Below are 115,343 nucleotides of genomic sequence, written 5' to 3'. Positions count from 1 at the left end.
GGTCAACCGTCGAGAAAGGTCGAGCAACTGGCTGGTCTGCGCCTGAGTCTCGCGCAGGGCCTGCAACTGCTGGCGTTGCCGCGCTGCGAGATTGCCGGTCAGGGCGGCCATCAGCAGGAAGAACACCAGCGTCAGCACGTCTTCCTCGCGCTGGATGGTGAAGGAGAAGTTCGGCGGTATGAACAGAAAGTCGTAGGTCAGGAACGACAACGCCGCACAGGCCAGGGCTGGCCCAAGGCTGCTGCGTACGGCCACCAGCAACACCGCGGCCAGGAACACCAAGGAAATATTGGGCAATGCCAACACGCCGGCCACCGCCCAGGACAGACTTGCCGCCAACGCAGTCGCCAGCACGGCCAGCAGATAATGGCGCCACACCCAAACGCGCTTGACCGACATGCTGGGTGTGGCGGGTTGGGCATCGCGGTCGAGCACGTTGACTTCCAACCCATGGCTTTCACGCAGCAACCGAGCCGCCACCCCGGCGCCGAACAAGCGCCGCCGCAGGCGATCACGCGACTGCCCGACCAGCACCAGACTGGCCCTGCGTTCGGCAGCATGCTGGATCAGCGTGCGCGCCACCTCCCCGGCCCGCAACACCACCACTTCGCCTCCCAGCCGCTCGGCAAGCTGCTGCGCAGCCTGCAGGCGATGACGGGCGGTTTCGTCGAGCAACCGGCCATTGTCCACATGCACCAGGCTCCAGGGCAGGTGTCGGCGCTGGGCCACCCGACAGGCATGGCGCACCAGACGCTCGGCCTGATCGTCACCGTCGACCCCGACCAGCAAACGCCCACGCAAGGCCGGTGCCTCCTGGCCACGCTGGCGGTAGCCGTGGGCCAGGTCGGCATCCACCTGCGCAGCCGCCGTTTGCATGGCCAGTTCGCGCAGGGCCGTGAGGTTGGTCTGGGAGAAGTAGGCATCGATGGCCGCCCGCGCCTGCTCGGGCACATACACCTTGCCCTCACGCAGACGGGCGAGCAGGTCGCGGGGCGGCAGGTCGATCAGCACCAGCTCGAAGGCCTCCTGCAGTACCCAGTCGGGCAAGGTCTCGCGCACCTGCACGCCGGTGATGTCACGCACTTTGTCATTCAGGCTTTCCAGGTGCTGGACGTTGACCGTGGTGTAGACGTCGATCCCCGCGGCCAACAGTTCCTGGACATCCTGCCAGCGCTTGGCGTGGCGGCTGCCAGGCGCATTGGTGTGGGCCAACTCATCGACCAGGGCCAAGGACGGGGATGCCTTGAGCAGTCCGTCGAGGTCCATTTCCTCCAACGTGACGCCACGGTACTCGCTGCGCAGCAAGGGTTGCTGGAGCATGCCGCCGAGCAAGGCTTCGGTCTCGGCCCGGCCATGGGTCTCGACCACCCCGGCCAGCACCTGCACGCCTTGGCGTTGCTGGGCGTGAGCGGCTTGCAGCATGGCGTAGGTCTTGCCCACCCCAGGCGCGGCACCGAGAAACACCTTGAGCCTGCCGCGCCCTTCACGCGGCAGGTTGGCCAACAGCGCGTCTGCGCGGGCGGAATCACTCATGAGTCATCCTTCATCTGCTGTGCAGAAAACACGGGCCGCAAGATCGGCATGGCACGTGCAGGAACGGGTTCACCCGCGAATACGTCGGTGAGCTCACCGCACCCTTCGCGGGCAAACCCGCCCCCACAGGCCTTTGCTGGTAACCGGCCTTGAGTCAGTGACCAATACTGCCAAGCGCCCGGTTCAGGTCCAGCACATTGACCACAGGGGGGCCGATCAGTGGCTGCAGGGTGGCCTCTTCCACCAAGGCTTGCAAGCGCTCGACTGACATCTGCCGGGCTGCCGCCACGCGCGCGATCTGGTAGGCCACGGCCTCAGGCGGCAGGTGCGGGTCCAGGCCGCTGCCCGAGGTGGTCAGCAACGCCTGGGGTACGCCCCCCTGCCCAGGTTGGTAGAGCGCTGCCGCCTCCCCTTTCACCCGTTCGGCCAATGCCGGATTGCTGGGGGAAAGATTGCTCGCACTGCTGGCCACGGTGGCATAGGCACCGGCCGACGGACGCGAGTGAAACCAGCCATCACCCTGGAAGTCCTGGGCGATCAATGCCGAGCCACGCACCTGGCCATGGTCGTCACGCACCAGGCTGCCGTTGGCCTGCTCGGGAAACGCGACCTGGGCTATGCCGGTTACCGCCAAGGGGTACAACGCGCCGGTGACCAGGGTCATCAACAAGGCCAGGCTCAATGCCGGGCGCAGATAGGTGTTCATGTCGGCCTCCTCAGACCAGGTGCAATGCATTGAGCAACATGTCGATCAGCTTGATCCCGGCAAACGGCACGATGATCCCGCCCAGGCCGTAGATCAGCAGGTTGCGTCGCAGCAACTGGGCCGCGTTCGCTGCCTGCACACGCACACCGCGCAAGGCCAAGGGAATCAGCGCGATGATGATCAGCGCGTTGAAGACGATCGCCGACAGAATCGCGCTCTGCGGGCTGGCCAGGTGCATCAGGTTGAGCACGCCCAGCTGCGGGTAGATGGCGGCGAACAGCGCCGGCAGAATGGCGAAGTACTTGGCCACGTCGTTGGCGATGGAGAAGGTGGTGAGCGCCCCGCGCGTGACCAGCAACTCCTTGCCCACCTGGACCACGTCCAGCAGCTTGGTCGGGTCGCTGTCCAGATCGACCATGTTGGCTGCCTCACGCGCCGCCTGGGTACCATCGTTCATGGCCATGCCCACATCTGCCTGGGCCAGCGCCGGTGCATCATTGGCGCCGTCACCGCACATGGCGACCAGACGCCCGTCGTTCTGTTCCTGGCGAATGCGCGCCAGCTTCTTCTCGGGCGTGGCTTCAGCCAGCACATCGTCCACCCCGGCTTCGGCGGCGATGGCAGCAGCGGTCAGCGGGTTGTCGCCGGTGACCATCACCGTGCGGATACCCAGCTTGCGCAGCTCGGCGAAGCGCTCGCGAATGCCGGGCTTGACCACATCCTTGAGGTGGATCACGCCCAGCAAGCGCTTGTCGACACACACCAGCAGGGGCGTACCGCCGCTCTGAGCGATGCGTTCGACTTCACGGGCCAGTGCCGGCGGCATCTCCAGTCGCTGCATGCCGACGAAGGCCAGCACCGCATCGACCGCGCCCTTGCGGTAGTGACGCTGCTGAAAATCGACACCGGAAAGCCGCGTCTCGGCGCTGAAGGCAATGGGTACCAGCTGCTGGGCGCTTGGTTCAATGAACGCGTGCAATTGACGCAGGTACTCGACGATCGACTTGCCCTCGGCAGTATCATCGGCCAACGATGCCAGCAACGCGCCCTCCCCCAACTCCTTGGCCGTGACCCCCGGCGCACTGTGCAGCGCACTGCAACGACGATTGCCGAAGGTGATGGTGCCGGTCTTGTCGAGCATCAGGGTGTGCACATCACCGGCCGCCTCCACGGCGCGGCCCGAGCGAGCGATGACATTGAGCCGCACCAGGCGGTCCATGCCAGCGATGCCGATGGCCGATAGCAGTCCGCCGATAGTGGTGGGGATCAGTGTCACCAACAACGCTGCGAGGAAGATCAGCGGCAGGCTACCGCCTGCGAAGTGGGCGAACGGCTGCAAGGTCACGACCACGATCAGGAAGATCAGGGTCAGGCCGATCAACAGAATATCCAACGCGATCTCGTTGGGCGTCTTCTGCCGCTTGGCACCTTCAACCAGGGCAATCATGCGGTCCAGGGTCGACTCGCCAGGGTTGCTGGTGATGCGGATCAGCAGCCAGTCGGATACCAGGCGGGTGTTGCCGGTGACGGCCGATCGGTCGCCACCGGACTCTCTGATCACCGGGGCCGACTCGCCAGTAATGGCCGCCTCGTTGACCGCTGCAATGCCCTCGAGCACTTCGCCGTCGCCGGGGATCAATTCACCGGCCACCACCTTGACCACATCGTCCTTGCGCAACTGCGAGGCAGGCACGGTCTCGAAGCCGCCTTGGCGGGTGCGGCGCTGCGCGGTAAGGCCCTGGCTGCCGGCCTTGAGGCTGTCGGCGCGGGCCTTGCCGCGCCCTTCGGCCAGGGCTTCGGCAAAATTGGCGAACAACACGGTGAACCACAGCCACAGGGCAATCTGCACCGCCACGCTGGTGCTCACGCCACTGCCCGGTGCAAAGCACAGCACAGTGGTGAGCACAGCCGTGAGGGCCACGACCAGCATCACCGGTGAACGCTTGAGTTGACGCGGGTCGAGTTTGACGAAGGCCTGCACCATGGCCGGGCGCCAGAGTGCGGCGAAACGGGTCTGGTCCTTGGCGCTGGAGTGGGCTTTCACTTCGGGAATGGGCATGTTCATGGTTCGCTCCTCAGAAGCCCAGGCTCAGGTGTTCGGCGATCGGCCCAAGGGCCAGGGTTGGCAGGAAGGTCAGGCCGCCCACCAGCAGGATGGTCACCACCAGCAAGGTGGCGAACAGTGGCCCGTGGGTCGGGAAGCTGTTCAGCCCTTGCGGCGCGGTTTTCTTCGCAGCCAAGCTGCCTGCCAGGGCCAGCACCGGCAGGATGTAGCCGAAGCGGCCGATCAGCATGGCCAAGCCGATCATCAGGTTGTGGAACACGGTGTTGGCACCGAAACCGGCGAAGGCCGAGCCGTTGTTGGCGGTGCCGGAGGTGTAGGCATACAGCAGCTGGCTGAAGCCATGGGCGCCTGGGTTGCTCACCGCCCCCGCAGGGCCTGGCAGGCTGGCGGCGATGGCGCCGAGCACCAGCACGCCCACCGGCATCACCAACAAGGTCGCCACCAACAACTGCACCTCACGGGCTTGCAGCTTCTTGCCCAAGTATTCCGGCGTGCGCCCAATCATCAGGCCTGCCAGGAACACAGCGATCAGCACAAACAGCAACATGCCGTAGAGCCCGGCACCGACGCCGCCGAAGATCACCTCACCGACCATCATGTTGGCCATGGCCACCATACCCGTCAGCGGGTTGAGGCTGTCGTGCATGGCGTTGACCGAACCGTTGGACGCAGCGGTGGTGGTCACGCTCCAGAGCACCGAACCGGTGGTGCCGAAGCGGCTTTCCTTGCCCTCCATCGGCGCGCTCGACTGTACCTGAACGCTTTCCAATGCCGGATTGGGTTGGTATTCCGCCCACAAGGCGGTACTGCCACCGATCAGGAACAGGGCAAGCATGCAGGCGATGATGGCGCGGCTCTGGCGCAAGTCCTTCACGTAGTGGCCAAAGGTGAACACCAGGGCAGCCGGGATCAGAATGATCGACGCCACCTCGAACAGGTTGCTCCAGGCCGTGGGGTTCTCGAACGGGTGCGCCGAGTTCACGCCGAAGAAACCACCCCCGTTGGTACCCAGTTGCTTGATGGCGATCTGGCTGGCAGCCGGTCCCAGCGGGATGACCTGGTCAACGCCTTGCAGGGTCACAGCATGGGCATAATCGGCGAAGGTCTGGGGCACGCCCTGCCACACCAGCAGCAGCGCCAGCACCAGACACAACGGCAAGAGCCCGTAGAGGGTGCCCCGGGTCATGTCGACCCAGAAGTTGCCCAGCGTTGCCGTAGAGCGCCTGGCAATGCCACGGCAGAGTGCAACCAATACGGCCAGGCCGGTGGCAGCGCTGACGAAGTTCTGCACGGTCAGGCCAAGCATCTGGCTCAGGTAGCTGACCGAGGCTTCGCCGCTGTAGGCCTGCCAGTTGGTGTTGGTGACGAAGCTTACCGCTGTGTTGAATGCCAGCGACCACTCCTGGCCTGGCAAGTGCTGCGGATTGAGCGGCAGATAGCCCTGCAGCAACAGCACGCAGAACAGCAGCACGAACCCGGCCAGGTTGAAGGCCAACAAAGCCAGGGCGTACTGCTTCCAATTCTGCTCCTGCTCGGTGCGCACGCCCGCCAGCCGGTAACAGCCCTGCTCCAATGGGCCGAGTACTGGGCTGAGCCAGGTACGCTGGCCTTCCATCACCTTGTAGTAGAAACGCCCCAGCCAGGGTGCAGGCAGCAGCACGATGGCAAAGAAGGCCAACAGCAACGCGTAGTCGTAACTGTGCATGACCGCTCCCTAGCTGCGATCGGCGCGCAGCAGCGCCGTAAGCAGGTAAATCGCCAACGCCACTGCCAGCAGCAGTGACAACCCTTCGAGCACATTCATCGGTGGTTCTCCCCATCCATGCGGCGTTGGCCGCTTTGGGGAAATTGTCCGAGGGTGCGACGTAAAGGGGCGAGATCGAGGGACAGGTCAGCGCATAAAGAATGCGTAAAGATGCAGCCCGTTGCCGGGCCGCGGGTGATGTCAGCGTTGCGGCGTCTGCTGCCCTGCGTTGCGGCTCCAGTCCAGCAACAGGCTGTAGCCCACCGCCAGCAGTGTCGGCCCGATGAACAGGCCGATGAAGCCAAACGCGATCAGGCCACCGAACACGCCAAGCAGGACGATCACCAGTGGCAGGTTGCCGCCGCGGCTGATCAGGTAGGGCTTGAGCACGTTGTCAACGCCACTGATGACGAAGGTACCCCAGATACCCAGGAACACGGCCATGCCGTACTCACCTTTCCATACCAGCCAACCGGTGGCCGGTATCCAAGCCAGCGGCGGCCCCATGGGAATGAGGCTGAGCATGAAGGTCACCAGGCCGAGGATGATGGCGCCCGGCACACCGGCGATGAGAAAGCCAATCAATGCCAGCAGGCCTTGGGCCGCGGCGGTGCCGATCACGCCGTTGACCACACGTTGCACGGTGCCGGCCACCAGTTCCAGGTAATACTCGGCACGGTCGCCCATCAAACGCTGCAGCAGGCGCAGGACGAACGCCGCCAATCGCGGGCCGTCGCGGTAGAAGAAGAACACGAACACCAGGCTCAGGGTCAGTTCGAGCACACCACTGCCCAATTGCGCACTGCGTGCCAGTAGCCAGTTACCAACCTGACCCAGGTGGGGTCTGACCGAGGCCAGCAGCATCGCGCCCTGTTGGTCCAGCGACTCCCACCAGCTGACCAGGCGCCCGCCGACCAGCGGGACACCGGCCAGCCAGTCCGGGGCGTCAGGTAAACCATCGACCTGTACATCGCGAATGAACGCCGTGGCGTCGCGAATGTGGTCCGCCAGGTTGAACCCAAGCCAGACCAGCGGCAAGGCCACGACCAGAATCCAGACACCGGTCAGCAAACCTGCCGCGAGGGTCTCGCGATCCCCCAGCACGCGGGTCAGCAGGCGCATCAACGGCCAGCTGGCAAAGGCCAGGATGGCCCCCCACAGCAGTGCCGAAATGAACGGCGCCATTACCCACAGACCCGCGCCCAACAGCGCCAGCAGAAGAATCTGGATCAACAGACGATCATTGTTGGCCATGGTGGCGCTCGATCAACGAATCAGTTCAAGGTGCAGGCCATCGGTAGGGGCGTCCCCGACTTCCAGCCGGCTGCTGCGCACGCCTGCCTTGATCAGCTCTTGGCGCCAGGCTTCGGCCTCGGCTCCACTGAGGCTGGCACGCAGGGTGCTGTCAAGGTTCAGGCTGCGTCCGAGCAGGGTCACCCAGGTGGCTTGCGGTGCGCCCAGGTCAGGGTAGTCCAGCTTTCCGGTGTCGCGCATTTCGCGCAGCACAGTCGCTGGCGTGGGTAGCAGTTCGCCCAGCGGGCTGCCCGCGACGAACTCTTCGACGTGCAAGTACGCGCGGCGGTTGCCACGGGTGACGCTGTACAACGCCACCAAGGTGTCGGCCTCTTCGGCCGAACGGCGCAACAGGATGAATGCCTGCTGCTCGTCGCCGCCATTGAGCCGGGCATTGCCGAACACATCGTTGGCCCACAGACTGGCTTCGCCGCAGTCACGGCCCTGGCACCAGAACAAGGGGTAACCGCCGTCACGCTGCAATTGTTCGCGGGCGCTGGTGAACGCCTCACGAGCGGTGCGTTCGACGGGCAGTTCGTAAGTGACCGAGCTGACCTGGCCACGGCTCTCGACCTTGTCATCGACCCGCAGGCGACCGCTGATCTTGCGCAGCGGGCCCAGGGGGTAGACGCGTTCCTGTTCTACGGCGGGGCGTTGGTCGACCACCTTGCCATCTTGCGGCACCGGCAGGCTGCCCGCCCAGGAAGCGGCGCTGACCAGCGCGATGCAGGTGACGAAGGTGACGCGGATGAAAACGGATGCGCTCATCGGCCACCCTTGGGGCAGCGGGTGGCGGAGCGAAGGTCCAGGATGTCTGGCATTTGCATGGTTGTCTCCCTGTTCAACCCGCCAAGCCTCGGCACTTGTCCGGTACAAGTCAAGAAAAGCCAAAGAAGCGATTGAAACAGTCTGCGACAAGGATCGCACCCTGCTCATCGTTCAGGTGCAGATGATGCCCACCTGGCAGCACCACTCGCTCAAAGGGTAGCTGCTCCAGCAACTCGGTGTGGCGCACCAGCATGCCATCGGCGGCCACCACCAGACAGCCCGGGCAACCGACCCGGTGCACGTACGCCATGGCCTGGGCCGGGTTCAGGCGCGCCGGCGATGGCAAGGTCAGTCGGCTGTCGCTGCGCCAGCTGAACCCGCCCGGGACCGGCATCAGTCCGCGCTGGGCCAGCAACTGCGCAGCTTCGTGGCTTACCGCGACCATCCCCTTCATGCGAGCCTGCACGCCGTCTTCGACCGAGGCGTAAACCGACTTGCGCTTGCCATCCAGGCGCAACTGCGCCTGCAACGACATGCCCAACCGCTCAGCCGCATCCTGCTCGGCACCGGTAGGCGGGATCACGCCGTCGATCAACGCCAGGTGGCTGACCCTGTCCGGCAAGGCCCCAGCCAACTGCACCGAGATGATGGCGCCCAGCGAGTGACCAAGCAGGGCGAATCGTTGCCAGCCAAGCTGCTCGGCGACCCGCAACACGTCATGGGCGTAATCGGCCAGGGCATAGCCGGCCCCTGGCGGGCGGTGTTCGGAATAGCCATGGCCGGCCAAGTCGAGCGCGACGATACGCAAGCCCTGTAGACGGGGTGCCAGGCGCGCGAAACTGTTGGCGTTGTCCAGCCAGCCATGCAGTGCGATCACCGGCAACCCGTCCGCTGGCCCGAACAGGTGCGCGGCGAGTTCGATATGGCCCAGGCTCAGGCGCACTTCTTCGACGGGCAGGCTCATGCCTGGCTCCAGCGATCGAACAGGCCCTTGATCAGGCTGGCGGTATCAGTGGGGCGCTCCAGCGGGAACATATGGCCACCCGGTACGCTGTGGTACTCACCCGTGGGCATGCCACGCACGGCAAACGCGTGGTGACGACGAATCACCCGGCTACGGTCGCCACGCACCATCGCCAACGGCACCTGCAAATGCCGGGCAGGTGCCGGGCTGGCATGGGGGATGCTGCGATAGATACTGATCTCGGTGGCCGGGTCGAAGCGCAAGCGCAGCCCCTCCTCTGCGGTTTGCAGACCATGTTCCAGATACGCCTCGAGGCACTCGGGGTCGAAATTGCGGAACAAGGTCTTGCTGGCGAAATATGTCCGCGCGCTGTCACGATCGGCGAAGGCCTCGCGCCGCCCTAAGGTGCGGCCTGCAGGCGTGATGCGATCGATGAAACCGAAACGCTTGGCGGTGCGGATCAACCACTGGTCGGCACGGGTCAACACCGGCGAGTCAAGCATTACCACGCCCCGGTACAACTCTGGGCGGCGCAGCGCGGCATGCAGGTGCAGCACACCGCCCAGGGAGTGACCGACGCCCCACACGGGCTGATCCTGCTGAGCCAGATGGTGCAACAGTTCATCGACCAGGTTCCGCCAATTGTCATCGACCGGAAACCTTGGGTCGTGGGCGTGTTGGGCCAAGTGCGTCACCTGGTAGTCCGGCGCGAGCGCGGCGAACAGCTTGCCGTAGGTGGCCGAGGGAAATCCGTTGGCGTGGGCGAAGAAGATCCGTTGCGACATGGCGCCAGGTCCGAACCGGGGATGGTTGCCCATTGTCGGCATCGTGGCGGCGCTCGGCAATGTCCGGAAAGGTCATCGCGCAGGGCAATCAGGACAGGTCGAAACCGAGCAATGAACGGCGCAGGCAGGCTTGCAGGTAGGCCAGCTGGCTTTCGAGCGCCTCGCGAGCCAGGCGCTGATCCTTGTGGTCGAGCTGTAGCCGGCGTAACGCCAGGCAGCTGGTCTGCACCAGGTGGGATACGCGCTGGCAAGCGTCCTGCAGCCTGCGCAGGTCTTCCTCTCCTTGTATCCGGGTGGCGAGGTCCGGGCAGCCACGGCCTTGGAGCCTGCCCATCAGGTGATACAGCTTGGCATCAGCGGCCTCACGCAGCAGGCTGTACTCGGCAAAATCCAGCGCCCCGCTGGCCTGCACTTTATCCAACGTTGGCTGCAAATCGGCACAGCGAACCAGATCCAACCTTCGACCACCCATCCCGCACTCCTGATTCTTCCCTGCCTGTACCGCCTCGATGCAACGCTAGCAACGCCCTGCCAGAGGCGGCAACTGACAAAAATGCCAGTTGCCCGGTTTCAGTCGGGTGAATTAATCGCGCGCACGGTCATCAGGCCTGCCAATGGCCAATCCCCTTCCAACTCTGCAAGGCTGGCGGTACTCATGGGGGCTGGTCGCTGGCCATGCCCGTGCTCGAGCCTTCCAACCAATGTGCCCACCAGCGGCTGGTGGCTGACCAGCAGCACATGCTCAAGGCCCAGTCGCTCGATTTCGCCGATGACCTGTTGCACGTCACTGTCGGGGGTCAACCACGGCACTGTGTGCACCGGCTCGGTGAAACCGAGGGTGTCATGCACCAGTGCCGCGGTCTGCTGGGCGCGCACATAGGGGCTGGCCAGGATGGCTTGCAGTGGCTGGCCCAGCAAGCGCGCCGCGCTGTGCAGCACTTGCTCGCGGCCATGGGGCGTCAGGCGCCGCTCGGCGTCGGTATTGGCCCGCGGTTCGGCCTCGCCGTGGCGCAGAACCCAGAGCTTCACAGTTTGGGCTCCTCGTCGCGCACCGGGTGCGCTGCCGGTGCCACGGCGTGAGGCGCCTCGCCTTCCGGCGCCCGCGGGGCCGGCCAGTCGGCGAATGGCCAGGGCTTCTGGTCGCTGTGGAAACTGCCGAAACGACCGATCTGCGCCAGGTACTGACTGAGGCTGTCGCCGAAGTTCATCAGGCTGGCGCTCGGGGCGCCATACACCAGTCGGTAGATGAGCTGCACCAGCACCAAGCCACCCAGCAGCAGCTCGGCCAGTTGCCAGACCACCAGGAACACCAGCATCCACAGCACCCGCAGGATGATCGACTCGCGCTGCGCGCGCTCGGGGGTATCGTTCATGTATTGCTCCTTGCTCTGTTCAGAACCCACGAAGGCTCAGTTGAAACCGCTTGTGGAAATGAAATCGACGTCGGTCTTGGGCTCGGCGCGCATCAGGTGTTCGATGACCTGGTTCAGCGTGCGGCCTTCGAACAGGATCGCGTGCAGGCCCGCCACCAGCGGCATGTACACCTGCACTTCCTGGGCCTTGGCCTTCAGTACCTTGAGGGTATTGACCCCCTCGGCCACTTCGCCCAGGCGGTTGACCGCCTGTTCCAGGCTCAGGCCCTGCCCCAGCGCATGACCCACCTGATAGTTGCGGCTCTTGGGTGAAGAGCAGGTGACGATCAGGTCGCCGACACCGGCCAGCCCCAGGAAGGTCATCGGATTGGCGCCTTGGCTGACGGCGAAACGAGTCATCTCGGCCAGGGCACGGGTAATCAGCATGCTCTTGGTGTTTTCACCCATGCCCAGGGCAACGGCCATGCCAGCCATGATGGCATAGACGTTCTTGAGGGCACCGCCCAGTTCGACACCGAAGCGGTCGGTGCTGGCGTACACCCGGAAGGTGCGCCCGTGTAACACCGCCTGCACGCGTTGGCACAGGTCTTCATCTTCGCTGGCGACCACAGTGGCGGTCAGCGCATGTTCGGCGATCTCGCGGGCCAGGTTCGGGCCCGACAGCACGCCAATACGTGCCTGGGGGGCGATTTCCTCAAGGATCTGGCTCATCAGCTTGAAGCTCTGCGCCTCGATGCCCTTGGTCAAGCTCACCAGTCCCTTGCCGCGCAGCAACTCGGCATGCGGGGCCAGCACGCTGCGCAGGGCGCTAGACGGCAGGGCCACGAAAATCAGCTCGCAAGCCTGCAGCGTCGCCAGCAGGTCGTTGACCGGCTCGACACCGTCGTGCAGGCGGATACCTTTGAGGTAACGCGGATTCTCGCGATTGATGCGCATGGCCTCGGCCTGCTCGGGGTCGCGCATCCATTGGCGCACTGGCACGTTGTTTTCAGCCAGCAGGTTCGCCACGGCGGTGCCAAAGCTTCCGCCTCCCAGAACTGCAACAGGTTGCTGTTCAGTCATATTCAATCCGTTAATGCCAAAATGTGAGTGGCGACCGGACCATTATACGGTGCGGATGCGACAGGGCCAGTGCATGGCTTGCGTGGCGGGTTGGGTTGGCGATCGCGTGGCGCATCGCGAGCAAGGCTCGCGATGCGCCGCACGATCTCGACACCACCCGAAAACCACCGGCAAGCCTTTCCCTCACCCCCACACCTCGCAAACTCGCGCCCCACCACTGGCAAAAGGTCCTAGGTCAGTTAACATGCCTGTTTCATCTTTGATACAAGGCCGTATCGTGTTCCCAGGCACGCCCCCTTACCCGCGTCTGTTATTGCTGACCGCCCTGCTCGGTGGCCCGGTCATGGCCGATGACCTGTTCATCGACAACACTGACTTGCCGCAGGTTCTGACCGCCACGCGCCTGAAACAATCCCCGGCGGCGGTGCCGGGCAGCATGACCGTGCTCGACAGCGAACTGATCCGTGCCAGCGGTGCCCGTGATATTCCCGAACTGCTGCGCCTGGTGCCAGGCATGATGATCGGCTACGGCGCCGGCAACCAGCCAACCGTCAACTACCACGGCAGCAACGTCAACGAAGCCCGGCGCATGCAAGTGCTGATCGACGGCCGCTCGGTGTATCGGGCCGGCCTTGCCACGGTGGACTGGAGCGATATCCCGGTGGCCCTGGAGGATATCGAGCGCATCGAGGTGTTCCGCGGCCCGAACACCGTCAGCTATGGCGCCAACGCCTTGATGGCGGTGGTCAACATCCTCACCCGCAACCCCGCCGACAGCCATGGCACACGGGTCAAGCTCACCCGTGGCCAGGATGGCATCAACGATTACTACGCCAGTCATGGATTCGGCTGGGACGGCGGTGATCTGCGCCTGTCGGTGTCGGGACAGCAGGACGACGGTTTCGACAGCGACCAGTTCGGCAACGACTACCGCGACAGCCGCCGCCTGAACCGCGTCAACCTCAGCGCCAGCCACAACCTCGCGCCCGACCAGACCCTGGAGTGGCAACTGGCGGCCAAGGAGGGCAGCAACCAGCGGCCGTACACCTACCAACCGGTGTTCGGCAAGTATGCCGCAGGCACCGACGCAGATGTCAACGCCAAGGATTACGCGGGCTCGGTACGCTGGAACATCGATATCAGCCCAGAGCACAGCTTCTACATCCAAGGGTCGGCTCAACACTTCGATCGCCAGCAAGTCTGGCTGGCGTGCGACGCGCTGATGGCGTTCAGTCCGGCGTTGACCCAGTTGTGGCAACTGAACCCAGACTTCGCCGAGAAGGTGGCACGCAACCTGTCGACCGGAAACCTGCCGACAACCACGGACCCGACGCTCAGCGCCCTGCTGACCCAGGCCCAGACACAATGGAACAACGGCGGCAAAAGCACGGTCTGCGGCGATGTCGATCAAAGTACCCGCGAAACCCGCTACGACCTGGAGATCCAGGACACCCTGAGCCTGACCGACAACCTGCGCCTGCTCAGCGGTATGAACTACCGCTATGATCGCGCCGACTCGCAGACCTACTTCAACGGCAGCATCGACGACCAGACCTGGCGCGCATTCGGCCAGCTGGAATGGCGTGCGGACGAACACTGGATCATCCAGGGCGGTGCGATGTTCGAGGACTCGCGTCTTTCGGGCAGTTCGCTTACCCCGCGCATGGCGGTGAACTACCTGATCACCCCGCGCCACGGTTTGCGAGCGGTGTACTCCGAAGCGGTCCGCTCGCCCGACATGTTCGAGAACAACGTCAACTGGAGCTATACGGTCAAGAACCTGACGCCCAACGACTTCGGGCTGCAGAACGGCGAATATTTCGTCAAGACCCGAGGCCCTGGCAACCTCGATCAAGAACGCATGCGCTCGCGGGAACTGGGCTACAACGGTTACTTCAGCGACATCGACTTGAGCATGGATGTGAAGTTGTTCTATGACGAGATCACCGGAATGATCAGCGAGCCCCTGAGGAACAACCAGTACATCGCCAGCAACGCCAACAAAGCGCGGTTCAGTGGCAGCGAGGCGCAAGCCGACTGGCGCGTGACCCAACGCGACCGCCTGCGCCTGACCTACGCCTATGTCGACGCCTGGGCCAGCAACCCGTTGGACAGCGCCAACACCGCCCGCAACAGTGGCTCGGCCGGCTGGATGCGCGATTGGGGCGACGGCTGGTCCAGCGCTCTTTTCTACTACGGCGACGACGCACTCAACCAGTACCGCTACGAGCGTCTGGACCTGCGTGTGGCCAAGCGCTTGCGTATCCAGGGCAGCAACCTGGAGCTGGCCGCGCTGTGGCAGCAGCGCCTGGACGATGAACCGACCACGACGATCCAGAACCGCTACGACAGCCGTCACCGCCTGAGCGTCAGCGCGGAGCTGGAGTTCTGATGGCCCGCCTGCTGCGCCTGCTGCTGATCTTTCTCTGGCCCATGGGATCGCTGTCCGCTAGCGAAATCCTGTTGGTCGGTGGTGAAGATCAACCCGGCATTCGCAGCTTCGTGGCGGCCCTGGAGAGCCGTCGCAGCCACGACGTGGTGCGTTTCCAGACCACCTCGACCCTACCCCGCCCCGGCCAGCTGAATGCCGACCTGCGCCTGATCCTGCTCGATAGCGCTGCCCTGGACTGGCGGCTCGCCGAGCCCGCCGGCCCCCCGGCACTGGCGATGCGTATCAGCCGGGTGCAGGCGCAGCAGCGCCTGGGCAAATCCCGTCCGGCCTACCTGTGCCTGCTGTGGAGCGACCCGCCCCTGGCACGGCAGCTACGCCTGGCACGCTACCTGCTGCCGCAGGCGCAGCGCATCGGCGTGCTGTATGGCGAGCACAGCCACTTCCTGCTCGAAGAGTTGCGCCATGCCGCCCGCCCGTTGGGCCTGGAGATCGTTGCCCAGGACTGGCCCGATCAACGGGACAGCCGACCACTGCAGAACCTGCTGCTCAACAGCGACGTGCTGCTGGGCCTGGACGACCCCGACCTGTACAACTCGAAGACCGCCAAGAACCTGTTGCTCAGCAGCTACGGCCGACAGATGGCGCTGATCGGGCCGAACGCCAGTTTCGTGCGCGCTGGCGCCCTGGCCAGCAGCTACAGCGACCAGGATGATTGGCTGGCGGTTCTCGACCAGTTGCTCGACCAACCGCCCTCGCGCTGGCCGCGCAGTCTTTACCCGGCGCGTTTCGGCGTCAGTGGCAACCAGCAAGTCGCCCGTGCACTGGGCCTGGAACCCATCGATCCGAAGGCCGCTGCCCAGGCCCTGGCCGCAGGAGAACCCAACCCATGAGCAAACGCCTGAGCTGGGATATCCACACCCGCACCCAGATGATCAGCCTGGGTCCTGCACTGCTGCTGACCCTGCTGCTGATCAGTTTCTTCACCTTCGTGCGGATCCAGGACTTGCGCCAGGAGCTCAACCACACCGGGCAGTTGATCGCCAACCAACTGGCCCCGGCGTCCGAGTACGGGGTGATCTCCGGCAACAATGAGGTGCTCGAAGGCCTCATGAGGGCCACCCTGAGCATTCCACACGTGCGTTTTTTGGAGGTGCAGGACAGCCGCAACCATATTCTGGTGTACGTCGAGCAGTCCGATGAAAGTAGCAACCGCGCCCAGCGCGTGGAAGTGTTCCAGGCCCCCATACGGCTGCAGCAGATCCGCCTGGACAGCGACTTCCTGCAACAGGGCAAGGCCCCCACCCCCGCCATCGGCGACGATTACCTGGGACGGGTGATCGTCGGTATGTCCGATGATGCGTTCAGCCAACGCCAGCAGGAAATCGTTATCAAGGCTGGCATTCTTGCCTTGTTCGCCCTGTTGTTCACCTTCCTGCTCGCCCGCCGCCTGGCCACCAGCCTGGCCAAGCCGATCAGCGACATGGGCCATGCGGTGAAGGCGATCCAGCAGGGCGAGTACAATGCCCCGTTACCGGTGGTGGACGACAGCGAGCTCGGCCACCTGGCGCGCCATATCAACAACCTGGCCAGCGCCCTGGAGCAGGCCAGCGCCGAACAGAAGCAGGCCATTGCCCAGTTGATCCAGGCCCGTGAGGAGGCCGAGCAAGCCAACCGCGCCAAGTCCGACTTCCTGGCGATGATGAGCCATGAGTTACGCACGCCGATGAACGGTGTGCTGGGCATGCTGCAGTTGCTCGAAACCACCCAGCTGACGCCTGAGCAGGCCGACTATGCGGCGGTCGCCAGCGAATCCACGGGCCACTTGCTCAAGGTCATCAACGATATCCTCGACTTCTCGCGCATCGAACGCACCACGCTGGAACTTGAGCAGATCGACTTCAACCTCGGCGAATTGATCGCCCACAGCGTGCAGTCGTTCCAGCACAGCGCCCAGCAGCGTGGACTCGACCTGCAACTGCAGATGCCGGCCGGCATGGAGCAGCTGGAAGTCAGCGGTGATCCGACTCGAATCCGCCAGATCCTGCTGAACTTGATCGGCAACGCGTTGAAGTTCACCGAACGCGGCCAGGTCCAGGTGCATGCGCGCTGGCAGCCCCTGGACCGGCAGCTGATCTGGTTGACCTGCAGTGTGCGCGATACTGGCATCGGCATCGACAGCGAGCGCCTGGAGACTATGTTCGTGGCCTTCCAGCAAGCGGACAGCTCGATTTCCCGGCGCTATGGCGGCACCGGCCTGGGCCTGTCGATCGCCCGCACCCTGGCCGAACGCATGGGTGGCAAGCTGCGCGGGGAAAGCCGCGAAGGGCTGGGCTCGACCTTCACCCTGGAAATTCCCCTGACCCTGGCCAGCATGGCGCCCCCGGCCCTGCCCGGCAGCGTCGCGCAGGGCAGCCTGGGTACCGAGGGCGGGCGAATCCTGCTGGTAGAGGACAATCCGGTCAATCAAAGCGTCATCGAAGCCATGTTGCGCAGCCTTGGGCTGGAGGTGAGCGTGGCGCTGGATGGCCTCCAGGCCGTGGAACAGGTCAGCCAGCAGCGCTTCGCCGCGGTACTGATGGACTGCCGGCTGCCGCGGCTGGACGGTTACGAAGCCACCCGGCGCATCCGCCAACTGCCCGATCGCGACAGCCTGCCGATCATCGCCTTGACGGCCAATGCGTTGCAGGGCGACCGCGAGCGCTGCATGGCCGCCGGCATGAACGATTACCTGAGCAAACCCTTCCGCCGCACCGAATTGCAACGGGTATTGCAGCGTTGGTTACCCGGCCGGACAGCCGCGACTGGCGATAAATGCTAAAGTGCGGCAGTCTTAAGGACTGGACAGGACCTTCGTCGGACCTGAAAATAGCCGTTTCAGTGCACACCTGTACTTCTTTTTGCCAGGTGCGCTGTGACTTTCACCACAACGCAATAGTCTACCTGTAGGCTGCCGCCCCGGACTCAACACACTCCGGGCCGGCCGGGAAGATTCATCCCCTGCCGCAGGGGGTTATTGAGGAGCTCGCATGACCAAACAACACGCCTTTACTCGGGAAGACCTGCTGCGCTGCAGTCGCGGTGAGCTGTTCGGCCCAGGTAATGCGCAACTGCCCGCGCCGAACATGCTGATGGTCGATCGCATCACCCACATCAGCGAAGAAGGCGGCAAGTATGGCAAAGGTGAATTGGTCGCCGAGCTGGATATCAATCCGGACCTGTGGTTCTTCGCCTGTCACTTCGAAGGCGACCCGGTAATGCCAGGCTGCCTGGGCCTCGACGCCATGTGGCAGCTGGTCGGTTTCTTCCTCGGCTGGCAGGGCCTGCCAGGCCGTGGTCGCGCCCTGGGTTCGGGCGAAGTGAAGTTCTTTGGCCAGGTATTGCCCGAAGCCAAGAAAGTCACCTACAACATTCACATCAAGCGCGTCCTGAAGGGCAAGCTGAACATGGCCATCGCCGATGGCTCGGTCAGCGTCGACGGTCGCGAGATCTACACCGCCGAAGGCCTGCGGGTCGGCGTGTTCACCTCCACTGACAATTTCTAAGGGTTATTCGCATGCGCCGCGTCGTTATCACTGGTCTGGGCATCGTTTCGTGCCTGGGCAATGACAAAGCTACTGTCACCGAAAACCTGCGCAACAGCCGTCCGGGCATTCGTTACAACCCGGAATACAAGGAAATGGGGCTGCGTAGCCAGGTTTCCGGTTCCATCGACCTCAACCTCGAAGAACTGATCGACCGCAAGGTCTACCGCTTCGTCGGCCACGCCGCTGCCTATGCCTACCTGGCGATGCAGGACGCGATCAAGGACTCCGGCCTGACCGAAGAGCAGATTTCCAACCCGCGTACCGGCCTGGTTGCTGGTTCCGGCGGCGCCTCGACCCTGAACCAGATGGAAGCGCTGGACACCCTGCGCGAGAAAGGCGTCAAGCGTGTCGGCCCTTACCGTGTCACCCGCACCATGGGCAGCACCGTATCGGCGTGCCTGGCCACTCCGTTCAAGATCAAGGGTATCAACTACTCGATCTCCTCGGCCTGCGCCACCTCGGCACACTGCATCGGCACCGCCATGGAGCAGATTCAGTGGGGCAAGCAAGACATCGTCTTCGCCGGTGGCGGTGAAGAAGAGCACTGGAGCCAGTCGTTCCTGTTCGATGCCATGGGCGCCCTGTCGACCAAGCGCAACGAAACCCCGGAACTGGCCTCGCGCGCCTACGACGCCGACCGTGACGGCTTCGTCATCGCTGGCGGCGGCGGCATGGTCGTGGTCGAAGAACTGGAACACGCACTGGCTCGCGGCGCGAAAATCTACGCCGAAATCGTCGGCTACGGTGCCACGTCCGATGGCTACGACATGGTCGCACCGAGCGGCGAAGGTGCCATCCGCTGCATGCAGCAGGCGCTGTCCACCGTCGACACCCCGATCGACTACCTGAACACCCACGGCACCTCGACGCCGGTCGGTGACGTTGCAGAAATCAAGGGCGTGCGTGAAGTGTTCGGTGACAAAGCGCCGAAGATCAGCTCGACCAAGAGCCTGTCGGGCCACTCGCTGGGCGCCGCTGGCGTGCACGAGGCAATCTACTGCCTGCTGATGATGGAAAACAACTTCATCGCCGGCTCCGCCAACATCGACGAGCTGGATCCGGAAGTCGCTGACATGCCGATCCTGCGCAAAACCGAAGAGAACGCCAAGATCGACACGGTCATGAGCAACAGCTTCGGCTTCGGCGGCACCAACGCCACCCTGGTGCTCAAGCGCTGGACTGGCAAGTAAGACGCTGATGCGGTAATTGAAAACGCCCCGACTGGTTCGGGGCGTTTTCATGTGTGGCGTGCAACCCTGTGGGATTGGGCGCACTCGGGATGAGGCCAACCCTTCCGAGGCACTACCGCCTGGGCAACACCGCCAGGAAGTTATCCCGCGCTACCTTGTTCGCCACCTCCTCAGGCAAGGCATCGAGAAATGGCCTGAAACCGTGCAACTGTTCTCCCAGGCCGCCAAATTTGCCCACCACATCCGAGCCCAGCATGAAGCGCTGTGGATGCTTGACGACCACATCGATCCACGCCTTGCGCGGCACGCCTCGCTCATCCAGCAGGTAGGGCGTAAGCACACTCCAGGAAAGATCCACATACAAATTCGGGTAATCCTCCAGCAGCCGCGTCAACACCGGCAACAGGAAGTCCATCTGCGTCTGATGCCGGTGAATTTCCATGCTGGTGCCGGCGTGGGCCCAAATGAAACGGGTATGTGGATGATTGCGCAATGGCTCTTCGATCTCCGCAAGATACAGCGGGTTGCGTTCGCGCTTCGAGGTGATGTTCGAGTGCAACAGCACCGGCAGGTCGCGCTCGGCCGCCAAGTGGTAGATACGCGTCATGGCCTCGTTGTTGGCGCGAGGCGTATCGCCACTGGTGAGCGCGGTCAGGTCGTCATGACGGGTGAACACTTCACCGATCCCCTGCCAAAGCCCTGGGTACAGCTCAAGCATGCGCTCGATGTGGCTGACGGCATTCTTGTCCACTGGGTTGAAGCCAGTGAGAAAGGGATGGAACCTGCGTCGCTGCTCGGCAGGCAGCTTTTCGAGAGCTGCCGCCACATACAGGTCGGTGGCGCTGTACCAATAGGCATCAGCATCGTCGCCTGCATAGTAGCGCGGCCGCTTGGGCTCGTCCTCATGCCACTTCTTGGCCACCGGAATGCCGGAAATCATCGAGTGCTCGATGCCTGCCCTGTCCATGGCCTCGATCAATGCAGGCATGCCCTCGGTCTCCTGGAAGAAATCGACGTAGTGCAGGTGGGCGTCGCTGTAAGCGTAATCACGTGCTTGCGCCGCATGGCCTATCCAGGCAGACAATAGTAAGCAACCCAGCACTCTGACCATCATCGCTGTATTCCTTGTCCCGTTACGAACACGGTAGACCGGCAAGCTTGCCCGGCGGTTCAGCAACGCCTGGCGAACCGCTATGCTTGGGGCATTTCCATCCAGCCTGGAGCCCAACATGAGCAGCCCCCTGGTCATCCGCCCGCGCGCCGAATCGGTCGAGGGCCAGCCGATACTGCGCCCCTTGCCATCGGCACAATGCCGAAGCGTCGGCCCCTTCGTCTTCTTCGACCACATGCTGGAGACCGAGTATGCACCCGGCAGCGGCATGGACATCCGCCAACACCCGCACATCGGCCTGTCTACCCTGACCTACCTGTTCGAGGGTGAAATCCTGCACAAGGACAGCCTCGGCTCCGAACAGCGCGTACAGCCCGGCGATGTGAGCTGGATGACCGCTGGCAGCGGCGTTGCGCATGTCGAACGCACCCCAGCCGAGGCCTTCACCGACGGCTCCCGACTGCATGGCCTGCAGGTTTGGCTCGCATCGCCCCGCGAGCTTGAGGAAGGTCCGGCGAGCTATAGCCATCATCCAGCGGCCAGCCTACCAGTGAGCGATAGCATGGGGGTTCGGATCTGCATGATTGCCGGCCAGGGCTTCTGCCTGGAGTCGCCGGTACCAGTGCTCTCCCCTACCCTCTATGCCCATGTGCACATGCAGCCGGCCACAACCTTGCAGGTACCGAACGAGCATGCGCAGCGGGCGCTTTACCTGCTGGAAGGCGAATTGCTGATGGAGGATACAGAAGTCGAGCCGCGCAGCCTGGTGGTGCTACCGGAAGGTGAAGAGGTCACCCTTTACGCCGAGGGTGATTGCCAGCTCGTTTTGATCGGCGGCGCTGCGCTGGATGGGCCGCGGCGGATGAACTGGAATTTCGTGGCAAGCGATCCGCAGTTGATCGAACAGGCAAGGGCCAAATGGGCTGCAGGTGATTGGCCCACGGTGCCGGGGGAGAGTTCGCGAATTGAACTGCCTCGCTGACAGAGGGCCGCCTGACGGCCGATCCCCCTGCTGGAGCGGGTATACCCGCGAGCACGGGCAAAGCCCGTGCCCTCTACCGCATCGAGTTCTTCGCGAGTAAGCCCGCTCCTACAGGCGATCAGCGCGGGAACACTTCGGTCAGCAGATTGTGCATCGCACGGAAAGCCCGCTCGGAGGTCCGCCGATCGTATTGCATCTTGCCCGGCACATTGGCATTGGGGTCAGTGAACGAATGCACCGCCGCGCCATAGCTGACCAATTGCCAGTCGACCTTCGCTGCGTTCATTTCGTCCTCGAAGGCCGGCAGTTGCTCCTTCGGCACCAGCGGGTCGGAAGCACCATGCAGCACCAGCACCGAACCCTTGATGCGCTTGGCATCTTCCGGATTCGGCGTATCGAGCGTGCCATGGAACGACACCGCCGCCTTCAGGTCAGCCCCTGAGCGGGCCAGCTCAAGGGCACAGCAACCGCCGAAGCAGAAGCCGAAGGTGGCCACCTGGCCAGGCTCCAGCAACGCCTTCGACTGGCCCAGCAGTTGGGCCAGCGCCTCCTGCATACGCTTGCGCAGCTCGGCCCGGTCATTCTTCAGGGGCATCATCGCCGCCCCAGCCTCATCGGCATTGGAAGGACGCACCGACTGCCCATACAGGTCGGCAATCAGCACCACGTAGCCCTTCTCGGCCACCTCCTTGGCGATCCGCTCGGCCCCCTCGCCAATACCCATCCAGTTCGGCGCCATGACCAGGCCAGGCTTGGGCAACGAGCCCGGTTCATACACCAGGCGGCTCTCGTACGCCTTGCCGGACAGGTGATAAACCAACGACTCGACGATTACCTTGCTCATCAAATTCCTCCTTGCACCATTAAAAAAGCCCGCCGAAGCGGGCTTTCCTTTGCATCAACTCAAGCAGACAGTTCGACCAACAGCTTGTTCAGGCGACGAACGTAAGCCGCCGGATCCTTCAAGCTGTCACCGGCTGCAAGCGCGGCCTGGTCGAACAGGATATGCGACAGCTCGGCGAAGCGGTCCTCGCTCTGTTCGTTGTCCAGCTTCTCGATTAGCGGGTGGGTCGGGTTGAACTCGAAGATCGGCTTGGACTCAGGCACCTTCTGCCCGCTTGCCTCAAGGATCTGGCGCATCTGCAGACCCAGGTCCTGCTCACCAATGGCCAGGATGGCCGGCGAGTCGGTCAGGCGGTGGGAAACACGCACCTCGGCCACACTGTCACCCAGCGCACCCTTCAGGCGCTCGACCAGACCTTCTTTTTCCTTGGCGACTTCTTCCTGGGCTTTCTTGTCTTCTTCCGAATCCAGCTTGCCAAGGTCCAGGTCGCCACGGGCGATGTCGATGAAGGCTTTGCCATCGAACTCGCTGAGGTAGCTCATCAGCCATTCATCGATGCGATCGGTCAACAGCAGCACTTCGATGCCTTTCTTGCGGAAGACTTCCAGGTGCGGGCTGTTCTTGACCTGCGCGTAGGACTCGCCGGTGAGGTAGTAGATCTTGTCCTGACCTTCCTTGGCGCGCGCCAGGTAGTCGGCCAGGGCAACGGTCTGTTCGCCGCTGTCGTCCTGGGTGGAGGCAAAGCGCAGCAAGCCGGCGATCTTCTCCTTGTTGGCGAAGTCCTCGGCCGGGCCTTCCTTGAGCACCTGGCCGAAGTTTTTCCAGAAGCTCTTGTACTGCTCGGGCTCGTTCTTGGCCAGCTTCTCCAGCATGTCCAGCGCACGCTTGGTCAGCGCCGACTTCATCGAGTCGATGATCGGGTCCTTCTGCAGGATTTCCCGCGAAACGTTAAGCGACAGGTCGTTGGAGTCGACCACGCCCTTGATGAAGCGCAGGTACAACGGCAGGAACGACTCAGCCTGGTCCATGATGAACACGCGCTGCACGTACAGTTTCAGGCCGCGTGGCGCTTCACGCTGGTACAGGTCGAACGGTGCGCGGGCCGGCACGTACAACAGCGAGTTGTACTCCAGCTTGCCTTCGACCTTATTGTGGCTCCAGGCCAGCGGATTCTCGAAATCGTGGCCGATGTGCTTGTAGAACTCCTGGTATTCCTCGTCCTTGATCTCGGTACGCGGACGGGTCCACAGGGCGCTGGCGCGGTTGACGGTTTCCCACTCGACAGCTGGCTTCTCCTCGCCTTCGGCGCCAGCCTGCTCCTTAGGCAGTTCGATCGGCAAGGCAATGTGGTCGGAGTACTTCTTGACCAGGTTGCGCAGGCGCCAGCCATCGGCGAACTCTTCCTCACCTTTTTTCAGGTGCAGGACAATGCGCGTGCCGCGCTCGGCCTTGTCCACGGTAGCGACTTCGAACGAGCCTTCGCCCTTGGAGGACCAATGCACGCCCTCGGAAGCCGGTTGGCCAGCGCGACGGCTGAACACATCGACCTTGTCGGCGACGATGAATGCGGAGTAGAAGCCCACGCCGAACTGACCGATCAGGTGCGAGTCCTTCTTCTGGTCACCACTAAGGTTCTTCATGAAGTCGGCGGTGCCCGACTTGGCAATGGTCCCCAGATGCGCGATGACATCTTCACGGCTCATGCCGATACCGTTGTCTTCCAGGGTAATGGTGTGAGCGTCCTTGTCGAAGCTCAGGCGAATCTTCAGATCGGCGTCACCTTCGAGCAAATCAGGCGTGGCCAGCGCTTCGAAACGCAGCTTGTCGGCGGCATCGGAGGCGTTGGAGATCAGTTCACGGAGGAAGATCTCCTTGTTCGAGTACAGCGAGTGAATCATGAGGTGCAGCAGCTGCTTTACCTCGGTCTGGAAGCCCAGGGTTTCCTTTTGTGTTTCCACAGTCATGGTCTTCAAAACTCCGATCTGATGGCAGTTGGCGCCTGGCAGCCGAATCGGCCTGCATTAACGGCGGATGTCATGCAGATGGGGGCTGCCCGGATGATTTCAAGGGCTTTTCCGGTTCGATCTTGAAATGCGCACGAGCCGTGGCAATCGGCGACTGGCGATCGCCCTGCCAGGCGGTGATGGCGACATTGGTCACGCGACGGCCCTGGCGCCACAACTGACACTGCGCATAGGTATCGCGAAAATGCCCGGCACGCAGGTAGTCGATGGAGAAATCGATGATCTTGGGAATGCTCGCGCTCTCGCTGTAGATCAGCAGGTAAAGTGCCGCGGACAGCTCCATGAAACCTGCGATCACCCCACCATGAATGGCTGGCAGCAAGGGGTTCCCGATGTTGTCCGGATTGGCTGGCAGGCGAAACAGCAGGTCCTCGCCGTCGCGCTGGCATTCGATGCCGATCAGGCCAGCGTAGGGGATCAGGGCCAGCAATGGCCGGTAGTCACCCACGGCATGGGCCTCGTTCAACCGCTGGCGGACATCCCGTGGAATCATGCGTCTTTCTCCCTGAGGCTGTTACCGAAATGAAGCCCGCCTTTTATGTCCTGCCCAAGGCGCATGAAGGTACCCACCACCTGGCAGATAGGTCGGTCGGGATCATCCTGGTAGGCAGTGCCCCGGGTGAAGATCACGTCACGGGTCACGCGGTAGCACTGGGCATGACCATGGATGTCCTTGCCCGCCGCGGCTGGGTGCATGTAGTCGATTCGCAGGTCCAGGGTCGGACAGACTTCGAAGCGTGGAAGGACGCACAGCGTGGCCATGCCGCACGTGGTATCCATCAGGGTGGTCAGCGCGCCACCGTGTACGGCGCCGGTCTGCGGATTGCCGACGATGGCCTTCGACCAGGGTAATACCAAGGTGATGCCGTCGCTGTCGGCATGCGCAACCCGCATCTGTAAAACCTGGCAATGTTTCAACGCCGAAAGAAATCGCTCGGCCATGGCCATCAAGGTTGTATCGCTCATAGGCGCAGTCCATGATCAATGCCGCAGCGGCATAAAATCGGTAAAAAGTCTATATGGAACAAACTTTTATATATCTGTAACCTTTGCGGAACTTATTCCGCACCGTTGAACTCGAAGGAACAAGTCACTTATTCCACCAAGGAGAAACACCCCCATGCGTAAACCTTTTGCTTTTGCTCTGATGCTGGCTGCTGCCATGGGCCTGGCTGCTTGCGATAAAGCGAGCGAAGACAAAGCCCAGGACGCACAGCAACACGCCGAGCAAGCCCAGGAAAAAATGGGCGAAGCTCAGGATAAGATGAACGAGGCTGCCAAGGAAAACGCCGAAGCCGCCAAAGATCAGGCCGAAGCTGAGCAGAAAGCTGCTGAAGAAGCCGCTCCTGCCACCCCGGCTCCAGAAGCTGCGCCTGCTACCCCGGCCGAACCTGCCAAGCAGTAATCGGTCCCAACAAAAAAACCCGACACTGTCGGGTTTTTTTGTATGTATCTTTTATGGATTAAACGTTTCAGGCACTGGTAGTGGAACTTTCTTTACCCACTTCTACCGGGGCGCTTTCCGTCGGCGTGAATACCATCACTTCCAATACATCGGAATGAAACTCTCGACGGTACAGAATCAACACAACCCCCACACTCATGACCATGAATAACCACGGGCTGATGAACCAGCTGAGCATGGCCATGCCGAAGTAGTAAGAGCGCAGACCAAAGTTGAACTGGTTGGCCGCCAGCGACAGCACGCGTGCGGCACGCGAAGCAAACGCCTTTCGCTCCAACTCGTTGACCAGGCGCTCACCGATCATCGGTGCCGAGCCGACGAGTACGGCGGCAAAGTTGTACTGGCGCATGCACCAACTGAACGTGAAGAATGCATAGACGAACACCATCGCCAGGCATAACAGTTTGATTTCCGACATGCCTTGCGATGTCTGCTGGACCAACGGCAGGTCGGCCAGCAACGACAGCGCCCGATCCGACGCCCCGAGCACCGTAAGGATGCCGGCCAGGATGATCAGCGTACTGGAGGCGAAGAACGAGGCATTGCGCTCAAGATTGCCGATCACACTGGCGTCCGCGATACGGTTGTCACGCAGCAGCATGCGGCGCATCCAGTCCTCGCGATACAAATGCAGGACACTGGCCAGGCACGCCGTATCACGGCCCTTCCAGATGGCGTAACGGGTATAGCCTCCCCAACACAGGGCAAACCAGCCGATGGCCAGCAGGTTGTAGATGTTGCTTTGAATGAAGTTCATGCAGAGTTCCCGAACGCCAGGTGCACAAAGAATAGAGACGGCATTTCGACGCCTGCAAGCCCGGAAAGGCACACCGTCGGGTCAAAATGTTTTTCTGCCGATGCCACTCGATGTAAACAAAAGCCCCGCATCCTCTCGGACACGGGGCTTCAGGTCTGGGCCTCTGGCAACACCCTATGGCTTGTGGCCGGTGCCGCGATCAGGCTTCAACACATCAGGCCAGCGCCTCGCGCGGCTTGCCCAGCATACGGTCGCAGACCACGGCGCCTGCCAGGGTCAGGACCGAAGGCACCAGCCAGGCCATGCCCTCGTCGCTGAACGGCAGGTGAGCCATGAAGTCCGGCAGTACGTGGGCGATGCTGCTGCCTTTGATTGCATCGACGATACCGAACACCAGCGATACCAGCATGACCGGCGCCAGGATGCGAGTCGGCGAATTCCACAGATCCTTCACGAAGCTCAGGCCTACCACCACGATGCACGGTGGGTAGATCGCGGTCAGCACCGGGATCGAGAACATGATCAGCTTGGTCAGGCCAAGGTTGGAGATCAGCAGCGAGAAGCCCGCCAGGATCACCACCAATGCACGGTACGACAACGGCAGAATCTGGCTGAAGTACTCGGCACACGCACAGGTCAGGCCGACCGCGGTCACCAGGCACGCCAAGGCGATCAACACGGCCAGGAAACCGCTGCCCAGCGAGCCGAAGGTGTGCTGCACATAGGCGTGCAGTACCGCCGCACCGTTGGTGGCGCCCGCCGCGATCTCATGACTGCCCGCACCCAGGCGGAACAGGCTGACGTAGACCAACGCCAGGCCGACACCGGCGATAAGGCCCGCAATGATGGCATAGCGAGTGATCAACTTAGGCGACTCGACACCACGCGAGCGAATGGCGTTGACGATCACGATACCGAACACCAACGCACCGAGGGTATCCATGGTCAGGTAGCCATCGGAGAAGCCTTTGGAGAACGCGGCAGCGGCATAGGCGGGCTGCGCCTCACCGATGGTGCCGGCCGGCAGCGCGAACGCGGCGATGCCCAGCACCGCCAGGGCAATGATCTTCAGCGGGGCGAGGAAGCGGCCGACCGTGTCGAGCAACTTGCCAGGGTACATGGACACGGCCAGTACCACCACGAAGTACACCAGGCTGTAGATGAACAGCGCCATGGGGCTTTCACCGGTCAGCGGCGCCACGCCTACTTCGAACGACACGGTCGCGGTGCGCGGGGTGGCGAACAGCGGGCCGACCGACAGGTAGCACACGGCTGCCAGTAAGCCACCGAAGAACTTGCCGATCGGGCTGCTCAGCGCGTCCATGCCACCACCGACCTTGGCCAGGGCAACCACGGTGATCACCGGCAGGCCAACCGCTGTAACCAGGAAGCCCAGGGCCGCCATCCATACATGCGGACCCGACTGCAGGCCGACGATGGGCGGGAAGATGATATTGCCGGCGCCTACGAAAAGCGCAAACGTCATAAAGCCAAGCGCCAGGATATCCTGGCCTTTTAACACTTTCATTTTAAGGAAGTACCACACTGCTGAAATCGGGATTCGAGAGGGGATTTCCCAATGGGTGAGGGAAATGCTGCCCGGCTTGGTAGGCCAGACCCGTTTAGCGTGTCGTTCCCTTTTGGGGTACGGGCACAGAGTGAGCGCGTAGATTAACCGTTTTACCGGGCAAACGCACTGATACAGTGCTGCTTGTCCGATGTGCGTATGTGTTTGTCGTCTGGATATCTGTCTCAGGCGATAATTTATTGCTGAATCGGGCAAATGTCTGGTGGAAAAACCTGATCGAGGCGATCGAATTTTCCGCACCGAGAAAAGACCTCCCCCTCATAACGACAAAGGCCACCCGAAGGTGGCCTCTGTGCGCGTGGGGGGTAAAGCGTATTACTTCTTCATTTCCCAGCCAGTCAGCTCGGCCAGGGCCTTGCCGATGTCAGCCAGGGAACGCACGGTTTTCACACCTGCGTCCTGCAGGGCGGCGAACTTCTCGTCCGCAGTGCCCTTGCCGCCGGAAATGATGGCGCCAGCGTGACCCATGCGCTTGCCCGCAGGAGCGGTAACACCAGCGATGTAGGAAACGACAGGCTTGGTGACGTTGGCCTTGATGTAGGCAGCAGCCTCTTCTTCAGCCGAACCGCCGATCTCACCGATCATGACGATCGCTTCGGTCTGCGGGTCTTCCTGGAACAGCTTCAGGATGTCGATGAAGTTCGAGCCTGGGATCGGGTCGCCGCCGATACCGACGCAGGTCGACTGGCCGAAGCCGGCGTCGGTGGTCTGCTTGACCGCTTCATAGGTCAGGGTGCCGGAACGGGAAACGATACCAACCTTGCCTGGCAGGTGGATGTGGCCTGGCATGATGCCGATCTTGCACTCGCCCGGGGTGATGACACCTGGGCAGTTAGGGCCGATCAGACGTACGCCCAGCTCGTCGCACTTGACCTTGGCGTCCAGCATGTCGAGGGTAGGGATACCCTCGGTGATGCAGACGATCAGCTTGATGCCGGCGAAGGCAGCTTCCAGGATCGAGTCTTTGCAGAACGGAGCCGGAACGTAGATCACCGAGGCTTCGGCGCCAGTGGCTTCGACAGCGTCCTTGACGGTGTTGAACACCGGCAGGCCCAGGTGGGTAGTGCCACCCTTGCCCGGAGTAACGCCGCCAACCATCTTGGTGCCGTAGGCGATGGCTTGTTCGGAGTGGAAAGTACCCTGCGAGCCAGTGAAGCCCTGGCAGATGACTTTGGTGTCTTTATTGATCAGGACGCTCATTACTTGCCCTCCGCAGCTTTGACAACTTGTTGAGCAGCGTCGGTCAGGCTGGTGGCCGCAATGATGTTCAAACCGCTTTCTGCCAGTACTTTAGCGCCCAGTTCGGCGTTGTTGCCTTCGAGGCGAACGACGACCGGAACCTTAACGCCTACTTCTTTCACTGCACCGATGATGCCTTCGGCAATCATGTCGCAGCGAACGATGCCGCCGAAGATGTTGACCAGAACGGCCGCGACATTGCTGTCCGACAGAATGATCTTGAACGCTTCGGTCACGCGCTCTTTGGTGGCGCCGCCGCCAACGTCCAGGAAGTTGGCTGGCTTGCCACCGTGCAGGTTGACGATGTCCATGGTACCCATGGCCAGACCGGCACCGTTGACCATGCAGCCAATGTTGCCTTCCAGGGCTACGTAGTTCAGTTCGAACTTGGCAGCGTGGGCTTCACGGGCGTCGTCTTGCGACGGGTCGTGGAAGGTCTTCAGCTTAGGCTGACGGTACATGGCGTTGGCATCGATGTTGATCTTGGCATCGAGGCAGTGCAGGTCGCCGTCGGCCTTGATGACCAGCGGGTTCACTTCCAGCAGGGCGAGGTCGTGATCCTTGAACAGCTTGGCCAGACCGACGAAGATCTTGGCGAACTGTTGAACTTGCTTGCCTTCCAGACCCAGCTGGAACGCCAGCTCACGACCCTGGAACGGCTGAGCGCCGACCAGCGGATCGATGGTAGCCTTGAGGATCTTCTCAGGAGTTTCGTGAGCGACTTTCTCGATGTCCACGCCACCTTCGGTGGAGGCCATGAACACGATACGACGGCTCGAGCGATCGACGACAGCGCCCAGGTACAGCTCTTTGGCGATGTCAGTGCAGGATTCGACCAGGATCTTGGAAACTGGTTGACCGTTGGCGTCAGTCTGGTAGGTCACCAGATTCTTGCCCAACCACTGCGCAGCGAACGCCTTGGCGTCTTCCTTGCTGCGAACCAGCTTTACGCCGCCCGCTTTACCGCGACCGCCAGCGTGGACCTGGGCTTTGACGACCCACTCCGAACCGCCGATCTTGTCGCAGGCTTCTGCAGCTTCTTCAGGGGTGTCGACAGCGAAACCCTTGGAAACTGGCAGGCCGTATTCAGCGAACAGCTGCTTACCCTGATACTCGTGAAGATTCATGCTTTTTACCGTCTTCGTTAGGTACTGCGCTTCGGCGCTGCGCCATTGCTGGCGCCGCACCACCTGTGACCGTTAACCCCGGGTTATCCCATGTAGTTCGGTCCGGCGGACGTTCCGCGGTGAGTCATGCACGCAAGACTCACGACGGGCAGCCCGCCGTGGTTTCTTATAATTAACGCTTCTTACGGTTGGCCACGTGAATGGCGCCGCCATTCACTGCCAGCGCTGCTTCATGCAGCGCTTCGGACAGGGTCGGATGGCTGAAGACCATCATGCCCAGATCCTCGGCACTGGTGCCGAATTCCATCGCGATTGCGCCCTGCTGTACCAGTTCGGCAGCCGATGGGCCAATCACGTGCACGCCCAGGACGCGGTCGGTCTTGGCATCGGCGATGACCTTGACGAAACCACCGGTGTCGTTGGCTGCCATTGCACGGCCGCTGGCCGCGAACGGGAAGGTGCCTACGTTAACCTCAACACCCTCGGCCTTCAAGGCTTGTTCGGTCTTGCCGACCCAAGCGATTTCCGGGTGGGTGTAGATGACCGATGGAATCAGGTCGTAATTCATCTGGGCTTTGTGGCCCTTGATGCGCTCGACGACCATGATGCCCTCTTCCGAGGCCTTGTGTGCCAGCATCATGCCGCGCACCACGTCACCGATGGCATAGACGCCAGGAACGCTGGTGGCGCAGTAGTCGTCGACGAAGATGTAGCCACGCTCGTCGATGTTCACACCGCAGTCAGCCGACAGCAGGTCGGTGGTCACAGGACGACGGCCGACCGCGACGATCAGCTTGTCGAAGGTGATCTTCTGCTCGCCGTTGGCGTCGGTGTAGGTCACTTCGACTTCGTTGCCGTTGACTTTCGAGCCGGTGACGCGAGCGCCCAGCTTGATGTCCAGGCCTTGCTTGGTCAGGGTCTTCTGGGCTTCTTTCGAGACGGCGGTGTCGGCAGCCATCAGGAAGGTGTCCAGGGCTTCCAGGACGGTGACTTCAGCGCCCAGGCGAGCCCAGACCGAACCCAGTTCCAGACCGATGACACCGGCGCCGATCACGCCCAGGCGCTTAGGCACAGCTTGGAATTCCAGGGCGCCGGTGGAGTCGACGATGACGTTCTGGTCGACCGGAGCCGGCGGAATGTCGATCGGACGCGAGCCAGAGGCCAGGATCACGTTTTCGGCTTCGATGACTTCGGTGGTGCCGTCAGCCTTGGTGACTTCGACTTTCTTGCCAGCCAGCAGCTTGCCGTGGCCCTGGATCGAAGTGACGCCATTGGCCTTGAACAGCGTGGCAACGCCACCGGTCAGGTTCTTGACGATGCCAGCCTTGCGGCCAACCATCGCGGCGACGTCCATCTTCACTTCACCCGTGGAGATACCGTGGACGTTGAAGCTCTCTTTGGCTTCCTTGTATTTCCAGGAGCTGTCCAGCAGCGCCTTGGAAGGAATGCAACCTACGTTCAGGCAGGTGCCGCCCAGGGCCAGCTTGCCCTCGGCGTCGGTGTACTTCTCGATACAGGCAGTCTTCAGACCAAGTTGTGCGGCCTTGATGGCAGCCACATAGCCGCCAGGACCTGCACCAATTACCACTACGTCAAATTTCTGGGTCATAAAAGATTCCTTATCAGCTACAAGCTACAAGCCGCGAACCGCGCGGCCCTGCTTCTCTCGAAGCCGGGGCCGAACGGTAAGCAGCCAGAGGGTTAGATGTCCAGCAGCAGGCGAGACGGATCTTCCAGCAGGTTCTTGATGGTCACCAGGAAGGTGACCGCTTCCTTGCCGTCGATCAGGCGGTGATCGTAGGACAGTGCCAGGTACATCATCGGGCGAATGACCACTTGGCCGTTGATGGCCATCGGACGCTGGATGATGTTGTGCATGCCGAGAATCGCGGCCTGCGGCGGGTTGACGATCGGGGTCGACATCATCGAGCCGAAAGTACCACCGTTGGTGATGGTGAAGGTGCCGCCGGTCATCTCTTCGATGGCCAGCTTGCCGTCACGGGCTTTCTTGCCGAAGGTGGCGATGCCGTTCTCGATTTCAGCCAGGCTCATCGACTCGGCGTTACGCAGGACCGGAACCACCAGACCACGGTCGCTGGAGACGGCAACGCCGACGTCAGCATAGCCGTGGTAGACGATGTCGTTGCCGTCGATCGAGGCGTTGACGGCCGGGAAGCGCTTCAGGGCCTCGGTGGCAGCCTTGACGAAGAAGGACATGAAGCCCAGGCGCACGCCGTTGTGGGTCTTCTCGAACAGGTCCTTGTACTTCGAACGCAGGGCCATGACTTCGGTCATGTCGACTTCGTTGAAGGTGGTCAGCATGGCCATGCTCGACTGGGCTTCGACCAGACGCTCGGCGATCTTGGCACGCAGGCGGGTCATCGGTACACGCTTCTCGGTGCGGTCGCCAGCAGCGACGACGACCGGAGCAGCGGCAGCGGCAGCCGGCTTGGCAGCCGGAGCAGCGGCAGGAGCCGACTTCTTGTTGGCAACTGCGGCAACTACGTCTTCCTTGGTGATGCGACCGCCTTTGCCGGTGCCGGCAACGGTAGCCAGGTCGATGCCGTTCTCTTCAGCCAGCTTGCGTGCGGCAGGTGCGGCGACCGGGTCGTCTTCACCCGCATCGGCTGCAACGGCGGCAGGGGCAGCGGCGGCGGCCGGAGCAGCAGCCGGAGCGGCGGCGGCAGCGCCACCTTCAACGATCGAACCCAGCACTTCGTCGGACAGGACGGTGTCGCCCTCGCCCTTGACGATGGCACCCAGCACGCCGTCGGCGGTGGCCAGGACTTCCAGGACCACCTTGTCGGTTTCGATGTCGACGATCAGCTCGTCACGCTTGACGGCGTCGCCCGGCTGCTTGTGCCAGGTAGCAACGGTGCCGTCGGCGACCGATTCCGGGAAGGTTGGGGCTTTGATCTCGATAGCCATTATCAGTGTTTCCTTAAATTCGGTTTCGTGTGCGCGATGGCGTTAGACAGTGAAGGCGTCTTGCAGCAGTTTTTCCTGCTGTTCGGCGTGCTTCGATGCGTAACCACAAGCGGGTGCGGCGGAAGCGTCGCGACCTGCGTATTCCAGAACCAGTGCCTTGTTGTGGCGGCCCAGGATACGGCGCATGTGGTGCTGGCTGCTGTACCAGGCGCCCTGGTTCATCGGTTCTTCCTGGCACCAGACCGCATGCTTGAGGTTGGTGTACGGCGCCAGGATTTCCACCAGGTCATCCTCAGGGAACGGATACAGCTGCTCGATACGCACGATGGCGATGTCTTCGCGGCCTTCGGCACGGCGTTTTTCCAGCAGGTCGTAGTAAACCTTGCCACCGCACAGAATCAGGCGCTCGACCTTGGCCGGATCGAGGTTGTCGATTTCCGGGATCACGGTCTGGAACGAGCCTTCGGCCAGGTCTTCCAAGGTCGACACGGCCAGCTTGTGGCGCAGCAGCGACTTCGGTGTCAGCACGATCAGCGGCTTGCGCAGCGGACGAATGACCTGACGACGCAGCAGGTGGTAGATCTGGGCTGGAGTGGTCGGTACGCAAACCTGGATGTTGTGCTCGGCGCACAGCTGCAGGTAACGCTCCAGACGCGCGGAGGAGTGCTCCGGGCCCTGCCCTTCATAGCCGTGTGGCAGCAGCATGGTCAGACCGCACAGACGGCCCCACTTGTGCTCGCCACTGGTGATGAACTGGTCGATCACCACTTGCGCACCGTTGGCGAAGTCACCGAACTGGGCTTCCCAGATCACCAACGCGTTCGGCGTGGTGGTCGAGTAGCCGTATTCGAAGGCCAGAACGGCTTCTTCCGAAAGGAAGGAGTCGTACAGCTCGAACTTCGGCTGGCCTGGGAACAGGTTCTTCAGCGGTACGTAGGTGCTGGCGTCCTTCTGGTTGTGCAGCACTGCATGGCGGTGCGAGAAGGTGCCACGGCCGATGTCCTGGCCGGTCATACGGATTGGGTGACCTTCGAACTGCAGGGTGGCGTACGCCATGGTCTCTGCGTAACCCCAGTTGATCGGCAAGCCTCCGGCCTGCATCTTCTGGCGGTCTTCGTAGATCTTCGCTACCTGACGCTGAACCACGAAGCCTTCCGGCAGCTCCAGCAACTTGGCCGACAGCTCCTGCAGGGTCTTGAGGTCGAAGCGGGTGTCGTGACGCGCGGTCCAGGCGTGGCCCAGGTACGGACGCCAGTCGACGAACAGCTCGCGGTTCGGCTCCTTGACCAGGCTCTTGACCACGTGCAGACCGTTGTCCAGGGCGTTGCGGTACTCGTCGACCTTGGCCTGAGCGCGCTCGGCGTCGATGCGACCAGCCTGGATCAGGGCATCCGCATACAGCTCACGGGTGGTGCGCTGCTTGCTGATCTGCTGATACATCAGCGGCTGGGTACCGTTCGGCTCGTCGGCCTCGTTGTGGCCGCGACGACGGTAGCAGACCAGGTCGATGACCACGTCACGCTTGAACTGCATGCGGTAGTCGATGGCCAGCTGGGTCACGAACAGCACGGCTTCCGGATCGTCACCGTTCACGTGCAGGATCGGCGCCTGGATCATCTTGGCGACGTCGGTGGCGTACTCGGTGGAACGCGAGTCCAGCGGGTTGCTGATGGTGAAACCGACCTGGTTGTTGATCACGATGTGCACGGTACCGCCGGTCTTGAAACCGCGGGTCTGCGACATCTGGAAGGTTTCCATGACCACGCCCTGACCGGCGAACGCAGCGTCACCGTGGATCGAGATCGGCAGAACCTTGTCGCCCACGGTGTCGTTACGACGGTCCTGACGGGCGCGCACCGAACCTTCCACCACTGGCGAGACGATTTCCAGGTGGGACGGGTTGAACGCCATGGCCAGGTGAACTTCGCCACCGGGGGTCATCACGTTGGAGGAGAAGCCCTGGTGATACTTCACGTCACCGGAGCCCAGCTCGTTCATCTTCTTGCCTTCGAACTCGTCGAACAACTCGCGCGGGTTCTTGCCGAAGGTGTTCACCAGGACGTTCAGACGGCCACGGTGGGCCATGCCGATCACAACTTCCTTGGTGCCGTAGGAGCCGGAACGCTGGATCATTTCGTCCAGCATCGGGATCAGGCTTTCACCACCTTCGAGGCCGAAACGCTTGGTGCCCGGGTACTTGGTGCCCAGGTACTTCTCAAGGCCTTCACCGGCGGTCACGCGCTCGAGCAGGTGAGCCTGCACGTCGGCGGAGAATTCCGGACGACCGCGGACGCTTTCCAGGCGCTGCTGGAACCAGCTGCGCTGCTCGGAATCGACGATGTGGGTGAACTCGGCGCCAATGGTGCGACAATATGTCTTCTGGAGCGCCTCGAAAATTTCACGTAGGCTCGCTTCCTCTTTGCCGATGAACAGGTCGCCGGCACGGAAGGTCGTATCAAGATCGGCATTGGTCAAGCCGTAGTGATTGATCGACAGGTCTACGGGCGCAGGGCGCTGCCACAACCCCAAGGGGTCGAGCTTGGCAGCCTGATGGCCGCGCATACGATAGGCCTGGATCAGTCGCAGAACTTCAACCTGCTTCTTCTCGTGTTCACTGCTCACGCTCCCGGCGGACACCGGTTGGGCGCGGCGCTGGTTCTTTGCCAGCAGTACGAAATGGTCGCGGATTGTCGAGTGCGATACATCAGTAGCGGTGCTGCCGTCGGCGGGCAACTTCTGGAAGTAAGTGCGCCACTCTTCTGGCACAGCGTTAGGGTCGTGCAGGTAGAGCTCATAAAGCTCTTCCACATATGCAGCGTTACCACCTGAAAGGTGGGCGCTTTCCCACATGCGCTGCATCACGCTTTCTTGCATGCTTGGTCACCCTCGGTTAGGGGACTGATCGGCGAGAGCCACAGCAAACCTGGAAAAGTCCGAACACAGCGACTGAACCACGCCACCTGGATCCTGCTGATTTTCCGGGTACCAGCCCGGAAGCCCCTGCTGGTCTCATATCTTCATAGGTAATGAGCGCGGGCTTTTTGAGCCCTTGCTCGGGTTTTACCTCAGTGCGGGCTCACCACCCGCACCTCGGCTTACTGCAGGTACAACGTTTGGATCAGGTGCCGCTTTGCAGCAGCATGTTACGTACGTGACCGATCGCCTTGGTTGGGTTCAGACCCTTCGGGCAAACGTTTACGCAGTTCATGATCCCGCGGCAGCGGAATACGCTGAACGGGTCATCCAGGGACGCCAGGCGCTCCTGAGTCTTGGTGTCACGGCTGTCAGCCAGGAAGCGATAGGCCTGCAGCAAAGCGGCGGGACCCAGGAACTTGTCCGGGTTCCACCAGAACGAAGGACAGGAGGTCGAGCAGCACGCGCACAGGATGCACTCGTACAGACCGTCCAGCTTGTCACGCTCTTCCGGCGACTGCAGACGCTCGATGGCCGGAGCCGGAGTATCGTTCTGCAGGAACGGCTTCACCTTCTCGTACTGCTTGTAGAAGATGCTCATATCGACGACCAGGTCACGGATAACCGGCAGACCTGGCAGCGGACGCAGAACCAGCTTGTTACCTTTTACGACAGAGGACAGCGGCGTGATGCACGCCAGGCCGTTCTTGCCGTTGATGTTCATGCCGTCGGAACCGCAAACGCCTTCACGGCAGGAGCGACGATAGGAGAAACCTTCGTCCTGCTCCTTGATCAGTGCCAGTACGTCCAGGACCATCAGATCCTTGCCACCGGTGTCGACCTGGAAGGTCTGCATCTTCGGTGCCGAATCGGTGTCCGGGTTGTAACGATAAACTTCAACTTGCAACATGGCGGCCACCCTTAGTAAGTCCGGACTTTTGGTTCGAAGGCCGGTACGGTCTTCGGCGCGAAGTTGACTGCACGCTTGGCAACGCGCTTCTCACCCGGGTAGTACAGGGTGTGGCACAGCCAGTTCTCGTCGTCACGGTCTTCGAAGTCTTCACGGGCGTGAGCGCCGCGGGACTCTTTACGGGCTTCGGCCGCGATGGCGGTAGCTTCAGCAACTTCCAGCAGGTTCTGCAGCTCCAGCGCTTCGATACGCGCGGTGTTGAAGGCCTGGGACTTGTCGTTGATCTTGACGTTGGCGATGCGGTCACGCAGACCAGCCAGCTGCTCGATACCCTTCTGCATGTATTCGCCAGTACGGAACACACCGAAGTAGTTCTGCATGCAGCTCTGCAGCTCGCGCTTGAGGCTGGCGACGTCTTCACCGGTGGTGCGCTCGTTCAGCTTGCTCAGGCGGTTCAGTGCAACATCGACGTCGGTGTCGCTGGCATCGCGGTACTCGACGCCTTCGGTCAGCGCCTTCTCCAGGTGCAGACCGGCAGCGCGGCCGAATACCACCAGGTCGAGCAGCGAGTTGCCGCCCAGACGGTTGGCACCGTGAACCGATACGCACGCCACTTCACCTACGGCGAACAGACCTGGGATGATCTGGTCGTTGCCTTCGGCATCCATGGTGATGGCCTGGCCGTGGATGTTGGTGGCGATGCCGCCCATCATGTAGTGGCAGGTCGGGATGACCGGTACCGGCGCGACCACAGGGTCGACGTGGGCGAAGGTCTTGGACAGTTCGCAGATACCTGGCAGGCGGCTGTGCAGCACCTCCTCGCCCAGGTGGTCCAGCTTCAGCAGTACGTGGTCCTTGTTCGGGCCCACGCCATTGCCGGCGATGATTTCCTTGACCATGGAACGGGCGACCACGTCGCGGCCAGCCAGGTCTTTGGCGTTCGGCGCATAACGCTCCATGAAGCGTTCGCCGTGGGCGTTGATCAGGTAACCACCCTCACCGCGGCAACCCTCGGTGACCAGTACACCGGCACCGGCGATGCCGGTCGGGTGGAACTGCCACATTTCGATGTCCTGCACCGGCACGCCAGCACGCAGAGCCATGCCCACGCCGTCACCGGTGTTGATCAGGGCATTGGTGGTGGAGGCATAGATACGGCCCGCACCGCCAGTGGCCAGTACGGTGGCCTTGGACTTGATGTACAGGGTTTCGCCGGTTTCGATGCAGATCGCGATCACACCCACGAACGCGCCGTCTTGGTTCTTCACCAGGTCAACGGCGTAGTATTCGTTGAGGAAGGTGGTACCGGCTTTCAGGTTGCCCTGGTACAGGGTGTGCAGCAGCGCGTGACCGGTACGGTCGGAAGCGGCGCAGGTACGGGCAGCCTGGCCACCCTTGCCGAAGTCCTTGGACTGGCCACCGAACGGACGCTGGTAGATACGGCCGGTTTCGGTACGCGAGAACGGCAGACCCATGTGGTCCAGCTCGAAGACCGCAGCCGGGCCTTCCTGACACATGTATTCGATAGCGTCCTGGTCACCGATGTAGTCGGAGCCCTTGACGGTATCGTACATGTGCCAGCGCCAGTCGTCGTTCGGGTCGGCCGAAGCGATCGCGCAGGTGATGCCACCCTGGGCGGAAACGGTGTGCGAACGGGTCGGGAACACCTTGGTGACCACGGCAGTCTTGTGACCGCCTTGCGCCAGCTGCAGCGCTGCGCGCATGCCGGCACCGCCGCCACCGATGATGATGGCGTCGAAGGAAATAGTAGGAATGCTAGCCATGGATCAGATACCCCAGAGAATCTGCACACCCCAGACGAAGTAAGCGAACATCGCAACGCCGCATACCGCCTGGAACAGGAAACGAATCGCAGTCGCCGACTTGCCGAACGACATCGGCGTCAGGTAGTCGGTGGCGATGGTCCACATGCCGACCCAGGCGTGAGCGCCCAGGGCAACGAGGGCCAGCAGACTGAAGATCCGCATCGCGTTGTTGGAGAACAGACCGTGCCACTGGGCATAGTACATGCCTGGGTGAACAACGATGTACCCGATCAGGAACAGGAAGTAAGCCGCGAGAACGACCGCCGAGACGCGCTGCGCCATCCAGTCATAGAGGCCCGAACGCGACAGGTTCGTGACATTGGTTACCATACCCAAACTCCCACCAGAACGATCACCACCACGGAGATGACAATCACGATTTTCGAGCCCAGCTTGCCGCCTTCCAGCGTCTCACCGATGCCCATGTCCATGATCAGGTGGCGTACGCCTGCCACCAGGTGATACAGCAGGGCGGACAGCAGGGCCCAGGTCACCAGTTTGGCCAGCGGGCTGGTCAGACACGCCTTCACCTCGCCGAAGCCTTCCTCCGAACCCAGCGACTTGCCCAATGCATAAAGCATGATGGCAAGGCCCAGGAACAGGATGACGCCGGAGATACGGTGCAGAATGGACGTGTACGCGGTGATTGGGAGCTTGATGGTCCTTAGGTCTAGGTTTACAGGTCGTTGGCTTTTCACGGCTTTTTTCACACTGAAGAGCCCCTAGCGAATCAGGGCAAAGTTGTTGGTAAGTGTACTGGTCAGGTACCCACCACCCAGGGAACGGCGACCCCCAGCAAATCAGGCTTGCAAGCCCTTGGCGGTCGGGTGCCGAGTATAGACAGTTAGGCTGCTTATGACAACGTGACGGGGTAGCCCAAATAGCGCATTGCCTTTAGCGAGCAAAAGGCGTAAATGGGCGAGAATTTCGAGAAAAATCAGGCCTCAGAGCCGCTTTCAACCAGCCTTTAGGCAAATTGACATTCGAATTTATCCCTCTATAGTGGTGCGGGCCCTGCGTGGGGGGTCTGTCTGATGATTTCAAGCATTAATAGGAGGCCACATGGCTGACAAAAAAGCGCAGTTGGTCATCGAGGGCGCTGCCCCCGTCGAGCTGCCCATTTTAACCGGCACCGTTGGTCCTGATGTAATCGACGTCCGCGGGTTGGGGGCCACTGGTCACTTCACCTTCGACCCTGGTTTCATGGCGACTGCCTCGTGCGAGTCGAAGATCACCTACATCGATGGCGACAAGGGCGTGCTGCTGCACCGCGGCTACCCGATCGAACAGCTCGCCGAGAAATCCGACTACCTGGAAACCTGCTACCTGCTGCTCAACGGCGAATTGCCCAACGCCGAGCAGAAGGCCCAGTTCGTCAGCACCGTCAAGAACCACACCATGGTTCACGAGCAGCTGAAGTCCTTCTTCAACGGCTTCCGTCGCGACGCTCACCCGATGGCAGTGATGTGCGGCGTGGTTGGCGCCCTGTCGGCGTTCTATCACGACTCGCTGGACATCAATAACCCGCAACACCGCGAAATTTCCGCGGTGCGCCTGGTCGCCAAGATGCCGACCCTGGCCGCGATGGTTTACAAGTACTCCATGGGCCAGCCCATGATGTACCCACGCAACGACCTGTCGTACGCAGAAAACTTCCTGCACATGATGTTCAACACCCCGTGCGAGATCAAACCGATCAGCCCGGTGCTGGCCAAGGCAATGGACCGGATCTTCATCCTCCACGCCGACCATGAGCAGAACGCTTCCACTTCCACCGTCCGCCTGGCCGGCTCTTCCGGCGCCAACCCGTTCGCCTGTATCGCCGCCGGCATTGCCGCGCTGTGGGGCCCGGCGCACGGCGGTGCCAACGAAGCCGTACTGACCATGCTCGATGAAATTGGCGATGTTTCGAACATCGACAAGTACATCGCCAAGGCCAAGGACAAGAACGATCCGTTCAAGCTGATGGGCTTCGGTCATCGCGTCTACAAGAACCGCGACCCGCGCGCCACCGTGATGAAGCAGACCTGCGACGAAGTGCTGAGCGAACTCGGCATCAAGAACGACCCGCAGCTGGAACTGGCCATGCGCCTGGAAGAGATCGCCCTGACCGATCCGTACTTCATCGAGCGCTCGCTGTACCCGAACGTCGACTTCTACTCGGGTATCATCCTGAAGGCGATCGGCATTCCGACCAGCATGTTCACCGTGATCTTCGCCCTGGCACGTACCGTTGGCTGGATCTCGCACTGGAAGGAAATGCTCTCCAGCCCGTACAAGATCGGCCGTCCACGCCAGCTGTACACCGGCCACGAGAAGCGCGACATCGTCGACCTGAAAGACCGCAAGTAAGCCCCCTGGCCGAACGCAAAAAGGCTGCCCTCGGGCAGCCTTTTTCATTGCAGATCCTGCGACCACCTCACAGAGGCGGCACCAAAGCCTCAGTGCTCCTCAGCCCGCTCGCGCAAGTTCTTCAGCGTATTGAACGGCGCCTCCACCACGAACTTGTTGGCCACCATTGCAGGCACACTACCACCGGGCTCAGTGTGCACCTGGTAGGTCACTTCTGTGCTGTCTCCCTTGGGCACCAGCTTCCAGAAGCCCTCGACCTTCGCCACCCGCACGAAGCCCTTCTCCTCGGGCACGTAGGTCGGCTCTCCCTCCAGTTTGCGCACCACACTGCCATCAGCCTCCTTGGCGGTGGTCACATGCAGCACCGAATCGCGCGGCGTCACCGGCCAGGGAGTATTGAACTGGGTGTAGGTCCAGATCTCGCCACCTTCCTGCTTGAGCAGCTTCTGCAACTTGCACTCATGCACCCAGGCACAGGCGCCTACCACATCTTCCTGCAGCGCCTGCACCTTGGCCAACGGCGCCTTGATCAGGGTCACGCCACGATAGGCCTTGTACTTGGAGCCTGCCACTTCGCTCAGGGACACCTTGATCCCCTCCTCGTCCTTGGCCACCTGCCAGTCTTCAGCCCAGGCAACCGGCGCCAACAGAACACTCACGCCACACAGCAGTGCAATACGCTTCAATGATCTCATCATGCTTATCCTTGTTGTCGAAGATCCCGCTTGTCACGCCGCCGTCATCTGCTCCAGCCAGCCCAGAATCCTGATCGCTTCGTCACGACTCTGCCCACACACCTCGGGTTCTGCCCGGAAGCCACCGCAAACTGCCGGACGCTCGGGCTTGCCGAACAGGTCGCAGAGATTTTCCGTGGTCAGGTGCAGGCAGCGCTCGCCTGCCGGCTTGCCTTCAGGCATGCGCGGCATCGGCGAACTGATGGATGGCGCGATGCAGCAGGCACCGCAACCCTCACGGCAATTCATGGCTATTCACCGACATCAGGACTCCCTGGAACAAAACGGGACGAACGTCCCTGGATAGTAACCGCTCAAACAGACGTTTGAAATTGCTGGCCGGATGAAATCTGCGATGACCCGGCAGTCAGTTACACGAAGCTACTGACGAAACTCGAAGTCGATCGCCGCCCCTTCTACATCGCGGCGGCTGTCGTTGCGCAACTGAAGCTGCATTTCGTTGTTGATCAGCCGACCATTGAGCTGGAAAGGGCTGTCATCGTCCTGGGGCTTCTCGCTGAACATTGCTGGCAGCAAAGGTTTGCGCCTGACCGGCGCCTTGCCGACATCCGGCTCGAGGTTCTTGACCATGTCGGCAGGCAAACTCAAGTCCAGCTTGGTCTCCGGCAGCGGCTGGCGAACCGCTTTGCTGATCGGTTTGTGAGCCGACCTGGCCTTGGACTTGGCCTGCGGTTCGCGCTTGACGGCAGGCTTGGCCGACTTGTTCGCCACCGGCTTGTGACTGACCTTGCCCTTCACCGCCGGCGCCTGACTTGCCGGCTGTGCAGCCTCGACCCCACCGACAGGCAGAAAAAGCGGCAGAACGCACAACGACAGGGCAAAGCAGCGCAACAGTTTCATGGATTCGACAGGCAGGCCGGAAAGGTGCGTATGCTCTCTGTTCCGCGAGCGCCTGACAAGCCTACAAAAGCGCGCTCGTCGTCTCCCTGCACAATTGCTGGGCCAACAACCCGAGCGTGATCACCGCCCGCTCGGCCTCCTTGTTCCACGGAATGCCGCAATTGAGCCGGATACAGTGGTTGAACTGCTCGGTATTACTGAAGATAAGGCCTGGCGCGATACTGATGCCCTGCTCCAGCGCTCGCACATGCAACTCCTGGGTATTGACCCGCCCCGGCAAGCTCACCCACAGAATGAAGCCGCCTGTCGGACGGGTCATCTGGGTGCCTTCGGGGAAGTGCTGCTGCACCGCCAGTTGGTAGGCACTGAGGTTCTTGCGATACTCCTGGCGGATATAGCGCAGGTGCCTGTCGTACCCGCCGTTTTCGAGGTAGGCCGCCACACCCATCTGGGTCACGCTGCAGGCCGAGTGCGTGGTGAAGGTTTGCAGGCGCTGGATCTCGTCCTGATAACGCCCCGCCACCATCCAGCCAACCCGCACACCCGGCGACAGCGTCTTGGAGAAACTCGAACAGTAGATGACCCGATCAAGCCTATCGAATGCCTTGAGCGCCTTGGTTCGCCCCTGCTCGAACATGAGTTCGCCATAGATGTCGTCTTCGACGATCTGGATATCGAAATCGGATGCCAGGCGCAGGAGCTGTTTCTGCCGCTCCTCGGGCACCGTTCCGCCCAAGGGATTGCTCAAGCGTGCGGTGAGCACCAAGGCCTTGATCGACCATTGGTTGGCCGCCAGTTGCAGCGCCTCGAGGCTGATGCCAGTCGAGGGGTCGCTGGGAATTTCGATGACCTTCAACCCCAGCAGGTCCGCCAGCTGCAACAGACCATAGTAGGTCGGCGACTCGGCCGCGATCAGGTCGCCAGGCCGCGTCAGTACCCGCAGCGACATCTGCAGCGCATCCACGCAACCATGGGTGACGATGATCTCGCGCGGGTCGACCAGCACACCGGCATCACGCATGCGAATGGCGATCTGCCGACGCAGCGGCTCGAACCCTGGGCTGAACATGTAGCTGAACGCCCGGGGACTGTGGAAGCGGGTGACCTTGGCGATCTGCTGATGCAGGGCCCGAACCGGCAGGTAGTCGACATGGGGCACCGCTGCCCCGAAGGGGAACACGCCATCACGACGCGCCTCGGTCAGCACCTGCTGGATGATACTGGCACGGGTAACCAGCCCCGGACGCTCGACCCGTGCAATGTCTGGGGTCTGCGCCGTCAGTGCGGGGGTCTGGTGGACATAGTAGCCCGACTGCGGCCGGGCACGAATCAGGCCCTGGTCTTCGAGATTGGCATAAGCCTGCAGCACCGTGGCGTGACTGACGTTGAGCTGGGCGCTCATCTTGCGCACGGACGGCACGCGCTCACCCGGTTGATAGACACCGCGACGGATGTCATCGGCCAGTTGCTGGGCGATACGCTGATACAGCAGCAGGTTGGTCATGGCGATATCTCGACGCTCGGACGGGCTCGTTGTTCTTATGCTGCAATCTGGCAGCAGAGCATACCGTAACAGTTGCCAAGTGTACTGGGACAGATTGCAGAATAGCCAACATTACTGCGGCGTGACAGTGCCCCTGATCGCCGGCAAGCCGCCCCCACATGAGGGTCGACGTGCCAGCGATCAGATCAAAGGGTCAACGGGCGGGTGCCAACTTGCCTTTGTCATCGGAGAACACGATCTCGACGCGGCGGTTCTGCGCCCTACCCCGCTCCGACGCGTTAGCCTCGATCGGATACTGGTCGCCGTAGCCCAGCACTTCGAGGCGCTTCTCGTCGATGCCCAGATCGACCAGCATGTCGGCCACCGCCTGGGCACGATCGCGTGACAGCTTGAGATTGTCTTCAGGCGCTCCGGTGCTGTCGGTGTAACCTTCGATGCGCACCACGCGCCGCGGGTTCAGCTGCAGGAACTGGACCAGCTTGAGCACCGTGCGGCTGGCGGAGTTCTTCAGGTCGGCACGGCCGGTATCGAACAGCACGTCGCCCAACGTCATCACCAGGCCACGGTCGGCCTGCTCGGACGCCATTGCGGCAATCTGCGCCTCGACCCACTTGCCCTGCTGCTGAACGCTGGCGAGCTTGGCTTCGCGCAGGGCCAACTGAAGGCGCTGACGCTCCAGGTCGAGCTTGGCGATGCGCTCCTGGTTCAGTGCAAGCTTGGTGTGCTCGCGGGCGATTTCGCTATAGCGCTGGCTCAGGTAAGCGTAGTGACGCACATCGGCACCGGTGCCGATGTAGCTGGACAGCCGTTCGGCGCGGGCCAACGATTCACCGGCTCGGATCACGTCACGCGGTGCACTGCGCAGTACGTCGGAGTCATCCTTGACCTTCTGGAATGCCGAACTGGCTTCATCCAGCGCAACCTCGCTGCGATGGCTGGCACAACCTTGCAAGCCAGCAGACAACGCCAGCACCATCAGGACGGACACGGGCTTGAGGCGCATCATGGCTGCACCTCCAACTGCTTGCGCAGGCGCTTGACGCGCGACTGCAAGCGTTCGAGTTGCTCATCGCTTTTCTGGTTCAGCACCCGCGCCTCGGCCAAACGCGCATCCAGCTCGGATTGTTCGGCGCGCATGCGTGCATCGCGATAATCCTCGGTCAGCATGTTGGTCTTGGCGCGAGCCAACTTGTCTTCGGCCATCTTGAACTCTGGCACCTGCTCGGTAGCGCCAACGGCCTTGGCCTGCTCCAGCGCTTGCTCGGACAGACGCATCTGCTCATTGGGCGCCGGATCGTTGGCGCAGCCGGCCAAGCCAAGCATGGCCAGGGCAAGGATCAGTGGTTGGGTTCTCACGCAATCTTCCTACTGTTTGGGGGCATCCAGCGGCGCCTGCATCTGTACCTTCCAGCGCTCGACATTACGCTGTAGCACGGCCTCGGACGCACCGGAGATCGGCAATTCTGTCAGTTTTTTCGCTAATTGCCCACGCAGCCACGCGTCATTGCAGGCCGAGTTGTGAGACACGGCCAGATACAGTCCCGGGCGGTCCACCGGCAGCCCGCGTGCGATCAGGTCATTGCTCATGCCCAGGCTCTGGGCCATGGCCATTCCCGCGTAGCGACCCGCCAGCACATAGTCCACCTGCCCCAGCACCAACTTCTGGAATGCCTGGGTCAGGTTCTGCGCGGGCAGCAGCTTCAGTTGCGCCTTGGCGAAGGCTTCGAAGGCCGGCGTAAGCCGCGCCCGCTCCGACAGACCACCCTGGTACTGGGCAAGGTCGGCCGGGCCGTCAAACACCAGGCTGGCATCATGGCGGGTCCAGACCAGGTACTCATTGAGCTGCAAAGGGGGGTGGATGTAGTCGAGCGCTGTCAGCTGGCCGACCTGCATCGGCGTGTCGAGCAACAGGTCCATCCGGCCACTGCGCACCTCCTCCAGAGCCTGGTCGCGCTTGCCGGCATACAGCACCTCGAGTTTCACGCCGAGTTCGCTGGCCACCTGGCGCAACAGGTCGACGTTGGCACCGATCAGGTGTTCAGGGTCCTTTGGGTCCTGCCAGGAATACGGCGGCGCATCAGGGCTGCCGGTCGCCACCAGGCGCTCGCACTTGCCTGCCGCCATCGCCATCGGCGACAGCATCGCAACCATGCATGCCAGTATCGCGCGCGCTCCGCGAAGCCTCATCCTCTCTCCTTGCCTTGTTCTTGAGGGCCCACTTGCCCGCACCACCGGCACGCGCCTCCTGCAGGCGCCGGCCGGCGATAAGCCCGCAACGGGCATGAAAAAGCCCGACCCCCTCAACGAGGGCCGGGCTTCTTTATAAGTGAAGCAGCCGGATCAGACCAGCTTTTCCAGCTCTGGTACCGCTTCGAACAGGTCAGCGACCAGGCCGTAGTCGGCCACCTGGAAGATCGGCGCTTCTTCGTCCTTGTTGATCGCAACGATCACCTTGGAGTCTTTCATACCGGCCAGGTGCTGGATGGCACCGGAGATACCGACGGCGATGTACAGCTGCGGCGCGACGATCTTGCCGGTCTGGCCGACCTGCATATCGTTCGGCACGAAGCCTGCGTCGACCGCGGCGCGCGAAGCACCGACAGCGGCGCCAAGCTTGTCGGCCAGGGCGTACAGGTGCTTGAAGTTGTCACCGTTGCCCATGCCACGGCCGCCGGATACGACGATCTTGGCAGCGGTCAGCTCTGGACGATCGGACTTGGCCAGCTCTTCGCCGACGAAGGCCGAGATACCGGCATTGTGAGCAGCCCCCACCGCCTCAACGGCAGCCGAGCCGCCTTCGGCGGCGACGGCGTCGAAGCCGGTGGTACGCACGGTGATGACTTTTACAGCAGCACTCGATTGCACGGTGGCAATGGCGTTACCGGCGTAGATCGGACGCTTGAAGGTGTCGGCGGACTCGACCGAGATGATCTCGGAGATCTGGTCGACGTCCAGCAGCGCGGCAACGCGCGGCAGGATGTTCTTGCCGTTGGTGGTGGCAGGGGCCAGCACGTGGCTATAGCCTTTGGCCAGCTCGACGATCAGCGGCGCGACGTTCTCCGGCAGGACGTGGGCGTAGGCTGCGTTGTCAGCAACCAGCACCTTGGCCACGCCAGCGATCTTGGCGGCGGACTCGGCAACGCCACCGACATTCTGGCCAGCGACCAGTACGTGGATATCGCCACCGATCTTGGCGGCTGCGGCGACAGTGTTCAGGGTGGCCGGGGCTACGGCACCGTTTTCGTATTCAGCGACAACCAGGATAGTCATTTAGATTACCTTCGCTTCGTTCTTCAGCTTCTCGACCAGTTCGGCCACCGATTTGACCTTGATACCCGCGCTGCGGGCAGCAGGCGCTTCGACCTTCAGGGTCTTGTTGGTGGAGGCGATGGAGACGCCCAGCGCGTCTGGAGTAACGGTCTCCAGCGGCTTCTTCTTAGCCTTCATGATGTTCGGCAGCGACGCGTAACGTGGCTCGTTCAGGCGCAGGTCGGTGGTGACGATCGCCGGCAGGTTCAACGCGACGGTCTGCAGGCCGCCGTCGATTTCGCGGGTGACGTTCAGCTTGTCGCCAGCCACTTCCACCTTGGAGGCGAAGGTGCCCTGCGCGAAACCGGTCAGCGCGGCCAGCATCTGGCCGGTCTGATTGTTGTCACTGTCGATGGCCTGTTTGCCGAGAATGACCAGCTGTGGCTGCTCTTTGTCGACAACGGCTTTCAGTGCCTTGGCCACGGCCAAGGAGTTCAGTTCGTCAGCTGCTTCGACCAGGATGGCACGGTCGGCACCCAGGGCCAGGGCGGTACGCAGTTGCTCCTGAGCAGTGCTCGGGCCGACGGAGACGACGACGATCTCGCTCGCAACGCCCTTTTCTTTCAGGCGCACGGCTTCTTCCACGGCGATTTCGCAGAAGGGGTTCATGGACATCTTGACGTTTGCAAGGTCGACGCCGGAGTTGTCCGCTTTGACGCGAACCTTGACGTTGTAGTCGACCACTCGTTTGACAGCTACAAGAACCTTCATGGATTCCTCGTTACTCTCCGGTGAATAGAATGTCGCCTGGGGCTTGCCCGGCGATTGCGCGTGGGTACAAGGGCACCTCTAAAAACGTTCCGGCTCGAGCGAACTTCACAGTGACCAATCAGTCCTGTTCAGACTGTTTCGGCAAAACCCGCGGGTCATTTTCTGTCGTGGCGTGTAGACTCCACTACAAAACGGGTTTCGGCCCGAAAACCTTGCTCTACGCCTGGCCTTTAGGGGTGCACCTGCGCCCGACGGTCAGCCTACGGCGAGCGTAAAACCGCTCGTATCTTGACCGTAACACCCAATCCGGTCAATACGGCAAATCGGCCACCCTCAAGCCGCGTTCCTGTGATTTTACTGGCCTGCGGCAAATTCAAACAAACGTTTGTATTGGACCCGCCAAGTGGTGTAGATATAATGCGCGGCCAAGACAAAACGGTGTAGTTCGTCATTCACGCGGCTACAGGGCTACAGACACCTGAACAGCCTCCCGTGACCACCCCCGCACCCAATAAGACAAAGCAACAGCACGAGCCTTGATGAGTAGGAGAGTACCAGTGGAACGCGAATACATGGAATTCGACGTGGTCATCGTCGGCGCCGGCCCGGCGGGCCTGTCCGCCGCCTGCCGCCTGAAGCAGAAGGCCGCCGAAGCCGGTAGCGAGATCAGCGTCTGCGTGGTCGAGAAAGGCTCCGAAGTCGGCGCCCACATCCTCTCCGGCGCGGTCTTCGAACCCCGCGCCCTGAACGAGCTGTTCCCCGACTGGAAAGCACTCGGCGCGCCACTGAACACCGAAGTGAAGCGTGACGATATCTATGTGCTCAAGGATGCCGGCAGCTCGACCAAGGTCCCTGACCTGTTCGTGCCTAAAACCATGCACAACCAGGGCAACTACATCATCTCCCTGGGCAACCTGTGCCGCTGGCTGGCCCAGCAGGCAGAGAACCTGGGCGTGGAAATCTACCCAGGCTTCGCCGCACAGGAAGCGCTGTTCGACGAAAACGGTGTGGTACGCGGCATCATCACTGGCGACCTGGGCGTCGACCGCGAAGGCAACCCCAAGGACGGCCTGTACACCCCAGGCATGGAACTGCGCGCCAAGTACACCCTGTTCGCCGAAGGTTGCCGCGGCCATATCGGCAAGCAGCTGATCAAGCGCTTCGACCTGGACAGCGAGTCCGACGTGCAGCATTACGGCATCGGCTTGAAGGAAATCTGGGAAATCGACCCCGCCAAGCACGAGCAGGGCCTGGTGGTGCACACCGCCGGCTGGCCGCTGGACGTGATGAGCAAGGACAACACCGGCGGCTCGTTCCTCTATCACCTGGAAAACAACCAGGTGGTGGTCGGCCTGATCGTCGACCTGTCCTACGCCAACCCGTACCTCTCGCCGTTCGATGAGTTCCAGCGCCTGAAGCATCACCCGGTGATGAGCCAATACCTCGAAGGCGGCAAACGCATCAGCTACGGCGCCCGCGCCATCTGCAAAGGCGGCTTCAACTCGCTGCCCAAGATGGTGTTCAACGGTGGCGCGCTGATCGGCTGCGACCTGGGCACCCTGAACTTCGCCAAGATCAAGGGCAGCCACACCGCCATGAAGTCGGGCATGCTCGCTGCCGAGGCAGTTGCCGACGCACTGATCGCCGGCAGTGAAGGCGGTGACCAGCTCAACGGTTATGTCAGCGCCTTCAAAGCCAGCTGGCTCTACGAAGAGCTGTTCGCCAGCCGCAACTTCGGCCCGGCCATGCACAAGTTCGGGCCGATCCTGGGCGCGGCGTTCAACTATGTCGATCAGAACTGGTTCGGCGGCAAGCTGCCGTTCACCCTGCACGACACCAAGCCGGACTACGCCTGCCTCAAGCTCGCCGCCGATTCGCAGAAGATCGACTATCCGAAACCCGACGGCAAGCTCAGCTTCGACAAGCTCAGCTCGGTATTCCTCTCCAGCACCAACCATGAAGAGGAGCAACCTTGCCACCTGAAGCTGACCGATCCGAACGTACCGATCGCCAACAACCTGCCACTGTACGACGAACCGGCGCAGCGCTACTGCCCGGCCGGCGTATACGAAGTGGTCACCCAGGAAGACGGCAACAAGCGCTTCCAGATCAACGCGCAGAACTGCGTGCACTGCAAGACCTGCGACATCAAGGACCCGGCCCAGAACATCACTTGGGTCACGCCTGAAGGCGCTGGCGGGCCGAACTACCCGAACATGTAAGCCCTGCCCCCGAGGCAGGAAAAAGCCCCCTGGCCGCGTGGCCCGGGGGCTTTTTCGTTGTGCCCGGAGGCAATCATTCCGCCTGCTTGCCGCTGTGGAACGCGACCGTCGTCCGCGTGGTATCCAGCCCCAATTGGGCAAGTCGCTCGCGCACATGGGCGAGGCATGCACCGCCATCCGGCACATAGTGCCCCGACGCATCGTTGATCATTCCCAGGATATCGTGGACCGCCACGCCCGCCCCCATGCGGACGATCGTCATTTCACCCGCGCATACCACGGGGGCGCCCATACCCAGCTGGCTGTGAGTGATGTAATGAGCCCGCGGTGCCGCCTTGTCCCAGCGCTTTACGATAATGCTCCCCTGTGGCGTGTACACCCAGGTGTAGGAGTCGTTTGCCGTGTTGGGCTCAAGATAAACAGGACGCTGGCCGACCAGCTCGAACCCCAGCACCCTACCGTCCTGCTCACCGATCAACTGGCAAACTCCTTCGATGTTCGAGACGTCGTAGCTGCGCCAGTACAGCCAGTCGCTCAGCAGGGGTCGCCAAGTGACCGGGTACGTACGCCCGGTAAAATCCAGCGGTGTCTCCTTGCCCTTCAAGCGCCAGTCCAACCAGTTCACGACGCCCTTCCAACTCGCCCCTCTCGCCGGCAGCAGCCAAGGGCTTTCGGCAACCAGTAGCCGGTTGGACAGTTCATCGTTGACCACCAGATCCAGAGATTGCATGCGCCACGCAGGCCCGTACCCTTCGCCGCTCACTTGGTACAGCTCGACACTGTGGAGCTCATCGGCAACCAGCTGACGCCCCGCGAACATGCTCGACAGATCGACATCGACCTGAAGCAATGAGCCACGATCGAAGTTGCGTGCCAGCAATTGCCGGTGCGCGCTGCCGTTGACGGAAAAATACACAGCATCACTGGTCCCGGACCTCAAGTCATTGGAGACCTGCACATGAATGGCCAGCGTGCTGATACGCAACGCGCTGCCCCTGTTACGCCTCGTCTGCCCCGGCATTTGCACCTGCCATAGCCCCTCTGGTGACTCTGCCACGTGTGCCTGAAGCCATACATCGCCATTGCCGGGGTCGGCGCACAAAGCGCGTTTCTCTTCGCCATAGAACAACACGCCTCGGGCGGACAAGTGCCAGCGGTCTCCGTCCTGCGCGGCAGGTTTGCAGCGCACGCCCAGGCCCAGTACCTGTTGGGTGGCAACATGGGTCAGCTCGCCATCCTGATACATCCACTGCATCGCCAGCGGATCGGGCAAGGCGGCAACGCGAACCCCTGACTCGTCCGCCATCAGAAAATCGCGCCCATTGCGCAGACAGAAAGGAATGCCAACCGGCATTCCTTCCAGTGAGGTCTCACGGCCTACTCTGCCATCGAGTCCGTCGAGCAGAAGATGCGAGATCTCGACCTTGCGCGCTTTCTCATCGACCAGCACCCAGGCAACACCGCTTGGCGCCGCTTGAATGTCCATGACATGCCGAAAATGAGGCAACGGATGCGCGCCGGTCAGTTGCTCCCCGTCACCGTAGACAACCAGCCAGGCAGCGTCGTGATGCTCGTTGTCGTCGAACACGCAGCCAAGGCTGTTGTTGCCCCAGGTGATTACGGGCGTAACGGCTTGCTCGAAGTCGCCATCAGGCCCCGGGGCATCATGGTGCGTTCCTGAAAAGAGCATGGTCGCCGGAATGGGCGGCAGCTGACGGCGCGTCAGCCATTTCACATGAAATCCGTACATGGCGCCTGTTTCCTGAAATGTGGATGCGGGAGCAATCTACATTCATGAACAGTTGCCTTCTGTGCGCCTTGTAGCCTTGATTTGCGTGAACCGTTGGCACCGGCTGTAGGCTGTTGCAGGCCGACTCAGGGTGTCCTTATCTCTTCGAACAATTCTGGGTGACGATCGAGCAGTTTGAATAGCTCGATGAGTGCAACCGGTGGCCGCATCTTGCCATTTTCCCAACGGGAAAATGCGTTCACCCGCCACCCGAGACCTCGTGTGCAGTCATCGCTGAACACATCAGGAATGACCGTGGATTCTGCCTCGATGCCCCTGCTCCTCTAGGCTCATTTGTCAGCGCACATGACCGGCATAGGCTCGACGGCGAACGCCAAGGGCTCGCGACGCCCGAAATACAACGCGGTGAGCAATCCGACGGTGCCCATGATCAGACAAAAGCCGACACACACCCACGGGCTCCACGGCATCAGCGCGATCAATGCCAGCGGCGTGGTACTGGCCCACAGGGCATAGGCGACGTTATAGGTGAAGGAAATACCCGACACGCGGATCTGCGCCGGGAATAATCCGACCATGATCGACGGCACCACCCCCACCACGCCACAGCAAAGCCCTGCCAGCGCATAGGCGGCCCACACCGCGCCCCACTGCCCCACCAGGCTTGCGTACAGCACGCCGACACCCAATGGCAGCAACAGGCTGTAGACCATCAGCGCACGCCAGCCACCCAACCGGTCGACCAACAGCCCCGCCATCACGCAGCCTATATTGAGAAAGACGATGCCCACGCTGCTCAAGGCGAAGGTATGCCCGGCACTCATGCCGAAACGCTGCTGCATCACGGTCGGGGTGATCACCACCAGCACCACCACCGCCGAGGTCAGCACGCAGGTCAGCAATGCCGCCGGGATCAGCGCACGGCTATGCTCTGCCAGCACCCGTCGCAGCGGGAAGGCCACTGGCTGCTCCTGGCGCTCGCGCAGGGCCAGAAACACCGGGGTTTCACTCAGCCAGCGACGCAGCCACACGCCGATCACACCGAACACGCCACCCAGCAGGAACGGATAACGCCAGGCGTAATCGAGGATTTCCTGCGCGGTGAAGACCTGCGCCAGCAAGGTTGCGGTCAAGGCACCCAGCAGGTAGCCAAAGGTCAGCCCGGCCTGCAGGAAGCCCAGTGCATATCCCCGTCGCCCTGGCGGGGCGTGCTCGGCGACGAAAGTCCAGGCACTGGGCACCTCGCCTCCCACCGCGGCCCCCTGCAGGATGCGCAGCGCCAGCAGAATGAGTGGGGCGGCGTAGCCGATGTCGGCGTAGGTCGGCATCACACCGATCAACAGGCACGGCAGGGCCATCATCAGGATGCTCAGGCTGAACACCCGCTTGCGGCCCAGATGGTCGGCAAAATGCGCCATGAGAATCCCACCCAGCGGGCGGGCCAGGTAACCGGTCACGAAGATCCCGAAGCTTTGCAGCAAGCGCAGCCATTGCGGCATTTCCGGTGGGAAGAACAGCTGGCTCAGGGTCAGCGCGAAGAACACGAAGATGATGAAATCGTAGATCTCCAGGGCGCCGCCCAGTGCCGCCAGACCCAGGGTCCGGTGGTCGCTGCGGCTGAACCGGGGCGCAGGAGCGGTGTGGTTGGCAGTCATGGCAGGGGTCCGCAAATCGGCAAAGGGCAAGAGGATAGCAAATGCTTACCCTTGGGTACCCCTTCAGGTTCAATGGGTCCGGCTGAATACGGTCGACGGGAAATGCTGGCGAGCGCGCGGAAACGCCAGATGGCTGGCGACGCTCGAAGGCAGGCCAAGCTTGCCGACCAACACTGGCGCATCGATGATCGCCATGAAAGAACCCAGCGCTTCGTCGTCCGGCACCTGGGGCAGGCTGATGCTGACCGCCTGGCGCTCGGCCGGCGGCACGTCTGGAACCGTCACAGACTGTGAGTGATAGAGCAAGGCGTGCTGAATCTGTGCGTTGACCCGGCAAAAGCGCTCAAGGTCGACCCCGCAGTGACTACCCAACTCGATATTGCCGACCAACAGGTTGAAAGGTTGCAGCGCGCACTGCACCAGGCGCTGCAGCTCTTCGAAGCTTTGCACCGGCGCGATCCGGAAATAGCCCAGGCCATTGAGCAGTCGCTCAAGGTGCAAGCGCTGGCTGGGGTGCTCGTCGGCGATAAGGATGCGCATCGTTTTGTTGGGCATCATCGGACCTGGGCAGTTAGCTAGTTAAGGGAAACTCCCTGACCAAACTGCGCCGACGAGGCAACTGCCGAAACCATGAATTCGGCAGGGTCTTCATTGATAGTTGTCGGGAACTTTCCAGAAATCAAGTTGCCGCGTACAGAATTTTCATTCGTGTTTCACCGGCTTTTCACTATTCCCATTGCCGCATGCGCAAGCGGCAATGCTTCATGGCGTTGACGATATGTTTTTCCACCATGCTTCGGGAAACGCCCAGCCGCTCGGCGATCTGCTGGTGTGAAAGGCCCTCGAGCTTGCGCAACAGGAAGCTGTCGCGGCAAGGCTTGCTCAATTCGTCCAGGGCCCTTTGCATCAGTGCCAGGCGCTGATCGAGCTGCATTTCCTGGGACGGTGCCTGAATGTGCCAGCGCTCGTCGCTGTCCAGCACGTCCAAGGGTTCGGCCTGGCGCACACGCTGACGCCGATGACGGTCTACCACCAGGTTGAGCGCGGTCCGGTACAGGAAGGCGCGCGGATGCTCGATCTGCTGCGCGTCGGTGCGCTCCAGTACCCGCAGGTAGGCATCGTGGGCAACGTCCTCCGCCGCCTGGCGACTGCCAAGGCGTGCGGAAAGGAAACTCACCAGTTCACGATAGTAATGTTCCACAGCGGCACCTGGCGTCGCCCTGCCCTGCCACAGGTGTGCGGGGACGCGGGAATATGTGATATCAGCGTGCAATCTTACAAATTATAATTATTCTCAGCAACACACAGCGGTACCCCCAACCTGGGTAAATCCCGCATGCTGATCTTCGTCTAACTGGGACCTCCCTGCGCGCCTCGACTGGCTGCGTGTGGCCATCACCCCTGGCTGGAAGTCCGCATGAGACGCTTACCCAACACTCGCCGCCGCATCCTCCTCGGTGGCCTGGGCCTGCTTGGCCTGGGCAGCCTGCTGGCCTGGAAGACCTTGCCATTCGACAACCAGCCGGCCAGCACGGTAACCGTCACCCGCGCCGATATCGAAAGCAGCGTCACCGCCCTGGGCACCCTGCAACCTCGTCGCTACGTCGATGTCGGCGCCCAGGCCTCGGGGCAGATCCGTCGCCTGCATGTCGAAGCGGGCGACCAGGTTCACCAGGGCCAGTTGCTGGTCGAGATCGACCCGTCAACCCAGCAGGCCAGGCTCGACGCCGGCCGCTACTCGATCGAGAACCTCAAGGCCCAGTTGGCCGAGCAGCGCGCCCAGTACCGCTTGGCCCAGCAACAGCTCAAACGCCAGCGCGACCTGGCCGCCGCTGGTGCCACCCGCGAGGAAGACGTGCAGGCTGCCGATGCCCAGCTCAAGGTCACCCAGGCCCGCATCGACATGTACCAGGCGCAGATCCTTCAGGCCCAGGCCAGCCTGCGCAGCGACCAGGCCGAACTTGGCTACACGCGCATCTACGCGCCCATGGACGGCACCGTGGTCGCCGTGGACGCCCGCGAGGGCCAGACCCTGAATGCCCAGCAACAGACGCCCCTGATCCTGCGCATCGCCAAGCTGTCGCCGATGACCGTCTGGGCCCAGGTCTCCGAGGCCGATATCGGCAAGGTCAAGCCCGGCATGAGCGCTTACTTCACCACCTTGGCCGGTGGCAAGCGCCGCTGGACCAGCACCGTGCGCCAGATACTGCCGATTCCGCCCAAGCCGCTGGAGCAGTCCAGCCAGGGCGGCGGCAGCCCGACCAGCGCCACCTCCGGCACGACCGGCAGCCAAGTCGTGCAGTACACCGTGCTGCTGGACGTGGACAACCCTGACGGGGCACTGATGGCCGAGATGACCACCCAGGTGTTCTTCGTCGCCGGCCAGGCCAGCCAGGTACTGACCGCACCGCTGGCGGCGCTGGACGACAGCGATGGTGACGGCCTGCGCATGGCCCAGGTACTCACCCGCGACGGCAAGGTCGAGCAGCGCCAAGTGCGCACCGGCCTGAGCGACCGGCTGCGGGTACAGATCCTCGACGGTGTCCGCGAAGGCGAACGCCTGCTCATCGGCGCCCCTGCCGCCAGCGGAGGTTGAATGTCCGCCCCCCTGATCGAGCTTCGCGACATCCGCAAAGTCTACGGCGGCCTCGACACACCCAAGGTCGAAGTCCTGCGCGGTATCAGCCTGCGCGTGCACCCCGGCGAATTTGTCGCCATCGTCGGCGCGTCAGGGTCTGGCAAATCGACCCTGATGAACATCCTCGGCTGCCTCGACCGCCCCAGTTCCGGCTGCTATCGCTTCGCCGGCAAGGACGTGGCCGAGCTGGACACCGACGAGCTGGCCTGGCTGCGACGCGAGGCCTTCGGTTTCGTGTTCCAGGGCTACCACCTGATTCCTTCGGGCTCGGCCCAGGAAAACGTCGAAATGCCAGCCATCTATGCCGGCTTACCGGCCAGCGAGCGCCACGCCCGCGCCGCCGCCCTGCTCGAACGCCTGGGCCTGGCCAGCCGCACGGGCAACCGCCCGCACCAGTTGTCCGGCGGTCAGCAACAGCGCGTTTCCATCGCCCGCGCGCTGATGAACGGCGGCCACATCATCCTCGCCGACGAACCCACTGGAGCCCTCGACAGCCACAGCGGCGCCGAAGTCATGGCCCTGCTCGACGAACTGGCCAGCCAGGGGCATGTGATCATCCTTATCACCCACGACCGCGAGGTGGCGGCACGCGCACACCGGGTGATCGAGATTCGCGACGGCTTGGTGATCAGCGATTCGGCCGACGACCAGCCACCGGTCAATCCGCACCGAGGCCTGCAGGCCGAAGACCTGCGCGAACGCCTGGATCGCGGCGCCACTGAGCGTGGCGCCTGGAAGGGCGAGCTGGTCGAAGCCTTGCAGGCAGCCTGGCGGGTCATGTGGATCAATCGCTTTCGCACTGCCCTGACCCTGCTCGGCATCGTCATCGGCGTCGCCTCGGTGGTGGTCATGCTGGCTGTGGGCGAAGGCAGCAAACGCCAGGTCATGGCACAGATGGCCGCCTTCGGCTCGAACATCCTCTACCTCAACGGTCGCCACGCCACCCTGCGTGAGCCCGCCGGCGTGGTGACCCTGGACGATGTTGCGGCGATTGCCGAACTGCCCCAGGTGACGCGGATCATGCCGGTGATCGGGGACGACGTGATGGTGCGCCACGGCAACAACAACCAGAAATTCTACGTCGGCGGCAACAATATCGAGTTCCCCTACATCCTCAATTGGCCGGTGGTCCAGGGCAGCTTCTTCAGCGACAGCGACGAACGCACTGGCGCCGCCGTCGCGGTGATCGGCCAGAAGGTACGCGACACGCTGCTCGAACCTGGCAGCGACCCGATCGGCCAGTACCTGCTGCTCGGCAACGTACCGTTCCAGATCGTCGGCGTGCTGGCCGGAAAAGGCGCCAGCTCCGGCGACCAGAACAGCGACGAACGCATCGTCGTGCCCTACTCGGCAGCGTCCATTCGCCTGTTCGGTACCCAGGACCCGGAATACGTGATCATCGCCGCCCGAGATTCGGCACGAGTGGCCGAGACCGAAGCAGCCATCGATCACCTGATGCGCCAGCGTCACCAAGGCAAGCAAGACTTCGAGCTGACCAACGACGCCGCACTGATCCAGGCCGAAGCCCGCACCCAGAACAGCCTGTCGCTGATGCTGGGGGCGATCGCCGCGATCTCCCTGCTGGTCGGCGGCATCGGGGTGATGAACATCATGCTGATGACCGTGCGCGAACGCACCCGCGAGATCGGTATTCGCATGGCCACCGGCGCCCGCCAGCGCGACATCCTGCGCCAGTTCCTCAGTGAGGCGGTGATGCTGTCGATGGTCGGCGGCCTGACCGGCATCGCACTGGCCTTGGGCATCGGCGCAGGCCTGATGCTTGCCGGGGTCGCCGTGGCCTTCGCCCTACCCGCCATCCTCGGCGCCTTCGCCTGCGCCGTAGTCACCGGCATCGTGTTCGGCTTCATGCCGGCCCGCAAGGCGGCGCGTCTCGATCCGGTCAAAGCCCTTACCAGCGAATAACCCATGACATTGCCAAGCCGCATCAGCCTGATGACCCTGAGCCTTTGCCTCGCCGCCTGCAGCACACCGCCACCGCCCGAAAGCGGCATCGCACCACCGGATAACTGGCAAGGAGAGACCGGTGCTGCCGGGCTCACCCTGCCACAGACGAAGTGGTGGAAAGCCTTCGCCAGCCCCGAACTGGACCGTCTGGTTGAACGTGCGCGGCGCAACAGCTACGACCTGGCGGCTGCCACCGCACGTGTACGCCAGGCCCAGGCCCGCGCCGTGATCGCCGGCGCGCCACTGCTGCCGGCGTTGAACTTCGGGTTTGAAGGCAGCCGACAGCACCTGCTGCGGGGCGACGGCAGCGACCAGCTCGATGTCAGCAGCAGCGAACGCACCAGCACCTCGTTTGGCACCACGCTCAGCGCGACCTACGAGATCGACTTCTGGGGCGGCCTGCGCGCCGCACGCGACAGCGGCCTGCATGGCCTGGACGCCAGCCGCTTCGACCGCCAGACTGTGGAACTGACCCTGGTCAGTGCCGTTGCCGATAGCTACCTGCAAGGGCTGGCACTGGATGAGCAACTGCGCATCGCCCGCCTGAACCTGCGCAATGCGCGGGATGTGCTGGGCCTGGTCGAGGTGCGGCAGCGCTCTGGCTCGGCCACGCGCCTTGAGTTGGCGCAACAACGTAGCCTGGTGGCCGCCCAGGAGCGCCAACTGCCGCTGCTTGAGCAACGCCAGCAGGACAACCGCGTCACGCTGGCCACCCTGCTCGGCGACCCCGTGCAACATTTGCCCGGCAGCGACGAGCGCATCGACACGGTGCAGTGGCCGGCAATTGGCAGCGGTATGCCCAGCGACCTGCTGACCCGCCGGCCAGACATCGCAGCCGCCGAAGCGCGCCTGGCGGCCGCCAGCGCCAATGTGCAGGTCGCACGGGCCGCCCTGCTACCAAAGCTGACCCTCGGCGCCGAGTTCGGTTCGGGGGCCCGCACCCTGCCCCAGGTCTTCGACAGCCCGTACTACACGCTGACCTCCGGCCTGGTCGCGCCGATCTTCAACAACGGCCGACTGCGGGCCTCGCGTGAATTGGCCGAGGCAGAGCAAGAGGAGTTGCTCGAGGCCTATCGCAGCAGCATCCTGGCCGGCTTCGCCGACGTCGAGAAAGCGCTCAACGCCATCCATGGCGTCGACCGGCAACGGCAATGGCAGGATGAGCAAGTGCAACAGGCCCGCCTGGCCTTCGACCTCGCCCAGCAACGTTACGGTGCCGGAGCCGAAACGCTGCTGACGGTGTTGGAAACCCAGCGCACGCTGTACGAGGCACAGGATCAGCAGGCGCAGTTGCGCTTGGCGCGATTGCAAGCGAGCGTGGCCCTGTACAAGGCACTGGGTGGCGGCTGGCACGTGAAAACAGCCCAGTGAGTACACACGGGGCTGCTGTGCAGCCCTTTCGCGACGCCTGGCCGCTCCCACGAATAGTTCGATGCCACGAAGGTTGGAGATCAATCCAACCCATGGCGCACTCAGGCCAGCAATCCCTTCAATGAAAGATGCCGCGCATACCACGGCCGTTTCGGCACCTGGCGCATGAACCCGGCCAACTTGCCTTCGTCCTCGCCAAAGATGATGCGCAATGCCAGCTTCATGGTCTCGACATCCATCTCCACCGACCTGCCCGGCCTTACCCCAGGCACTGTACTGCAGCCATGGGTATCCGGCCCCAGCCAGGGGTCAGCCACCTCCACCCAGCGCCCCGGCGCAAACCACGGCACGCCGTTGACCTGCATCCGGCTGACTTCGCCCGGGTGAAAACGCTCATGGGCGGCGAACCAGTCCTCCACGCGATCGTCGATCCAACCATGAAACCGCCAGAACACCGGGTGCACATGGGACGAGAACGGGTCGCCCAAAAAGTCGTTTTCCGCTGCATACCAACGCGGCGCAAAGTCATCCAGCTCGCGGGCCAGCGGCACCGGCGCGCCGTTGGAGGGGTCGCGCGGCACCGACGCCCAGCGCATGTGCAGCCAGTCGTGCAGGCCCAGCTCCATCTCCGAGCCCAATTGCCCCAAGGTCATCCGCGACAAGTAACGCGGGTCGCGATACCGAGACTCCCATACCGCGAAGTTGCCATGGAACGTCTCGGCACGCTTGATGCCGTTGACCCACTCGCTGAACGCATCGTCCCCCGGCGCCAGCCAGGTCGGCGGCACCGAGCAGCCGTCGAGGTTATCGAAGTAACGGGCAAAACCCAGGCGGTCGCGTTCAAGCTCCGGCTGCGGCAACGGAAAGCTCGACCACGACGGCAGCGGCTGCAGCGCACGGGCCGCAGCGAGCATGTGCCGGTGCATGAAGAAAAAGTCCTCGCCCGAGCCGTTGCGGTCCTTGAGTTTGCCGCGCGCATCACGCTCGCGCTCACGAGGGCCAGGTTGCCACCCCAGGCCGCGCAGGGCATTGCGCTTTTCCTCCGAGAGGTTGTGCCACTTGTCACGCGAGGCATGCCACAACTGGTGGAACAGTCGGTGCTCGGGGGAAATCAGCCAGTCCAGCAAGGCCGGCTCAAGGCCAATGGTCTGGCGCGCTTCGGGGAAGCGCTGGCCAATGGCGACGAAGCGGTTGTCCTGCAACGGCAGCGCCAGGGACCGGTCCAGCGCGGCAATCTGCCCACTCAGGGTCTCGCTGCCGGCATTGCCGAACTCGCCCCACACCTGATCCAGGGTGATCGCCATTTCATAACCTCGATGGCTCGCATCCGTTGGCATCAGGCGCCAGTAAAGGCAATTGGAATCGGACTCGGCCAGGTCACCGATCAACTGGTAACGCGGCGCCTTTTCGCTGCGCAGCCGTTGTGCCGTGTCAAGGCAACCGCGCACGCCACGTCCTCGCGCGGCAACGTCGATGAACAGTTCAAGCTGCTGAGCCGGCAGACCCGCAAGCCCGGCATCGGCCCCTTCGAAGCGGATAGCCCAGATACCGCGCAGGCGGTTGCCCAGGCGTTGGCCGGCGGTGTCGGCAAGCTCCACGCTGGCCTCCCCCGGGGTGACCGGAAACTCATCCCTGGTCAGCTCGCGGTGCGCATAGTGGACCGCCGGCAGGGCCGCGCCCGCCAGGGCCACACCGGTCATGAAACCTCGTCGAGAAATCGTCATTACCCTACCTGTGTCCGCCATGAAGCAGGCGCTGTCCCAGCAAGGACGTATGCTCCCCGGCGAAATTTAGCCAGGTCGTCGCTGCCCCTCGCTAAATTTCCTCCCGCCACGCTCGTCCCTCCCAGACAGCCCAAGCCCCGGCATTCGCGGACCTGAAACGAGATGGCAATGACACAACCTCGCTGGAAGAAAACCTTGTACATCGGTGTGCCCCTGGCCCTGCTGCTCGGTGCCGGTGGCTACCTGGCCTGGAACCAATGGCTGAACCCCGCCCCGCACTACCCGCGCGAGGTGATCAAGCAGGCCGACGAGCTGCAGGATCGGCTGATCTCCTTCGACAGCCACATCACCCTGCCGCTGGACTTCGGTACCCATGGCCAGGAGGCGGACAAGGATGGCGACGGCCAGTTCGACCTGGCCAAGGCCGCCAAAGGACGATTGTCCGGCGCCGCCTTGACCCTCTTCGGCTGGCCGGAAATCTGGAACGGCCCCGATGCACCGCACCGGCCGACCGCAGGGTTTGTCGAGGAGGCCCGTAATCAGCAGGAGGTGCGCTACAAGATCATCTCCGGCCTGGTGCGCGACTTCCCCAACCAGGTCGGTATCGCCTATACCCCCGACGATTTCCGCCGCCTGCACGGCGAAGGCAAGTTCGCCATCTTCATCAGCATGCTCAACGCCTACCCGTTGGGCAACGACTTGAACCTGCTGGACAATTGGGCCGCACGGGGTATGCGCATGTTCGGCTTCAGCTACATCGGCAACAACGACTGGGCCGACTCCTCGCGCCCGCTGCCGTTCTTCAACGACTCACCCGACGCCCTGGGTGGTCTCTCACCCATCGGCAAGCAGGCCGTGCAACGGCTCAATGACCTGGGGGTGATCATCGATGTCTCGCAGATGTCCACCCAGGCCTTGGAACAAGTCAGCGCCCTGAGCCGCGCGCCCATCGTCGCCTCGCACTCTGCGCCACGGGCGATGGTCGATATCCCACGCAACCTCAGCGACCGCGAGATGCAACTGATCAAGAACAGCGGCGGCGTGGTGCAGATCGTCGGCTTCTCCGGCTACCTGCGCCCGCTCACGCAAAAGACCCAGGACAAGCTCAACGCCCTGCGCGCCAAGTTCGACCTGCCACCGCTGCCCAACCTGGCCATGGCCCTGATGCCCGGCGACCCGATCATCGCCGCCTGGCCCGAGCAGCGTTTCGGCAGCTACGCCAGCCAGCTGTACGCCATTCTCGACGAAGAACCCAAGGCCAGCCTCAAGGACCTGGGCGATGCCATCGACTACGCCGTGCGCAAGATCGGTATCGACCACGTCGGCATCGCCTCGGACTTCAACGAAGGGGGTGGCGTGCGAGGTTGGGAGGATGTGAGCCAGGTGCGCAACGTCACCGCCGAACTGATCCAGCGTGGCTATAGCGAAGCCGATATCGCCAAGCTGTGGGGCGGCAATTTCCTGCGTGTCTGGGCCCAGGTTGAAAAGGCCGCCAGCCCTTCTCTTTCCTCTACCCGGTAAGCGCAACCATGAGCGACCGCCGTACTTTTCTCAAACAGGCCAGCCTGCTCGCCGTTGCCCTGCCCTTTGGCGGCGGCCTCGGCCAAGCCCTGGCCAATCCAGCAAAACCATCGACCCAGGGTAACCAATGGACGCAGTTGCGTCAGCTGTTCAACCAGGACCCGGACTACCTGCATCTTTCGAACTTCCTGATCACCTCGCACCCTAAACCGGTGCAGGACGCCATCGATCGCTACCGCGCCAGCGTCGATCGCAACCCAGGCCTGGTCATGGACTGGGACCGCCAGGAACCCTGGCAGCACGAGGCCCGGGTTCGCGCGTGGGCGGGCAAGTACCTGCAGGCACGCCCCGGCCAGATCGCCCTGACCGGCAGCACCACCGAAGGCCTGGCGATTATCTACGGTGGCCTGCACGTGCGCCCGGACCAGGAGATCCTGACCACCGTCCACGAGCATTCCGCCGCCGAGGCGGTGCTTGACTTTCGCACCCAGCGTCAAGGTACCCAAGTGCGCCGAATCCGCCTGTTCAAGGACCCGGCCAAGGTCAGCACCGACGAGATCGTCGGCAACATCGACCGCGCCATTCGCTCCAACACACGGGTGCTGGGCATGACCTGGGTACAGTCGGGTAGCGGCGTGAAGCTACCCCTGGCGGAAATCGGCGCGGTGGTCGACCGGCACAACCGCGACCGCGCCGAGGTCGATCGCATCCTCTATGTGGTCGACGGCGTGCATGGTTTTGGCGTGGAAGACCTGAGCTTCCCGCAGATGAACTGCGACTACTTCATCGCCGGCACCCACAAGTGGATGTTCGGCCCGCGTGGTACCGGCATCGTCTGTGCGCGCAGCGAACAACTCAAGGACATCACGCCGCTGATCCCGACCTTTTCCCAGGACACCGATTTCGCCACCAGCCTCACCCCTGGGGGTTACCACGCCTTCGAGCACCGCTGGGCATTGGACGAGGCGTTCAAGCTGCACTTGCAACTGGGCAAGGCCGAGGTCCAGGGCCGTATTCACCAGCTCAACAGCTACCTCAAGCAGCGCCTTGGCGAACACCGCCAGGTCGAACTGGTCACCCCGATGGCTGCGCAACATAGCGCAGGCTTCACCTTTTTCCGAGTCAAGGACCGCGACAGCGACAAGGTTGCCGCCGCCTTGCTGCGGCAGAAGGCGATCGTCGATGCGGTGTACCGCGACGTCGGCCCGGTCATCCGCACCGCACCCGGCCTGCTCAACGACGAAGCGCAGATCGACCGTTTCATGACACTGCTCAGCGCCCAGCTGTGACGCCCGAATTCCCTTCGCACGAGACGACTCATGAACCCTGAACCCCACGTACGCCACCGCCGCACCCTACCGGTCCTCGCGCCGCTGGCACTGCTCGCCCTGCTCACCGCCAGCGCCTGGGCTCAGGCGGGCACGCCCAAGCCCGGTACTGTCTTCAAGGACTGCGAGAAAGACTGCCCGGAGATGGTGGTCCTGCCCACCGGCTCGTTCATGATGGGCACCCCCGATGACGAAGTCGGACGCCAGGCCGATGAAGGCCCGCTGCACAAGGTCACCTTCACCAAGCCCTTCGCTATCAGCCGCTTCCCCATTACCTTCGCCGAGTGGGACGCCTTCATCCAGGCCACCGGCTACATGATGCCCAGCGGTGACGAACGCCCTGGCCGCCTGTGTCAGGCCGGCACCGCCACCCAGGGTGGCCGCCCCACCTATGGCGGCAACTACCCGGTGACCAGCCGCCACCCTGCCGTGTGCATGAACCTCAAGGAAGCCCAGGACTACGTCGCCTGGCTGTCGAACAAGACCGGTAAGCCCTACCGCCTGCCCAGCGAGTCGGTCCGCGAGTACGCCGCCCGTGCTGGCAGCACCGGCCCGTTCCCCTTCCCCTTCGACGAAGGCAAGGAGTACAGCATCGCCAAGCACGCCAATACCTACGGGCCGGCCGACGGCTACAGCTACACCGCGCCGGTCGGTAGCTTCCCGGCCAACGCCTTTGGCGTGTACGACATGCACGGCAACATCTATGAGTGGACCGCCGACTGCAAGCACGACAACTATGTTGGCGCGCCGAGCGATGGCAGCCCATGGCAAGAGAAAGACTGCAGGTTCCAGAGCATTCGCGGCAACGACTATGGCGAGGCCCCGGTGTTCTCTCGCTCCGGTAATCGCAACGACCTCTACCCCAACGAACGCGGCGATTGGATCGGCTTTCGTGTAGTACGCGATCTCTGAACGACAAAGGGGCGCAAGGCGCCCCCCCCAGAGGCGCGCTAAATTCCCCTGCCCACCAGTCGTCCTACAGGGAGCCCACAGCCATTTTCCAAAGCGGAACCCTGCCCCATGACTCAGCCTCCCCGCGGCGCCCTCAGCGAACTGTTCGCCCTGCTCAGACCCTTCTGGCCCATCGTTGCCCTCTCCATCGTCCTGGGGATGGTCGGTGGCCTTAGCGTCACCGCGCTGCTCGCCAGCATCAACAACGCCCTGCATAGCGGCGGCAACATCACCAGCACCGCCATCGCAGCCTTCGCCGGCCTGTGCCTGCTGGCCCTGACCTGTTCGATCAGCGCCGACATCGGCACCAACTACGTCGGCCAGAACATCATCGCCAAGCTGCGCAAGACGCTGGGCGAGAAAACCCTCGCCGCCCCCATCGAGCAGATCGAGCGCTACCGCAGCCATCGCCTGATCCCTGTGCTGACCCACGATGTCGACACCATCAGCGACTTCGCCTTCGCCTTCGCCCCGCTGGCCATCTCGATGACCGTGACGCTCGGTTGCCTGGGCTACCTGGCCATGCTGTCCTGGCCAATGTTCCTGTTGATGGTGGTGGCCATCGCCATCGGCAGCGCCGCCCAGTTCGTCGCCCAGGCCAGCGGCGGTCGTGGCTTCGCCACCGCCCGTGAAGCCGAGGACACCCTGCAGAAGAACTACAGCGCCATCGCCGAAGGCGCCAAGGAACTACGCATCCACCGTCCTCGCCGCAACCGCATGTTCAGCCAGGGCGTGCAGGCCACCGCCGACTTCATCTGCAAGACCCAGATCAAAGCCATCAACACCTTCGTGGTGGCCAAGACCTTCGGCTCGATGCTGTTCTTCGTGGTCATCGGCATGGCTTTGGTGCTGCAGTCGCTGTGGCCCAGCGACGACAAGACCGTGATGAGCGGCTTCGTGCTGGTGCTGCTGTACATGAAAGGCCCGCTGGAACACCTGATCGGCACCCTGCCCATCGTCAGCCGCGCCAAGGTCGCCTTCGCCCGCGTCGCCCAGCTGTCCGAGCAGTTCTCCTCGCCCGAGCCGCACCTGCTGCTCGACGCCAAGGTCAGCAAGCCCGAGCCGGTGCAAAGCCTGGAACTGTTCAACGTAGGCTACGCCTTCCCGCCGGTCGAAGGCAGCGAGCCGTTCCGCCTGGGTCCGGTCAACCTGCGCATCGAGCAAGGCGACATCGTTTTCATCGTCGGCGAGAACGGCTGCGGCAAGACGACCCTGATCAAACTGCTACTGGGCCTATACGCCCCGCACCAGGGCGAGATCCGCCTCAACGGCAAGGCCATAGACCCGAGCAACCGCGACGAATACCGCCAGCTGTTCACCACCATCTTCGCCGACTACTACCTGTTCGACGACGTGGTCGAAGGCGACCTGCACATCCCCGACGACGCCAACCGCTACCTGCAACGCCTGGAGATCGGCCACAAGGTCAGCGTGCGCGACGGCAGCTTCACCACCACCGACCTGTCGACCGGCCAGCGCAAGCGCCTGGCCCTGATCAATGCCTGGCTAGAAGAGCGCCCGGTACTGGTGTTCGACGAGTGGGCGGCAGACCAGGACCCGACCTTCCGCCGCATTTTTTACACCGAGTTGCTGCCCGACCTGAAACGGCTGGGCAAGACCATCATCGTCATCTCTCACGACGACCGCTACTTCGATGTAGCGGACCAGTTGGTGAGGATGCACAGCGGCAAAGTGAGCTCATCCCCCGTACCGGCCTGAGACGACAAGAAAAAACAGCGACAGGTTCTTTCCGGAATTTGTCGCTGAATGCGTCTTCTTATCAACAACCAAAAAATCTGCCGTTCACTTACATGAGCATTTGAAATGTCGCCCGTCCACAAACCCTTCAGCCTCGCCAGCCTCGTCATGCGCTGCACCCTGCGCTTCAAGCCTCTGCCTCGCTTCGGCCTGCTCCTTGCACTGCCCATTGCCGCCCAGGTCCAGGCCCAGGAAGCCAGCTTCGACATCCCGGCCCAGTCACTGGCCAGCGCCTTGCAAACATTCGGTCGCCAGGCCGACATGCAGATCCTGTTCAACCCCGATGACGTCAGCGGACTCACCAGCCAGGCGGTGAAACAACGCGCAGAACCGGCCCGCGCCCTGGCCCTGTTGCTGGGCGGCACCGGCATGACCTTCACCCTGCAGGGCAACCCGCAGGTGATCCTGCTGCGCAAGGGCAACAGCGCCGATCTGGAACTGGCACCGACCAACATCAGTGGCGCGTCCCTGGGCGAGACCACCGAGGGCACCCACGCCTACGCTACCGGCCGCTCCAGCACCGCCACCAAGCTGCCGATGTCCCTGCGTGAAACGCCGCAGTCCGTGACCGTCGTCACCCGCCAGCGCATGGACGACCAGAACATGCAGAACCTCGACGACGTGATGAAGAACGCCACTGGCATCACCATCGTCAAGAACGGCGGTGAGCGTTCGATCTACCAGGCTCGCGGGCAGTCGGTGGACAACCTGCAGATCGACGGCGTACCGACCAACATCGGCAACGCCTACTCGATGGATGCCCAATCCAAGCCAAACACCGACATCTACGACCGCGTGGAGATCGTGCGCGGCGCCACTGGCCTGATGGAAGGCGCGGGCAATCCCTCGGCCTCCATCAACCTGATCCGCAAGCGCCCGACTGCCGAGCGTCAGGCCCTGATCGAAACCTCGGTCGGTTCCTGGGACAACTACAAGACCATGGTCGATGTGTCCTCGCCACTGAACGAAGCCGGTACCCTGCGTGGCCGCTCGGTGATCTCGTACAACAATGCCAACAGCTACTTGGACACCGCCCAGAAGGAAAACCAGCTGTTCTACGGCATCCTGGAGGCTGACCTGGACGAGTCGACCGTGGCCACCTTCGGCTTCACCTACCAGAAAGAACGCAACTCCGGTTACGACTGGTCGGGCCTACCGACCAAGGAGAACGGCGAGTTCTACCCAATCTCCCGTTCCACCTCGCTGACCGGCGACTGGAACCACCTGGACAAGCGCAACACCACCCTGTTCGCCGATGTCCAGCACACCTTCGACAACGGCTGGAAAGGCGTGATCGCCGTCAACCAGATGTGGGCCAAGTCGGACTTCCTGGGCAACTATACCTTCCCTGGCGGTGGCACCGACCTGTATACCCTCAACCCTCGCCTGTTTCGTTACGACGACACCCAGACCAGCATCGACGGCTACTTCACCGGTCCGTTCCAGCTGCTTGGTCGCCAGCATGACCTGATCGTCGGCGGTAACTGGAACAAGGACGACTTCGACTACCATGGTGGACGCGATGCCACCTACCGCTACATCGTCGACATGAACAACCTCGGTGCGTTCGACCCGCCAAAGCCGGAAAACCTCAACGTCAACCAGTGGAAGTACAACCGTACCCAGGAACAGAAAGGTATTTATGTCGCCAGCCGCTTCAGCCTGACCGACACCACGAAGTTCATTCTCGGCAGCCGCCTGAGCTGGTACAGCTTCGACACCTTGACCGACACCAATGGCATCCGCGAAGACAGTGACCATGGCCACTTCTCCAAAAGTGGCGAAGTCACGCCATACGCAGGCCTGATTCAGGAGCTGAACGAAAACTGGTCGGCTTACGCCAGCTATACCGAAATCTTCAAGCCGCAAGACAATCAGGCTGCCGACGGCAGCATGCTCAAGCCGATGACTGGCAGCAACTACGAGATCGGCCTGAAGGGCGAATTCTTCGACAAGCGCCTGCAGACTTCCATCGCAATCTTCCAGGCTGACCAGACCGGCCGTGCCGAACTGGTCGCTGAAACCATTTGCCCCGACGGCTGCTACCGCGCCTCCGACAAGGTCCGCAACAAGGGTATCGAGCTTGAGCTCAACGGCGAGATCCTGCCGGACTGGAACCTGTCCGCGGGCTACACCTACACCCAGTCCAAGTACATCGGCGGCGAGCAGAAGGGCGAAGACTTCAACACCGCCTCGCCACGTCACCTGTTCAAGCTGGCCACCGACTACCGCCTGCCAGGCGCGCTCAACCACCTGCGTGTGGGCGGCAGCTTCTATGCGCAGAGCAAGATGACCCAGACCGAGGTCGGCGAGACCTACAAGATCCAGCAGGACGCCTACCACCTGACCAACTTGCACGCGATCTACGAGATCAACAAGAACCTCGAAGTCCAGTACAACCTGGATAACGTATTCGACAAGAAGTACTACCAGACCCTCGGTAACCCGAACTACTGGAACTTCTACGGCGAACCGCGCAACTTCAACCTGGCACTGCGCGCCAAGTTCTGATCAACGCTTGAACCCTTCGGGGCCGCCCTGCGGCCCATCGCAGGCTTGGCCAGCGATGGGCTGCAAAGCAGCCCTCTTGAACCTTAACCGACATGCATCAACCGCCGCTGCAACGCCTCGGCGATCACCTCCAGCGCCTCCTGCGCTTCGTCCACCAATGCATCCATGCGCATGAAGTCATGGGTCATGCCTTCGTACACCCGCTCCTGCACCTCGACTCCCGCTGCGCGCAGGTGCGCGGCATAGGCGCGGCCTTCATCGAACAGCGGGTCGCATTCGGCGAGCAACAGCAACGCCGGCACGCGCAGCCGCTCAGGTGCTTCCAGTAGCGGCGAGAAGCGTGGGTCGAAGCGGTCGTCGGCGCTGCGCTGGTACTGCTGGTAGAACCACTCCAACGTGTCGGCCTCCAGCAAGTGGCCAGTGGCGTAGCGTTGAACCGAAGCGTGCCAGCGGCTGGCATCGGTGACCGGGTAGATCATCACCTGCAGGCATGGCGCCACCGGCGCGTGATTGGCCACCACCGCCGCCAGGCTGCCTCCGACACTGTCACCGGCGATGGCCAGGCGCTCCCCGTCGATGCCGATACTGGCGCCCTGGTCCAGCAACCAGTGCCAGGCATCCAGTGCGTCGTGCACCGCGGTTGGAAAACGCCACTGCGGCGCCAGCCGGTAGGCCACCGACAGCACCACGCACCCGGACAGCGCTGCCAGGGTGCGGCACAGGGCATCGTGGGAGTCCAGGCTGCCGACCACGTAGCCACCACCATGGAAATACAACACTCCAGGCTGCAGGCGCTCACGGTCGATGCCGTGGGCACTGTACAACCGCGCGTGCAGCGGTGTGCCGTCGCGGGCGGGAATCTGCAACGCCTCGATGTGCTCAAGGTCGTCGCCGCCCGTACTCATCAACAATGACGATTGGTCGAACGCTTCGCGGGCTTGTTCAGGGCTGGCAGCGTGCATCGCCAACGTCTTGCCTTCGGCGCGGCCGGCTTCGACCAGCTGCAGGTAGGCAGCGATATCAGGGTTCAGGGACATGGGAATGCTCCAGGCCGGTCGGCGCAAGGCACGACCGGCGGTTGAGAGGAAAAAGGAAAGGGTCAGCAGAGCGTAACGGGCAAGGTCAGGGTATCCAGGGCATCTTCGAGCGCCGTGAGCAAGGCTGCCTCACGGGGGATCTCGAAATGCCCGCACGGCAGCACGTCACCGGCCAACGGCTGACCGATCTGCTGCGCCAGGGCCTGACGCTCGGCATCGCGACCCGGCACCCACCAGCTGACGGGTTCTACCCCCACTTCGCGGCAGCGCGGCAACTGCACCGACAACTGCTTGAGCTTGCGGGCCACCACGAACACATTGGCCAGCTCGTCACTGCCCAACGCCGCATAGGCCGACCGGGCCGCCTCACTGCCGTCGCGCTGGACGACCATCTGCGCCATCAGCCGGCGAATGGTCTCCGGGCTTTCTGGCCCGTCCGTGGCCGGTACCGTGACACCTGGCAGCATCACCCCGGCGAAGGACTGCAAGTCCTCCAGCCAGTCGTCGTGCTCGCCGTGGCGGGCAGACGGCACGAAGCTGTCGAGCAAGCCGACGAAGGCCACCTGCTGGCCCTGCGCTTGAAGCTCGGCCGCCATCAACAACGCCAGGGTCCCACCCAGCGACCAACCGGCCAAGTGATAAGGCCCCTGGGGCTGGGCCTGACGCAGGTAAGTGACGTAGTCCCGCGCCATGCTCTCCAGCGAGTCGTCCTGCCACTGCGCATCGAGCAGCATGCGGTTGCTGATGGCGACCAGCGTGCGTTTGCCATTCAGGCGCCGGGCCAGCGGCTCGTAGTCGAACACAGTGCCGAATCCTGCGTGCACGCAGAACAACGGCGGCACCTGCTCGACAGCACTGTTGAGGGTCAGCAGCGGCGACGCCGAGGCACTGTCGCCTGCCCCCGTCAGCTGGCCGATGGTCGGCTTCTGCACCAGGTCGCGCAGCTTCAGGTTCAACCCCAGCGCTTTCAGGCGCCGCGCCTTGGCGATCACCTGCAAACTCAGGATCGAATCACCGCCCAGGTCATAGAAGTTGTCCGTCAGGCCGACTCGCTCGACTTTCAGCACGGCTTGCCAGATCTCGGCCAGGGCCGTTTGCAGTTCAGTCCGTGGCGCGACGAAGTCATCACCCTGGCGCACGGATTCAGGTGCTGGCAGCGCCTTGCGGTCGACCTTGCCGTTGGGGGTCAGTGGCAAGCGCTCGAGCACCACCCATTGGGCAGGCACCATGTAGTCCGGCAGGCTGCGCTGCAGTTGCGCCCGCAGTGTCTCGCCCAGGCCCGTTGCCTGACCGCTGCCCGCCACCACGTAGGCGACCAGTTGCTTGCCGCTTCCCCCCTCGCGGGCCACCACCACGGCATCGGCCACGGTCGGCACCTGGCGCAGGCACGCCTCGATCTCGCCCAGCTCGATGCGGAAACCGCGAATCTTCACCTGGTTGTCGATACGGCCCAGGTAGTCGTAGACGCCGTCGGCGCGCTGGCGCACCAGGTCGCCGGTGCGATACAGACGGTCGCCGGGGCCACCGAACGGGTCGGCGACGAAACGCTCGGCGCTTTGTCCGGCACGGTCCAGGTAACCACGGGCCAGGCCCTCGCCGCCCAGGTAAAGTTCACCGGCAGCGCCGACCGGCAATGGGTTAAGGTCCTGGTCGAGCACATACCCGACCCGCGCCCCGACGCAGCGCCCGATCGGCGCATAGGCCGCGTCGCACGCCTGGCCTTCGGCCGCCTTCCACAGCAGTGGCGTCACCACCGTTTCGGTCGGGCCATAGCCGTTGATGATGTAGCGCGGCTGCAAAGCGCGGCGCGCCTGGTCGTAACTGGACTGCGGCACGGCGTCGCCACCGAAGCAGTAGACCCGCACCGCCGGCGGGTGACCGGCCTGCTCAGCATGATCTGCCAGCTGTTGCAGGTAGGCCGGTGGGAACGCAGCCACGGTGACCCCGTGGCGTTGCATCGCCTGGTAGGTCTGCTCCGGCGTCCACAGCGCGTCGTCGCGCAACAACAGGCTGCCGCCATGGGTCAGGGTAGTCAGCCATCGCTCATGGGCACCGTCGAAGGCAAACGACATGAAGTGCAGCTCGCAGTCCTGCGGGCTCATCTCGTACAGCTCGCCGATGGCCCGGCAATGCATGGCCAGCGGGCCATGGCTGACCGCCACGCCTTTGGGCTTGCCGGTAGAGCCGGAGGTATAGATCACATAGGCCAGGCTATGGGCGTGCAGTTCGACCTGCGGCGCCGTGTGCGGCTGTGCGTCCAGTGCCAGGGTATCGAGGCTCAGCACCTGCAGCGTCGCGGGCACCGGCAAACGCGGCAGCAAAGACGACTCGCTCAGCAGCAAGGCGATGCCCGAGTCGTGGATCAGGTACTCCAGGCGCTCACGCGGATAGCTGGCATCCAGCGGCACATACGCCGCGCCAGCCTTGAGCACCGCCAGCAAGGCGATCACCTGCCCGGCGTTGCGCGGCATCGCCACGCCTACGCGGATCTCGGAGCCAACGCCACGGGCAATCAGCGCATGGGCCAGGGCATTGGCACGGCGGTCGAGCTCGGTGAAGTTCAGTACCTGCTCGCCAACTCGCAACGCCGGCTGCTGTCCCTGGCTCAGGGCCAACTGGGCGATACGCTGGTGCACAGGCACGAAGGCCGGCTCGTCCGACGGCGCTGGCATGCGGGTCGCAGCGAGCTGGTCCGTGCCTTCGGGCAGGCCGATCTCGCCAAGCAAGCGATCGGCGTCGCTGGCCAGCCGTGTCAGCAAGCCCTGCATGTTGGCCCGGATCGACGCCACTGCCGCCTCGCTGAAGTGCTCGCGCATGTACATGTATTCGATCACCAGGCCTTCTTCGAGGGTGACCATCAGGTCCATCGGGAAGTTGGTGACACCCGCGCTTTGCAGGTCGCCGAAACGCAGCGATTCGCCGCTCCCTTCGCGCAGGGTGCGATCCACCGGCTGGTTCTCGAACACGATGATGCTGTCGAACAACGACTGGCCCCCACGGCCCGACCAGCGCTGGATGTCGCTCAGCGGTGTGTATTCGAACTCGCGCATCTCCAGGTTGTAGTCCTGCAACGCGCGCAGCCACTGGCCGACCGACTGGCCTGGCGCAATTTCCTGGATCACCGGCAAGGTGTTGATGAACAGGCCAAGGATACGCTCGCTGTGTGCCAGGCTCGCCGGACGACCGGCCATGGTGGCACCGAAGGCCACGGTGCGCTGCCCGCTGTAGCGGCTGAGCAGCAACAGCCAGGCGCCCTGCACCAGGGTGTTGAGGGTGACCTGCTGGGCCTTGGCGAACGCCTTGAGCCGCTCGGTGGCGGGGGCATCCAGGCGGGTGTACAGCGCATGATGGCCCTGCCCTGCTGGTTGCACCGGGAAGCCGTTGACCAGGTAGGTCGGCTCGTCCAGTCGCGCCAACTGATGGCGCCAGAAGCCTTCGGCAGCGTCGGCGTCCTGGGCGCGCAGCCAGGCGATGTAGTTGCCATAGGCGACCACCGGCTCGAGCGACTTCCCAGCGTAGTGGGCCAGCACCTCGCCCATCAGCTGCGAAGTGCTCCAGCCGTCGATGAGGATGTGGTGATAGGTCCAGATCAACTGATGGCTGTCCTCGCCAGTGCGCACCAGTACCAGGCGCTGCAACGGCGGTGACTCGAGGGCGAAGCCACGCTTGCGCTCGGCCTCGGCCAGCGCCTGGACCCGCGTCTCGATGTCGTATTCGCTGCGCCAGTCGTAGCGGGTCAACGGTACCGGCAGCTCGGCCATGACGAACTGTAGCGGCGCTTCCAGGTCCTGCCACAGGAAGCCCGTGCGCAGCACCGCGTGACGCTGGCTGACGGCGGCCCAGGCGGCGGCGAATCGCTCGGCATCCAGACCCTGCACAGGGATGCTCAATTGATTGACGTACAGGTCAGCTTCTGGGGTGTTCAGGCCTAGGAACAGCATGCCCTTCTGCATCGGCGACAGGCTGTAGAGTGCCTCGACTCGCCCATGCTCGATCGGCAACGCCGCCACTTGCGCCTCGCTCAGGTCATGCAGCACCAACGCCGGGGCTTGCGTGTCCGCCAGCGGGTCACGGCAGTCGCAGCACAGCGCCAGTTTCTCGATGGTCTGCTGCTGGAACAGGTCCTTGGCGCTGAAGGCAAGACCCGCCTGACGCGCGCGGCTGACCAACTGGATGGAGATGATCGAGTCGCCGCCCAGGGCAAAGAAATTGTCGGTGACACCGACGTGCTCCAGCCCCAATACGTCCTGCCAGATCTGCACCAGGCTGGCTTCCAGAGCGTTGCGCGGCGCCACCTGGGCAGCAGCGCCTGCGCTGGAATCCGGGCGCGGCAAAGCCTTGCGGTCGAGCTTGCCATTGGGGCTGAGCGGCATGCGCGCCAGCACCAAGGTCTGGGTCGGCACCATGTAGTCCGGCAGGTCACGCGCCAACGCCTGGCTAAGCGTCTCGTGCAACTCCAGCTGTGCCTGCACATCGTTCAGCAGGTTGGCGTCGCTGGGCACCAAGTAGGTGACCAGACGCTTGCTGCCATTGAGGTCGACGGCGAGTACCACGGCCTCGCGAACCTGCGGTTGCTCCAGCAGTCGCGATTCGATCTCGCCCAGTTCGATGCGCAAACCGCGCATTTTCACCTGGTGATCGCTGCGGCCCAGGTACTCGATGACCCCATCAGCGCGCTGACGGCACAGGTCGCCCGTGCGATAAAGGCGTGCACCGGACACGAACGGGCTGGCCACGAAACGCTCGGCGGTCAGGGACGGGCGGCGGTGGTAGCCACGGGCAAGCCCAGTACCGGCCAGGTACAGCTCGCCAGTCACACCAACCGGCACCGGTGCCAGTTCACCGTCGAGCACATAGGTGGCCAGGTTGGCGATGGGCTGGCCGATGGGCACGGTGTCGGCACCTTCGTCGCGGCAGCTCCAGTGAGTGACGTCGATGGCCGCCTCGGTCGGACCATAGAGGTTGTACAACCCCACCTGAGGCAGGCGCTCGAATACCCGCTGCTGGGCATCGACCTGCAACGCTTCGCCACTGCACATGATCTGTCGCAGGCTGGCGCAGCCGGACAACTCAGGATGCTGCATGAAGGCCTGGAGCATGGAGGGGACGAAGTGCAAGGTGGTGACCTGCTGCGCCTCGATCAGTGCTACCAGGCGCGCGGGATCACGATGATCGCCAGGCGCCGCCATTACCAGGCGCGCGCCGGTCATCAGCGGCCAGAAGAATTCCCACACCGACACGTCGAAGCTGAACGGGGTCTTTTGCAACACGCAGTCCTGGGACGTCAGTGGGTAGGCTTGCTGCATCCAGTACAGCCGGTTGCCCAGGCCACGGTGGGGGTTACCGGCGCCTTTTGGCTTGCCGGTGGAGCCGGAGGTGTAGATCACATAGGCAAGGTTCTCAGGGCTTAGCACGACTTGGGGGTCGCCGAGCTCGACGCCTTCGTGCAGCTCGGCACACCCTTCCAGCGTCAGCACGCGCAACGCATCGCCAACCGGCAGGGTGGCGAGCAGATGAGCCTGGGTCAGCAGCAGCTCGATGCCGCTGTCCTCGATCATGTAGGCCAGGCGGTGCTGCGGGTACTCGGGGTCGAGCGGCACGTAGGCGCCGCCGGCCTTGAGGATGGCCAGCAGGGCGATGACCATTTCCAGGCTGCGTTCGGCAGCCACGCCGACCAGCACGTCAGGGCCAACGCCGCTGGCGGTAAGGTCCAAGGCCAGCCGGTTGGCACATTGGTTGAGTGCGTGGTAGCTCAGGCTGTGCGCTCCACTGACCACGGCGATCGCCTCGGGCTGCACCTGGGCTTGACGCTCGAACAGCCGGTGCACGGCGAATTCCTCGGGGTAACGCACCTCAGTGGCGTTCCACTGACGGATGACACGCTCGTGCTCATCGGCGTCCAGCACCTGGAATTCGCCCACGGCCCGCCCGGGGTTGCCAGTCATCTGCGAGAGCAGGCGCGCCATTTGACCAAGCAAGCGCTCGACGCTGGCTTCACCGACACAGGCGCGGTCGTAGTTGATGTTGAGCGACAGGGTGTGGCCCAGGTTCACTGCCAGGGTCAGTGGGTAGTTGGTCTGTTCATGAACGTCCACCTCGCCGAAGACCAGGCTTTGCGGCGCCCCTTCCTGCAAGGCTTGCGCCACCGGGTAGTTCTCGAACACCAACAGGTTGTCGAACAGCGACTGTCCTTCCAGGCCGGCCCAGCGCTGCACGTCGAACAGCGCGGTGTGCTCATGCTCACGCAGGGCCAGGTTGTCGTCCTGCAGCGCCTGCAGCCAGGCGCTCAGGGGCATGTCCGGGCGAATCGGGGCAATCACCGGCAGGGTGTTGATGAACAGGCCGATCTGGTGTTCGACGCCCTTGAGCTCTGCCGGGCGGCCCGCCACGGTGGCCCCGAAGACCACGGTGTCGAGGCCAGTGTAGCGCTGCAACAGCAGCAACCAGGCAGCCTGCACCAGGGTGTTGAGGGTCACCCGCTGCTGGCGGGCAAAGTCGGCCAGTTGCTGGGTGCTCGCCAAGTCCAGCAGGCGGGCGCAGTGACCCTGGCCACTCAGCCCAGGCAACTTGCCCCCGGCCATGGCCGGCACCAGCCGGGTTGGCTCGCCTAGGTGGCGCAGTCGCCCCTCCCAGAACGCCTTGCCACGCTCCGCGTCACGCTGCTGCAGCCAGGCGATGTAATCGCGGAAACGCCCCGGCTGATGCTGCGCGGGCTGGCCGGAATAGTCCTGCAGCACCTCGCCCAGCAATTGCGAGTTGCTCCAGCCGTCCATCAGCACGTGGTGGTTGGTGTAGATCACCTGGTAGCTGTCCTCGCCGGTGCGTACAAGCACCAGGCGCAGCAAAGGTGCCTGGGCGACGTCAAAACCGCGTTCACGCTCGCTGGCCAGCAATGCGGCCAGGCGCGCTGGCTGGTCGGCCTCCTGGCGCCAGTCGTGCTCGGCGAATGGCAGTTGCAGGTGCTTGCGCACCACCTGTACCGGCTGCTCGAACAGCCCACCCCAGACAAAGCCCGTGCGCAGAATGTCGTGACGATCGAGCATCGCCTGCCAGGCCTGGACGAAACGCTGCGGATCGAGCCCGCGCACTTCCAGGCACAGTTGATTGATGTAGTGCCCGTCGCCTTGTTCATAAAGGCTGTGGAACAGCATGCCCTGTTGCATCGGCGACAGCGGGTAGATGTCCTCGATCTGCCCGGCCTCCAGGCCCAGGCTGTCCAGCTGCGCCTGGCTCAGGCGGGCCAACGGGAAGTCCGATGGCGTCACGCCCTGGCTACCGGCCTGGCAGCAGTGCTCGACCACCCGCCGCAAGGCCGCGCCATAGGCATCGGCCAGCGCCTGCATGTCCTGCCGTTCGAAGCGCTCACCGCTGAAACACCAGTTAAGGCTCAACTCACCGTCATAGACACGACCATTGACGGTCAGCCAATTGCCCAGCGGCGCCGATGGACTTTGCTCTTCGCCCGCCGACTCAGGCGCTGGAGTGAACAGTGCGCCCTGCTCGGCATCGAAACTGCCGTCGAACTGGCCGAGGTAGTTGAACGTCACCCGCGGCACCGGCAGCGCCTCGATGGCCTGACGCACCTCAGCGTCGGCAAGGTAACGCAGGACGCCAAAGCCCAGCCCCTTGTCGGGCGCGGCGCGCAGTTGCTCCTTGATGCGTTTGATCGAGCTGCCCATGTCGGCGGCCGGGGTCAAGTGCACCGGGAACACACTGGTGAACCAGCCCACGGTGCGGGTCAGGTCGATATCGTCGGCCAGTCCCTCACGACCATGGCCCTCGAGCTGGATCAACGCCGAGGCGTCCCCGCTCCAGTCGCACAGCACCTGAGCCAGGGCGGTCAGCAGCAAGTCGTTGACCTGGGTCCGGTAGGCCGCCGGGGCACGTTGCAGCAGTTGGCGGGTGAGCGGCTTGTCGAGCACGGTATGCACGCTCACCGCGTGGCGTTTTTCCTGACTGGCCGCCGGGTTGCGGCACGGCAGGCCTTCAGGGGCGCCCTGCAGGCGCTGTTGCCAGCCTTCGAGCTCCTGCAGCAACCGTGGGCTGCGGGCATGCGCTTGAAGCTGGGCGGCCCAGGCCTGGTATGCACTGGTCTTGGCCGGCAGGCGCACCGCCTGGCCTTGGACGAGCTGCTGATAGGCGCTTTGCAAATCCTCGAACAGGATACGCCAGGACACCCCATCGACCACCAGGTGATGCACGGCCAACAGCAGTCGCTGACTGCCATCGGGCAACGTCGCCAGCACTGCTCGCACCAGCTCGCTGCTGGCCAGGTCGAGGCTGGCCTGGGCCTGGTTGGCCACGGCGTCGAGCGCTTCCAGCGACTCCGGGCTGACCTGCCACAGCAGTTGCGGGCGCGGGCCCGTCTCGCCATGGCTGGCACTCCACACCCCGTCCCGCTCGACAAAACGCAGGCGCAGGGCATCATGGTGGTCGAGCAGCGCGTCCAACGCCCGGCCCAACGCTACAGCGTCAAGCGGCTGGCGAGGTTGCAGCAGCACGGCCTGGTTCCAGTGGTGACGTTCGGCCATCGGCTCGGCGAAGAACGCCTGCTGTACCGGCAGTAGCGTGAGCGGGCCGGTCACTGGCCCTTGGTCGACCCGGGCACTGCCATCATCGACCAGAGCCACCGTCGCCAGGCCTTCCACGGTCTGGTGCAGGAACAGGTCCTTGGGCGTGAAGCGAATGCCGATTTGCCGCGCCCGGCTCACCACCTGGATGGAGATGATCGAGTCGCCGCCCAGCTCGAAGAAGTTGTCGCTCAAGCCGACCCGTTCAAGCTTGAGCACCGACTGCCAGATCTCGGCGATGCGCCGCTCAAGCTCGGAGCGCGGCGCCACATAGCTGTGTTGCAACATGCTGGCGTCCGGCTTGGGCAAGGCCTTGCGGTCGAGCTTGCCGTTGGGCGTGACCGGGAAGTGATCAAGGAACAGTATGTGGGCCGGCACCATGTAGTCGGGCAGCAGCGCCTTGAGCTGGCTGCGCAGGCGCTCGGCCAATCCTTCGCGAGCGGTGCCAGGCTGGACGATCGCATAGCCGACCAACTGCTTGCCGGTATTGCCGTCCTGGGCCGCGACCACGGCGTCGGCAACTTCGGCCAAGCCTTGCAGACGCGCCTCGACTTCACCCAACTCGATGCGGAAACCACGGATCTTGACCTGGTTGTCGATCCGGCCGAGGTAGTCGAACACGCCATCCTGGCGCTGGCAGACCAGGTCGCCAGTACGATACAGGCGCCCGCCCTGCCCATCGAACGGGTCGGGTACGAAGCGCTCGGCGGTCAGCGAAGGCCGGTCCAGGTAACCACGGGCCAGCCCTTCCCCGCCCAGGTACAGTTCGCCCTTGGCACCGGGCGGCAGCAGGTTCAGTTCAAGGTTGAGAATGCAGGTGCGCCGGTGGCCAATGCGCGTACCGATCGGCGCATACGCCGCCGCACACACATCGTCGGCGGCAGCCTTCCAGATCAGCGGCGTGACCACGGTTTCGGTGGGGCCGTAACCATTGATGATGTACCGCGGGCGCAGCACCCGCTTGACCAGTTCGAAACTCGCCTGCGGTACTGCATCGCCACCAAAGCAGTAGACCCGCACCGCCGGCGGGTTGCCTTCGCGCTCGGCATGTTCGGCCAACTGCTGCAGGTACACCGGAGGGAACGCTGCCACGGTCACGCCATGTTGGTGCATCTGCCGGTAGGTCTGTTCAGGGGTCCACAGGCTGTCGTCACGCACCAGCAGGCGCGCGCCGTGGGTCAGGGCGGTCAGCCAGCGCTCCTGGGCACCGTCGAAGGCGAACGACATGAACAGCAGCTCGCAATCGTCGGCACCCATCTCGTAGCGCTCACCGATGGCGCGACAGTGCATGGCCAGTGGGCCGTGGCTGACCGCCACGCCTTTGGGCTGGCCGGTGGAACCGGAGGTGTAGATCACATAGGCGAGGTTGCACGGGTCGACGTCGACCTCGGGTGCCAGGGATGGCATGGCGCTCAGGTCGAGGCAGTCGAGCAGCAGCACGGCGGCCTGCTCGGGCACCGGCAGTCGCGCTTGCAGGCGGCTATCGGTGAGCAGCAGGCCAATGCCGGCGTCGCCCATCAGATAGGCCAGGCGCTCGCGGGGGTACTGGGTATCCAGTGGCACGTAGGCGGCACCGGCCTTGAACACCGCCAGCAGCGCCACGATCATCTGTTCACTGCGCGGCAAGGCTACCGCCACCCGGGTTTCAGGACCGACGCCCCGGGCGATCAGCGCATGTGCCAGGCGGTTGGCCTGTTGATCGAGCTGGGCGAACGAAAGGGTCCGCCCGCCAAACACCACGGCAGGCGCATCCGGGCTCAGCCGCGCGTGTTCGGCGATGCGCTGGTGCACCAGCGGCGCCTGGACGTCGCTGGGTGGCTGGCCATCCAGCAGGAGGGTGCGCTGTTCGTCGTCGCTGAGCAGCGGCAAGGCTCCCAAGGTTTGACCAGGGTTGGCAGCGATGCCATGCAGCAGGTTGAGCCAATGATCCACCAGGCGCTGGGCGGTCGCCGGGCTGAACAGGTCGGTGGCGTAGATCAGCTTGGCCGACAGCCCCTCGGGACCTTCCACGGTGTCCAGCGTAAGGTCCAGGTGGGCACTGCGAATCTCCCACTCCAGGCCCTCCACGCTCAGGCCCGGTAGCCGGCCCAGTGACTGGCCGGCGCCGTTGCCTGCGCTCTGGTGGTTGTACATCACCTGGAACAGCGGGTTGTAGCTGAGGCTGCGCTCAGGCTGCAGGGCTTCGACCAACTGCTCGAATGGCAACTCCTGGTGCTGCTGGGCCTGCAGGGTGGTGGCGCGTACCTGTGCGAGCAGGTCGAGGAAGCTCATCTCGCCCTGCAGTTCGGCCTTGATGACCTGGGTGTTGACGAAAAAGCCGATCAGGTGCTCGGTTTCCACCCGGTTACGGTTGGCCAACGGCACGCCGATACGGATGTCCTGCTGGCCGCTGTAGCGGTACAACAGGGTATGGAACGAAGCCAGCAGCACCATGAACAGGCTGGCGCCCTGCGCCTGCGCCAGGGCCTTGAGCTGGTCGCTGAGTACACGGCTGAAGGGTACCTGCAAGCGTGCGCCCTGCAGGCTCTGCACTGCCGGGCGCGGGTAGTCGGTCGGCAGCTCCAACACCGGTTGGGTCGTACCAAGCTGGTCGCGCCAGTAGCTCAACTGGCGTTCCTGCTCACCGGCTTCCATCCAGTGACGCTGCCAGATGGCGTAGTCGGCATACTGGATCGGCAGCGCCGGCAAGTCGATGCTGCCACCACTGCTGAGCGCGGCGTACACCCGGACCAGCTCGTCTACCATGATCTGCATCGACCAACCATCGGAGACGATGTGGTGCTGGGTCAGTACCAGCACATGATCGTCAGCGGCCAGGCGCAGCAGCTTGACCCGCAGCAAGGGGCCGGTGCCGAGGTCGAACGGCCGTAGGGTTTCCGCTTGCACCGCGGCGCGAATCTGTTGGTCGCGCTGCGCGGGGTCGGCCGAGCACGCCAGCGGCTCGGCGACGATGTTCGGCGCGCTCGGCTCGGCGATCACCTGTATCGCCTGGCCATCGTGTTCGTGGAACGTGCTGCGCAGCGGCTCGTGACGGGCGATCAGGTGGGCGAAGGCACCTTCGAGCGCTGCAAGGTCCAGGGTGCCATGCAGGCGTAGCGCGCGCGCAATGGCGTAGGCGCTGCTGTGCGGTTCCAGCTGCCAGATGAACCACTGGCGCTGCTGGGCGAACGACAGCGGTACATGCTCGAAGTGGCCACGGGTGCGGGGGATGGGCAGGTTGGCCGGGGAAATGCCCTCCTGAGCCATTTTCTGCAAGTAGATCCGGCGTTTTTCCAGCGGTAGCAGGATGAAGCGCTCGGCGATCTTCAGTGCAGCTGCGTTATTGTCCATCATGCTTCATCCACCTCATCCAGCAAACTTTCCAGTCGATTCAAACGGTCCGCATCCAGCACGCCAGCGGGCGGCTCCAGGTGATCGACGAATTCATTGAGTACCGGGAACTGGAACATCAACTGCGGTGCGGCGCTGATGCCCAGCTCCAGTTGCAGGCGCGACAGCACGCCCATGACCAAAAGCGAATGGCCGCCCAGTTCGAAGAAGTTGTCGCCCAGCCCTACCCGCTCGACCTTGAGCACGTCTTGCCAGATCTGCGCGACCTGTTCCTGCAGCGGGGTCTGTGGCGCCAGGTACGCCACGTGGGCGGCGTCCAGATCCGGGGCTGGCAGGGCCTGGCGGTCGAGCTTGCCGTTGGCGGTCAGCGGCAAGGCCGCAATGTTGACCACATGGGCCGGGATCATGTGTTCGGGCAGGTACCGACGCAGGTAAGCCTGCACATGCTCGCGCAGCCCGCCGGCCTCTGCCGACGCCACCACGTAGGCCACCAGTTGCTGGCCCTGCTGGGTGTCGCGGGCGACCACGGCGGCATCGAGCAACTGCGCCATCCCGCGCAGGCAGGCGGCGACTTCAGCGGGTTCGACCCGGTAACCGCGGATCTTCAGCTGATCGTCGGTACGGCCAAGGGTATGGATAGCGCCGTGGTGGACACGCATCCGGTCGCCGGTGCGGTAAAGCCGCTCGCCCTGGCGAGCCTGCGGGTCGGGGACGAAGCGTTCGGCGGTCAGCCCAGGTCGCCCCAGGTAACCGCGGGCCAGGCTTGGCCCGCCTACGTACAACTCGCCATGCACCCCTTCGGCCACTGCATTGAGCTCAGCATCCAGCAGTTGCAGGCGCACGTTGAACAGCGGGCGCCCCAACGGCACGGGCTGCTGGTGCGCAGCGGCCGGCAGTTCCATGGCAAGCACACCGATGGTGGTTTCGCTAGGGCCGTAGTGGTTGACCACCCGGCACGCTGGCGCCAGTTGCCGAACCTGGGCAATCAACTCGACACTGCTGGCTTCGCCTCCCAGCACCAGGCAGCGACGCGGCAGCACCGTGCCCGGCTCTGCCACCTTGAGCAACGATTGCAGGTGCGAAGGCACCAGCTTGATCAAGTCGATCGCTTCGCGACTCATGTAGTGCGCCATGCCCTGCGGGTCCATGGCCAGTTGCTCGTCGAGCAGGTGCAGGCTGCGGCCGCTGCACAGGGCCGCGAACAAGGTGGTGTAGCCCAGGTCGGCGGCCAGGGTGGAGGCCAGCGCCATGTGCTCCACCTCTTCCAGTGGCAGCACCGCCAGCGCCGAAACCAGGTAGTCGGCCAGCGCCCCCTGACTGACCAGCACACCTTTGGGGCGACCGGTGGAGCCTGAAGTGAAGATCACGTAGGCAGCCATGTCGGCATCACGCGGCACGGCTCTCGGTGAACTGCCCTGGGGCAACTGGGCTATCTGTTCGAAGGCAAGGCTGCGCAGGGCGGGCAAGGTGGCGTGTTCAGCCAACCATGCGGCAGGGCCCAGCAACAGACACGCCTGGCTGTCCTCAAGCATTTGCCCGGTACGCGCAGGTTGTGCCCGCATGTCCAGCGGCAGGAATGCGGCACCGGCCTTGAATGCCGCCAGCAGGCCGACCACGAAGTGCGCCGAGCGCTCGGCGGCAATCGCCACCACGGTTTCCGGGCCGACACCGTTGGCTTGCAGGTACACGGCCAGGTCGCCGGCGCGCTGGTCGAGTTCGCCGTAGCTCAGGCGCTGCGCGCCCCACACCAGCGCGACCCTGGACGGATTGGCCCGTGCCTGCGCTTCGAACCGCTGCACGACCTGAAGCGCCTGGCTGTCTGCGCGCACCTCGCCCTGGCACAGGGTGGCCAGCGAGCGACGCGACGCCTCGCTGCCCAGCTGCACCGCGCCGACCGGCTGGGCAGCGTCGGCCACCATCGCCTGCAACAGGCGGTGCCAATCGTCCAACAGGCGCTCGGCGGTGTCACTGTCGAACTGGTCGGCAGCATATACCAGGGTGGCGATCACGCCTTCAGGGGTTTCGACAGTTTCAAGGTTGAGGTCGAACTTGGCCTCCTGAACGTCGGCGGCCAAGGGTTCGATGTTCAAGCCATCGACCACCGGGACCTGCGCCTGGGTGGCCTGGGCGCGATGGTTGAACAGCACCTGGAACAACGGGGTATGGCTCAGGCTGCGCTCAGGCTGCAGGGCTTCGACCAGTTGCTCGAACGGCAGGTCCTGGTGGTCCTGGGCCTGCAAGGTGGTCTGGCGTACCTGCTCGATCAGTTGCCCGAGAGGCAGGCGGCCTTCGACATGGGCACGCATGACCAAGGTGTTGATGAACACGCCGAGCAGGCCTTCGGTTTCCTGGCGGTTACGGTTGGCCACCGGCACACCGACGCGGATATCGTCCTGGCCGCTGTAGCGGTGCAGCAGCGCCTGGAACCCGGCGAGCAAGACCATGAACACCGTCGCCTGATGGCGCTGGGCAAGCTGGCGCAGGCCTTCGCACAACGGTGCCTCCAGTCGCAGTTCACGCTGGCCGCCACGCAGGCTCGGCTGCGCCGGGCGAGCACGGTCGCCCGGCAGTTGCAGCACGGGTTGGCGCTCACCCAGTTGTGAACGCCAGTACTGCAACTGCCGCTCGCGCTCGCCACCCTCCATGCGGTGGCGCTGCCATAGGGCGTAGTCGACGTACTGGATCGGCAAGGCGGCAAAGCCTGGATCACGGCCTTGGACCTCGGCGGCGTAGCTGCGCACCAATTCATCGACCATCACCTGCATCGACCAGCCATCGGACACGATGTGGTGCTGGGTCAGCACCAGCAGGTGGTCCTGCGCGCCCAGCGGCAACAGCGCCACGCGCAGCAACGGCCCACTGACCAGGTCGAACGGCTGGCGCACCTGCTCGTCGATGAAGCGGCTGATTTGCACACTATCATCGACCTGGGCGCGGGCATGGACCTGAAGCTGCACGGGCAGCGTGGCATGCACCACCTGATGCACGCCGTCGGCGTCATGGGCGAAGGTGGTCCGCAGCGGCTCGTGGCGGGCGACCAGCGTGTCGAAACTGGCACGCAAGGCCGGGATGTTCAATGTACCGCGCAGACGCAGGGCACGCGGTAAGTGGTAGGCGGCACTGTAAGGCTGCATCTGCCAGAGGAACCACAGACGCTCCTGGGCATACGACAACGGCAACGCGCCTTCGCGCGGTGCACGGGTGATTGCGGGGCCGCCCCTGATCTGCAAGGCGTCGAGCATGGCGGCCTGGGCTTGCAAGGTGCTGGTTTCGAAGACCTGCCGCAGGCTTGCCTCGCGGCCCAGTTCGTCACGGATGCGCGACACCAGCTGCGTGACCAGCAGCGAGTGCCCGCCAAGATCGAAAAAGTTGTCGTGCAGGCCGACCCGCTCGAGCTTGAGCAAGGTTTGCCAGATCACAGCCAACTGCTGCTCCAGCGCGGTACGCGGCGCCACATAGTCCTGTTGCGATTGGCTGGCGTCCGGTTCAGGCAGCGCCTTGCGGTCCAGTTTACCGTTTGGGGTCAGCGGCATGGCCGCCACGAACATCACTTGCGCCGGCACCATGTACGCCGGCAACTGCGCCTTGAGCTGGCCTTTGAGCTGCTCGCGAACGGTGTTTTGGGTGATGCTGTCGGCGTCGACCAATGCGGTATCGTGCACCACGACATAACCCACCAACTGATCGCCGCCGATACCAGGCTGGGCGAGCACCGCTGCCTCGCGCACCGCCTCGCAGGCCAGCAAGGCCGATTCGATCTCGCCCAGTTCGATGCGAAAACCGCGAATTTTCACTTGGTGGTCGGCACGACCGATGTACTCGTACTCACCGGCAGCACTCACCCGCGCCACGTCCCCAGTACGGTACAACCGCTCGCCCTGGTTGGAGAACGGGTTGGGCAGGAAGCGCTCGGCCGTGAGCGAGGCGCGATGCAGATAACCACGGGCCAGGCCCTGGCCACCGATCATCAACTCACCCGCCACACCCGCGGGTACCGGGCTGAAGTCGGCACCGACCACGTACAGCTGGGTGTTACCGATCGGCTGACCGAGCAGCGGCCGTGGGTGCTCGGCGTCCAGCCGGTAGCGGGCCGACCAGATGGTGGTCTCGGTCGGTCCATAGAGGTTCCATACCGGGCCGATGGCTTCGAGCATGCGCGCAGCCAACGCTGGCGACAGGGCTTCCCCCCCACACAGGCACTTGCAGCCCTGAAGCGCCTGAGTGTCGCCATGGTCGAGCAACATGCGCCAGGTCGAGGGCGTGGCCTGCAGGGCCGTCACCGACCAGCGCCGGGCAAGCGCCAATGCAGCGGCCGGGTCTTGGGCGATGTCCTGGCCGGCCAGCACCACCTGGGCGCCACGGGTCAACGGCAGGTACAGCTCCAGGCCAAAGATATCGAACGAGAAGGTCGTCAGTGACAGCATCCGGTCACCCGCCTCCAGGCCAGGTTGCTGCGCCATGCTGGCGACGAAGTTGGCCAAGGCCTGGTGACTGACCACCACGCCCTTGGGGTTGCCGGTAGAGCCGGAGGTATAGATCACGTAGGCCGCCGATTCGGCAGGCGGGAGCAGTGGCGGGTCATCCTGTGCCAGCGTTGCCTCGGGCAGTCGGTCCAGGCACAGCAACTGCGGGCCACGGCCCTCGAAGCGGGGGGCCAGGGCCTGGTGGGTCAGTAATAGGCCCATGCCGCTGGCGTCGATCATGTAGTCCAGGCGCGCCTGCGGGTAGGTCGGGTCCAGTGGAATGTAAGCCCCCCCTGCCTTGAGAATCGCCAGCAGGCCCACCACCAGGTCCAAACCGCGCTCAACCGACAGGCCTACCCTCACCTCGGGCCCCACACCCAGCGCGATCAGGCGGTGGGCCAACTGGTTGGCGCGCCGGTTGAGTGCTGCATAGCTCAGCAGGTTATCGTCGAACGCCAGCGCCGGTGCATCCGGGGTACGCACCGCCTGCGCCGCGAACAGTTGGTGTACCGTCAGTGGCGGCACGGCCAGGGCGGTAGCGTTGTTGCCATCGATCAACCGTTGCAGGTCGTGGGCATCGAACAGCGGCAAGGCATCGACCCGCGCCGAGACGTCGGCCAGCAGTCCGTGCAGCAGGTTCTGCCAATGGCGGCCCAGGCGCTCTACCGTGGTGCGGGTGAACAGGTCGCTGGCAAACACCAGCGAGGCACCTAGGCCCTCAGGCGTTTCGACGGTTTCCAGGGTCAGGTCGAACTGGGCGGTCTGCTGGCGGGCCTCGAAGTTGTTCACCTCAAGGCCAGGCAAGCGGGTGACCGATGCCGGGTCGACTTCCTCGCCGCGGTGGTTGTGCATGACCTGGAACAGCGGGCTGTGGCTCATGCTGCGTTGCGGCTGCAGCAGTTCGACCAGTTGTTCGAACGGCAGGTCCTGGTATTGCTGGGCCTGCTGGGTCGCTTGGCGCACCTGGGCCAGCAGCTCGGTGAACGGCCGGCTGCCATCGACCTGCGCACGCAGCACCTGGGTATTGACGAAAAAGCCGATCAGGCGCTCGACCTCGGGCCGGTTGCGCCCGGCCACCGGCACCCCGACCCGCACGTCCTGCTGGCCACTATAGCGGTACAGCAGGGCCTGGAAGGCAGCCAGCAGCAAGGTATAAAGGGTGACACCTTCGCGCCGGGCCAGCGCCTTGAGGCCCTGGGTCAGCGCCATGGACAGCCGGAAATCCACGCGGTCGCCGCGATAGCTTAGGGCCTGGGGCCGTGGGAAGTCGGTGGGCAGCTCCAGCACCGGCTGCTGACCGCCGAGTTGTCGCTGCCAATAGGCCTGCTGGCGGTCGCGTTCGCCGGCATCCATCCAGCTACGCTGCCACAGGGCGTAGTCGGCGTACTGCACCGGCAGAGGCGCTAGTACCGCCGGAGTACCCGTCACCCGGGCGCGGTACAGCGTGATCAGCTCGTCGATCATGATACGCATCGACCAGCCATCGGAAACGATATGGTGTTGGACCAGCGACAACACATGCTGCTGGTCATCCACGCGCAGCAATTTCACCCGCAGCAGTGGCCCCTGGCGCAGGTCGAAGGGCTGCTGGCCGTAAGCCTCGACCAGTTCGGCCACACCTGCCGGGTCAACCACCGTCTGCTGCTCGACCAGGATGCGGGCGTGGGCATCGACCAACTGCACGGCCTGCCCGTCGACCTCGGTGAACCGGGTGCGCAGCGATTCGTGACGAGCGACCAGTTCGTCGAAGGCAGCCTGCAAGGCATCACCATCCAGCGCACCTTGCAGACGCAGCACCGACGACATGGTGTAGGCGCTGCCCTGCGGGTCCAACTGCCAGAGAAACCACAGACGTTCCTGCGCATAGGACAAAAGCAGTGGCTGGGAGGCATCACGCTTGAAGATCGGCGCTATGCCGAACAGATTGATCCCTTTCTTCCCAAGCATCACGGCGAGGGCTTTCCTCTCGGTCAAGGACAGCCCTTCCACCGACTCGATCAACTTTTGCACGCGCAACCCCCAAACTAGGAAATCAGACTTTCAAGCTCTTGTGCTGATAGACGTTTGAGGGCCTCCAAGGATTTAGCCAACTCGTCTTCGACGGGCTGGACGTCTGTTTGCAACTGCTTCACCTGCTCGGCGAACTGCTCGAGGCTGTCACTCTGGAACAGGACCTTGAGTGGCACGTCGAGCCCCAGCTGCTGGCGGATCTGCATCAACATCTGGGTCGCCAGCAGCGAATGGCCGCCGAGGTCGAAGAAGTTGTCGTGCAGGCCGATCCGTTCGAGCTTGAGCAGGGTCTGCCAGACCTGCGCCAACTGTTCCTGCAAGGGGGTCTGCGGCGCCACATAGGCCTGTTGGCGCAGGCTGCTGTCGGGTGTCGGCAAGGCCTTGCGGTCGAGCTTGCCGTTGGGGCTCAGCGGCAGGCTGGTCAGCAGCACCAGGTACGTGGGCACCATGTAGTCAGGCAGCAGACTGCGCAGACGCGCCTTGAGCTGCTCGCCCAACTGCGGCGAATCTGGCTGGTGCGCCACCACATAGGCGGCCAGCTGCGTGTCGGCACCGCTGCCGACCGCCAGCACCGCCGCTTCGCGGACTTCGTCCTGCTCCAGCAGGCGTGCTTCGATCTCGCCCAGCTCGATCCGCAAACCGCGAATCTTCACCTGGTGGTCGATGCGCCCCCTGTACTCGATCACCCCGTCGGCGCGCTGGCGGGCCAGGTCGCCGGTGCGGTACAGGCGCTGGCCGGTGCCGAACGGGCTGGCGACGAAGCGCTCGGCGGTCAGCCCCGGACGGCGGTGGTAGCCTCGCGCCAGGCCTTCGCCACCCAGGTACAGCTCGCCCACCAGCCCCGCTGGCAGCGGCGACAGATCGTCGGCCAGCACGTAGGCGCTGAGGTTGGCGATCGGCTGGCCGATGGGCACGCTGTCCAGGCCTTCGTCGCGGCAGGTCCAGTGGGTCACGTCGATGGCGGCCTCGGTCGGGCCATACAGGTTGTACAGTGCAGCGTTGGGCAGCTTGGCGAACACCTGCTGCTGGGCATCGACCTGCAATGCCTCGCCACTGCACACGATGCGCGACAGGCTGGTGCAGCGCGACACCCCTTCATCCTGCAGGAACACCTGCAGCATCGACGGCACGAAGTGCAGCGTGGTGATGCCCTGCTGCTCGATCAACCGCACCAGGCGCGCCGGCTCGCGGTGATCGCCCGGCGCGGCAACGACCAGGCGGGCGCCGACCATCAGTGGCCAGAAGAACTCCCACACCGACACATCGAAACTGAACGGGGTTTTCTGCAGCACGGCATCCGTGGCATCCAGGCCATAGGCCTGCTGCATCCAGCACAGGCGGTTGCTCAGGGCCTTGTGACGGTTGCCGGCGCCCTTGGGTTTGCCGGTGGAGCCGGAGGTGTAGATCACGTAGGCCAGGTTTTCTGGCTGCGGCTGTACGCCGGTAGCCTCGGTGGAGCACGCAAGGTAGTCCTGCTCATCCACATTCAGGACACGCATCGAGGTCGGCACCGGCAGTTGAGCGCGCAGGTGCGATTGAGTCAGCAGCAATGCGATACCGCTGTCCTCGACCATATAGGCCAGGCGCTCGCGCGGGTATTCAGGGTCCAGCGGCACATAGGCGCCACCGGCCTTGAGCACCGCCAGCAGGCTCACCACCATCTCGACACTGCGCTCCATGCAAATACCGACGAGCACATCGGGGCCGACGCCATGCTCGATCAGTCGGTGCGCCAACTGGTTGGCCTGCTGGTCCAGCTCGCGGTAGCTCAACTGGCGGTCGCCGAACACCAACGCAACCGCATCCGGGGTGTTCTGCGCCTGAGCTTCGATCAAGTTGTGGACGCAGGTGTCCGACGGGTAATCGACGACGGGGGCGTTGATGCCCTGCACCCACTGCTGCAACTCGCTGGCATCGCACAATGGCAAGGCTTGCACCCGTTCGCAGGGGTTGGCCACGATGCCCTGCAGCAAGTTGTGCCAATGACCTAGCAGGCGCTCGGCGCTGCAGCGGTCGAACAGGTCGGTGGCATAGGTCAGGCTGGCCACCAGCCCGGTGGGGCTTTCGACGGTATCCAGGCTCAGGTCGAACTGTGCCGAGCGCTCATCGCGAGTCACCTGCCGCACTTTCAGTCCCGGCACTGCCAGGCGCTGGCCAGCGCCCTCCAGTTGATGGTTGAACATCACCTGGAACAGCGGGCTGTGGCTCATGCTGCGCTGCGGCTGCAGCGCCTGGACCAGTTGCTCGAAGGGCAGGTCCTGATGAGCCTGGGCCTGCTGGGCCGCTTCGCGCACCTGCGCCAGCAAGGCTGTAAAAGGCTGCAGACCGTCGATGCGCGCCTTCATCACCTGGGTGTTGACGAAGAAGCCGATGAGTCGCTCGGTCTCCATTCGGTTACGGTTGGCCACCGGCACGCCCACAAGGATTTCAGCCTGCCCGCTGTAGCGGTGCAACAGTAGCTGGAACGACGCCAGCAACAGCATGAACAGACTCACATCCTGGCGCTGCGCCAACGCTTTGAGCCCATCCAGCAATGCCGGCGCAACGTTCAGGTCGAGCACCGCGCCCTGATGGCTGGCCTGGGTCGGACGTGGCCGGTCGCTGGGCAGGGTCAACACTTCAGGCGCCTCGCCCAGGTGGCCCTTCCAATAAGCCAGCTGGCGATCCCCCTCCCCCGACTCCAGCCATTGGCGTTGCCAGGCGGCATAGTCGGGATACTGGATCGGCACATCGTCCAGTGGCGCGGGCTGGCCCTGCAAGCGGCTGGCGTAGCAGGCAAGCCACTGTTCGACCAGCACGTTGACCGACCAGCCATCGGCGATGCTGTGGTGCAAGGCCAGCACCAGCACATGGTCGTCCGACCCGACGCGCAGCAGATTGATCCGGGCCAGCGGCCCCTGCATCAGGTCGAATGGCTGGCCGGTGCAATGTTCGGCATAGGCCTTGATCGCTGACTCGGTGTCTTCGTTCGCGCCCAGTTCATCGACCACCAGCGTCAGGCGCAGTGCCTCGTCGATCACTTGGCAAACCTGTCCCTGGTGCTCGATGAAGCGTGTGCGCAAGCTGCCCTGATGACGCACCAGGTCGTCAAGGCCGGCCTGCAGCGCAGCCCTGTCGAGGGCACCGTGCAAACGCAGCACTGCCGGGATGTTGTAAGCGCTGCTGGTCGGCTCCAGCTGCCACAGGAAGTGCTGGCGCTGCTGGGCGTAGGACAGCGGCTGCGGCCCCTGCTCCAGAGCCGGCACGATCGGCAGGCGGGCTACGTTGACACCGGCCTGGGCCAGCTTGGCAAACAGCTGCCGACGGCGCTCGCCATCGAGGTTGCGCAGGCGCGCCACCAGTTCCTCTGTACGGTCCTGCTTGTGCTCAGGCATTGCTTTCCTCCAGTTCATCGAGCGCGCCGAAGATCAGGTCGAGCTCATCGGCCGCCTGCCCGGCATCACCTTGCAGATGCGTCGCCAGCTGCCCGAGCTGGCGCAGTTCGTAGAATTCCTTGACCGGCAGCTCGACGCCGAATGCACTGCGAATGCGCGACAGCAGCATCACCGCCTGCAGCGAGTGGCCACCAAGGGCGAAGAAGTCGTCATCCAGGCCAACCCGCTCATGGCCCAGCACCTCCTGCCAGATCAACGCCAGTTGCCGTTCGAGTTCAGTCTGCGGAGCACGGAACCGTGCACACGTCGGTGCAGCGTCGACCGCAGGCAGGGCCTTGCGGTCGAGCTTGCCGTTGGGGCTCAGCGGCAGGCTGGTCAGCAGCACCAGGTACGTGGGCACCATGTAGTCAGGCAGCAGACTGCGCAGACGCGCCTTGAGCTGCTCGCCCAACTGCGGCGAATCTGGCTGGTGCGCCACCACATAGGCGGCCAGCTGCGTGTCGGCACCGCTGCCGACCGCCAGCACCGCCGCTTCGCGGACTTCGTCCTGCTCCAGCAGGCGTGCTTCGATCTCGCCCAGCTCGATCCGCAAACCGCGAATCTTCACCTGGTGGTCGATGCGCCCCCTGTACTCGATCACCCCGTCGGCGCGCTGGCGGGCCAGGTCGCCGGTGCGGTACAGGCGCTGGCCGGTGCCGAACGGGCTGGCGACGAAGCGCTCGGCGGTCAGCCCCGGACGGCGGTGGTAGCCTCGCGCCAGGCCTTCGCCACCCAGGTACAGCTCGCCCACCAGCCCCGCTGGCAGCGGCGACAGATCGTCGGCCAGCACGTAGGCGCTGAGGTTGGCGATCGGCTGGCCGATGGGCACGCTGTCCAGGCCTTCGTCGCGGCAGGTCCAGTGGGTCACGTCGATGGCGGCCTCGGTCGGGCCATACAGGTTGTACAGTGCAGCGTTGGGCAGCTTGGCGAACACCTGCTGCTGGGCATCGACCTGCAATGCCTCGCCACTGCACACGATGCGCGACAGGCTGGTGCAGCGCGACACCCCTTCATCCTGCAGGAACACCTGCAGCATCGACGGCACGAAGTGCAGCGTGGTGATGCCCTGCTGCTCGATCAACCGCACCAGGCGCGCCGGCTCGCGGTGATCGCCCGGCGCGGCAACGACCAGGCGGGCGCCGACCATCAGTGGCCAGAAGAACTCCCACACCGACACATCGAAACTGAACGGGGTTTTCTGCAGCACGGCATCCGTGGCATCCAGGCCATAGGCCTGCTGCATCCAGCACAGGCGGTTGCTCAGGGCCTTGTGACGGTTGCCGGCGCCCTTGGGTTTGCCGGTGGAGCCGGAGGTGTAGATCACGTAGGCCAGGTTTTCTGGCTGCGGCTGCACCTGTGGCGCCATCAGCGGGTAGCCCAGGTGCCCCTGCTGGTCGAGGCACAAGGTGGGCAAGCCTGCTGGCAGCGGCAGTTGTGGCAGTAGCTCGGTTTGAGTCAGCAGCAATGCGATACCGCTGTCCTCGAACATATAGGCCAGCCGCTCGCGCGGGTACTCAGGGTCCAGCGGCACATAGGCAGCGCCGGCCTTGAGCACCGCCAGGAGGCTCACCACCATCTCGACACTGCGCCCCATGCAAATACCGACGAGCACATCGGGGCCGACGCCATGCTCGATCAGTCGGTGCGCCAACTGGTTGGCCTGCTGGTCCAGCTCGCGGTAGCTCAACTGGCGGTCGCCGAACACCAACGCAACCGCATCCGGGGTGTTCTGCGCCTGAGCTTCGATCAGGTTGTGGACGCAGGTATCCGACGGGTAATCGACGAAGGTGGCGTTCCACTGTTCGACCACCTGCGCTTGTTCGAGCGGCGCAAGCATGTCCAGCTCGCCCAGTGTGCGCTGCGCATCCTGCGCCAGGGCGACCAGCAACTGGGCCATATGGTCGTTGATACGGCGAATGCGCTGCGCAGTGAAGTGCGCCAGGTCGAAGCTGTAGTGCAGCGCCAGTCGCTCGCCCAAGGTGACCCCCAGGGTCAGCGGATAGCTGGTCAGGTCGCTGTGCCTGGCCGGGCCAAAGCGCAGGCCCTGCGGCGCCCCATGCTCCAGCGCCTCGGAGACCGGGAAGTTCTCGAACACCAGAATGTTGTCGAACAGCGCCTCGCCGCTGTGACCGACCCAACCTTGCACTTCGAACAGCGCGCTGTGCTCATGCTCGCGCATGGCCAGGCTGAGGTCCTGCAGGCCGCGCAACCATTGCGCCACGGTCTGTTGCGCACGCGGGCTGGCGGCCAGCGGCAGGGTGTTGATGAACAGGCCCAACTGGCGCTCCACGCCAGGCAAGTCGGCCGGGCGACCGGCTACGGTCGTGCCGACGGTCACGCAGTCCTGGCCGGTGTACCGCTGCAACAGCAACAGCCAGGCCGCTTGAACCAGGGTGTTGAGGGTGACTTTCTGCTGCCGGGCGAAGGCGTTCAGGCGCTGCGTCGCGACCGTGTCGAAATCATGATGGAACAGTGCGTGGCCGCTGCCGCTAGCCGGCTCGTCGCCTGCCTTGGCCAACAGCGTCGGTGCCTCGAATGCCGCCAGACGTTCTTTCCAGAAGCGTTCGCTGCTCCGCGCATCGCGCTGTTGCAGCCACTGGATGTAGTCGCGGTAACGCCCAACCGGGCGCTCAGACGCCTGGCCGTGGTAACGCTGCATCACCTCGCCCAGCAACTGCGAACTGCTCCAGCCGTCCATAAGGATGTGGTGGTGGGTGAACATCAGGTGATGACTGTGCTCGCCGGTACGCACTAGGGTCAGGCGCAGCAGGCCGGGACACGACAGATCGAAACCTCGGGCGCGGTCCTGCTCGGCCAGCACTTGCAGGGCGGCTGCCAGGTCGTCACGACCCCGCCAGTCGAGGCGGTTGAAATCCAGCGGCAGCTGGCGGTGGATGATCTGCAACTGCTGCCCAGCGCCTTGCCAGGCAAAGGCACTGCGCAGGATGTCATGGCTGTCCATCGCCGCCTGCCAGGCAGCACGAAAACGCTCGACCTCAAGGCCGTCGACATCCACGCACAACTGGTTGATGTACTCACCACTGCCCTGCTGCAGCAGGCTATGGAACAGCATGCCCTGCTGCATCGGCGAAAGCGGGTAGATGTCCTCGATCTGGCTGGCGGGCACGGGTAGCGCATCCAGCTGGGCCTGGTCGATGTTCGCCAGCGGGAAGTCGGACGGCGTGAGGCCCATGACCTCGGGCTGACAGCAATGCTCGACCACCGCACGCAACTGCCTATCGAAATCCGCGGCCACGCGGTCGATGGTGGCCGTGTCGAACTGCTCGCCGCTGAAAGTCCAGCGCATTTCCAACTCACCGTCGTAGACCTGGCCCTCCACTTCCAGCCAGTTGCCCAGCGGCGCGTCTTCGCTCAATTCGGCACCCGCGCTTTCACGGGCCGGCAGCAACAGCGCATCAGCGTCGAAGCTGGCGTCGAACTGCCCCAGGTAGTTGAAGGTCACGCGCGGCTGCGGCAAGGTTGCCAGCACATCGCACCCAGGCTGCGCCCCCAGGTAGCGCAGTACGCCGAAGCCCAGCCCCTTGGCCGGTACGCCGCGCAGCTGTTCCTTGATGCCCTTGAGGCAGGTGCCCAGGTCCTCGTGGGCGGTCAAACGCAGCGGGAACAGGCTGGTGAACCAGCCAACGGTGCGGCTCAGGTCGACATCGTTGAACAGGTCTTCACGACCATGGCCTTCGAGCTGGATCAGCACGTCGCTCTGGCCAGTCCAACCACGCAGGGTACGGGCCAGGGCAGTCAGCAGCAGGTCGTTGACCTGAGTGCGGTAGGCGGCAGGCGCCTGTTGCAGCAACTGGCGGGTGCCCTCGCGGTCGAGGCGGCTGCGCACGACCTGGCGATGACGGCTTTGCACGCTACCCTGTGGGCGATCGCAGGGCAGGTCGAGCGGGACATCACTCAGTAGGTCGGTCCAATAGCCCAGTGTTCCCTGCATGGCCGGTGCCTGGGCGAGAGCGTGCAGGCGCTCGGCCCAGGTCTGGAGCGAACTGGTCTTGGCCGGCAGTTGCGGCGAGCGGCCCTGGATCAGCTGGGTATAGGCCTGCTGCAAGTCCTCCAGCAGGATGCGCCAGGACACCCCGTCCACCACCAGGTGATGAATCGCCAGCAACAGGCGCTGGCTGCCATCGTTCAAGGTCGCCAACACGGCACGCAGCATTGGCCCCTGGGCAAGGTTCAGACTGGCCTGCGCCTGACTGTTCACTTCACCAAGCTGCTCGACGCTGAGGCCTTCACGGCACCACAACAGGTCATCAGCGCACGCGCTCGGCTCGGCGATCTGCGCCTGCCAGCGCCCGTCCTGCGCCACGAAACGCGAACGCAGGGCATCGTGATGGTTGACGATCGCGCCCAGTGCCTGGCGCAAGGCCCCTGCCTGCAATGCCTGTTTCGGCTGCAGCAGCAACGCCTGGTTCCAGTGATGGCGCGCCGGAATCGCCTGGGCAAAGAAATCGCTCTGGATCGGCAACAAGCCAAGCGGCCCGTGAACTGGCCCCTGGTCGACCACCGCACACGCCTCACCGCGACGAGCGACACTGGCCAGCCCCTGCACGGTCTGGTGCTGGAACAGGTCCTTTGGGGTGAACAGCAACCCGCCCTGGCGCGCTCGGCTGACCACCTGGATCGACATGATCGAATCGCCGCCCAGCTCGAAGAAGTTGTCGGTGATGCCCACCTGCTCACGCTTGAGCACATCCTGCCAGATGCCCGCAATTTGCTGTTCCAGCGCGGTGCGCGGTGCAACATGGTCATGCTGCAGCTGGCGGGTGTCAGGGCGTGGCAGGGCCTTGCGGTCGAGCTTGCCATTGGGGCTAAGGGGCAACTGGGCGAGCAACAGCACCTGTGTCGGCACCATGTAGTCGGGCAGCTGCTCTTGCAAACCAATGCGGATGGTTTCACGCAGCGCAGCTTGGGGGGCTGGGCCTGCATCGACCAACCCGCGGTCGGTCGGCACCACGTAGCCGACCAGTTGCAGGCCGTTGGCCCCCGGCAGCGCCAGCACCAAGGCATCGGCGACTTCTGCGCGCTCCAGCAGCCGGGCTTCGATCTCGCCCAGCTCGATGCGGAAACCTCGGATCTTCACTTGGTGATCGATCCGGCCGGCGTACTCGATCACCCCTTCGGCGTTGAACCGAGCCAAATCGCCGGTGCGGTACAGGCGCGCACCGCACCCACCGTAGGGGTCGGGAATGAAACGCTCGGCGCTCAGGCCTGGGCGCTGGAAGTAACCCCGCGCCAGCAGTTCGCCACCGATCACCAGTTCGCCGACTACACCCACCGGTGCCGGCAGACCGTTGTCGTCGAGCACCAGGATGTTGCGCCCGGGCAGCACGGTGCCGATCGGCAAGGTCAGCGGAATCGGCCGCTGGCCGCTTACATAGTCGTCGCAATCCAGGGTGGTGGCGGTAACCGTCGCTTCGGTCGGGCCATAGGTATTGAGCAGACGCACATGGCCCAGTCCGGCCTGACGCCAGGCCAACAACCCTTCCGGCGGCATTGCCTCACCGCCGCCATGTACCTGGCGCAGCACGCCGTAATCACGCGGGCCGACCGCGGCGAACTCCTTGGCCAGCATGTGCCAGTAGGCTGTGGTCAGGTCCATCACGCTGATGCGCTGCTCGATCAGCTGGCGGTAGAGGGTTTCGCTGTCCCAGATTTCGCTGCCGCGGATCACGACCGAGGCGCCGCAGATCAGGGCCGGGTAAAGCTGCTCGACGAAGCCGTCGAAGTTGAAGGTCGCGAACTGCAGCACCCGGTCAGCGGCGCTGAGGTTGAAAAAACCCAGCGACACGTGGGCGTGGCGCACCAAGGCACGGTGGCTGATACCGACGCCCTTGGGCCGGCCGGTGGAGCCAGAGGTGAACATGACGTAGGCGAGGTTGTCGGCCAGGGCCAGGTTGGGCAGGTCGCTGTCGTCGTCGTGAGCCCAGGCTTGGTCGTGGTCCAGGCACAGAGTCTGCACGCCCTGTGGCAGCGGCAAGCGCTGCAACAGGCTGTCCTGGGTCAGTATCAGGCGGCTGCCGCTGTCCTCGATCATGCATTGCAGGCGGTCGGCCGGGTATTGCGGGTCGAGCGGCACATAGCCGCCTCCAGCCTTGAGTACCGCCAGCAAGCCGACCACCATGTCCAGGCCTCGCTCGAGGGCGATGCCCACCAGTACCTCGCGACCCACACCGCGCTCGACCAGGGTTCGGGCCAGTCGATTGACCTGGGCGTTGAGCTCGCCGTAGGTCAGTCGCCGGCCCTCGAAGATCAAAGCGACCGCGTCTGGCGCGCGCGCCGCCTGGGCCTGGAACAGCTCATGCACTGTCAGCTCGTTCGGGTATCGGGCCTCGTTGCGCCCCCAACCTTCGACCACCTGGCGGTGTTCCTGCTCGTCCAGCAGGGCGATCTCCCCGATACGTTGGCCCGGGTTGCCGACCATCGCCTGCAACACCCGCAGCCAGTGCCGTGCAAAGCGCTCGATGGTGGCTGCCTGGAACAGGTCGCAGGCATAGGTGAAGGCCGCATTGAGCCGCCCCCCCTGCTCGTAGGTGTCCAGGCTCAGGTCGAACTGGGTGGTGCGGCTTTCCCATTCGATGACGCTCAGTTCCAGGCCCTGACCGACGTTCAGGCGAGTGACGTCGGCCACTTCCGGCTGGTGGTTGTACATCACCTGGAACAGGGGGTTGTAGCTCAGGCTGCGTTCGAGCTTGAGGGCATCGACCAGGCATTCGAACGGCAGGTCCTGGTGGTCCTGGGCGCCCATCGAGGCGGCTTTGATTTGGGCCAGCAGCTCGGCCACCGTGGTCATGCCATCCAGCCGGGTGCGCAGCACCTGGGTGTTGACGAAGAAACCGATCAGACCCTCGACTTCGTTGCGATTGCGGTTGGCAATGGGTACGCCGATGCGCAAGTCGCCCTGGCCGCTGTAGCGGTGCAGGACAATGTTGAAAGCCCCCAACAGCAGCATGAACAGGGTCACCCCCTGCTGCCGCGCCAGCGCGCGCGCCTGCTCGACCCACTGCGCATCGAGGGTCAGTTCATGGCGACGGCCCTGGTAGGTCGGCTGCACTGGGCGCGGGTGGTCGGTGGGCAGTTCCAGCACCGGGTGTTCGTCGCCCAACTGCGCCTTCCAGTAATCCAACTGGCGTTGCTGTTCGCCTGCCTCCAGCCAGCGACGTTGCCACAGGGCGTAGTCACTGTACTGGACCTGCAGCGCCGCCAGTTGCGGCTGGATGCCTTGGTCGTGTGCGTCGTAGAAACGGCAGAATTCATCGATCAGCACGCTCATCGACCAGCCATCGGAGACGATATGGTGCAGGGTCAGCAGCAGCACGTGCTCCTGCTCGTCAAGACGCAACAGGCGCACCCGCAGCAGCGGGCCCTGGGCCAGGTCGAACGGCTGCAGCGCCTGGGCTTCGGCCTCGGCCGCGACTTCGGCTTCGCGCTGCTCGGGCGACCATTGGCCGAGGTCGCGCCAGGCAATGCTCAACGCCTGCTCGCACGGGACCTGGCACAGGCTGTCGTCCGGCATCTGGCGGAACACCGTACGCAGGGTTTCGTGACGCTCGACCAGGCTGGCGAAGGCCTGCTCGAGGGCCTGACGGTTGAGCACGCCCTTCAGGCGTACCGCAGCCGGCAAGTTATAGGCGCCGCTGTGTGGGTCCAGGTGCCAGAGAAACCACATCCGCTGCTGGGCAAAGGACAGGGCTTGGCGGTCTTCGGCAGGCACATCACAGGGAATCGGGAACTGGGAGAAGTCCACCCCTTCCTTGCGCAACGCCGCCAGAAATACCTGGCGTTTTTCCACGGGCAGACCGATGAACCGGCGAGCGAGTTTCAGGGCGTCTTCAGCATTCATTTCTTGGCATCCGGAGCGTGGGTCGAATGACCCGATGACAGGTCGTCCCTATAGAACGAACCCAGACCGGAAAAATTAGCGCCGGCCTCTCGGTGGGCCGCGTAACGGTTAAATTGCCGGGCGCACGACTCGTCCACTCGGTGAACCCGATGCCAAAGGACCGACCATGGCCACCCCCTCCTCCCTCGCCAGCGCCATGCAGCGCGGCCTGCGCAAACTGGCTGGCGGGCTGGGGCAGAAACCCAGCCCCTACCGGCTGTTCGACCTGCAACTGGTGCACAGGATCGAGCTGAGCCCTTCACTGTGCCGCCTGGTGTTCACCGGGCCCGATGTGGCCAGCATGAACTGCGCCGGGCCCGACCAGCGGGTCAAGCTGTTCTTCCCCGCGGCGGACGGCAGCCTGCCGGCCCTGCCCCATGACAGTCACTGGAACGAGGCGCGCAAACAGCTCCCGGAGGCCTCCCGCCCGCCGATGCGCACCTACACCATTCGAGCCCTGCGCCGGGCCCAGGCGCAGGTGGACATCGACTTCGTCATGCACGGCGTCAACGGCCCCGCCTCAGCCTGGGCGACCCGCGCCCGCAGCGGTGACTGCTTGCAGATGCTGGCGCCCAACCTGGCCTACCCCAAGGACCCCGGCGGTTACGAGTGGAACCCACCTGCCGGCGTCGGCCGCGTGCTGCTGGCGGGCGACGAGACCGCCCTGCCGGCCATCGCGTGCATCCTCGAAGACCTGGCCGCAACCCAGCAGCCAGCGAAGGTGCAGGCATTCATAGAAGTACCTTTGCAAGCGGACTGCCTGGACCTCCAATGCCCCCGCGATACCCATCTTCACTGGCTGCCGCGCGACGCACTGGGCAGCGAGCCCGGGGCCGCCCTGCGTCATGCCGTCGAGCACCTGGCCGACCTCCCGCAGGTAAAGACACTGGGCACGGCCTGTCATCTGGAAGCGATCGACATCGAGCAACGCCGGCCCTGGGAGCTGGCCCAGGCACGACACGGTGATTTCTATGCGTGGGTAGCCGGGGAGTCCGCCACGGTGATGCAGGTCCGTCGGCACCTGATCAACGACCGACACATGGATCGCGCCTGCCTGACGCTGATGGGCTACTGGCGTCGGGGGCGTTCGTTCGAGTGATGGTTTCGGGTGCCGTACACCCTGTATCGCGCCTGTAGTCGCCGGCTTACCGGCGAAGGGGCTGCCATGCAGCCCCAAGGCACTATCAGAGCGCCGCAGCCAAAGCCTCGGCGAATCGCTGGGCGACCTCGTCGATCTGTTCGGCGCTGATGATCAGCGGCGGCAGGAAGCGCACTACCGCTCCATGACGCCCACCCAACTCCAGAATCAGCCCACGCTTGAGGCATTCGCGCTGCACCTTCGGCGCCAGTTCGCGGTGGGCCGGCGGGTGGCCCAGCGCATCGGCCCGGCCATGCGGGTCGACCAGTTCTACCCCCAGCATCAGACCGCGGCCACGAATATCGCCCAATTGCGGGCAGTCCCGCTGCAGACGCAGCAGATGGCCTCGCAGGCGCTGCCCCATGGCGTCAGCATGTTCGGCCAGACGGTGCTCGCTCAGGTAGTTGATCACCGCCGAGCCCGCTGCCATGGCCATCTGGTTGCCACGGAAAGTACCGGCATGGGCGCCTGGCTTCCAGGTGTCCAGCCAGTTGCGGTACACCACCACCGCCAGCGGCAGGCTGCCGCCGATGGCTTTGGACAGGGTCACCACATCCGGAACGATGCCGGCGTGTTCGAAGGCGAACATTCGCCCGGTACGGGCGAAACCACTCTGGATTTCATCGACGATCAGCGCCACGCCGGCCTGCTCGGTGATGCGGCGTACACCCTTGAGCCATTCGATATCGGCCGGAATCACCCCGCCCTCGCCTTGCACCACTTCCAGAATGACTGCGGCAGGCAACGGCACACCGCTTTCCGGGTCGAGCAGCAGGTTTTCCAGGTAATGCAGGTTGGCTTTCACCCCTGCCTCGCCGCCCAGGCCGAAGGGGCAGCGGTAATCGTAGGGGTACGGCATGAACTGCACGCCATTCCCCAGCAGCGCGCCCAAGGGCTGTTTCGGGCCGTGGCTGCCCATCAGGCTCAGCGCACCCTGGCTCATGCCATGGTAGGCACCGTGAAACGCCAGCACCGTACTGCGTCCGGTGGCCGTACGTACCAGTTTCAGGGCCGCTTCCACCGCATCGGTGCCGGTCGGGCCGCAGAACTGCACTTTCGCTTCACGGCGCAGCGCCTCTGGCAGCACGCCGAACAGGTCCTGGACGAAGCGGTCCTTGACCGGGGTGGTGAGGTCCAGGGTGTGCAGCGGCAGTTCGTCAGCCAGCACGCGCTGGATCGCTTCGATCACCACCGGGTGATTGTGACCCAGGGCCAAGGTGCCGGCTCCGGCCAGGCAGTCGATGAACTGGCGGCCTTCAATGTCCTCGACGTGAATGCCACGGGCGCGCTTGAGCGCCAGCGGCAGGCGTCGTGGATAGCTGCGGGCATTGGATTCCTGCTGTTGCTGGCGCTGCAGCAAAGGGGAATCGGCGAACTCATACAGGGGTTGCGGCGCGCTGGTCGGTAGGACCTGGGCAAGGCTGGAAGCGGTCGACATCGGTAAATCCTCGCAAGCAAGCGAATGTACCCCGTCACGCCCCTGTAACCGGATGTGTGTCGGGTAGTAGTCGCTTGGGAAACGCTTTGGCGCGAGGAGGATTTAGCGTTTGATGTGCGAAATTGTGCAGGGTTCGACGGTCTCATCGCCGGCAAGCCGGCGATGAGACCAAGGAAGATCAGCTACCCGAGCGTGCTGGCACCTGCAGCAGCACCCGCAGCCCATCGCTGCGACTGTCGAACCTGAGGCTGCCGGCACAACGCTGAACGATCGCCTGCACGATGGCCAGCCCCAACCCGCAGCCGCCGCTCTTGCCAGTGCGCCAGAAACGCTCGGTCAGGTGCTCCAGGTCCTGCTCGGCAATGCCCGGCCCGTGGTCGCGGACCATGAAACCCACCTGTCCATCGGCCATGTGGACATCCAGCTCCACCGCCGCCTCACCGCCATGGCGCAGGGCGTTGTCCAGCAGGTTGCGCAGCGCCGCCACGGCCAGCGGCGCGGGCATGCCCAGGTAGATCTGCGCGGCTTCATCGGGCAGGCGCAAGACGATGCGCCGATTGTCCCCTCCCCCAGCATCCTGCACCGCTTGGCGGGCCACTTGCTCGGCGCTGCACTGCACGCCATCCTCGAACGACAGGCTGCCTTCCACCCGGGCCAGCATCAGCAGTTGCTCCAGCGTGCGGTGCATGCGGTCGGTGCCCTGCTCGGCGTGCCCCAGCGCTTGCTCGCGAACCGCGCCATCGGTCATCCGCGCCACCTGCAGGTGGGTCTTGATGGCGGTCAGCGGGCTGCGCAGTTCATGGGCGGCATCATCGGTCAGGCGCCGCTCGCGCTCGATGGTCTGGGCGATGCGCAGGAACAGCTGGTTCTGCGTCTCCAGCAAAGGTTGCAATTCGCTGGGCAAGCCCGCCACCTGAAGCGGCTCGACACTGTCGGCGCGACGCCTGCGCAAGGCATCGCGCATGCGGTTGAGCGGCTCCAGGCCTTTGCCCAAACCGATCCACAGCAAGCCCAGGCTGCCGAGCAATGCCATCAATACCGGCGCTGATGCCGCCAGCAGAATCGACTGGTTCAGCGCCTCACGCTCCTGATGGCGATCGGCGGTGGTGATACGTATGTCGCCGTGGTTATAGGTGAAGGTACGCCACGAAGCTCCGTCGATGGTCTGATCGCGAAAACCACTGCGCTGGTCATCCATGGCGCCGTCGTGCTTGTGGTTGCTGGCGAGAATCTCCCCTCGCAGCGAACTGACCTGGCAGGCCATGCCGTCCGGCACGCTGAACTGATCGGCCGAAAAATGTGCATCTTCGCCCTTGGCGGTCAGAGGCTGCGGCAACTGGTCGACCAGGCCGGCGACCATCCGCGCAGACGCCACCAGGCGCTGGTCGAGGGAGAACATCATCTGCTGGCGCAGGTCTCGCAGCATCCAGGCGGCAGCCAAGGCCCAGATGATAATGAAAGCGCTGCCCAGGATCAGGCTCAGGCGCACGCGCAGGCTCATGGCGCAACCTCTTCAGGCGCCTGGGCCGGCCCCAGACGGTAACCCAAGCCACGCACGGTTTCGACGATGCCATTGCCGAGCTTGCGACGCAGGTGATGGATATGCACGTTCAATGCGTTGCTTTCGACCTCGTCGCTAAAACCGTACACGCAATCCTTGAGCTGCTCGCTGGACAACACCCGACCGGGGTTCTGCAGCAGCGCCTGGAGCAAGGCCTGCTCGCGCCGCGACAGATCCACCGATTTGCCGGCCAGGGTCGCTTCGCAGCTGCTGGGGTCATACTGCAGCGGACCATGCTCGATGACATTCACTGCGCGCCCGGCCACCCGTCGCAGCAGGGTATGCAAACGCGCAGCCAGCTCACGCAGGTCGAAGGGTTTGAGCAGGTAGTCGTCGGCACCGGCCTGCAGGCCGTCGACCCGGTCGGTGACCGCATCGCGCGCGGTGAGCACCAGCACGGGCAGGTTCTCGCCCTGCTGGCGCAGGCGACGCAGCAACTTCAGGCCGTCTTCGTCAGGCAGGCCCAGGTCCAGAATCATGACGTCGAACTGCGCGGCCTGGAGCATGGCACGGGCGCCAGCTGCGTTGGCCACTCGGTCCACGGTCAGGCCCTGGGCGGTGAGGCCGGCGCAGATGCCGCTGGCGATCAGATCGTCGTCCTCGCAGAGCAGAACGTGCATGGTGGGGCTCCCAGGATGGTCTAACAGGCATTGCACTATGGTGCGATTAAGAGGGGATTATGGACCTTGGGTTTTCCGGCGGCGATAACGGGTTGTCGCGCCGGCTGGGGCTACGTTAACCCTTAGTTAATAAACCCAGGCCAGCATGGCTGCATCCCAAGCATTGCCAAGGCGAAGACATGCGCGTTCTCCTGCTCTTCCTGACATTTCTCCTGGCTGGCCCGCTGCAGGCCAACCCGTTTGACGTCAAACCCGACTTTCTGCCGGTCGACCAGGCCTTCGTCCTGACCCAGGACCGCCAGGCCGATGGCCAGATGCGCCTGTTCTTCCAGATCAAGCAGGGCTACTACCTTTACCAGAAGCGCCTGAAGTTCGACGGCCTGGCGGCCGACCAACACCCACAATTGCCCCCTGCCCTGAACCACCACGACGCGTTTTTCGGTGACAGCGCGGTGTATCGCGACCAACTGGAGCTGCTGATCCCGGCCAGCGCCAAGGGTGAGCTGCGCCTGGGTTGGCAAGGCTGCGCCGATGCCGGCTTGTGCTACCCGCCACAAACCACGGCCATAGACCTTGGCGGCAGCGCCACGGCCGTGGCCGATCAGGCCAGCGACCAGGCATTGGCCAGCAACCTGCAGCAAGCTGGCCTGGCCTGGAGCCTGCTGGCCTTCTTCGGCCTTGGCCTGTTGCTGGCCTTCACCCCGTGCTCGTTGCCGATGCTGCCGATTCTGGCTGGGTTGGTACTCGGCAACGGTGCAAGCGTCCGCCGTGGCTGGGTACTGGCGGGGGTATATGTGCTGAGCATGGCGCTGGTGTACGCGGCGCTTGGCGTTGTCGCCGCGCTGCTGGGTGCCAGCCTGCAAGCCTGGCTGCAACAACCCTGGTTGCTGGGTAGCCTGGCGGGGCTGTTCGTGATCCTTGCCCTGCCCATGTTCGGCGCATTCGAACTGCAACTGCCTGCCGCGCTGCGCGACCGCCTGGACCGTGCCGGGCAAGGCACCCGTGGCGGCAACCTGTACGGCGCCGCGCTGCTGGGCGCGCTTTCCGGGTTGCTGCTGGGCCCCTGCATGACAGCTCCACTGGCCGGCGCGCTGCTGTACATCGCCCAGAGCGGCGATGTCATCGAAGGCGGTCTGGTGCTGTTCACCCTGGGTTTGGGCATGGGTGTGCCACTGTTGCTGCTGGTGACGCTGGGCAACCGTTACCTGCCGCGCCCCGGCGCCTGGATGAACCGCGTCAAAGGCGTGTTCGGCTTCGTGTTCCTGGCCATGGCGCTGTACACCGTGCGCAGCTTGCTGGCTGAAACGCTGGTGCTGGCGCTGAGCGGTGCCTGGCTGATCGCGCTGGCCTGGGCCGCCTGGCCAGCCTTGCAGCGCCTGCCTGCACTGCGCGCGGTACCCTTGCTTGGCGCGCTATGGGGCGGCCTGCTACTGGTCGGTGCCGCCGCCGGTGGTGACGACCCATGGCAACCGCTGCGACCCTTTACCGTAGGCACCGCCGTGAGCGCGACACCGCACAACGCGGATACCTTCACCACCGTAAGCCGCCCCGAGGACCTGCAACGCGAACTGGATGCCGCCAAGGCGCGCGGCCAGTGGGTAATGCTCGACTACTATGCCGACTGGTGCGTGTCGTGCAAGGTCATGGAGAAACAGGTATTTGCCCGTGGCGATGTGCGGGCCAGCCTGGCCGGAGTGCACCTGTTGCGCCTGGACGTGACCGCCGACTCACCGGCCAGCCGCGAACTGCTGCAACGCTACCAGGTACCCGGCCCGCCCAGCATCATCTGGATCGGTCCAGAAGGCCAGGAACGTCGCGCCCGGCGTATTACCGGTGAAGTGGACGCGCCGGCATTCGTGCAACACTGGACCCAGACCAGGAGCCAAGGTTGATGCTGACCATCACCCTCGGGCCGTTGACCATGGCCCTCAACCATCTGCTGATGCTTGCCGCCCTGGCCGTTGCCTGTCTGATCGGCTGGTGGGTCGCCCGGCGTGGTGGCCAAAGCCCCGAGTCGGCGCTGTTCAACCTGTTCCTGATCGGCCTGCTGTGCGCACGCCTGGGCTTCGTCCTGGCCTATTGGCCGATGTACCGCGATGACTGGGTGCAGATCATCGACATCCGCGACGGCGGCTTCCTGTTCTGGTCCGGTTTGGTCGGTATCGTCCTGGCCGCCCTGTGGCAGGGCTGGCGCCAGCCTGGTCTACGTCGCCCGCTGGGTTGGGCATTGTTCAGCGGCGCGCTGTTCTGGGGCATGGCCAGCTTGGGCAGCCACCTGTACAGCAAGGGCACGGAGTTGCCGGATCTGAGCCTGACCAATGCCGGCGGGCAAGCCGTGGCGTTGCACAGCTACCGAGGCAAGCCGCTGGTGATCAACATCTGGGCCACTTGGTGCCCGCCATGCCGCCGGGAAATGCCGGTGCTGCAGCAGGCCCAGGGCGACTATCCGCATGTGACCTTCCTGTTCGTCAACCAGGGCGAGACGCCGGAAAACGTCAGCACCTTCCTCGCCACCACCGGCCTGAGCCTGACCCACGTGCTCTTTGACGGCACCGGCCTGCTGGCCCAGCGGGTCGGCTCCATGGCCCTGCCCACCACGTTGTTCTATGACGCCGATGGCCGGTTGATCGGCAGCCACCTGGGCGAGTTGTCGCGCGCCAGCCTGCGCCATGCCCTGGAACCTTTCGAACGGGCCAGCGCGCCCGCCCCTGCCGCACAAGGAAAATGACATGCGATCGACTGCACTGCTGCCCCTGAGCCTGGCCCTCCTGGCCGCCCCGATCCTGCAGGCAGAAGAGCTGCCCAAGGCGATCCAACAGATCCAGGCCAAGGGCGCCGAGATCAAGGGCAGCTTCGACGCCCCCAACGGCCTGCGCGGCTACGCCGCCGAATACCAGAACAACGGCTTGGCCCTGTACCTCACCCCTGATGGCAAGCACGTGCTGGTCGGCAGCCTGTTCGACGAACAGGGCAAGGACCTCAGCGCCGAGCCTTTGCAGAAGCTGGTCTATGCGCCGATGAGCAAGGAAATTTGGGTGAAGATGGAGAAAACCGCCTGGATCGCCGATGGCAAGGACAATGCGCCGCGCAAGGTGTACCTGTTCAGCGACCCCAACTGCCCGTACTGCAACATGTTCTGGGAACAGGCGCGGCCCTGGGTCGAGTCGGGCAAGGTGCAGTTGCGCCATATCATGGTCGGCATCATCCGCGAGGACAGCCCGGGCAAGTCAGCTGCATTGTTGGCCGCCAAGGACCCGGCCAAGGCGCTGGCCGAGCACGAGAGGGCCGGCAAGGGCAGTACGCTCAAGCCGTTGGAGAACGTGCCTGAGAAGGTACAGAAGCAGTTGGAGGCGCATCTCGCCTTGATGGAGGAAATGGGGTTGCAGGCTACGCCGGCGATTTTCTATCAAGACGAGCAAGGGAATCTGCAGAGCCAGCAAGGGGCGCCGCGGCCGGAGATGTTAGGGAAGATTCTGGGTAAGCGGTAAATGCGTAGAGGGGGGGCTGTGCGGCGCTTGCCCTGGGTTTGGTGGTGTTGCGCAAATCGAGCGCCGCCCGCGCGGCGCATCGCGAGCAAAGCTCGCTCCTACGCTAGTTTCGGGCCAATAACGCCTGCCACAGGCGCGCGCGACCGCCGTGATATCGAAGGATGCATGCATGAACATACGCCAATGAAAAGGGGCGCCAAGCGCCCCCCACCTTAAAGCCCCTCCAGCTCCGCCATCAGATCACTCAGCCGGTCGACCTTGTCGTCATCAAGCGCACTGTCGCGCAGCCCTTGCACATACTCAGCCAACGCCTCCACCGTGCTGCACTCGAACATCGCCCGCAGTGGCACGTTCAATTGCAGCTGCTTCTGCACCCGCGAAGCGATCTGCGTGGCCAGCAGCGAATGCCCGCCCAGCTCGAAGAAGTTGTCGCACACCCCTACCCGTTCGGCCTTGAGCACATCGGCCCAGATGCCGGCCAGTGTCTCTTCCAGCGGATTGCGCGGTGCAACATAGGCCTGGCTGTGCTGGCCGCCGATATCGATAGCCGGTAGGGCCTTGCGGTCAAGCTTGCCGTTGGCGTTGTGCGGCAAGCTGTCGAACCAGCCCCAGTGCAGCGGCACCATGTATTCCGGCAGTTCGCTGCGCAGGCACTGCTTGACCTGCTCAAGCAACGCAGCGTCGGCGACGACGCCTTGATGGGCGACCAGGTAGCCGACCAGGTGCTTGCCGTTGACGCCGTCCTGGACACCGACAGCGGCATCGCGAAGCTCGGCCTGCTCGTGCAGACGCGCCTCGATCTCGCCTAGCTCGATGCGGAAACCGCGGATCTTCACTTGGTGGTCGATACGCCCGACATACTCGAACACGCCATCCGGCCGCTGGCGCGCCAGGTCGCCGGTGCGGTACAGGCGCTCACCCGGCGCGCCATAGGGATGCGGGACGAAGACCTGCGCCGTGCGCACCGGGTCGCTCACATAACCACGACCGACGCCGGTACCGGCAACACACAGCTCACCCACCGCGCCCAGTGGCGCCAGTGTCAGGTCTTCTCCAAACAGGTACAGACGGTTGTTGTCAGTCGGCGTTCCGATGGGCAGGTAGCTACCGCGGGCGGAGTCAGCATCGACGCGGAAGAACGCCACATCGTCCGAACACTCCGCCGGGCCGTAGGCGTTAACCAGGCCAATGGCCGGGTAACGCTGCAGCCACTGCGCCGCCAGCTCCGGTGGCATGGCTTCGCCAGTGGGCAGCATCCAATGCAACCCATCCAGGGTCTGGTGGTCGTTGGCCAACATGCCCTGAATCAACGAAGGCACGCTTTCCAGCACAGTGATACCGGTGGTTTGAACGTGGGCCAGCAAGCCTTGCGGGTCATGGGCAATGGCATTCGGCACGATCTCGACCCTGGCCCCGAACAGCGGCGCGGCCAGGAACTGCCAGACCGAAATGTCGAAGCTCTGCGAGGCAGTCTGGGCGATCACGTCCTGCTCGCTCAGTGCCAGGTACGGCACCTTGCTCAGCTGGTTGTTGAGCATGCCGCGCTGCTCGACCATCACGCCTTTGGGCAAACCGGTGGAACCGGAGGTGTAGATCACATAGGCCAGGTTGTCCGGCCCGCTGTGAATGCCGGGGTTATGACTGGCGACGCGGCTGGCTTGCACCTCTTCCCAGACCAACAGCTTCGGCCGCATCACGCCGCCCAGCTCATCGAGCAACTGACGCGCCTGCTCGGCACAGGCCGCGCTGCACACCAGCACCGGGGTGCGGCTGAGTTCAACGATGCGCTGCAGCCGCGTCGTCGGCAGGCCCGGATCCAGCGGCAGGTAGCCTGCCCCGGCCTTGAAACTGCCGACGATCATGCCCAGCAGCGGCAAGCCGCGCTCGGCCAACAGGGCCACTGGCTGGTCGATGGCCACGCCGACGGCGACCAATGCATGGCCCAGCCGGTTGGCCGCCAGGTTCAGGCCGGCGTAGTCGTACGACGCCTCCAGGCAGCGGGCGACGGTTCGCTCAGGGCTGGCGGCGACCTGAGCCTCGAACAGCTCGACATAGCTCTGATCAAGGGCGTAGGCACGCTCGGTGCGGTTGCAGTCTTCAAGCAGGAAGCGCTGTTCTTCGACCCCCAGCAACGGCAGCTCGCTGACATCGCCTTCGAAGCCCTCGACCAAGGCCAGCAGCAGACGCTTGAACTCAGCCAGCAGGCGCTCGACGGTCGGATAGTCGAAGTAGCGCTGGTCGAACGACAGGTGCAGGCCCAGGTCATCGCCTGGATAGCACACGGCGGTCAGCGGGAAGTTGGTGTGGGTGCGGCCCGAGTCGGAGCTGGCATTCAGGTGCTGGGCGTGGTCAAGCACGGCGGTTTCCACCGGGGCGTTCTCGAACACGAACAGGCTGTCGAACAGCGGCTGACCCTTGGGCAGTTCGCTGCATTCCTGAATCGCAACCAACGGCAGGTACTCGTACTCGCGCAGCTCCATGTTGCGCTCAAGCAGCCCTTGCAGCCACTGGCGCACGCTGCGGCGCTGGCCCGCGTCGGGCAGCTGTACGCGCAGGGCGATACTGTTGATGAACAGGCCAACGGTGCGCTGCATTTGCGGCATGCTCACCGGGCGTCCGGCCACGGTCACGCCAAAGGCGACGTCGCGGTCGCCGCTGTAGCGCGCCAGCACCAGGGCCCAGGCCGCCTGGGCGAAGGTGTTGACGGTAAGCTGATGGGCTTGGGCCAGCTCACGCAGGCGCACACCTTCGCCGACCTCAAGGCGGGTGTAGCAATCGCCGACCACCATGCCGTCGCCGGCACGATCATGGCGCAGCGGGCGATCGCTCGGGATGGCGGTGGCGCGCTCGAAGCCGGCCAGGTTGGCCCGCCACCAGGCACGGGCTTCGTCCAGGTCCTGGCGCTGCAGCCAGCCGATGTAGTCGCGGTAGCGCGGCGGTACCGGTAATTGGGCCTGGCGACCTTCGCCGAGGGCCTGGTAGAGCTCGAAGAAGTCGTTCATCAGCAGCGAACGGCACCAGGCGTCGATGAGGATGTGGTGGTTGCTCATCATGAACCAGTAGCGCTCGTCGGCAACCCGCACCAGACGCAGGTGGAACGGCGCCTCGCGCAGCAGCGCGAAACCGGCCTCGCGCTCCTGCTTGTGCAGGGCGTGCAAACGCGCCTCCTGGGTGGCGTCGTCCAGGCCGCGCCAGTCTTGGTAATCCACCGGCGTTCTGGCGGGTTTGTGGATGATCTGCAGCATCGCCTCGCCAGCGTTCCAGCTGAACGATGCGCGCAAGGCTTCGTGGCGCGCCACCACGGCCTGCCAGGCCTGGGTGAAGCGTTCAGGGTCCAGCGCGCTGTTGATGCGGTAGCGGTCTTGCATGTAGTAGATGCCGGTGCCGGGTTCCAGCAGCGTGTGCAACAGCAGGCCTTCCTGCATCGGCGTCAGCGGGTAGACGTCTTCGATCTCGTCGGCGGGTACCGGCAAGGCGTCGATCTGCTCCTGGGTCAGGCGAGCCAGGGGGAAATCTGATGGGGTGAAGCTGCCGTTGCCATCGGCCAGGCAATGCTCGACCAGTGCGAGCAACTCTTGGCGATAGGCCTCGGCCAGACGGGCGATGGTCGAGTCGTCGTAGCGCTCGGCGCTGTAGGTCCAGCGCAGTTGCAAGGCGCCGCCATAGACCTGGCCGTCGACGCTGAGCCAGTTCGGCAGCGGCGCATCGAGGTCATGGGCCAGGCCCGCTGGCGCATCCAGCGGCTGGAATAGCGCGGCGGCATCGAACTGCTGGTCGAACTGCCCGAGGTAGTTGAAGGTGATGCGTGCCTGCGCCAGGGCCGCCATGCGCTCGCGCCCGACGTCATCGGCAAGGTAGCGCAGCACGCCGTAACCCAGACCTTTGTGCGGTACCTGGCGCAGTTGTTCCTTGATGTGCTTGATGGACGTGGCGCGGGCGCTTTCGTCGTCGCCTACCGCTGGCTTCAGGCACAGCGGATAGGCGTTGGTGAACCAGCCGACGCTGCGAGTCAGGTCCATGTCCTCGAACAGCCCGTCACGGCCATGGCCTTCGAGCTGCACCAGTACGGTTTCGTCCTCGCTCCAGCGGCACAGGACACGGGCCAGCGCGGTCAACAGCAGGTCATTGACCTGGGTGTGGTAAGCCGCCGGGGCCTGCTGAAGCAACCGACGGGTCTGCTCCACGTCCAGGCCGATGGCCAGCGTGCGCGCATGCCGGTTCAGGTTACCGCCCTGAGGGTGATCGCATGGCAACTCGTGGCGCACATTGCCGAGTTGCCCCTGCCACCAATCCAGCTCGTCTCTTAGCGAGTCACTGCCGGCGTAGCTGGCCAAGCGTGCTGCCCAGTCGCCCATGGCATGGGTCTTGGCAGCGAGCGTCTGGCCACGGTAGAGCGCTTGCAGGTCTTCGAGCAAGACACGCCAGGACACACCGTCGACCACCAGGTGGTGGATCGCCAGCAACAGGCGCTGTGCGCCCTGCCCATCGCTCACCAGCAAGGCGCGCAGCAGTGGGCCTTGGTGCAGGTCGAGGCTGCGCTGCACGTCGGTGTACAGCGCCTGGCAGTCGTCGAAGTCGCTGACCGTGGCGGTCCACAGCAACTGCTGGCTGGCCGACGCCGCATACTCGGCTTGCCAACGGCCATTGGCCTGGACGAAGCGCAGGCGCAGGCTGTCGTGGTGTTCCACCAGGCCGGCCAGGGCGCGCTCCAGCACCGTGCTGTCCAGTGCTTGGCGAGCTTGCAGCAGCACAGCCTGGTTCCAGTGTTGTGGCTGGGTGACCTGGCTGTCGAAGAACCAGTGCTGGATCGGCGTCAGGCCACTACGCCCCTGCCGCAAGCCCTGCTCGATGTCGCTTGGCGCAGCGCTGCGGCTGACCACGGCGGCGAGGGTCTGGATGGTCTGGTGCTGGAACAGGTCGCGCGGGGTGAACTGCAGGCCCAGCTGACGGGCACGGCTGACCACCTGGATCGACAGGATCGAGTCGCCGCCCAGTTCGAAGAAGTTGTCCTGCACGCCCACGCGGGCAGCATTGAGCACCTCACACCAGAGCTGCACCAACTGTGCCTCGACTTCGTTGCTCGGGGCCAGGTAATGCTGTTGGGCTTGCTGGAGATCCGGCAGCGGCAGTGCGCGGCGATCGAGCTTGCCGTTGCCCGTCAGTGGCAGGCTGTCGAGCAGCACCAGGTGCGCCGGTACCATGTAGTCCGGCAGGTGCTGGCGGGCATCGGCCTTGATCGCTTCGCGCAGCGAGGCCTGGGCCTCGGCGCTCGCCGTGGCCTGCCTGCACACCAGGTAGCCCACCAGTTGCTTGCCACCGGGCAGGTCGATTGCCAGGACCACCGCGTCGTCGACATCGGCATGCTCCTGCAGGCGGCTCTCGATCTCGCCAAGCTCGATCCGGAAACCGCGGATCTTCACTTGCTGGTCGGCACGCCCGATGTACTCCACACACCCGTCGGCACGCAGGCGCACCAGGTCGCCGGTGCGGTACAGGCGACCGCCATCATGGCTGAATGGGTCGGCGACGAAGCGTTCGGCAGTGAGCCCGGGGCGGTCGTGGTAACCCTGGGCCAAACCCGCACCACCGATGTACAGCTCGCCGATGCCGCCCTGGGGCAGGAGCGCCAGGTCCTCGTCGAGAATGTAAGCGCTACGTGCGCCGATCACCCGGCCGATCGGCACGCTGCCGGCATCGGCGGGCAGGGTCTGCGGCGCCAGGCAGGCCAGCGGCATCACCACCGTTTCGGTCGGCCCGTAGGCGTTGAAGAACTGTTGCGGCGCGAAGGCCTGGCGAATGCGTTGCAGGTGCTCGCCGGTCAGCGCCTCGCCGCCGGTGATGACCAGGCGCACCGGCAGTTGCTCGCCCCGCCCCGCCAGGTACTGGGCCAGCTGGCTACCATAGCTCGGGGTGAAGCCCAGCACGCTCACCTGTTGTTCGCGCACCAGTTGGCAAATGTCCTCGGCGCCCCACTGCCCCTGTGCGCGCAGCACCACGCGGGCACCGCACAGCAGCGGCACCAGCAGGCGCTCGCTGGCTGCGTCGAAGTTGATCGAATAGAAGTGCAGCTCGCAGTCGTCGCTACGCATGCCGAAGGCGGCGATCACCGCCTGGCAGTGCATGGCGATTTCACCGTGGCTGACCACCACGCCCTTGGGCTTGCCGGTAGAGCCGGAGGTGTAGATCAGGTACGCCTGGTGCTGTGGCAGGTTGAGGTTGTCCAGCGGCGCATCGCTGTAGGCGGACAGGCTGACGGCATCATCTTCGAGGCTCCAGCGGGCCACGCCATCGGGCAGCTCGCCGAGCGCCTCCAGCAGCGTGCGCTGGCTCAGCAACAGGC

Annotated in this window: 73 protein-coding genes and 1 pseudogene (2 of these 74 only partly in view); 21 read left to right on the top strand and 53 right to left on the bottom strand. The window is 63.8% G+C overall.

What is annotated here, in order from left to right:
* The 13 genes from C4Q26_RS20825 to C4Q26_RS20765 form a co-directional block, all read right to left on the bottom strand.
* Positions 1-1,533: the 5' portion of a sensor histidine kinase KdpD gene (locus C4Q26_RS20825; protein ID WP_104883461.1), read on the bottom strand. It extends 1,122 nt beyond the left edge of the window; the window shows 1,533 of its 2,655 coding nt (coding positions 1-1,533); the start codon lies at positions 1,531-1,533; its stop codon lies beyond the left edge, outside the window.
* Positions 1,534-1,687: 154 nt separating this feature from the next.
* Positions 1,688-2,239 carry a potassium-transporting ATPase subunit KdpC gene (gene kdpC, locus C4Q26_RS20820; protein ID WP_104883460.1) on the bottom strand — a complete coding sequence of 184 codons (552 nt, stop codon included), beginning with the start codon at positions 2,237-2,239 and terminating at the stop codon, positions 1,688-1,690.
* A 10-nt stretch (positions 2,240-2,249) separates the two neighbouring features.
* Positions 2,250-4,304, bottom strand: coding sequence for a potassium-transporting ATPase subunit KdpB (gene kdpB / locus C4Q26_RS20815; protein ID WP_023381327.1), 2,055 nt, complete (start codon positions 4,302-4,304; stop codon positions 2,250-2,252).
* A 10-nt stretch (positions 4,305-4,314) separates the two neighbouring features.
* Complete coding sequence (gene kdpA / locus C4Q26_RS20810; RefSeq protein ID WP_104881463.1) at positions 4,315-6,009, bottom strand: potassium-transporting ATPase subunit KdpA; 1,695 nt, start codon at positions 6,007-6,009, stop codon at positions 4,315-4,317.
* Positions 6,010-6,018: 9 nt separating this feature from the next.
* On the bottom strand, positions 6,019-6,108 hold the full coding sequence (gene kdpF, locus C4Q26_RS20805; RefSeq protein ID WP_041925515.1) for a K(+)-transporting ATPase subunit F: 90 nt from the start codon (positions 6,106-6,108) through the stop codon (positions 6,019-6,021).
* 141 nt (positions 6,109-6,249) lie between these two features.
* A complete protein-coding gene (locus C4Q26_RS20800) occupies positions 6,250-7,302 on the bottom strand; it encodes an AI-2E family transporter (RefSeq protein WP_023381329.1) in 1,053 nt (350 codons plus the stop codon).
* Between the two features lie 12 nt (positions 7,303-7,314).
* Positions 7,315-8,109: a DUF4892 domain-containing protein gene (locus C4Q26_RS20795; RefSeq protein ID WP_104881462.1), complete on the bottom strand. Its 795-nt coding sequence runs from the start codon at positions 8,107-8,109 to the stop codon at positions 7,315-7,317.
* A 109-nt stretch (positions 8,110-8,218) separates the two neighbouring features.
* Positions 8,219-9,073, bottom strand: coding sequence for an alpha/beta hydrolase (locus tag C4Q26_RS20790; RefSeq protein ID WP_023381331.1), 855 nt, complete (start codon positions 9,071-9,073; stop codon positions 8,219-8,221).
* Complete coding sequence (locus C4Q26_RS20785; RefSeq protein ID WP_023381332.1) at positions 9,070-9,858, bottom strand: alpha/beta fold hydrolase; 789 nt, start codon at positions 9,856-9,858, stop codon at positions 9,070-9,072. The genes C4Q26_RS20790 and C4Q26_RS20785 overlap by 4 nt, the downstream gene beginning before the upstream one ends.
* Before the next feature lie 88 nt (positions 9,859-9,946).
* Positions 9,947-10,330, bottom strand: coding sequence for a hypothetical protein (locus C4Q26_RS20780; protein ID WP_023381333.1), 384 nt, complete (start codon positions 10,328-10,330; stop codon positions 9,947-9,949).
* A gap of 98 nt (positions 10,331-10,428) precedes the next feature.
* A complete protein-coding gene (sixA, locus tag C4Q26_RS20775; RefSeq protein WP_023381334.1) occupies positions 10,429-10,887 on the bottom strand; it encodes a phosphohistidine phosphatase SixA in 459 nt (152 codons plus the stop codon).
* Positions 10,884-11,231 (bottom strand): DUF4389 domain-containing protein, encoded by a 348-nt coding sequence (locus tag C4Q26_RS20770; RefSeq protein ID WP_023381335.1) that lies wholly within the window; start codon positions 11,229-11,231, stop codon positions 10,884-10,886. The genes sixA and C4Q26_RS20770 overlap by 4 nt, the downstream gene beginning before the upstream one ends.
* A 36-nt stretch (positions 11,232-11,267) precedes the next feature.
* Positions 11,268-12,293 (bottom strand): NAD(P)H-dependent glycerol-3-phosphate dehydrogenase, encoded by a 1,026-nt coding sequence (locus C4Q26_RS20765; RefSeq protein WP_023381336.1) that lies wholly within the window; start codon positions 12,291-12,293, stop codon positions 11,268-11,270.
* Between the two features lie 244 nt (positions 12,294-12,537).
* On the opposite strand from C4Q26_RS20765, the gene C4Q26_RS20760 reads away from it, so the two are divergent.
* The 5 genes from C4Q26_RS20760 (at position 12,538) to fabB (ending at position 19,459) form a co-directional block, all read left to right on the top strand.
* Positions 12,538-14,685 (top strand): TonB-dependent siderophore receptor, encoded by a 2,148-nt coding sequence (locus C4Q26_RS20760; RefSeq protein ID WP_177325249.1) that lies wholly within the window; start codon positions 12,538-12,540, stop codon positions 14,683-14,685.
* The gene (locus C4Q26_RS20755; protein ID WP_104883459.1) at positions 14,685-15,575 is read left to right on the top strand and encodes an ABC transporter substrate-binding protein; all 891 of its coding nucleotides are present in this window, start codon (positions 14,685-14,687) and stop codon (positions 15,573-15,575) included. The genes C4Q26_RS20760 and C4Q26_RS20755 overlap by 1 nt, the downstream gene beginning before the upstream one ends.
* Entirely contained in the window at positions 15,572-17,503 is a 1,932-nt protein-coding gene (locus C4Q26_RS20750) for an ATP-binding protein (protein WP_023381339.1), read from the top strand. Before C4Q26_RS20755 ends, C4Q26_RS20750 begins: the two co-directional genes overlap by 4 nt.
* Before the next feature lie 208 nt (positions 17,504-17,711).
* On the top strand, positions 17,712-18,227 hold the full coding sequence (gene fabA, locus C4Q26_RS20745; RefSeq protein WP_003251509.1) for a 3-hydroxyacyl-[acyl-carrier-protein] dehydratase FabA: 516 nt from the start codon (positions 17,712-17,714) through the stop codon (positions 18,225-18,227).
* 11 nt (positions 18,228-18,238) lie between these two features.
* Positions 18,239-19,459, top strand: coding sequence for a beta-ketoacyl-ACP synthase I (gene fabB, locus C4Q26_RS20740; RefSeq protein ID WP_023381340.1), 1,221 nt, complete (start codon positions 18,239-18,241; stop codon positions 19,457-19,459).
* 112 nt (positions 19,460-19,571) lie between these two features.
* Here the strand turns inward: fabB and C4Q26_RS20735 are convergent, their stop codons facing one another.
* Positions 19,572-20,573: an amidohydrolase family protein gene (locus C4Q26_RS20735; RefSeq protein WP_027908198.1), complete on the bottom strand. Its 1,002-nt coding sequence runs from the start codon at positions 20,571-20,573 to the stop codon at positions 19,572-19,574.
* A 115-nt stretch (positions 20,574-20,688) separates the two neighbouring features.
* Between C4Q26_RS20735 and C4Q26_RS20730 the strand changes: the two genes are divergently transcribed.
* Positions 20,689-21,552: a pirin family protein gene (locus C4Q26_RS20730; protein ID WP_104883458.1), complete on the top strand. Its 864-nt coding sequence runs from the start codon at positions 20,689-20,691 to the stop codon at positions 21,550-21,552.
* Positions 21,553-21,670: 118 nt separating this feature from the next.
* Here the strand turns inward: C4Q26_RS20730 and C4Q26_RS20725 are convergent, their stop codons facing one another.
* The 4 genes from C4Q26_RS20725 to C4Q26_RS20710 all read right to left on the bottom strand — a co-directional run bounded on the left by C4Q26_RS20725 (position 21,671) and on the right by C4Q26_RS20710 (position 25,386).
* Complete coding sequence (locus tag C4Q26_RS20725) at positions 21,671-22,396, bottom strand: dienelactone hydrolase family protein (RefSeq protein WP_023381343.1); 726 nt, start codon at positions 22,394-22,396, stop codon at positions 21,671-21,673.
* Between the two features lie 59 nt (positions 22,397-22,455).
* The gene (htpG, locus tag C4Q26_RS20720) at positions 22,456-24,360 is read right to left on the bottom strand and encodes a molecular chaperone HtpG (RefSeq protein ID WP_023381344.1); all 1,905 of its coding nucleotides are present in this window, start codon (positions 24,358-24,360) and stop codon (positions 22,456-22,458) included.
* A gap of 70 nt (positions 24,361-24,430) precedes the next feature.
* Complete coding sequence (locus C4Q26_RS20715; protein ID WP_023381345.1) at positions 24,431-24,913, bottom strand: PaaI family thioesterase; 483 nt, start codon at positions 24,911-24,913, stop codon at positions 24,431-24,433.
* On the bottom strand, positions 24,910-25,386 hold the full coding sequence (locus tag C4Q26_RS20710; protein ID WP_023381346.1) for a PaaI family thioesterase: 477 nt from the start codon (positions 25,384-25,386) through the stop codon (positions 24,910-24,912). Before C4Q26_RS20710 ends, C4Q26_RS20715 begins: the two co-directional genes overlap by 4 nt.
* 154 nt (positions 25,387-25,540) lie before the next feature.
* Here C4Q26_RS20710 and C4Q26_RS20705 point away from each other — a divergent pair, with 154 nt between their 5' ends.
* Complete coding sequence (locus C4Q26_RS20705) at positions 25,541-25,825, top strand: hypothetical protein (RefSeq protein ID WP_023381347.1); 285 nt, start codon at positions 25,541-25,543, stop codon at positions 25,823-25,825.
* Between the two features lie 67 nt (positions 25,826-25,892).
* Here the strand turns inward: C4Q26_RS20705 and C4Q26_RS20700 are convergent, their stop codons facing one another.
* From C4Q26_RS20700 to sdhC, 11 genes are all read right to left on the bottom strand, one after another.
* Positions 25,893-26,642 carry a DUF599 domain-containing protein gene (locus C4Q26_RS20700; protein ID WP_023381348.1) on the bottom strand — a complete coding sequence of 250 codons (750 nt, stop codon included), beginning with the start codon at positions 26,640-26,642 and terminating at the stop codon, positions 25,893-25,895.
* A gap of 214 nt (positions 26,643-26,856) precedes the next feature.
* Positions 26,857-28,170 (bottom strand): branched-chain amino acid transport system II carrier protein, encoded by a 1,314-nt coding sequence (gene brnQ, locus C4Q26_RS20695; protein WP_023381349.1) that lies wholly within the window; start codon positions 28,168-28,170, stop codon positions 26,857-26,859.
* A gap of 375 nt (positions 28,171-28,545) precedes the next feature.
* Complete coding sequence (sucD, locus tag C4Q26_RS20690; RefSeq protein ID WP_023381350.1) at positions 28,546-29,430, bottom strand: succinate--CoA ligase subunit alpha; 885 nt, start codon at positions 29,428-29,430, stop codon at positions 28,546-28,548.
* Entirely contained in the window at positions 29,430-30,596 is a 1,167-nt protein-coding gene (gene sucC / locus C4Q26_RS20685) for an ADP-forming succinate--CoA ligase subunit beta (protein ID WP_023381351.1), read from the bottom strand. Before sucC ends, sucD begins: the two co-directional genes overlap by 1 nt.
* Before the next feature lie 172 nt (positions 30,597-30,768).
* Positions 30,769-32,205, bottom strand: coding sequence for a dihydrolipoyl dehydrogenase (gene lpdA, locus C4Q26_RS20680; RefSeq protein ID WP_023381352.1), 1,437 nt, complete (start codon positions 32,203-32,205; stop codon positions 30,769-30,771).
* Positions 32,206-32,297: 92 nt separating this feature from the next.
* Entirely contained in the window at positions 32,298-33,524 is a 1,227-nt protein-coding gene (gene odhB / locus C4Q26_RS20675) for a 2-oxoglutarate dehydrogenase complex dihydrolipoyllysine-residue succinyltransferase (protein WP_023381353.1), read from the bottom strand.
* 42 nt (positions 33,525-33,566) lie between these two features.
* Positions 33,567-36,398, bottom strand: coding sequence for a 2-oxoglutarate dehydrogenase E1 component (locus C4Q26_RS20670; RefSeq protein WP_023381354.1), 2,832 nt, complete (start codon positions 36,396-36,398; stop codon positions 33,567-33,569).
* Between the two features lie 244 nt (positions 36,399-36,642).
* Complete coding sequence (locus tag C4Q26_RS20665; RefSeq protein ID WP_023381355.1) at positions 36,643-37,347, bottom strand: succinate dehydrogenase iron-sulfur subunit; 705 nt, start codon at positions 37,345-37,347, stop codon at positions 36,643-36,645.
* An 11-nt stretch (positions 37,348-37,358) separates the two neighbouring features.
* On the bottom strand, positions 37,359-39,131 hold the full coding sequence (gene sdhA, locus C4Q26_RS20660; RefSeq protein WP_023381356.1) for a succinate dehydrogenase flavoprotein subunit: 1,773 nt from the start codon (positions 39,129-39,131) through the stop codon (positions 37,359-37,361).
* A gap of 3 nt (positions 39,132-39,134) precedes the next feature.
* Positions 39,135-39,503 (bottom strand): succinate dehydrogenase, hydrophobic membrane anchor protein, encoded by a 369-nt coding sequence (gene sdhD, locus C4Q26_RS20655; protein ID WP_104883457.1) that lies wholly within the window; start codon positions 39,501-39,503, stop codon positions 39,135-39,137.
* A complete protein-coding gene (gene sdhC / locus C4Q26_RS20650) occupies positions 39,497-39,883 on the bottom strand; it encodes a succinate dehydrogenase, cytochrome b556 subunit (protein ID WP_077068487.1) in 387 nt (128 codons plus the stop codon). Before sdhC ends, sdhD begins: the two co-directional genes overlap by 7 nt.
* 352 nt (positions 39,884-40,235) lie before the next feature.
* Here sdhC and gltA point away from each other — a divergent pair, with 352 nt between their 5' ends.
* Complete coding sequence (gene gltA / locus C4Q26_RS20645) at positions 40,236-41,525, top strand: citrate synthase (protein ID WP_023381359.1); 1,290 nt, start codon at positions 40,236-40,238, stop codon at positions 41,523-41,525.
* 89 nt (positions 41,526-41,614) lie between these two features.
* Here the strand turns inward: gltA and C4Q26_RS20640 are convergent, their stop codons facing one another.
* The 9 genes from C4Q26_RS20640 to C4Q26_RS20600 all read right to left on the bottom strand — a co-directional run bounded on the left by C4Q26_RS20640 (position 41,615) and on the right by C4Q26_RS20600 (position 48,644).
* Positions 41,615-42,220, bottom strand: coding sequence for an START domain-containing protein (locus tag C4Q26_RS20640; protein WP_104883456.1), 606 nt, complete (start codon positions 42,218-42,220; stop codon positions 41,615-41,617).
* A 33-nt stretch (positions 42,221-42,253) separates the two neighbouring features.
* Positions 42,254-42,508, bottom strand: coding sequence for a YkgJ family cysteine cluster protein (locus tag C4Q26_RS20635; protein ID WP_023381361.1), 255 nt, complete (start codon positions 42,506-42,508; stop codon positions 42,254-42,256).
* A gap of 132 nt (positions 42,509-42,640) precedes the next feature.
* The gene (locus C4Q26_RS20630; protein ID WP_104883455.1) at positions 42,641-43,120 is read right to left on the bottom strand and encodes a hypothetical protein; all 480 of its coding nucleotides are present in this window, start codon (positions 43,118-43,120) and stop codon (positions 42,641-42,643) included.
* Between the two features lie 61 nt (positions 43,121-43,181).
* Complete coding sequence (locus C4Q26_RS20625; protein WP_023381363.1) at positions 43,182-44,624, bottom strand: PLP-dependent aminotransferase family protein; 1,443 nt, start codon at positions 44,622-44,624, stop codon at positions 43,182-43,184.
* A 193-nt stretch (positions 44,625-44,817) separates the two neighbouring features.
* On the bottom strand, positions 44,818-45,630 hold the full coding sequence (locus C4Q26_RS20620; protein WP_023381364.1) for an OmpA family protein: 813 nt from the start codon (positions 45,628-45,630) through the stop codon (positions 44,818-44,820).
* Positions 45,627-45,980 carry a DUF4398 domain-containing protein gene (locus tag C4Q26_RS20615; protein WP_023381365.1) on the bottom strand — a complete coding sequence of 118 codons (354 nt, stop codon included), beginning with the start codon at positions 45,978-45,980 and terminating at the stop codon, positions 45,627-45,629. The genes C4Q26_RS20620 and C4Q26_RS20615 overlap by 4 nt, the downstream gene beginning before the upstream one ends.
* A gap of 9 nt (positions 45,981-45,989) precedes the next feature.
* Positions 45,990-46,811 (bottom strand): ABC transporter substrate-binding protein, encoded by an 822-nt coding sequence (locus C4Q26_RS20610; protein ID WP_027908203.1) that lies wholly within the window; start codon positions 46,809-46,811, stop codon positions 45,990-45,992.
* Positions 46,812-46,964: 153 nt separating this feature from the next.
* The gene (locus tag C4Q26_RS20605) at positions 46,965-47,894 is read right to left on the bottom strand and encodes an electron transfer flavoprotein subunit alpha/FixB family protein (protein ID WP_023381367.1); all 930 of its coding nucleotides are present in this window, start codon (positions 47,892-47,894) and stop codon (positions 46,965-46,967) included.
* Positions 47,895-48,644: an electron transfer flavoprotein subunit beta/FixA family protein gene (locus tag C4Q26_RS20600; protein WP_023381368.1), complete on the bottom strand. Its 750-nt coding sequence runs from the start codon at positions 48,642-48,644 to the stop codon at positions 47,895-47,897. It lies immediately after the preceding gene.
* A gap of 557 nt (positions 48,645-49,201) precedes the next feature.
* Between C4Q26_RS20600 and C4Q26_RS20595 the strand changes: the two genes are divergently transcribed.
* Complete coding sequence (locus C4Q26_RS20595; RefSeq protein ID WP_023381369.1) at positions 49,202-50,866, top strand: electron transfer flavoprotein-ubiquinone oxidoreductase; 1,665 nt, start codon at positions 49,202-49,204, stop codon at positions 50,864-50,866.
* A gap of 73 nt (positions 50,867-50,939) precedes the next feature.
* Here C4Q26_RS20595 and C4Q26_RS20590 read toward each other — a convergent pair whose 3' ends face one another.
* From C4Q26_RS20590 to C4Q26_RS20570, 5 genes and pseudogenes are all read right to left on the bottom strand, one after another.
* Positions 50,940-52,616 carry a hypothetical protein gene (locus C4Q26_RS20590; RefSeq protein WP_023381370.1) on the bottom strand — a complete coding sequence of 559 codons (1,677 nt, stop codon included), beginning with the start codon at positions 52,614-52,616 and terminating at the stop codon, positions 50,940-50,942.
* Between the two features lie 125 nt (positions 52,617-52,741).
* A pseudogene (locus C4Q26_RS28430) lies at positions 52,742-52,867 on the bottom strand (type II toxin-antitoxin system MqsA family antitoxin); the annotation flags it as partial.
* 78 nt (positions 52,868-52,945) lie between these two features.
* Positions 52,946-54,271, bottom strand: coding sequence for an MFS transporter (locus tag C4Q26_RS20580; RefSeq protein WP_023381371.1), 1,326 nt, complete (start codon positions 54,269-54,271; stop codon positions 52,946-52,948).
* A gap of 69 nt (positions 54,272-54,340) precedes the next feature.
* Positions 54,341-54,826: a response regulator gene (locus tag C4Q26_RS20575; protein WP_023381372.1), complete on the bottom strand. Its 486-nt coding sequence runs from the start codon at positions 54,824-54,826 to the stop codon at positions 54,341-54,343.
* Positions 54,827-54,998: 172 nt separating this feature from the next.
* Positions 54,999-55,472: a sigma-70 family RNA polymerase sigma factor gene (locus tag C4Q26_RS20570; protein ID WP_023381373.1), complete on the bottom strand. Its 474-nt coding sequence runs from the start codon at positions 55,470-55,472 to the stop codon at positions 54,999-55,001.
* Between the two features lie 216 nt (positions 55,473-55,688).
* Between C4Q26_RS20570 and C4Q26_RS20565 the strand changes: the two genes are divergently transcribed.
* The 3 genes from C4Q26_RS20565 to C4Q26_RS20555 are packed head-to-tail and all read left to right on the top strand — an operon-like array spanning position 55,689 to position 60,245.
* Complete coding sequence (locus tag C4Q26_RS20565) at positions 55,689-56,867, top strand: efflux RND transporter periplasmic adaptor subunit (RefSeq protein ID WP_023381374.1); 1,179 nt, start codon at positions 55,689-55,691, stop codon at positions 56,865-56,867.
* Positions 56,868-58,832: a MacB family efflux pump subunit gene (locus C4Q26_RS20560; protein WP_104881458.1), complete on the top strand. Its 1,965-nt coding sequence runs from the start codon at positions 56,868-56,870 to the stop codon at positions 58,830-58,832.
* Between the two features lie 3 nt (positions 58,833-58,835).
* Positions 58,836-60,245 carry an efflux transporter outer membrane subunit gene (locus C4Q26_RS20555; protein ID WP_104883453.1) on the top strand — a complete coding sequence of 470 codons (1,410 nt, stop codon included), beginning with the start codon at positions 58,836-58,838 and terminating at the stop codon, positions 60,243-60,245.
* A 101-nt stretch (positions 60,246-60,346) separates the two neighbouring features.
* On the opposite strand, the gene C4Q26_RS20550 is transcribed toward C4Q26_RS20555, so the two are convergent.
* Positions 60,347-61,969, bottom strand: a complete 1,623-nt coding sequence (locus C4Q26_RS20550; protein ID WP_104883452.1) for a twin-arginine translocation signal domain-containing protein — start codon at positions 61,967-61,969, stop codon at positions 60,347-60,349.
* 168 nt (positions 61,970-62,137) lie between these two features.
* Here C4Q26_RS20550 and pvdM point away from each other — a divergent pair, with 168 nt between their 5' ends.
* The 5 genes from pvdM (at position 62,138) to C4Q26_RS20525 (ending at position 70,038) form a co-directional block, all read left to right on the top strand.
* Positions 62,138-63,490: a pyoverdine-tailoring dipeptidase-like protein PvdM gene (pvdM, locus tag C4Q26_RS20545; protein ID WP_104883451.1), complete on the top strand. Its 1,353-nt coding sequence runs from the start codon at positions 62,138-62,140 to the stop codon at positions 63,488-63,490.
* Between the two features lie 8 nt (positions 63,491-63,498).
* Complete coding sequence (locus tag C4Q26_RS20540) at positions 63,499-64,779, top strand: aminotransferase class V-fold PLP-dependent enzyme (RefSeq protein WP_023381379.1); 1,281 nt, start codon at positions 63,499-63,501, stop codon at positions 64,777-64,779.
* A 30-nt stretch (positions 64,780-64,809) separates the two neighbouring features.
* Complete coding sequence (locus C4Q26_RS20535; RefSeq protein WP_023381380.1) at positions 64,810-65,730, top strand: formylglycine-generating enzyme family protein; 921 nt, start codon at positions 64,810-64,812, stop codon at positions 65,728-65,730.
* Positions 65,731-65,838: 108 nt separating this feature from the next.
* Positions 65,839-67,488 carry a cyclic peptide export ABC transporter gene (locus C4Q26_RS20530; RefSeq protein ID WP_104883450.1) on the top strand — a complete coding sequence of 550 codons (1,650 nt, stop codon included), beginning with the start codon at positions 65,839-65,841 and terminating at the stop codon, positions 67,486-67,488.
* A gap of 105 nt (positions 67,489-67,593) precedes the next feature.
* Positions 67,594-70,038: a TonB-dependent siderophore receptor gene (locus tag C4Q26_RS20525; RefSeq protein ID WP_023381382.1), complete on the top strand. Its 2,445-nt coding sequence runs from the start codon at positions 67,594-67,596 to the stop codon at positions 70,036-70,038.
* Positions 70,039-70,121: 83 nt separating this feature from the next.
* Here the strand turns inward: C4Q26_RS20525 and C4Q26_RS20520 are convergent, their stop codons facing one another.
* The 5 genes from C4Q26_RS20520 to C4Q26_RS20500 all read right to left on the bottom strand — a co-directional run bounded on the left by C4Q26_RS20520 (position 70,122) and on the right by C4Q26_RS20500 (position 100,719).
* Positions 70,122-71,075, bottom strand: coding sequence for an alpha/beta hydrolase (locus tag C4Q26_RS20520; protein ID WP_023381383.1), 954 nt, complete (start codon positions 71,073-71,075; stop codon positions 70,122-70,124).
* 62 nt (positions 71,076-71,137) lie between these two features.
* Positions 71,138-82,975, bottom strand: a complete 11,838-nt coding sequence (locus tag C4Q26_RS20515) for an amino acid adenylation domain-containing protein (protein WP_104883449.1) — start codon at positions 82,973-82,975, stop codon at positions 71,138-71,140.
* On the bottom strand, positions 82,975-89,448 hold the full coding sequence (locus tag C4Q26_RS20510) for a non-ribosomal peptide synthetase (protein WP_158664903.1): 6,474 nt from the start codon (positions 89,446-89,448) through the stop codon (positions 82,975-82,977). Before C4Q26_RS20510 ends, C4Q26_RS20515 begins: the two co-directional genes overlap by 1 nt.
* Before the next feature lie 14 nt (positions 89,449-89,462).
* Complete coding sequence (locus C4Q26_RS20505; RefSeq protein ID WP_371919551.1) at positions 89,463-92,822, bottom strand: amino acid adenylation domain-containing protein; 3,360 nt, start codon at positions 92,820-92,822, stop codon at positions 89,463-89,465.
* Complete coding sequence (locus C4Q26_RS20500) at positions 92,815-100,719, bottom strand: non-ribosomal peptide synthetase (RefSeq protein ID WP_104883446.1); 7,905 nt, start codon at positions 100,717-100,719, stop codon at positions 92,815-92,817. Before C4Q26_RS20500 ends, C4Q26_RS20505 begins: the two co-directional genes overlap by 8 nt.
* Before the next feature lie 166 nt (positions 100,720-100,885).
* Here C4Q26_RS20500 and C4Q26_RS20495 point away from each other — a divergent pair, with 166 nt between their 5' ends.
* Positions 100,886-101,857, top strand: a complete 972-nt coding sequence (locus C4Q26_RS20495; RefSeq protein WP_023381388.1) for a siderophore-interacting protein — start codon at positions 100,886-100,888, stop codon at positions 101,855-101,857.
* 85 nt (positions 101,858-101,942) lie between these two features.
* Here C4Q26_RS20495 and C4Q26_RS20490 read toward each other — a convergent pair whose 3' ends face one another.
* The 3 genes from C4Q26_RS20490 to C4Q26_RS20480 all read right to left on the bottom strand — a co-directional run bounded on the left by C4Q26_RS20490 (position 101,943) and on the right by C4Q26_RS20480 (position 105,515).
* Complete coding sequence (locus tag C4Q26_RS20490) at positions 101,943-103,334, bottom strand: aspartate aminotransferase family protein (RefSeq protein ID WP_023381389.1); 1,392 nt, start codon at positions 103,332-103,334, stop codon at positions 101,943-101,945.
* A 178-nt stretch (positions 103,335-103,512) separates the two neighbouring features.
* Complete coding sequence (locus C4Q26_RS20485) at positions 103,513-104,835, bottom strand: ATP-binding protein (protein WP_104883445.1); 1,323 nt, start codon at positions 104,833-104,835, stop codon at positions 103,513-103,515.
* Positions 104,832-105,515 (bottom strand): response regulator transcription factor, encoded by a 684-nt coding sequence (locus tag C4Q26_RS20480; RefSeq protein ID WP_023381391.1) that lies wholly within the window; start codon positions 105,513-105,515, stop codon positions 104,832-104,834. The genes C4Q26_RS20485 and C4Q26_RS20480 overlap by 4 nt, the downstream gene beginning before the upstream one ends.
* A 179-nt stretch (positions 105,516-105,694) precedes the next feature.
* Between C4Q26_RS20480 and dsbD the strand changes: the two genes are divergently transcribed.
* From dsbD to dsbG, 3 genes are read left to right on the top strand one after another with little or no spacing between them, the layout of a single operon-like run.
* Complete coding sequence (gene dsbD, locus C4Q26_RS20475) at positions 105,695-107,407, top strand: protein-disulfide reductase DsbD (protein ID WP_023381392.1); 1,713 nt, start codon at positions 105,695-105,697, stop codon at positions 107,405-107,407.
* Complete coding sequence (locus tag C4Q26_RS20470; protein WP_104883444.1) at positions 107,407-108,243, top strand: TlpA disulfide reductase family protein; 837 nt, start codon at positions 107,407-107,409, stop codon at positions 108,241-108,243. Before dsbD ends, C4Q26_RS20470 begins: the two co-directional genes overlap by 1 nt.
* A 1-nt stretch (position 108,244) precedes the next feature.
* Positions 108,245-109,003 (top strand): thiol:disulfide interchange protein DsbG, encoded by a 759-nt coding sequence (dsbG, locus tag C4Q26_RS20465; RefSeq protein WP_104883443.1) that lies wholly within the window; start codon positions 108,245-108,247, stop codon positions 109,001-109,003.
* 212 nt (positions 109,004-109,215) lie between these two features.
* Here the strand turns inward: dsbG and C4Q26_RS20460 are convergent, their stop codons facing one another.
* Positions 109,216-115,343, bottom strand: the end of a protein-coding gene (locus C4Q26_RS20460) for a non-ribosomal peptide synthetase (protein WP_104883442.1). 6,826 nt of this gene lie beyond the right edge of the window; only the last 6,128 of its 12,954 coding nucleotides appear in the window; its start codon lies off the right edge, out of view; its stop codon occupies positions 109,216-109,218.

It is taken from the genome of Pseudomonas sp. SWI44, from assembly GCF_002947915.1.
In the GTDB taxonomy this organism is placed as follows: domain Bacteria; phylum Pseudomonadota; class Gammaproteobacteria; order Pseudomonadales; family Pseudomonadaceae; genus Aquipseudomonas; species Aquipseudomonas taiwanensis.
This window is presented reverse-complemented; position numbering and strand designations above follow the sequence as displayed.

Excerpts from the sequence above, each read along its gene's own strand:
- C4Q26_RS20500 (WP_104883446.1), bottom strand. The coding sequence starts at position 100,719 with ATGAATGCTGAAGACGCCCTGAAACTCGCTCGCCGGTTCATCGGTCTG.
- sucC (WP_023381351.1), bottom strand. The coding sequence starts at position 30,596 with ATGAATCTTCACGAGTATCAGGGTAAGCAGCTGTTCGCTGAATACGGC.
- C4Q26_RS20765 (WP_023381336.1), bottom strand. The coding sequence starts at position 12,293 with ATGACTGAACAGCAACCTGTTGCAGTTCTGGGAGGCGGAAGCTTTGGC.
- C4Q26_RS20525 (WP_023381382.1), top strand. The coding sequence starts at position 67,594 with ATGTCGCCCGTCCACAAACCCTTCAGCCTCGCCAGCCTCGTCATGCGC.
- odhB (WP_023381353.1), bottom strand. The coding sequence starts at position 33,524 with ATGGCTATCGAGATCAAAGCCCCAACCTTCCCGGAATCGGTCGCCGAC.
- C4Q26_RS20550 (WP_104883452.1), bottom strand. The coding sequence starts at position 61,969 with ATGACGATTTCTCGACGAGGTTTCATGACCGGTGTGGCCCTGGCGGGC.
- C4Q26_RS20790 (WP_023381331.1), bottom strand. The coding sequence starts at position 9,073 with ATGAGCCTGCCCGTCGAAGAAGTGCGCCTGAGCCTGGGCCATATCGAA.
- C4Q26_RS20635 (WP_023381361.1), bottom strand. The coding sequence starts at position 42,508 with ATGAATTGCCGTGAGGGTTGCGGTGCCTGCTGCATCGCGCCATCCATC.
- C4Q26_RS20520 (WP_023381383.1), bottom strand. The coding sequence starts at position 71,075 with ATGTCCCTGAACCCTGATATCGCTGCCTACCTGCAGCTGGTCGAAGCC.
- dsbD (WP_023381392.1), top strand. The coding sequence starts at position 105,695 with ATGCGCGTTCTCCTGCTCTTCCTGACATTTCTCCTGGCTGGCCCGCTG.
- C4Q26_RS20755 (WP_104883459.1), top strand. The coding sequence starts at position 14,685 with ATGGCCCGCCTGCTGCGCCTGCTGCTGATCTTTCTCTGGCCCATGGGA.
- C4Q26_RS20580 (WP_023381371.1), bottom strand. The coding sequence starts at position 54,271 with ATGACTGCCAACCACACCGCTCCTGCGCCCCGGTTCAGCCGCAGCGAC.
- C4Q26_RS20735 (WP_027908198.1), bottom strand. The coding sequence starts at position 20,573 with ATGATGGTCAGAGTGCTGGGTTGCTTACTATTGTCTGCCTGGATAGGC.
- C4Q26_RS20600 (WP_023381368.1), bottom strand. The coding sequence starts at position 48,644 with ATGAAGGTTCTTGTAGCTGTCAAACGAGTGGTCGACTACAACGTCAAG.
- C4Q26_RS20640 (WP_104883456.1), bottom strand. The coding sequence starts at position 42,220 with ATGAGATCATTGAAGCGTATTGCACTGCTGTGTGGCGTGAGTGTTCTG.
- C4Q26_RS20590 (WP_023381370.1), bottom strand. The coding sequence starts at position 52,616 with ATGTACGGATTTCATGTGAAATGGCTGACGCGCCGTCAGCTGCCGCCC.
- C4Q26_RS20705 (WP_023381347.1), top strand. The coding sequence starts at position 25,541 with ATGCGTAAACCTTTTGCTTTTGCTCTGATGCTGGCTGCTGCCATGGGC.
- brnQ (WP_023381349.1), bottom strand. The coding sequence starts at position 28,170 with ATGAAAGTGTTAAAAGGCCAGGATATCCTGGCGCTTGGCTTTATGACG.
- pvdM (WP_104883451.1), top strand. The coding sequence starts at position 62,138 with ATGACACAACCTCGCTGGAAGAAAACCTTGTACATCGGTGTGCCCCTG.
- sdhD (WP_104883457.1), bottom strand. The coding sequence starts at position 39,503 with ATGGTAACCAATGTCACGAACCTGTCGCGTTCGGGCCTCTATGACTGG.
- C4Q26_RS20625 (WP_023381363.1), bottom strand. The coding sequence starts at position 44,624 with ATGACCAACCTGCTGCTGTATCAGCGTATCGCCCAGCAACTGGCCGAT.
- C4Q26_RS20505 (WP_371919551.1), bottom strand. The coding sequence starts at position 92,822 with ATGCCTGAGCACAAGCAGGACCGTACAGAGGAACTGGTGGCGCGCCTG.
- C4Q26_RS20800 (WP_023381329.1), bottom strand. The coding sequence starts at position 7,302 with ATGGCCAACAATGATCGTCTGTTGATCCAGATTCTTCTGCTGGCGCTG.
- C4Q26_RS20540 (WP_023381379.1), top strand. The coding sequence starts at position 63,499 with ATGAGCGACCGCCGTACTTTTCTCAAACAGGCCAGCCTGCTCGCCGTT.
- fabA (WP_003251509.1), top strand. The coding sequence starts at position 17,712 with ATGACCAAACAACACGCCTTTACTCGGGAAGACCTGCTGCGCTGCAGT.
- C4Q26_RS20490 (WP_023381389.1), bottom strand. The coding sequence starts at position 103,334 with ATGTCGACCGCTTCCAGCCTTGCCCAGGTCCTACCGACCAGCGCGCCG.
- gltA (WP_023381359.1), top strand. The coding sequence starts at position 40,236 with ATGGCTGACAAAAAAGCGCAGTTGGTCATCGAGGGCGCTGCCCCCGTC.
- kdpB (WP_023381327.1), bottom strand. The coding sequence starts at position 4,304 with ATGAACATGCCCATTCCCGAAGTGAAAGCCCACTCCAGCGCCAAGGAC.
- C4Q26_RS20785 (WP_023381332.1), bottom strand. The coding sequence starts at position 9,858 with ATGTCGCAACGGATCTTCTTCGCCCACGCCAACGGATTTCCCTCGGCC.
- C4Q26_RS20795 (WP_104881462.1), bottom strand. The coding sequence starts at position 8,109 with ATGAGCGCATCCGTTTTCATCCGCGTCACCTTCGTCACCTGCATCGCG.
- fabB (WP_023381340.1), top strand. The coding sequence starts at position 18,239 with ATGCGCCGCGTCGTTATCACTGGTCTGGGCATCGTTTCGTGCCTGGGC.
- C4Q26_RS20700 (WP_023381348.1), bottom strand. The coding sequence starts at position 26,642 with ATGAACTTCATTCAAAGCAACATCTACAACCTGCTGGCCATCGGCTGG.
- C4Q26_RS20530 (WP_104883450.1), top strand. The coding sequence starts at position 65,839 with ATGACTCAGCCTCCCCGCGGCGCCCTCAGCGAACTGTTCGCCCTGCTC.
- C4Q26_RS20780 (WP_023381333.1), bottom strand. The coding sequence starts at position 10,330 with ATGGGTGGTCGAAGGTTGGATCTGGTTCGCTGTGCCGATTTGCAGCCA.
- C4Q26_RS20725 (WP_023381343.1), bottom strand. The coding sequence starts at position 22,396 with ATGAGCAAGGTAATCGTCGAGTCGTTGGTTTATCACCTGTCCGGCAAG.
- kdpC (WP_104883460.1), bottom strand. The coding sequence starts at position 2,239 with ATGAACACCTATCTGCGCCCGGCATTGAGCCTGGCCTTGTTGATGACC.
- C4Q26_RS20665 (WP_023381355.1), bottom strand. The coding sequence starts at position 37,347 with ATGTTGCAAGTTGAAGTTTATCGTTACAACCCGGACACCGATTCGGCA.
- C4Q26_RS20560 (WP_104881458.1), top strand. The coding sequence starts at position 56,868 with ATGTCCGCCCCCCTGATCGAGCTTCGCGACATCCGCAAAGTCTACGGC.
- kdpF (WP_041925515.1), bottom strand. The coding sequence starts at position 6,108 with ATGAATGTGCTCGAAGGGTTGTCACTGCTGCTGGCAGTGGCGTTGGCG.
- C4Q26_RS20730 (WP_104883458.1), top strand. The coding sequence starts at position 20,689 with ATGAGCAGCCCCCTGGTCATCCGCCCGCGCGCCGAATCGGTCGAGGGC.
- C4Q26_RS20770 (WP_023381335.1), bottom strand. The coding sequence starts at position 11,231 with ATGAACGATACCCCCGAGCGCGCGCAGCGCGAGTCGATCATCCTGCGG.
- C4Q26_RS20670 (WP_023381354.1), bottom strand. The coding sequence starts at position 36,398 with ATGCAAGAAAGCGTGATGCAGCGCATGTGGGAAAGCGCCCACCTTTCA.
- C4Q26_RS20610 (WP_027908203.1), bottom strand. The coding sequence starts at position 46,811 with ATGAGGCTTCGCGGAGCGCGCGCGATACTGGCATGCATGGTTGCGATG.
- C4Q26_RS20495 (WP_023381388.1), top strand. The coding sequence starts at position 100,886 with ATGGCCACCCCCTCCTCCCTCGCCAGCGCCATGCAGCGCGGCCTGCGC.
- C4Q26_RS20470 (WP_104883444.1), top strand. The coding sequence starts at position 107,407 with ATGCTGACCATCACCCTCGGGCCGTTGACCATGGCCCTCAACCATCTG.
- dsbG (WP_104883443.1), top strand. The coding sequence starts at position 108,245 with ATGCGATCGACTGCACTGCTGCCCCTGAGCCTGGCCCTCCTGGCCGCC.
- C4Q26_RS20715 (WP_023381345.1), bottom strand. The coding sequence starts at position 24,913 with ATGATTCCACGGGATGTCCGCCAGCGGTTGAACGAGGCCCATGCCGTG.
- C4Q26_RS20710 (WP_023381346.1), bottom strand. The coding sequence starts at position 25,386 with ATGAGCGATACAACCTTGATGGCCATGGCCGAGCGATTTCTTTCGGCG.
- C4Q26_RS20480 (WP_023381391.1), bottom strand. The coding sequence starts at position 105,515 with ATGCACGTTCTGCTCTGCGAGGACGACGATCTGATCGCCAGCGGCATC.
- C4Q26_RS20515 (WP_104883449.1), bottom strand. The coding sequence starts at position 82,975 with ATGGACAATAACGCAGCTGCACTGAAGATCGCCGAGCGCTTCATCCTG.
- C4Q26_RS20555 (WP_104883453.1), top strand. The coding sequence starts at position 58,836 with ATGACATTGCCAAGCCGCATCAGCCTGATGACCCTGAGCCTTTGCCTC.
- lpdA (WP_023381352.1), bottom strand. The coding sequence starts at position 32,205 with ATGACCCAGAAATTTGACGTAGTGGTAATTGGTGCAGGTCCTGGCGGC.
- C4Q26_RS20575 (WP_023381372.1), bottom strand. The coding sequence starts at position 54,826 with ATGCCCAACAAAACGATGCGCATCCTTATCGCCGACGAGCACCCCAGC.
- C4Q26_RS20750 (WP_023381339.1), top strand. The coding sequence starts at position 15,572 with ATGAGCAAACGCCTGAGCTGGGATATCCACACCCGCACCCAGATGATC.
- C4Q26_RS20535 (WP_023381380.1), top strand. The coding sequence starts at position 64,810 with ATGAACCCTGAACCCCACGTACGCCACCGCCGCACCCTACCGGTCCTC.
- C4Q26_RS20485 (WP_104883445.1), bottom strand. The coding sequence starts at position 104,835 with ATGAGCCTGCGCGTGCGCCTGAGCCTGATCCTGGGCAGCGCTTTCATT.
- sdhA (WP_023381356.1), bottom strand. The coding sequence starts at position 39,131 with ATGGCTAGCATTCCTACTATTTCCTTCGACGCCATCATCATCGGTGGC.
- kdpA (WP_104881463.1), bottom strand. The coding sequence starts at position 6,009 with ATGCACAGTTACGACTACGCGTTGCTGTTGGCCTTCTTTGCCATCGTG.
- C4Q26_RS20605 (WP_023381367.1), bottom strand. The coding sequence starts at position 47,894 with ATGACTATCCTGGTTGTCGCTGAATACGAAAACGGTGCCGTAGCCCCG.
- C4Q26_RS20620 (WP_023381364.1), bottom strand. The coding sequence starts at position 45,630 with ATGATGCGCCTCAAGCCCGTGTCCGTCCTGATGGTGCTGGCGTTGTCT.
- C4Q26_RS20565 (WP_023381374.1), top strand. The coding sequence starts at position 55,689 with ATGAGACGCTTACCCAACACTCGCCGCCGCATCCTCCTCGGTGGCCTG.
- htpG (WP_023381344.1), bottom strand. The coding sequence starts at position 24,360 with ATGACTGTGGAAACACAAAAGGAAACCCTGGGCTTCCAGACCGAGGTA.
- C4Q26_RS20760 (WP_177325249.1), top strand. The coding sequence starts at position 12,538 with ATGCCTGTTTCATCTTTGATACAAGGCCGTATCGTGTTCCCAGGCACG.
- sucD (WP_023381350.1), bottom strand. The coding sequence starts at position 29,430 with ATGAGCGTCCTGATCAATAAAGACACCAAAGTCATCTGCCAGGGCTTC.
- C4Q26_RS20630 (WP_104883455.1), bottom strand. The coding sequence starts at position 43,120 with ATGAAACTGTTGCGCTGCTTTGCCCTGTCGTTGTGCGTTCTGCCGCTT.